The organism is Brevundimonas sp. (assembly GCF_013912005.1).
Lineage (GTDB): Bacteria > Pseudomonadota > Alphaproteobacteria > Caulobacterales > Caulobacteraceae > Brevundimonas.
On record NZ_JACESB010000011.1, the window covers coordinates 1 to 82483 of the forward strand.

The 82483-nt window shown below is 70.3% G+C and carries 70 protein-coding genes, 1 tRNA gene and 1 pseudogene; 31 read left to right on the forward strand and 41 right to left on the reverse strand.

Annotated elements, in window-relative coordinates; genetic code table 11:
* The 4 genes from H2038_RS09005 to H2038_RS09020 form a co-directional block, all read right to left on the reverse strand.
* Positions 1-756: hypothetical protein (locus tag H2038_RS09005; RefSeq protein WP_292111907.1), on the reverse strand; the 756-nt coding region annotated here is incomplete at its 3' end.
* A 16-nt stretch (positions 757-772) separates the two neighbouring features.
* The gene (locus H2038_RS09010) at positions 773-1312 is read right to left on the reverse strand and encodes a DUF6468 domain-containing protein (RefSeq protein WP_292111909.1); all 540 of its coding nucleotides are present in this window, start codon (positions 1310-1312) and stop codon (positions 773-775) included.
* The gene (gene fliM, locus H2038_RS09015; RefSeq protein ID WP_292111911.1) at positions 1312-2379 is read right to left on the reverse strand and encodes a flagellar motor switch protein FliM; all 1068 of its coding nucleotides are present in this window, start codon (positions 2377-2379) and stop codon (positions 1312-1314) included. The genes H2038_RS09010 and fliM overlap by 1 nt, the downstream gene beginning before the upstream one ends.
* Before the next feature lie 2 nt (positions 2380-2381).
* Entirely contained in the window at positions 2382-3026 is a 645-nt protein-coding gene (locus H2038_RS09020; protein ID WP_292111914.1) for a flagellar basal body-associated FliL family protein, read from the reverse strand.
* 175 nt (positions 3027-3201) lie between these two features.
* Between H2038_RS09020 and flgF the strand changes: the two genes are divergently transcribed.
* The 7 genes from flgF to H2038_RS09055 all read left to right on the forward strand — a co-directional run bounded on the left by flgF (position 3202) and on the right by H2038_RS09055 (position 9014).
* The gene (gene flgF, locus H2038_RS09025) at positions 3202-3939 is read left to right on the forward strand and encodes a flagellar basal-body rod protein FlgF (RefSeq protein ID WP_292111917.1); all 738 of its coding nucleotides are present in this window, start codon (positions 3202-3204) and stop codon (positions 3937-3939) included.
* A 14-nt stretch (positions 3940-3953) separates the two neighbouring features.
* A complete protein-coding gene (gene flgG, locus H2038_RS09030; protein WP_292111920.1) occupies positions 3954-4742 on the forward strand; it encodes a flagellar basal-body rod protein FlgG in 789 nt (262 codons plus the stop codon).
* Positions 4739-5335: a flagella basal body P-ring formation protein FlgA gene (locus tag H2038_RS09035; RefSeq protein ID WP_292111923.1), complete on the forward strand. Its 597-nt coding sequence runs from the start codon at positions 4739-4741 to the stop codon at positions 5333-5335. Before flgG ends, H2038_RS09035 begins: the two co-directional genes overlap by 4 nt.
* Before the next feature lie 15 nt (positions 5336-5350).
* Positions 5351-6085: a flagellar basal body L-ring protein FlgH gene (flgH, locus tag H2038_RS09040; RefSeq protein WP_292111926.1), complete on the forward strand. Its 735-nt coding sequence runs from the start codon at positions 5351-5353 to the stop codon at positions 6083-6085.
* A gap of 120 nt (positions 6086-6205) precedes the next feature.
* Positions 6206-6673 carry a hypothetical protein gene (locus H2038_RS09045; RefSeq protein WP_292111929.1) on the forward strand — a complete coding sequence of 156 codons (468 nt, stop codon included), beginning with the start codon at positions 6206-6208 and terminating at the stop codon, positions 6671-6673.
* A gap of 32 nt (positions 6674-6705) precedes the next feature.
* Positions 6706-7146: a hypothetical protein gene (locus H2038_RS09050; protein WP_292111931.1), complete on the forward strand. Its 441-nt coding sequence runs from the start codon at positions 6706-6708 to the stop codon at positions 7144-7146.
* Between the two features lie 65 nt (positions 7147-7211).
* On the forward strand, positions 7212-9014 hold the full coding sequence (locus H2038_RS09055) for a DUF885 family protein (protein WP_292111934.1): 1803 nt from the start codon (positions 7212-7214) through the stop codon (positions 9012-9014).
* Between the two features lie 3 nt (positions 9015-9017).
* On the opposite strand, the gene H2038_RS09060 is transcribed toward H2038_RS09055, so the two are convergent.
* Both H2038_RS09060 and msrA read right to left on the reverse strand, forming a co-directional pair.
* Positions 9018-9362, reverse strand: coding sequence for an MmcQ/YjbR family DNA-binding protein (locus H2038_RS09060; protein ID WP_292111937.1), 345 nt, complete (start codon positions 9360-9362; stop codon positions 9018-9020).
* Positions 9363-9364: 2 nt separating this feature from the next.
* A complete protein-coding gene (gene msrA / locus H2038_RS09065; protein WP_292111940.1) occupies positions 9365-10015 on the reverse strand; it encodes a peptide-methionine (S)-S-oxide reductase MsrA in 651 nt (216 codons plus the stop codon).
* 129 nt (positions 10016-10144) lie between these two features.
* Here msrA and H2038_RS09070 point away from each other — a divergent pair.
* The 4 genes from H2038_RS09070 (at position 10145) to H2038_RS09085 (ending at position 12451) form a co-directional block, all read left to right on the forward strand.
* Positions 10145-10234, forward strand: a tRNA-Ser gene (locus H2038_RS09070).
* Between the two features lie 165 nt (positions 10235-10399).
* Positions 10400-11641: a site-specific integrase gene (locus tag H2038_RS09075; RefSeq protein WP_292111943.1), complete on the forward strand. Its 1242-nt coding sequence runs from the start codon at positions 10400-10402 to the stop codon at positions 11639-11641.
* A 118-nt stretch (positions 11642-11759) separates the two neighbouring features.
* Positions 11760-12284 (forward strand): hypothetical protein, encoded by a 525-nt coding sequence (locus H2038_RS09080; RefSeq protein WP_292111945.1) that lies wholly within the window; start codon positions 11760-11762, stop codon positions 12282-12284.
* Positions 12281-12451: a hypothetical protein gene (locus tag H2038_RS09085; protein WP_292111948.1), complete on the forward strand. Its 171-nt coding sequence runs from the start codon at positions 12281-12283 to the stop codon at positions 12449-12451. Before H2038_RS09080 ends, H2038_RS09085 begins: the two co-directional genes overlap by 4 nt.
* Here H2038_RS09085 and H2038_RS09090 read toward each other — a convergent pair.
* Positions 12448-12714, reverse strand: a complete 267-nt coding sequence (locus H2038_RS09090) for a helix-turn-helix transcriptional regulator (RefSeq protein ID WP_292111952.1) — start codon at positions 12712-12714, stop codon at positions 12448-12450. The genes H2038_RS09085 and H2038_RS09090 overlap by 4 nt on opposite strands.
* A 54-nt stretch (positions 12715-12768) precedes the next feature.
* Between H2038_RS09090 and H2038_RS09095 the strand changes: the two genes are divergently transcribed.
* Both H2038_RS09095 and H2038_RS09100 read left to right on the forward strand, forming a co-directional pair.
* Positions 12769-12978 carry a hypothetical protein gene (locus H2038_RS09095; RefSeq protein ID WP_292111955.1) on the forward strand — a complete coding sequence of 70 codons (210 nt, stop codon included), beginning with the start codon at positions 12769-12771 and terminating at the stop codon, positions 12976-12978.
* A 35-nt stretch (positions 12979-13013) separates the two neighbouring features.
* Positions 13014-13676 (forward strand): nucleotidyltransferase domain-containing protein, encoded by a 663-nt coding sequence (locus tag H2038_RS09100; protein WP_292111957.1) that lies wholly within the window; start codon positions 13014-13016, stop codon positions 13674-13676.
* Positions 13677-14087: 411 nt separating this feature from the next.
* On the opposite strand, the gene H2038_RS09105 is transcribed toward H2038_RS09100, so the two are convergent.
* The 3 genes from H2038_RS09105 to H2038_RS09115 form a co-directional block, all read right to left on the reverse strand.
* Positions 14088-15689 carry a hypothetical protein gene (locus H2038_RS09105; RefSeq protein WP_292111960.1) on the reverse strand — a complete coding sequence of 534 codons (1602 nt, stop codon included), beginning with the start codon at positions 15687-15689 and terminating at the stop codon, positions 14088-14090.
* 217 nt (positions 15690-15906) lie between these two features.
* Positions 15907-16860 carry a hypothetical protein gene (locus H2038_RS09110; RefSeq protein ID WP_292111963.1) on the reverse strand — a complete coding sequence of 318 codons (954 nt, stop codon included), beginning with the start codon at positions 16858-16860 and terminating at the stop codon, positions 15907-15909.
* Positions 16857-19145: a P-loop NTPase fold protein gene (locus H2038_RS09115; protein ID WP_292111965.1), complete on the reverse strand. Its 2289-nt coding sequence runs from the start codon at positions 19143-19145 to the stop codon at positions 16857-16859. The genes H2038_RS09110 and H2038_RS09115 overlap by 4 nt, the downstream gene beginning before the upstream one ends.
* 71 nt (positions 19146-19216) lie before the next feature.
* On the opposite strand from H2038_RS09115, the gene H2038_RS09120 reads away from it, so the two are divergent.
* From H2038_RS09120 to H2038_RS09135, 4 genes are all read left to right on the forward strand, one after another.
* Positions 19217-20800 carry an LA2681 family HEPN domain-containing protein gene (locus H2038_RS09120; protein ID WP_292111968.1) on the forward strand — a complete coding sequence of 528 codons (1584 nt, stop codon included), beginning with the start codon at positions 19217-19219 and terminating at the stop codon, positions 20798-20800.
* 1205 nt (positions 20801-22005) lie between these two features.
* The gene (locus H2038_RS09125; protein ID WP_292111971.1) at positions 22006-22656 is read left to right on the forward strand and encodes a hypothetical protein; all 651 of its coding nucleotides are present in this window, start codon (positions 22006-22008) and stop codon (positions 22654-22656) included.
* Complete coding sequence (locus H2038_RS09130; RefSeq protein WP_292111973.1) at positions 22656-24890, forward strand: hypothetical protein; 2235 nt, start codon at positions 22656-22658, stop codon at positions 24888-24890. Before H2038_RS09125 ends, H2038_RS09130 begins: the two co-directional genes overlap by 1 nt.
* 62 nt (positions 24891-24952) lie before the next feature.
* Positions 24953-26365 carry a nitrilase-related carbon-nitrogen hydrolase gene (locus H2038_RS09135; RefSeq protein ID WP_292111976.1) on the forward strand — a complete coding sequence of 471 codons (1413 nt, stop codon included), beginning with the start codon at positions 24953-24955 and terminating at the stop codon, positions 26363-26365.
* Between the two features lie 68 nt (positions 26366-26433).
* Here H2038_RS09135 and H2038_RS09140 read toward each other — a convergent pair whose 3' ends face one another.
* The 6 genes and pseudogenes from H2038_RS09140 to H2038_RS09165 all read right to left on the reverse strand — a co-directional run bounded on the left by H2038_RS09140 (position 26434) and on the right by H2038_RS09165 (position 35226).
* Positions 26434-26745, reverse strand: a complete 312-nt coding sequence (locus tag H2038_RS09140) for a nucleotidyltransferase domain-containing protein (RefSeq protein WP_292111978.1) — start codon at positions 26743-26745, stop codon at positions 26434-26436.
* Between the two features lie 354 nt (positions 26746-27099).
* A pseudogene (locus H2038_RS09145) lies at positions 27100-29919 on the reverse strand (type I restriction endonuclease); the annotation flags it as partial.
* A 20-nt stretch (positions 29920-29939) separates the two neighbouring features.
* Complete coding sequence (locus H2038_RS09150) at positions 29940-30836, reverse strand: GIY-YIG nuclease family protein (protein WP_292111981.1); 897 nt, start codon at positions 30834-30836, stop codon at positions 29940-29942.
* A complete protein-coding gene (locus H2038_RS09155; RefSeq protein ID WP_292111984.1) occupies positions 30833-32200 on the reverse strand; it encodes a restriction endonuclease subunit S in 1368 nt (455 codons plus the stop codon). The genes H2038_RS09150 and H2038_RS09155 overlap by 4 nt, the downstream gene beginning before the upstream one ends.
* Entirely contained in the window at positions 32197-34032 is a 1836-nt protein-coding gene (locus H2038_RS09160) for a class I SAM-dependent DNA methyltransferase (protein WP_292111986.1), read from the reverse strand. The genes H2038_RS09155 and H2038_RS09160 overlap by 4 nt, the downstream gene beginning before the upstream one ends.
* A gap of 402 nt (positions 34033-34434) precedes the next feature.
* Positions 34435-35226, reverse strand: a complete 792-nt coding sequence (locus H2038_RS09165) for an SDR family oxidoreductase (RefSeq protein ID WP_292111989.1) — start codon at positions 35224-35226, stop codon at positions 34435-34437.
* Positions 35227-35299: 73 nt separating this feature from the next.
* Here H2038_RS09165 and H2038_RS09170 point away from each other — a divergent pair, with 73 nt between their 5' ends.
* Positions 35300-35869: a TetR/AcrR family transcriptional regulator gene (locus H2038_RS09170; RefSeq protein WP_292111992.1), complete on the forward strand. Its 570-nt coding sequence runs from the start codon at positions 35300-35302 to the stop codon at positions 35867-35869.
* A gap of 71 nt (positions 35870-35940) precedes the next feature.
* Here H2038_RS09170 and H2038_RS09175 read toward each other — a convergent pair whose 3' ends face one another.
* From H2038_RS09175 to H2038_RS09185, 3 genes are all read right to left on the reverse strand, one after another.
* Positions 35941-36705 (reverse strand): SDR family oxidoreductase, encoded by a 765-nt coding sequence (locus tag H2038_RS09175; protein WP_292111995.1) that lies wholly within the window; start codon positions 36703-36705, stop codon positions 35941-35943.
* Entirely contained in the window at positions 36702-37886 is a 1185-nt protein-coding gene (locus H2038_RS09180; RefSeq protein ID WP_292111998.1) for a DUF3089 domain-containing protein, read from the reverse strand. The genes H2038_RS09175 and H2038_RS09180 overlap by 4 nt, the downstream gene beginning before the upstream one ends.
* Before the next feature lie 66 nt (positions 37887-37952).
* The gene (locus H2038_RS09185) at positions 37953-40985 is read right to left on the reverse strand and encodes a TonB-dependent receptor (protein WP_292112001.1); all 3033 of its coding nucleotides are present in this window, start codon (positions 40983-40985) and stop codon (positions 37953-37955) included.
* A 316-nt stretch (positions 40986-41301) separates the two neighbouring features.
* On the opposite strand from H2038_RS09185, the gene H2038_RS09190 reads away from it, so the two are divergent.
* Positions 41302-41910: a TetR/AcrR family transcriptional regulator gene (locus tag H2038_RS09190; RefSeq protein ID WP_292112082.1), complete on the forward strand. Its 609-nt coding sequence runs from the start codon at positions 41302-41304 to the stop codon at positions 41908-41910.
* Positions 41911-41913: 3 nt separating this feature from the next.
* Here H2038_RS09190 and H2038_RS09195 read toward each other — a convergent pair whose 3' ends face one another.
* The 5 genes from H2038_RS09195 to H2038_RS09215 form a co-directional block, all read right to left on the reverse strand.
* On the reverse strand, positions 41914-43566 hold the full coding sequence (locus H2038_RS09195) for a carboxylesterase family protein (protein ID WP_292112003.1): 1653 nt from the start codon (positions 43564-43566) through the stop codon (positions 41914-41916).
* Positions 43563-44792 (reverse strand): MFS transporter, encoded by a 1230-nt coding sequence (locus H2038_RS09200; protein ID WP_292112084.1) that lies wholly within the window; start codon positions 44790-44792, stop codon positions 43563-43565. The genes H2038_RS09195 and H2038_RS09200 overlap by 4 nt, the downstream gene beginning before the upstream one ends.
* 301 nt (positions 44793-45093) lie before the next feature.
* The gene (locus H2038_RS09205) at positions 45094-46347 is read right to left on the reverse strand and encodes a serine hydrolase (RefSeq protein ID WP_292112006.1); all 1254 of its coding nucleotides are present in this window, start codon (positions 46345-46347) and stop codon (positions 45094-45096) included.
* A gap of 4 nt (positions 46348-46351) precedes the next feature.
* Positions 46352-47926 carry an AMP-binding protein gene (locus H2038_RS09210; RefSeq protein ID WP_292112009.1) on the reverse strand — a complete coding sequence of 525 codons (1575 nt, stop codon included), beginning with the start codon at positions 47924-47926 and terminating at the stop codon, positions 46352-46354.
* A 71-nt stretch (positions 47927-47997) separates the two neighbouring features.
* Positions 47998-50172 carry a TonB-dependent receptor gene (locus tag H2038_RS09215; protein ID WP_292112011.1) on the reverse strand — a complete coding sequence of 725 codons (2175 nt, stop codon included), beginning with the start codon at positions 50170-50172 and terminating at the stop codon, positions 47998-48000.
* A gap of 161 nt (positions 50173-50333) precedes the next feature.
* Here H2038_RS09215 and H2038_RS09220 point away from each other — a divergent pair, with 161 nt between their 5' ends.
* Entirely contained in the window at positions 50334-51212 is an 879-nt protein-coding gene (locus H2038_RS09220; protein ID WP_292112014.1) for an SDR family NAD(P)-dependent oxidoreductase, read from the forward strand.
* 248 nt (positions 51213-51460) lie between these two features.
* On the opposite strand, the gene H2038_RS09225 is transcribed toward H2038_RS09220, so the two are convergent.
* The gene (locus H2038_RS09225; RefSeq protein ID WP_292112017.1) at positions 51461-52084 is read right to left on the reverse strand and encodes a helix-turn-helix transcriptional regulator; all 624 of its coding nucleotides are present in this window, start codon (positions 52082-52084) and stop codon (positions 51461-51463) included.
* Positions 52085-52247: 163 nt separating this feature from the next.
* On the opposite strand from H2038_RS09225, the gene H2038_RS09230 reads away from it, so the two are divergent.
* Positions 52248-54221: a TonB-dependent siderophore receptor gene (locus H2038_RS09230; RefSeq protein WP_292112020.1), complete on the forward strand. Its 1974-nt coding sequence runs from the start codon at positions 52248-52250 to the stop codon at positions 54219-54221.
* Positions 54222-54231: 10 nt separating this feature from the next.
* The gene (locus H2038_RS09235; RefSeq protein WP_292112023.1) at positions 54232-55197 is read left to right on the forward strand and encodes a glycerophosphodiester phosphodiesterase family protein; all 966 of its coding nucleotides are present in this window, start codon (positions 54232-54234) and stop codon (positions 55195-55197) included.
* Positions 55198-55290: 93 nt separating this feature from the next.
* Here the strand turns inward: H2038_RS09235 and H2038_RS09240 are convergent, their stop codons facing one another.
* The 5 genes from H2038_RS09240 to H2038_RS09260 all read right to left on the reverse strand — a co-directional run bounded on the left by H2038_RS09240 (position 55291) and on the right by H2038_RS09260 (position 60138).
* Positions 55291-55755, reverse strand: a complete 465-nt coding sequence (locus H2038_RS09240) for a hypothetical protein (protein WP_292112026.1) — start codon at positions 55753-55755, stop codon at positions 55291-55293.
* A 79-nt stretch (positions 55756-55834) separates the two neighbouring features.
* A complete protein-coding gene (locus tag H2038_RS09245) occupies positions 55835-57379 on the reverse strand; it encodes an AMP-binding protein (protein ID WP_292112028.1) in 1545 nt (514 codons plus the stop codon).
* A 13-nt stretch (positions 57380-57392) separates the two neighbouring features.
* Positions 57393-58163, reverse strand: coding sequence for a crotonase/enoyl-CoA hydratase family protein (locus tag H2038_RS09250; protein ID WP_292112031.1), 771 nt, complete (start codon positions 58161-58163; stop codon positions 57393-57395).
* A gap of 2 nt (positions 58164-58165) precedes the next feature.
* The gene (locus H2038_RS09255) at positions 58166-59023 is read right to left on the reverse strand and encodes a crotonase/enoyl-CoA hydratase family protein (protein WP_292112033.1); all 858 of its coding nucleotides are present in this window, start codon (positions 59021-59023) and stop codon (positions 58166-58168) included.
* A gap of 2 nt (positions 59024-59025) precedes the next feature.
* Positions 59026-60138: a CoA transferase gene (locus tag H2038_RS09260; RefSeq protein WP_292112036.1), complete on the reverse strand. Its 1113-nt coding sequence runs from the start codon at positions 60136-60138 to the stop codon at positions 59026-59028.
* Positions 60139-60212: 74 nt separating this feature from the next.
* Here H2038_RS09260 and H2038_RS09265 point away from each other — a divergent pair, with 74 nt between their 5' ends.
* From H2038_RS09265 to H2038_RS09280, 4 genes are all read left to right on the forward strand, one after another.
* Positions 60213-61022, forward strand: coding sequence for a type IV toxin-antitoxin system AbiEi family antitoxin domain-containing protein (locus tag H2038_RS09265; RefSeq protein ID WP_292112038.1), 810 nt, complete (start codon positions 60213-60215; stop codon positions 61020-61022).
* Between the two features lie 100 nt (positions 61023-61122).
* Complete coding sequence (locus H2038_RS09270; RefSeq protein WP_292112040.1) at positions 61123-61470, forward strand: hypothetical protein; 348 nt, start codon at positions 61123-61125, stop codon at positions 61468-61470.
* 100 nt (positions 61471-61570) lie between these two features.
* Positions 61571-62719 carry an efflux RND transporter periplasmic adaptor subunit gene (locus H2038_RS09275; RefSeq protein WP_292112043.1) on the forward strand — a complete coding sequence of 383 codons (1149 nt, stop codon included), beginning with the start codon at positions 61571-61573 and terminating at the stop codon, positions 62717-62719.
* 2 nt (positions 62720-62721) lie between these two features.
* A complete protein-coding gene (locus tag H2038_RS09280; RefSeq protein ID WP_292112045.1) occupies positions 62722-65886 on the forward strand; it encodes a CusA/CzcA family heavy metal efflux RND transporter in 3165 nt (1054 codons plus the stop codon).
* Positions 65887-65915: 29 nt separating this feature from the next.
* Here the strand turns inward: H2038_RS09280 and H2038_RS09285 are convergent, their stop codons facing one another.
* Positions 65916-66833: an alpha/beta hydrolase gene (locus tag H2038_RS09285; protein WP_292112049.1), complete on the reverse strand. Its 918-nt coding sequence runs from the start codon at positions 66831-66833 to the stop codon at positions 65916-65918.
* Positions 66834-66936: 103 nt separating this feature from the next.
* Here H2038_RS09285 and H2038_RS09290 point away from each other — a divergent pair, with 103 nt between their 5' ends.
* The 5 genes from H2038_RS09290 to H2038_RS09310 all read left to right on the forward strand — a co-directional run bounded on the left by H2038_RS09290 (position 66937) and on the right by H2038_RS09310 (position 74152).
* The gene (locus tag H2038_RS09290; protein WP_292112052.1) at positions 66937-67236 is read left to right on the forward strand and encodes a hypothetical protein; all 300 of its coding nucleotides are present in this window, start codon (positions 66937-66939) and stop codon (positions 67234-67236) included.
* Positions 67237-67340: 104 nt separating this feature from the next.
* On the forward strand, positions 67341-68225 hold the full coding sequence (locus tag H2038_RS09295; RefSeq protein ID WP_292112053.1) for an SDR family NAD(P)-dependent oxidoreductase: 885 nt from the start codon (positions 67341-67343) through the stop codon (positions 68223-68225).
* 2 nt (positions 68226-68227) lie between these two features.
* Positions 68228-69271 carry a serine hydrolase gene (locus H2038_RS09300; RefSeq protein ID WP_292112055.1) on the forward strand — a complete coding sequence of 348 codons (1044 nt, stop codon included), beginning with the start codon at positions 68228-68230 and terminating at the stop codon, positions 69269-69271.
* 93 nt (positions 69272-69364) lie between these two features.
* Complete coding sequence (locus H2038_RS09305) at positions 69365-71971, forward strand: TonB-dependent receptor (protein WP_292112057.1); 2607 nt, start codon at positions 69365-69367, stop codon at positions 71969-71971.
* A 144-nt stretch (positions 71972-72115) separates the two neighbouring features.
* Positions 72116-74152: an ATP-binding protein gene (locus H2038_RS09310; protein WP_292112086.1), complete on the forward strand. Its 2037-nt coding sequence runs from the start codon at positions 72116-72118 to the stop codon at positions 74150-74152.
* On the opposite strand, the gene gspM is transcribed toward H2038_RS09310, so the two are convergent.
* The 10 genes from gspM to H2038_RS09360 form a co-directional block, all read right to left on the reverse strand.
* Complete coding sequence (gene gspM, locus H2038_RS09315; RefSeq protein WP_292112060.1) at positions 74153-74665, reverse strand: type II secretion system protein GspM; 513 nt, start codon at positions 74663-74665, stop codon at positions 74153-74155.
* Positions 74665-75765, reverse strand: a complete 1101-nt coding sequence (gspL, locus tag H2038_RS09320; protein ID WP_292112061.1) for a type II secretion system protein GspL — start codon at positions 75763-75765, stop codon at positions 74665-74667. Before gspL ends, gspM begins: the two co-directional genes overlap by 1 nt.
* Positions 75762-76745: a type II secretion system minor pseudopilin GspK gene (gspK, locus tag H2038_RS09325; RefSeq protein ID WP_292112063.1), complete on the reverse strand. Its 984-nt coding sequence runs from the start codon at positions 76743-76745 to the stop codon at positions 75762-75764. Before gspK ends, gspL begins: the two co-directional genes overlap by 4 nt.
* On the reverse strand, positions 76745-77338 hold the full coding sequence (gene gspJ, locus H2038_RS09330; protein ID WP_292112064.1) for a type II secretion system minor pseudopilin GspJ: 594 nt from the start codon (positions 77336-77338) through the stop codon (positions 76745-76747). Before gspJ ends, gspK begins: the two co-directional genes overlap by 1 nt.
* Positions 77335-77697, reverse strand: a complete 363-nt coding sequence (gspI, locus tag H2038_RS09335) for a type II secretion system minor pseudopilin GspI (RefSeq protein WP_292112066.1) — start codon at positions 77695-77697, stop codon at positions 77335-77337. Before gspI ends, gspJ begins: the two co-directional genes overlap by 4 nt.
* Positions 77690-78154: a GspH/FimT family pseudopilin gene (locus H2038_RS09340; protein ID WP_292112069.1), complete on the reverse strand. Its 465-nt coding sequence runs from the start codon at positions 78152-78154 to the stop codon at positions 77690-77692. Before H2038_RS09340 ends, gspI begins: the two co-directional genes overlap by 8 nt.
* Entirely contained in the window at positions 78123-78581 is a 459-nt protein-coding gene (gspG, locus tag H2038_RS09345) for a type II secretion system major pseudopilin GspG (protein ID WP_292112071.1), read from the reverse strand. Before gspG ends, H2038_RS09340 begins: the two co-directional genes overlap by 32 nt.
* Positions 78582-78592: 11 nt before the next feature.
* Positions 78593-79807 (reverse strand): type II secretion system inner membrane protein GspF, encoded by a 1215-nt coding sequence (gene gspF / locus H2038_RS09350; RefSeq protein ID WP_292112074.1) that lies wholly within the window; start codon positions 79805-79807, stop codon positions 78593-78595.
* On the reverse strand, positions 79807-81318 hold the full coding sequence (gene gspE, locus H2038_RS09355; protein WP_292112076.1) for a type II secretion system ATPase GspE: 1512 nt from the start codon (positions 81316-81318) through the stop codon (positions 79807-79809). The genes gspF and gspE overlap by 1 nt, the downstream gene beginning before the upstream one ends.
* A 7-nt stretch (positions 81319-81325) precedes the next feature.
* The coding region (locus H2038_RS09360; protein WP_292112079.1) for a secretin N-terminal domain-containing protein at positions 81326-82483 on the reverse strand (1158 nt) is incomplete at its 5' end.

The window sequence follows — 82483 nt, forward strand, 5'->3', positions numbered from 1 at the left end:
CGGACGCGCGGCGCGGGCCGGCTGGGGCGTCGCCGCCGCCGGCGCGGGCGCCGCGGCGGGCGGAGCGGCCTCGGCCTGCTGGGTCGGAGCGGGCGCGGTCGGCGCCTCGGCCGCGGCCACGGCGGCCCGGGCGGCGCGCTGCTGGGCCTCGAAGCGGCGGGCCAGTTTCTCGGTCAGCTCGCGGGCCGCCGCCGGCTCCATCTGCGACATGACCGCCGCCAGGGCGCGCGGCCGCATGGCGGCGGCCACCGGCAGGCGCACTCCATCGTCCAGGGTGGCGAACACCCGCGCCGCGTCGCGCGGGCGCATCGCCGAATAGACCGCCACCAGCCGGTCGATCTCCGCCTTCTCGCGCTCGTCGACCTGTCCCAGCAGCTGCTGCACCTCGCCCTTCACCGTCTCCAGCGCCTGCACCCGGGCGTCCAGCTTCTGCTCGGCCGCCGCCAGCAGGGGCAGCATCGAGGCGAGGTCGGCGTCGCGGGCGTCCAGTTCGGTGCGCCGCTGCGACAGGGACTGGATGACGCGCAGCTCCGCCGGCGAGATGCCGGCCTGCTGCGCCAGTTGCTCCGGCGTCAGGGCGCAGACCGCGGGCGGGGGCGCAGCGGCGGCCGGAGCGGCGGCGCCGGCCGCCGGCACCGCCTCCTCCGCCCAGGCGCGCGCGCCCTCGAACAGGCCGGGGGCGACGCCGACGGCGCGCACGGCGACCACGCCGCCGATGGCGACCGCGACGAGGGGCAGGAGGCGGGGGGTCTTCATGGGGCGCGACTCGCGATCAGGCGGCGAAGAGGTCTTCGTCCAGGGTGCGCCGGGCGCGGTTGAGGTTTTGCTTCGCAGTCTGGTTAGCGGTCAGGGCGCCGACGATGGCGGCCACATTGTCGCGCCCGCCGGGACGGGCCGGAGCGGCCAGCCCCTGGATGCGGTCGGCGAGGGCCGCCATGCGCCGGGCCCGCTCGTCGTCGGCGGGAACCGCCGACGCGGCGACCGGACGCGGCTCGGCGGCAGCCGGACGAACCGGCTCCGGCGCCGCTGCGGCGGGAGCCGGGGCGCGGGCGATCAGCGACTCCAGCTGCGCCTTCACCTCGCGCGCCTTGACGATCCGGTCGTGCAGCAGGTCGGTCTCCTGGCCGGAGGCCCGCAGGGAGGCCAGCGCCGCCTCGGCCCGGCCGGCGGCCGCATTCAGCTCGGTCACCGCCGAGGCGAAGGCCTGCTGGCCCGCCCGCAGCGCCGACAGCTTCTTCTCCAGCCGCACGCCGTAGCCGAGGGCGGCCACCAGCAGCAGCATCAGCACCCCGTCGAGGATCATCCCGGTCATCAGCGTCTTCCCTTCACCAGGCTGGAGGCGGCCTCGACGTTCACCGGGGCCTCGACCCGCACCGCGATGTGCTGCCCTTTCCGGCCCATCCGCCCGATGGTCAGCGGGATGGATCCCGCCCGCACCGAGACCTCGGAGTTGGGCGTGGCGTTCAGCATCAGGGTGTCGCCGACCTTGAGATCCAGCACCTTCGACAGCGGCAGCTGCTGCTCGTCGAGCACCGCGCGCACCTCGGTTCCCGTGGTCCAGAGCTCGGTGGCCAGGTGGCCTTCCCAGATGTTGTCGCGGCCGAACTTCTCGCCCATGAATTGCTGCAGCAGCATCTTCCGGATGGGCTCGAGGGTGGCGTAGGGCAGCAGCAGCTCGATGCGCCCGCCGCGGTCCTCCATGTCGATGCGCAGCTTGACCAGGATGGCGGCGTTGGCCGGCCGGGCGATGGCGGCGAAGCGCGGGTTGGTCTCCAGCCGGTCGAGGTTGAAGTGCACCGGGGTCAGCGGCTCGAAGGCGGCGCGGGCGTCGTTCAGCACCACCTCGACCATCCGCTGGACGAGAACCCGCTCGATGGTCGTGTACGGCCGGCCCTCGATGCGCAGGGCGGCGGTGCCGCGGCGGCCGCCCAGCAGCACGTCGACGATCGAGTAGATCAGGTTCGAATCGACCGTCAGCAGGCCGTAGTTGTCGAGCTCCTCGGCCCGGAACACCGCCAGGATGGCCGGCAGGGGGATCGAGTTCAGATAGTCGCCGAAGCGGATCGACGAGATGTTGTCGAGACTGACCTCGACGTTGTCGGAGGTGAAGTTCCGCAGCGAGGTCGTCATCAGCCGCACCAGGCGGTCGAAGACGATCTCCAGCATCGGCAGGCGCTCGTAGGAGACGAGGGCCGAGTTGATGATGGCGCGGATGCCGGAGCGCTCGGAGCCGTCGTCCTCGCCCAGATCGAAGCCCAGCAGGCTGTCGATTTCGTCCTGGTTGAGGACCCGTTCGCCCAGCGCCGGACGGTCCTCCGCCGCCGGGTCGAGGGACTCCGCGAACGGGTCCGGCGCGTCGGCGAAGGCGGCGTCGGTCATTCCTACTGCACCAGCATTTCTTCGATCAGCACCGCGTCGACCTTGCCCGGGGCGGCGATCAGGTTGACCCGGCGCAGGATTTCGGCGCGGAGCTGGAAGCTGCCGGCCGAACCGGCGAGATCCTCGGGCCGCAGCTCGCGCAGGAAGCCCTGGAACATGTCCTGCAGCCGGGGCATCTCGGCCTGCAGGTGCTCGGCCACGCCGGCGTCATGCATCTCGAGGGTCAGCTTGAGCTTCAGGAAGGTCGGACGTCCGTCCGCGGCCTGGATGTTCACCACCATGTCCGGCAGGGTGTAGAAGACCACCCCGTCAGGCCCCTCGGAGATAACGCCCAGCGAGGCGTCGGCCTCGCCGCCCCCGCCGCCGCCGTGGCCGCCGCCCTTCTTCTCGGCCTTCTTGCCGTGGCCGTCGTCCTTCTTGGGCGCGGCGTGCCCGTCGGCCGCCGCGGCCTTGGGCTGCATCAGGAAGAAGGCGGCGCCGCCGCCCCCGCCGAGCACGAGCAGGGCCGCCGGGATGATGATGAAGAGCAGCGGCAGCTTCTTCTTCGCCGGGGCGCCCTCGCCCTCCGGCGTGTCGCCGTCCGCGACCGCGGGCAGGTTGGCGTCGTCGCCATCCTTTCCGCCCTTCTTCTTGCCGAACTTCAGCATGCCGCAACGCCCCGGGAATCTCCGGTCCATTCGAGCCGGGTTTGGTTAACGACCCGTTTAGAACCGGCAAATCCTGCCGGGCGCCGGGGCCAGCTTCGCCGCTGAAACGCCCGCCCCGCGGGGATTCACCCTGTTGGCACGCCTGTTGCGAAGCCATTCGCGAAAGGAGCCGCCCGTGGAAAACGCCGCCTACGCCGGACTGTCCCGCCAGATGACCCTGCGCCGCGAGCTCGACGTCGTGGCCAACAACATCGCCAATGCGGACACGACCGGCTTCAAGGTCGAGCAGCTGCTGCTCGGAACCGAGGTCGGCGAGCGGGCCCGCAACGCCTTCGTGCGCCCCGGCGTCAGCTTCGTGCTCGATAACGGGGTGGGCCGCGACTATGGCCAGGGCGCGCTGGAGCAGACCGGCCGGACGCTGGACTTCGCCATCGAGGGCGAAGGGGCCTTCTTCAAGGTCCAGGACGGGGCGGGCGAGGCCTACACCCGCGACGGCGCCTTCACCCTCGATCCCGAAGGCCGGCTGACCACCCAGGGCGGGCACGCCGTGCTCGGCGACGGCGGCGAGATCATCCTCGATCCTTCGCTGGGCGAGCCGCAGGTCGCCGCCGACGGCACGATCAGCCAGAACGGCCAGCCGGTGGGCCGGCTCGCCCTCGTCCGCTTCGACACGCTCGGCGTGCTCGAGAAGGGCGGCGACGGCCTCTACCGCAACGCCTCGAACGCCGCCCCGGTCGAGGCCAACGACGCCCGCGTCCGGCAAGGCATGCTGGAGGGCTCGAACGTCAATCCGATCCTCGAGATCACCAACCTCATCGAGATCCAGCGCGCCTACGAGAGCGTGTCGCGGATGATCGAGAACACCAACGACCTGTCCCGCCGCGCCGTCGAGCGGCTGGGCCGGGTTTCGTAAGGGAGCACTGAGACATGCGCGCGCTCAGAACCGCCGCCTCGGGCATGGCCGCCCAGCAGCTGAACGTCGAGGTCATCTCGAACAACATCGCCAACATGAACACGGTCGGGTTCAAGCGTCAGCGGGCCGAGTTCCAGGACCTGCTGTACCAGAACGTCGAACGCATGGGGGCCCAGTCGTCCAGCCAGGGCACGGTGGTGCCGACCGGCATCCAGATCGGCGCCGGCGTCAAGGCGGGCGCCGTCTACCGGGTCACCGAACAGGGCACCCCGACCCAGACCGGCGGGCGCTACGACGTCGCCGTCGACGGCCGCGGCTACTTCCAGATCCTGCTGCCCTCGGGCGAGACCGCCTACACCCGGGCCGGCAACTTCGCGGTCAACGGCGAGGGCCAGCTGGTCACCGACGACGGCTACGCCGTGCAGCCCAACATCTCGATCCCCCAGGACGCGGTCGACGTCTCCATCTCCAAATCCGGGCAGGTCCAGGTGATCACCCAGGGCGAGCCCGAGCCGCAGATCGTCGGACAGCTGGAACTGGCCACCTTCTTCAACGAGGCCGGACTGGAAGCGGTGGGCGACAACCTGCTGCTGGAGACGGCCGCCTCGGGCCCGGCGAACGTCGGCACGCCCGGCGAGGTCGGCTTCGGCGAGATCCTGCACGGCTACACCGAAGCCTCGAACGTCGACGCGGTGGCCGAGATCAGCGCCCTGATCATCGCCCAGCGGGCCTATGAGATGAACTCCAAGGTCATCACCACCGCCGACCAGATGCTGTCGGTCAGCGCGCAGGTGAAGTCGTGAGGGCCCTGATCCTCGGCGCCGCCGCCGCCCTGCTCCTCGCGGCCCCCGCCCTCGCCGGGCCGGTCAGCCTGAAGAGCAATCCCGTCGACGCCGACGGCGCGGTGACCCTCGGCGACGTCTTCGACGGCGCCGGCCCCGCCGCCGGCGTGGTGGTCGGCCGCCGCTCCGGTCCGTCGGTCGTGTTCGAGGCCGGCCAGCTGCAGGCCATGGCCCGGCAGGCGGGCCTGGACTGGTCGAATCCGAACGGCCTGCGCCGCGTGGTGGTCCGCCACGCCGCCTCCGCGCCGGCCGAGGGCGGCTCGCCGTCGCCGGCGGCCGTCGCCGCGGCCGTTCCGGCGTCGTTCGCTCCGGCGCCGCGCCGCAGCGCCTGGGCCGACCGGATCATCAGCCGCAACGACATCGTCGAAGTGCTCTACGAGGCCGACGGGCTGCGCCTGACCATCTCGGGCCGCGCCGAGGGCAACGCCGCCGAAGGCCAGCGCCTCGCCATCCGCAATCTCCAGTCCGGCCGCGTCTTCGACGCCGTCGCCGTTGCTCCGGGCCAGGCCGTCGCCGGCCCCGCCGCCCGCACCCACCAGTTCGCCGCCCGCTAGAGGGAAAGAGTACCCATGCGCACCGCCCTGACCGCCGCCGCCGCCGCCCTGTCCCTCACCGCCTGCTCCACCGCCGTCGAGGCGGTGCGTGGGCCTGAACTGGCCCCGATCGGCTATCCGGCCGCCCTGGTGCCGACCACCCAGACCTACCTGCCCTCGCCCGAGCAGCAACGGGCCGACCGCGCCGCCAGCGCCAACAGCCTGTGGCGCGTCGGCGCCCGCACCTTCTTCGGCGACCAGCGCGCCCGGCACGTCGGCGACATCCTGACCGTCGACATCAACATCGACGACCGGGCCCAGACCCAGAACTCGACCCAGCGCAGCCGCTCGAACGACATCTCCGGCGGCGTCACCAACCTGTTCGGCCTGGAGAACAGCCTCGGCCGCGCCTTCCCAGGCGGCTTCGACGCCGCCAACATGATCGGGCTCGAGGGCGAGTCCAACGCCGCGGGCTCGGGCAGCGTCAGCCGGTCGGAACGCGTCAACCTGACCATCGCCGCCGTGGTCACCGACGTGCTGGCCAACGGCAACCTGGTCATCCAGGGTCGGCAGGAAGTGCGCACCAACCGCGAGGTCCGGGAGCTCACCGTCGCCGGCATCGTGCGGCCGGAGGACATCTCCTCGGCCAACACCATCCGCCACACCCAGATCGCCGAGGCGCGCATCAGCTACGGCGGCCGCGGGGACATCAGCCGGGTGCAGGCGACCCCTGCGGCCCAGTCGCTGGTGGAGCGGTTCAGCCCGTTCTGACGGCCCGGCGGCCGCGCAGCATAACCGCAACAGATCAAGCTCCTGTTCGGAATTCCCGAAGCAGAGCCGTGAACCCCCTGAAGAAACCCGCGTTTGCCCGGTCAGACGCGAGTATTCTGCATGTTCCGGTTCGCCATCCCTGCCGTCGCCGCCCTCGGCCTTTTCGCCGCCGCCGCCCAGTCCGGCGCCGGCGCCGCGCCGCCGCCTTCCCCCGACGGCATGGGGTGGCACCTCAGCCACGAAGGCGCGACCGCCAAGCTGGCCTATGGTCTCGCCAATTCAGACCAGCTGGCCCTGATGCTGACCTGCGAGCCCGGGCGTGGCACCGCCGCCGTCTATGGCGAGGTCCAGCCGGCCAGTCCGCGCCTGATCCACGCCTCGAGCGGGCCGGCCGCCATCGACCCGCTGGGCGGGGGCCTGTTCGGGGAAGCCCGGATCGCCACCGCCGACCCGACCCTGCAGCGCCTCGCCCGCAAGGGGACGTTGGCGGTGGAGGGCGATGCGGGTAGGTTCCAGCTCACCGCCACCACGGAGGAGCGACGCGCGATCGCGGCCTTCTTCGACTGGTGCGGCGGAAACCGCGTCTGAACCGGAGCCGGTCTGACGCCAGGGGGCGGACCATGATCGACCTGCTCGCCAGCGCCGTGCTGCTGCTGACCTCGGTCCAGAACGCCGCCGCGGCGCCCGAGAGCGGCTGGACCTGGACCCTCTACGCCGACGACTCTCCGGTCGTGCTGGCCCACGAGGTTCCCGACACCGCCCATCTGCGGACGACCTTCGAGTGCGAACCCGGCGGCAGCGTCGCGCGCCTCACCCTGTACGGGGTGGAGGCCGCCGCCGGCATGGCCCGCCTGGCGGCCGGCGAGGCGACGGCGGTGGCCGAGGCCGCCGGCGGCCGGGACGGCCTCAGACTGGCGCTGCGCACCGATCACCCCGTGTTCGCCGCCTTCGCCGTCGACGGCCGGCTGTCGGTGGCCGTGGGGGACCGGCGCCGGACCATCGAGGTGCCGGCCGCGCATCTGGCGCGCCTGCGGCGGTTCGCGGAGCTCTGCGCCGGCTGACGGGCGTCGTCGCCGGTTGACGCGCCCGTCCCGGTCCGCTGCACTCTCCGAAACCGGAGGGGACGATGAAGACACTGCTCGCCGCCACGGCCGCCGCGGCCGCCCTGTGCCTCGCCGCGGCCTCGCCGGCCGCCGCCCGGACCGAGCCTGCCGCGGCCGCGCCGGCGCAGGATGCCCGGCTGGCGGCGCTGCTGGCCGACTACGAGGCGTACCTGCGCTCGGTCGATCCGATCACCGCGGGCATGGAGGGCGACGCCGCCGCCAAGCGCCGGCTGCCCGACGTCTCCCGCGCCTTCGAGGAAGCCCAGGCCCCGGTGCTGCAGGGCTTCGCCGCCCGGCTGGAGGCGATTGATCCCGCCACGCTCGGCGAGGACGACCGGCTCAACCACGCCTTCCTCGCCTACGTTCTCCGCCGGAGCCTCGACCGCATCCCCCTGGACGCCGCCCGCATCGGCGCCTTCAACTCCGAGGGCGGTCCGGGCCAGTCCGCCGGCTACATGGCCAGCGTCACCCGCATCGCCGCCCGGGCCGACGCCGAGGCCTGGATCGCCCGGCTGGAAGCCCTGCCCCGCTTCTACCGCGACCAGCTGGACGACGCCCGCCGCGGGCTTCAGTCCGGGCTCGTGCAGCCTCGCCCCACGGTCGAGAACGCCCTCGGCCTGATCGAGCCCGAGGCCGCCCTGACCGCCGCGACCGATCCCCTCCTCCGGCCATTCGCCGACCTGCCGGACTCGATCCCGCAGGCGGAGCAGGCGGCCCTGCGGGCCCGCGCCGCCCGCGCGGTGGCGGAGGGGATCATGCCGGCGCGCCGGGAATGGGCGCGTTTCCTGCGCGAGGAATACCTGCCGCGGGCCCCGGAGAGCCTCGGCCTCGTCCACCGCCCCGGCGGACGCGAGCTCTACGCCTTCCTCGTGCGCGGCTACACCACCACCGACCTGACCCCGGACCAGATCCACCGGATCGGCCTGGAGGAGGTCGCCCGCATCCGGGCGCGGATGGAGACGGAGATGCGCGCCGCCGGCTGGAGCGGCGACTTCGCCGGCTTCCTCGCCTTCCTGCGCAGCGATCCGCAATTCTACGCGACGACCCGCGAGGACCTGCTGGAGAAGGCCTCGGAGATGGCCAAGCGGGCCGACGACGGCCTGCCGGCCCTGTTCGGAACCCTGCCGCGCACCCCCTACGGCGTGCGCCCGGTGCCCGCCGAGATCGAGGCCAACTACACCACCGGCCGCTACTTCCCCGGCTCCATGCAGAACGGCGTCGCCGGCGGCTACATGGTCAACACCTCGGCGCTGGACCAGCGGCCGCTGTACGAGCTGCCCGCCCTGACCCTGCACGAGGCCGTGCCGGGCCACCACCTGCAGATCGCCCTGCAGCAGGAGGCCGAGGCCGGCCCCTACTTCCGGCGCAGCGTCGACGTCACCGCCTTCACCGAGGGCTGGGGTCTGTACGCCGAGTTCCTCGGCGAGGAGATGGACTTCTACCGCACCCCGTACGAGCGCTTCGGCCGGCTCAGCTACGAGATGTGGCGCGCCTGCCGCCTCGTGGCGGACACCGGCATCCACTGGCTGGGCTGGGACATCGACCAGGCCCGCGCCTGCTTCCGCGACAACTCGGCCCTCTCGCCGCTCAACATCGAGACCGAGCTGCAGCGCTACATCGGCTGGCCGGGCCAGGCCACGGCCTACAAGATCGGCGAGATCCGGCTGCGCCAGATCCGGGCGCGGGCCGAGCGGGAGCTGGGCGAGCGGTTCGACGTGCGCCGCTTCCACGACGCCCTGCTGGTCGACGGCCCCCTGCCGCTGGACCTGCTGGACGCGCGCATGGACCGCTGGATCGCGGAGGAGAAGGCGCGCCCGGCGGCCTGACCCTCAGGCGAGGCCCAGCGCCGCCCGCTGCGTCTTCGGCAGCTTCGCCGCGATGAGGCCGTGGGCGATCGTGAGATGTTGGGCCAGCTCGTCGTCGGGCCAGGCGGCCGGGTCGTCCAGATGCACCCATTTCGCCCGGGCGAGATAGGGCGCCGGCCGGGCCCGCCCCTCCCCGGTCAGCACCTCGAAGGCGATGTCGGAGACCTTGAACGACAGCCCGCCCATGCCGCCGACGATGGCGAACATCCTGCCGCCGACCCTGTAGGCGTCGTGATCGTCGCCGAACGGATGGTCGAGGGTCGCGCCCGGCAGCGCCAGGCAAACCCTGCCGACCCCCGCCCGGTCCATGGTCAGGCCTCGACGCCGACTCCAACCGGGCAGGTCACGCCCGTGCCGCCGATGCCGCAGTAGCCGCCCGGGTTCTTGGCCAGATAGCCCTGGTGGTAGTCCTCGGCGAAGTAGTACGGCCCCGCCGGCGCGATCTCGGTGGTGATCGTCCCCTGCCCGGCCGCCGTCAGCGCCGACTGGTAGGCGTCGCGGCTCGCCTCGGCCTCGGCGCGCTGACCGTCGTCCAGATAGTAGATGGCCGAGCGGTACTGGGTGCCGACGTCGCCGCCCTGGCGCATGCCCTGGGTCGGATCGTGGTTCTCCCAGAAGGCCTTCAGCAGCTCGCCGTAGCTGATCTCCCGCGGATTGAAGACCACCTGCACCACCTCGGCGTGGCCGGTGCGGCCCGAGCAGACCTCCTCATAGGTCGGATTCGGCGTGAAACCGCCGGCGTAGCCGGCCGAGGTGACCCACACGCCCGGCAGTTGCCAGAACACCCGCTCGACGCCCCAGAAACAGCCCATGCCGAACACCGCAGTCTCGAAGCCCTCCGGGTGCGGCCCCTTCAGCGGGCGGCCGGTGACGTAGTGGACCTCGTCGGTCCGCACCGGCTGGTCGCGCCCCGGCAGGGCGGCGTCGGCGGTCGGCAGGTCGTGGGACTTCTGGAACAGCATGGCGGATACTCCGGACGATCGTTCGCCGCATATGGGGCCTCAGGCGGCGCTTGCCGAGGGGGGCCGACTGTTCTAATCAGCGCCCCTCCCGCCGGTCCACTCCCGGCGGGCCTCCGCCGCGGTGGATACGGACAGGTGGCCGAGTGGTTGAAGGCGCACGCCTGGAACGCGTGTATAGGGGAAACTCTATCGAGGGTTCGAATCCCTCTCTGTCCGCCACCACGCACTTTCAGCACATCCACACACATCCGCAAATGTCCGGCAAACTACCGTATTTGCTGATCTTTTTATCCGCCGCAGTCTGGACACGGCTTTCGGCGCTCGACATAGTCCGATCAATATACGTGGGTAGGATCGGGGGTTAGATTGCGGCTTCATCATCGCTTGGGCGCGCTCGCCGTCAGCCGCCAGAAGACGCCGGGAATGTATGCGGACGGGGGCGGCCTCTATCTGCAGGTCAGCCGAAGCGGGTCGAAATCGTGGATCTTCCGGTATGCGATGGAGGGCCGAGAGCGGGAAATGGGGCTTGGCCCCCTGCATACCGTGAACCTGTCCGAGGCGCGGGAGCTCGCGCTTGAGGCTCGCAAGCTGAAACTTCGTGGCATCGATCCCATCGACGCGCGGAACGCCGAGCGCGCCTCCAAAAAGCTCGAGGACGCAAAGGCGGTCACTTTCTCCCAAGCCGCCGAAGCCTACATCAAGGCCAACAAGGTCGCGTGGAAGAATCCCAAGCACGCCGCCCAGTGGGAGGCGACCCTGGCCACCTATGCCAAGCCGGTCTTCGGGGACTTCGCCGTGGCGAGGGTCGACACCACGCTCGTGCTGAAGGCGATCGAGCCCATCTGGACCACCAAGCCCGAAACGGCCAGCCGGCTTCGGGGGCGGATCGAGACGGTTCTGGACTGGGCCACCGTGCGCGGCTTTCGGCAGGGCGAGAACCCGGCGCGCTGGCGCGGGCACCTCGACAAGCTGCTGCCCTCAAAGGCCAAGGTCCGCACGGTCGAGCATCACGCCGCCCTCCCCTATGCCGAGCTTCCGGCCTTCATGGCCGAGCTGGCCGGTCAGAAGGGCGTCGCCGCCCGCGCCCTGGAGTTCGCCGTACTGACGGCCGCCCGCACCGGCGAGGTGATCGGCGCCACCTGGGCGGAGATCGATCTGGACGCCCAGGTCTGGACCATCCCCAGGGAGCGAATGAAGGCCGGCCGCGAGCATCGCGTGCCGCTGAACGCACGCAGCGTTGCGGTTCTGAAGGAGATGGAGGCGCTTAGGACCTCCGAATTCGTCTTCCCCGGCGGCAGGGCGAAACGGCCGCTCAGCAACATGGCCCTGCTCAACGCCCTCAAACGCATGGGCCGGGCAACGCTGACCACCCACGGCTTCCGCAGCACCTTTCGGGACTGGGCCGCTGAGAACACCGACTATGCGGGTGAGGTGGTCGAAATGGCTCTGGCCCACACCATCGGCAACAAGGTGGAAGCGGCCTATCGCCGAGGCGATCTGTTTGAAAAGCGGAAAGGACTCATGGGCGATTGGGGGCGCTTCTCAGTGATGAAGCGTGCCAACGACATTGAAATCTCGCCAACAGTCGAACACCGGCCCGCACCGACCCACGCCGATCTGTCCTGAGCAGACCATTTCGGGAGCTCTCGGCGCAGCACTCGCCGTTGCTACGAGGAATTGCCGAGCTGAGGGATTTGATTCATCCGTTTGGCGCGACGTTCAGCGACTGGCGAATGCAGAGGCGATGTCGAGGCCCGTCTACGCAAAACTGGCCATCGATCATGCCAGCGAGAAGGTGCAGAGGGCACTCCGGGTCAATCTCGCCACTCGGACGATTATGAATCTCAGAGAGAAGGCCGCAAGCAACAGGCGGATCAGTGCTGAGGACCTGGACCACGCGCTATTCAGCATGATCATCACGATGAACTACCTGTCGACGATGGGCGAAGATGGCGTGGGGCACGTCGAGCTTCTCGCGCGGGGCGATACGGCGAAAGCCGGCAGTTCCAAGGGCGGCGCCAGCACCCCTTCAGACGAATGGAAGGTTCCCGCAAAGGCGATTTTTGAGACCCTCTGGGCGGCTGGTGAACGCCACAAGAGCGACAAGGCTTGGGCAAATCGAATCCGGAAGGAAGCAGAGAGGCTTCAGACGGGCTCAACTGCTAGCTGGCCAAACACCATGCTTCCAACCGCTGTGGGTGACTGGAAAGTGGACAAGGGCATTCCACGGCGGAAGCGAAATAAGCGAACAAGCGCTTCCGCGCCATGATCCAGGCGCACGGCGACCTCGCCCGTCTCGGTGGCCTTCTTAAGCTATGGTTGAGCGAACACGAAGATCACGGAGCCCCGGCTATCGAGGTCCGGTCAGTCCTGCATCAGATCGAGGCGATGTTGCCTGAGGCGCGCACGAAGATCCTCGGCATCAAGGTCGGCTAGATTTCCAGCCGGGGCGGCAATGCGTCCGCGACCTCGCCGAACAAGACCTTCGGATCGTGGCCGATTGCGGCGGCTATCGCGCAAAACTCGACCACGTCGATGCGACGCACCCCGCTTTCGACCTTGGACATGAACGGCTGGGTCTTGCCCAGGCGGCGCGACACCTCTGCCTGAGTAAGTCCAGCCTGCGTCCTGGCGGTCACCAAGGTCCGCAGGACGCCCGTATAGGCGTCAGTGAAGGTCGATCTTGGCAATATCGCCATCCCAACATCAGGAATGGTCTTGCTAGATGCCGCTTTGGAATATACGAAGTTCGCATGCCCAAGACACGCCTCCCCTCAGAGCCCGTTGATTCAGGCGAAAAATGTCCTGCCGACACCCTTGAGCCGATGAACCTGAAGCAGGTCCAGCGCATGATCTTTGAGGCTGTGTTCGGAAGCATGTACACGCCGCTCGATGATGGCGGGGACGATGATCATGACCGTGATGGCGCGGCCGGCGCGTCCGAGAATGCAACTCGCGAGTAGGTCCGCACCCGCGACCTGTATGTTGGCGGTCCTGAATGTTTGAGGATGACCGCAGCCGAATCCTGAGGATCACCGAACTTCTCGAGTTCCAGCGAACCGACGTTGCCACGGAGGCCCAGACCGCCGGCGATAATGGCCGGCTGGACGTTCTCTGGTTCCGGCTCGGGGCCATTGACCGGCTCTGGTCGGGGCTCTCCGCCGCCTACAGAGCCCGGCACCCTCAAATCAGCCAACTGGGGCTGCCGACCGAAGAACAGATCTTCACGCAGTTGGCCATGCCTCCGAAACGGGAGATCATGGGCTTGGCCGAAAAGGCCATTTCCGCGTTCACACCCATCTGCGCCAACCCGCCGCCGCCACCGTCGGTGCAGGCTCGCTGTAAAAGCCCGACCTCTCGGCGTGACGCGGTGGTGGAAGCCCTGCGGCGCCTGGAGCCAGAGCTCCGTTCAATGGGCGTGGAGGCCCTCTATCTCTTCGGCTCGGTCGCACGCGGCGAAGACGGACCGGATTCGGACATCGACGTCGCCTATGACGTGGCCCCCGCGGTCACAGACCGGTTCGGCCTGATCGACCGCGAGGCCGTCGCGAAGGCGGTAACCGACGCGGTCGGCGGCGAGGTCGATCTCGTCGCGCGCAGCGGACTTTATCCCGATGTCGCAGAGCGGGTCGCTAAGGACCTGGTGGTCTTATTCAAGTGAGCGGCTGTGGCCTGGTTTGACACGAAGAGCGCGGCTTCACGCCTATCGATCCCAAGAGGCTCATGCGCAATGGTAGTCCTGCGCGGCGGCTTTGCGCCATGAGGAGACCTTGGTATCAGGCCGGAGAGCCGACATTGATCGACTAGATCGCCTCAGGCACGAGGGTCCCGGACGCGGATGCTCCGCCTCGCGCGGCGCGTGGAAAAGGGTCGCGGAGCCTAGCTCTACGCGACCCTTGATAGTTGGGACGGCACCAGCCGCCCAGTTTGCCCCGACTGCCGAAAGAAACAGGAGCGTCTCCGCTCCGATCCTACGCTTACAGGCGGCAACCTTTGCCGCAGTCTTCTTCGTCAAAACCGACGGAGGCGACCGGATGGGTGATGATGTCCCAGGATTCGCGGGACACCTCTGCTACGGAACACCCACCTCCAAGAGATTGCCGTCCTCGGTTTCCACGCCCAACGCCTTGCTGTTCGAGGGCGCATCGTACTGCCGATCGATCCGCGCCAGCGGGTGATTGAAGAAGTGCTGGTCCAGCATGTTGAGAACCGACTTCGGGCGCAGGCGCGCGGCGTACTTGCGCACGTCTGGACCGTCCTTCCAGCCGATGGCGTAGCGGCCGATCTCGGCCTTGGCGGCGGCGAGGCGCTGCAGGGCGTCCGGGGCGAACGTCCCACAGGTCCAGAATTCATAGTGGAAGCTGCATTCCTGGAAGCGGTCCTGGCGGACCGCCCAGTTGTGGATGCGCGGCACCTTGGTCGTCAGCCAAGTCTCGACGTCATCCAGGGTCGTCACCTGCGTCGGCGACCGCCCCTTGCACTCGTAACTCCAGACTTCGCGATATTCCTTGACGCGGAAGACGTCGATCTCGGCCCCGCGACCTGTGGTCGGGTCGATGATCTTGCGGCCGATGTCGATGGAGCCGTCGTCGAGCTTGGCCACGCAGTGACCGACCAGCATTTCGAAGAGATCCCCGCGCAGGTTGCCCGCCGCGCCCTCTATCCGTTCGAGGCTGCGGAAGATCTTGTCCACCACTTCGGGCTTTTCGACCGCCAAGGCCGCGGCCTTGGTCAGGGTGTGCATCAGCGCCGCCAAGCCCTCGGCCACCTCGCGCCCGAAGAGCAGCTCAGGCGTCGCCATCATCACGCCGTGCGAGCGGCCGAGGCGGAACGCCTCCCTGGAAAAGGCGTCGGCGACCAGGACGGGGAAGATCGGAGCCACCTTCCGCAGGCCGCCGACGATGGTGCACTTGCGCACGAAGGCGGCGACCGCCGCCTCGTCCAGCGTCGAACCCACGACGACGTCGGCGGCGAGGAAGCCGGGGATCGGCCTGCCGTCGCCGTCGCGGCGCACCATCGGGCGCAGATAGGACGGTCCGGCGAGGTCCCAGTTGAAGGTGCCGACCCGCGGCAGGCCTTCGGCGCTGTCGCGGGTCTGGATGGCGTCGTAGCTGGCGACGCCGAGCTTGCGCGCCCAATCGCGCACGGCGCTGAGCAAGATGACTTCGGTGCGAAGCCGGGCGCCGAGTGCGGCGTCCTCCTGCGCGGTGAGGAAGAGATTATCCTTAAGGGAGATGCAAGAGCCCAGGCCGACGGCTTCCGTGCGGTGGACGAGATCGGCGGCCAGCAATCGTTCGAGAACGGCCCCCGCCGAAACCTGGCCGGTCTGCCCGATGGGCGAGCCGCACACGATGGGGAAGTGGCGCTCAGGCACGATGCCGCCGCGCGCCAGCAGGGCTGCGAGGGCGGCGGAGTAGGCCGGGCTCGCGAGCTTGGCGTCGCGCACGAGGGCCTGCCAGTAGGCCCGTCCGCCCCGGTGGCTGTCGAGGTACATGAACCGCACCCCTTTGGGGAACGGCAGGCCGCTCAACTTGTGGACCGCCCCGCCGGCGCGGGCGATGCGCTGGCGCGCGGTCGCCGCGGCCAAGCCGTCCGCCTCTAGCGCCTGGCAGACGCGGTTGGACAGACAGGGGCCCTCGGCCTTGAGGATGCTTTCGATGGTTCTGACGGTCATGGCGCTGGAGTATGTCACACAGCGCTATTTATAACAGATACCTCCTAATGAGGCGTCCTCGCCGCGTTTTTTGCCTGTTTGACGATCATCTTGAACTAACACACCTTTTTGAGCTGGCAAAAATGCCAGAGTTCGCCAAATCGCACCAAAACGCTGTCACGCACCCCAGGCCTGCGGGCCTTCGGGCCCGTGAACCCAGGTTCACGAGCCGCGTGGTTCATAGGGCTTCGCCCTTCAGCAAGGCGTCATAGCCGACGTCGAGCCAGTGATCGCGCGCCTCGCAGTGCGTCGCCCAGAACGCCCGCAGACCGTCGATCAGGCCGGCGCGCGCGAACGGCAGATCGAGGAACTCCAGCTGGTCGTACTGCGGGACCGGCACGGCGCCGGCGCGCCAAGACCCGTAGAGCACGCCGGCCTGCAACACCTGGCGCACGGCCAGCAGGATGCGTCCGGCGCGGTCGACCTCGTTGAAGGCCAAGCCGCTCTTGGCCTTGTCGACCTGGCCGCGCGAGAAGGCGTCGGCGGCGTGGGCGATGGTCTTATGCCGCAACTTGCGGATGGCGGCGAACACCTCGTCGTTCAGGGCCGCGTCGAGCCGCTCCAGAAGCGCCTTCGAGATCCGGTCCTCCGGCGAGCGCTGATCTGGCGCAACGCCGCTGAGGCGGTCGAACTGCCTATGCATCAGCTCAGCCTTCCCCCAGTCGTCCTGGCCGCCACCGCCCTGCCAGAAGGCGGCCTCGCCTTCCGAGACCTTGGCGAGCTGGGCCTGAATCTCGGCGTCGCGGACCGGCGCATAGTCGTAAGGAACGCCTTCAAGACCGATGAAGTTTGCGCGGGTCAGCAGCTCGTGGTGGGCGATGATGTCGTCGAGCAAGCGCCGGAGCGAGATCACGCCCTTCTTCGGCTGTTTCGGGTCGGAGTATTCGACGAGCTTCGAGATCCCGAGCACCTGGCTCGCCACATAGCCTTGGTCGAGGAACTGGGCGAGGATCGGCGCCACAGCCGCCGAGGGCCCCGCCGCGTCGGTGTCCTTGCGCGCCTCGTTAAAGGTGCGGAACACAGCGTCCTGCCACATCAACTGGCTGAGCTGGCCGTTGATCGAATGGACTGGGTCGCCATCCAGCCAGTCGAGCCAGCGCGCGTGGGCGGCGCGGTAATCCTCAAGGCTCATGCCGGCTTGGCCTTAGACGACCTAGGCTTGGCGGACGATTTCCGCGCGCGCGGGGCCGCCGGCGTGCCGCTGGCCGTTCCGTCCTTCGCCGCCGCCCGTAGGCCGTCCCGCAGCGCCACGATGCGTGCCGTCTCGTCCGGGTCAAGGCCAGGGGCCGCCAGGAACTTCTCACAAGCGGCCAGTAGCGTTTCCGGGTCGTAGAAGTCGGGATCGGCAAGGCCGCGGAAGAACCACACGTCGCGCCCGGCGTCCGAGACCGAGCGGGCGAGGATGCCCTTGGCCACCCGAGCAAGAGCGTGCGCGTTGGCGTTGACGGTGCGGGCGAGCCAGGCCTTCGCCGTCGCCGCGTCGCCCAACGTCGTCCAGGTCAGCATGATGTCCCAGTAGTAGGGAGCGTCGGCCAACCGCCCGTCCTGTTCCGCCTCGATCGCCGCCAGGGCGCGTCGGCCCAGCGTCTTCAGGGCCCGCTTGTCGATGACGTCGCCCACCTCCGAGCCCTCGGCCGGGAGGAGGCCGCCTTCGCGGGCCCGCCAAACGTAGAGCGTGGCCAGAACCTCGGCTGGGGTGTCGTCGCCAGTCGCCTCAAGGAGAATCCGGCCGGCAGTCTTGGGGTCCCAACCGGAAAGGATCTGGCGCAGCAGGTAGTGCATGCTGACGCCTGGCGGGAAAAGGGTGCCGCCGCTGCGCTCCTGGGCCTGGATGAAGGCGGCCTTCTGGACGAAGGCCTGCAGCATGGCCCGGCCGGAGGTCAGTCCGCCGCGCGGGACCTGGCGGTACTGCAGCTCGTCGACATAGTCACCGACCAGCGACTGGCCGCGGGCGTCGACCATCGCGATGGCCTTGGCCAGCGCCCGGGTTTGCACCGCTAGATCGTCGGGCGCGGCGACGGCGGCGTCGATCAGCGCCTTGGGGACCACTTGATCGGAGGGAAACAGGGCGAAGTAGGCGTCGTAGCCCTTCGGCGAGCCGACCCCGCGGCGGTTCACGGTCTCGGCCCAGATCTCCCCGAACTCAAAGCGGTCATCCTCGCGCAACAGCTTGGCGCGCGACGGAAAGAGCGCGCTGAGCAGCTCGACGACGTCATTTTGCCGGGAGGGCGGCAGGCTCTCCCGAAACGCAGCACCGCAGGCCTTCTTGTCCTCATCGGAGGTGTAGCCGGGGCTGTCGATGAGGAAGTCCCGGTTGGCGCGCACCCAGTCGAAGACCTTCGGCTCGAATAGGCGCAGCCCCTCCATGGCAACGACATCGCCGGCGTCGACCTCGGTCGCCAGCGGCGGCCAGGCGAAGCGCAAGGCGTTTGTAAGGCGGACGATGTCGCGCGGGCTCTGAATCCAGCGATGGAAGCCATGGAAGACGATCTCGCGCCAGCGGGCGCTCGGCTTCACGTGGGAGAGCACGAAGGCCATCTCGCGATCGACACGGCGAAGGAGCGCCGACCGGCCGGCGTGCGGCAGCTCCACCTCATGCTGGATGATCTTCTCGGTGAAGGTCGGCTCGCCGCTTTGGCGCTGATCGCCCTCGCCGAGCGCCCTCCAGACGATGCGACGATCGTAGGCCAGGACATAGACGATGTTCGGCAGCTGGCCGACCGACTTCACCATCTGCATGATCGCCCGGACCTCCGCGGGCTCCAGGCGGTCGATATCGTCGATGAAAACCACGAAGCGGCGCCCGCTCTTCTCTAGCCGCTTGACGAGGTCGTCGTAGGCCGCCTGCAGAGTGGGCTCTCCCAGCCAGGCGTCGATGGTCTGCTCCATCGCCGACTTGACCGCCGCGCCGCCGATGCGGATGCCCACCGCCTCGGGCGGGTGGGCCGTCGCGGCCAGGGTGACCGCGGCCTTCACGGCGGGATCGATCGTCGCCTTGGCGGTCTTGTGCGCCACTTTGCGCACCTTGCGGACGGTCTCGCCGCCGTCCTTCAGCGCTTCGGCGAGCACGCGGAAATAGGCGCTGATCAGGTCCTGATGGCCGGAGAACATCCAGGGGGAGAAGCGCACCATCTCGACCGCGCGGGCCGGTTGGGCGCGGTTTTTGGCCTCCAGGAAGTGGGCGATGAAGTTGAGCGCCGTGGTCTTGCCCGAGCCCCAGGCGCCGTGCAGGCCGATGACATAGCCTTTCGGGGCGGAGAGCTCCCAGAGCACGTCGGCCAGGCGCTGGGCGAACGGCCGATAGCCGAAGTCGTCTTGGGTCCAAGGGTCCTGTCGCGGGGAGTCGTCGGCGAAGCTGAAGCCCTCCAAGGCCGCATTCGTCTCGTCCTCCGCCAAATCGCCCTCCCGGTCCGCCATCGCCTGCTGCGGCGAACTGAACTATCCCACCAGCCGTCGAACCTGAGCTACCCGGACGCCTGCCACAAGCCATGGCCATACACCCGCTGCCCGAGACGATCGCCGACTTGATGGCGATGGACCTCGCCGCCTTGCCGCCGGAAGAGGCGTTGCAGGCGGCCTCGATCCTGATCGACCTCGGCGACGACGCCGGCGATGCGGCCGCGCTCGACCGGGCCGCCGGCGTCCTCGATTACCTGCAAGCCCGTGGTGGCCTGCCGCCGGGGATCGATTGCCGCATCCACTACTGCCGCGCCAACATCTGGAGCGCCCGACGCAGGATCACCGGCGAGACGCAAAGCTGGGTCTGGAAATCGGACCTCATCGACGCCGAGCTGCTCGAACTGCGGCGCACGGTGGCGCACGCCGCCTTCCCCGAACTCCCCCCGATCGCGCGGGCGCAGGCCCTCACCAACCTCGGCAACGTCCTCAATCACATCGGCCGCTTCGTCGAGGCGATCGAGGCGTGGGATCGGGCCTTGGCCGGTGTCCCGAACTTCGGTATGGCCAACGGCAACCGCGGCCTTGGGCTGATCCATTATGCCAGCGGGCTCTACGACCCCGGCCATCGCGGCGTCCTGGTGCTCGCGGCGCGGCACGCGCTCGAACGCACGACCGACCCCGACGTGCTGTGGGAGAGCCCCGGCCTCGAGCCCGCCCAGGCCCACTTCGCCCAACGCGCGGCCGAGATCGACGCCCACTTCGATGTTCCAGCGATGTCGGCCGGGTTCGACCTCAACGGCCATTCGCTCGGCCGTGGCCGGCGCGAACGCGACTACCGCCGCTGGTGTCTCAACAACCGCCTGTTCCTCAACCCCCTGAACGATGTCGGTCCTTACGCCATCGCCGCTAACGACGTCATGACCCTGCCGTCGCTTACCGTCCGGTTCGAGGACGGGCCAAGTCCGCCCCCGGTGATCCACTACTTCAACGTCCTGAAGCAGGAATACGCGAGCGCCCGCTACGCGCTTTTTGAGGGTCTGACGTCCGAGGGCGTCCATTTCTCGGACCGCGAGGTGCTGCTCTACGACACCCTCGACTTCCCGGCCTTCGGCCACGGCGTCGAGCGCCTGAAGACCGCCTTCCGTAACGCCTATTCCCTGCTCGACAAGACCGGCTTCCTGCTGAACGCCTACCTGGGTCTCGGCCATGGCGAGCGGCAGGTCAGCTTCAGAAACCTGTGGTTCGAGACGCCAAAGGCCCGAGCTCTGCACCCCAAGTTCGACGGCGCCGCCAACTGGCCGCTCCGCGGCTTGTTCTGGCTGGCGAAGGACATCTACGAGGACACCTTCCGCAAAGTCACCGAGCCGGACGCCCAGGCCCTCTATGAGCTGCGCAACCACCTTGAGCACAAGTTCGTCGGCGTGCACGACGACCAGCTGATGGCGGCTTCCATCTGCCCACTGCCCTCGCCCCCACTGGGGGTCTTCGACATCACCGCCACCGACCTCGCCGCCAAGACCCTTCGGCAACTGAAGTTGGCCCGGGCGGCCCTCACCTACCTTGCCATGGGCGTTTTCGCCGAGGAGCGCCGCCGCGAAGCCGAGAGCGGTGGCGGCCTCACCATGCCGATGTCGCTCTTCACGTGGAAGGACGCCTGGAAGCGGCGCGACTGACGCAAGTGAGTGCTGGTCAGGCTTGTCGCACGAAGCTTGGCGCGTGCCGCGGACGTTGTGAGAGGGCCGGAGAGCTGATGTTCAAGCCGGCGCGGTGATCAGCTCGCGAACTCCCTGAATCCAGCCAAGCACGACTCCCCAAGACAAGATTCCCCTCATTCACACCCGCTGCTTGTGGCGGACCTGCCAAAGCGCGCCCATGGCTCAAGGATTAGCTGCGCCACCGGCCCTTTGGCGGCCGCGGCTCAGCAGCGCTGCCAATACCTGGACTCGACCACAACTGTTCACCGCGCCTGGCCGCTAGCCCCCTGCCAACGAGCGGACCTTCCGAACGTCGTCCTTGAGTCAGAACACGACGGTGATTCATGCTTGCGAAGGATGACGCAAGGCAGGTGCACTCTGGCTAGCCGTGCAATGTTCGGCCGCTAGCGGCCGGGACGATTGGGCAGCGGCGAACTCTCCGTGATCCGGGCTTGCTGCATCCGCGCAGCTCGCCAGCGCGACCCGCTCTTTGCCGATCTGGAGCGGCTCCGCAGTATTGCCTGAGGCGACGAAGGCCTCTTCCCCCCCGGATGCAGCCGTGACTTGAAGCTCTGTCGGATCCGGGTAGCCAGTGAGTGAAGGCGGGGGACACTATTCGGGCGCCCAGCGTCGCCGCATTGCGATCGAGATCATTCCAAGTCGATGCGCACTGTGCAGTGGCAAGGCAGTGGCAAGTACGAAGGCGTCTCCCGGCCGACCTCTCATGTCCAGGCGATCACGGCGGTGACCTCGATCCCCAGCCGAGCTTCCGCTGGAGAGAGCACGGCGGCGGCCGGCGGGGCTGCGCCGAACGCCCGGCGATGCGCGGCGGAGATGCACGTGATCTCCGAAGGATTCGTCACGTACACGACGGTTCGCACGACGTCCGCGAGCGTGGCTCCAAGAACCGTCAACGCTCTTCCAACCTCGCCACAGCGTCCGCGATCTCGGTTTCGAGATCACGTCCCTCTCCCGTCGTCCCGACACGAAGATGAAAGAGTCGACCCGGCGACGGTTGAAATCGGTCTTCATGGCGGGAGTGTTTAGCCCAAAGTGTCTCTACGGGAGATCCTCACCTCGAGCCTCCAGGCGCGCTTCAGGAACGCAACCGGCCGTTAAAAGGTTGATGTGATAGTTGACCTGCGGCCGATAACTCGTAAGTTCATCGCGTGAGAGAGAAGCCAATGAGCATTTGGGCGATCATAGACGAAATCGCTGCAGCCCTGCGGGCTGCCGAGGACGCGACGGTTGACCGCAAGGTTGACGGTCTGCTGTCAGCCTTGACGGAAACGCTTGCTGACGCGCTTCCTAACGCAAGCCAGGCGGTTCTGCGCGAGGGGGCGCAGGCAGCGCGGCGCGCCTTCGACGCCGTCAGAGACGCTGAGACGGACTCCGCCGCCTTCGCGGCGGGACAGCTTGCCGCCGTGGCCGACGTTTTGGGTTTTGCGGCAGGGCGGGCGGCGGATGACGGGGCGTTGGCGATGGCGCAGCGAGCGCCTTATGCTTCCTTGCTGGCTGACCTTCGCGGAGGCGCACGCAGCAACCGGCAGCTTCGGCAATCGCTGGGGATCAAGTCGGAAGAGCACATGTGCCGGCTCCTGAAGGAGATGCGGGACGCCGACCTAGTTACGACCCAGCGGCGGGGACGCGAGGCCTACAATGCATTGACGCCGGTTGGTCGGTTGCTGGTCGAAACCCGGCTCGGCGTGGCCGAGCCGGCGCGCATCCCCCCGATCGTTGGCATGGGAAACCCATATCAGCTGACGGCTCTCCCGGTCGCCAATGATTGGGAGGACGGCAGTGCGCTGCCTCGCCTCGATGTCGGGACCGCCTGATGGCGGGCCGCGTCACCACCTTCTACTCCTTCAAGGGCGGGAACGGGCGGAGCATGGCCATGGCCAATGTGGCTTGGGCCTTGGCCACGAATGGCGAGAAGGTGCTCGCCATTGATTGGGACCTCGAAGCGCCCGGCCTGCACCGGTACTTCCACCCCTTTTTGCGGGATCCGGAGCAGTCCCAAGCTCGCGGCTTGGTCGATCACCTGTGGAACTACGTCCATTACAGGACGCACGAGAAGACGCGGCGGGACCAGCTTGCCGAACTGGCCGACGCTTCGGTGATCGTGCAGGAGCTGGAGCTGCCCTTGCGCAAGAGCAAAGGGCTTCTGCACTTCATTGGCGCTGGCCGGCAAGACGACGAGTATAGCGCCAAGGTCGGCGGCCTCGACTGGGCGACGTTCTACGGCCGCTTCGGCGGCGAGGCTTTTCTCAACCAAATGATGGGTTGGGCGCGGTCGCGCTACACCCACATTCTCATCGACAGCCGCACCGGAGTGGCCGACACCGCAGGCGTGTGCACGACCCAGCTGCCTGACGGCCTTGTGCTTTTCCTAGTCTATAATCGCCAGAGCATCGACGGCACGGCGGCGGTCGCGAAATCGATCATGCGGACTCGGCGAGACCGAGATTTGGGCCCGATCGACATGCTGGTCTGTCCGTCCCGGGTCGAGGAGAGGGGCACGCTCGAGTCGGCGCGCCGCTATGCCGTCGGCAGACTCGCACCCGCACTGCAACGTCCGCGAAGTGTGTTAGCCCGCGAGCTGAGACGCAACGAGATCCGCCACTACCCCTGGTGCGCTTTCGAGGAGAAGCTGGCGGTCTTCGAGGACGAGCCTGACGAACGCGGCTCCCTGCTGGACGCAATGCATGTCCTTGCAGGACGGTTGGGGCGCAACCAAAGGGTACGGTCATTCGAACCAGTGAAGATCGATCCGGAAACCATCGCGCGCTATTGGCGCCGCGCTGCATTCGACGACCCGCGCCTGGCTGAGCTCGAGGAGCTGTCAACCTCGCCGGCGAGCGAGGTGGCGGCCAAACTCGCGCCTTGGCTTGAGGCGGCATTGGATCAACCCGAGGACCGCACGGATTGGCTGGCGAGCCTCGCTGAAGCCTGCGTGGAACGCTCGGGGTCCCTAGGGGACGCCATGGACCCCGACACGGTCGCCTTCCTGAGCGACGCGGGGATGGAGCTCGCCCGCATCGTCTATGAGCGCGAAGGCCGCGAGTTCCGGATCCGGTTCTCTGCAATCCTTCAAAATCGTTCAGACTATCTGCAGCAGATCGGCAACCTGGATGAAGCGCTGGCAAGCGCAGAGGAAGCTGCATCCCTCTTGGGACGGGACAAGACGGAGCTGGCGCAGTGGCGACATGTCCGAGCTCTGGAACGGGTGGCTGCATTACAAGACGCGATTGGCGCCAGCGAGGAGGCGCTTCGCACCTATAGGGAGATGGTGACGCGATTTGACGGTCTTAGCCGCCGTGCATTGCCTTTGGGCGGCGAGCTCGAAGGGCTTCGCGCTCGGCGGCTGCTGGCTCAAGCCCTATTTGCGCGACGTGAGACCCCGGAGGCTCTCGCCGTCCTCGAGCCGGCCGTGCGCCGCCTGCCGGAACACGAGACGGTCACCCGCCTTCGCGACAGCGCGGAAATCGCCACTGTTCTGGGGCTCTACGCCGAGATTGCCATGGCGATCGATGTGGACCTGGGCCGCCGCGCGGTGATGATGGCGCGGGGGCGGATGGATGCGATCAGTGAGACGCGCGGCGCGCGCGCCTCGCTCGAACGCCGCCTCGCTCTCGCCGAGGCTGAGGGCCTGCGTCGCACGGGCCGGCCGGACCAGGCGATGTTGGCGCTCGAGGCTCTGGACGACGAAGGTCGCCGAACCTTGGCGGTGCTCGAGAGCCGCGCCGCGATCCTTCTCGATCTGGGGCGGGCCGATGAGGCCCAGACGTTGCTGTTCGAAGCCATCTCTCGCACATCCGGCACCCCCTCGAACACGGTCCTCGACCTGATCGAGCGCGCGGTTCGGGCCACCGGCGAACCGTTGCTTCTGATGGAGCTGGCGCTAGGCCAACGCGGCGCACGGCGCAGCGCCAGCGAGAGCGCCGAAGTCCTGAAACTGCTGGAGCGGGCCGCCGCGTCCCTTCCCGCTGGCCGGCGCCGGGTCGTTCAGACGCTCAAGCGCCTCTTGAGCGCCGATCCGCATGGCCGCGCGTCAGAACCGGACGCCTAGTCGTGACACCCGGGGCCCTATTCGCCAAGCTTTGGATGCAGGTGAGTCCCCACGCGGGACCGATGGTCGCCGCGCCGTGGCCTGGCAAGGACGCCCGTGAATGCGCGACGCTCACCGACCTGCTCCGGAACGGGCGCGATGCGGACGTGCCCCCGGAGATCGAGATCTACCTTGAAGGGGGCAATCTTGGCTGCCCCTGCGATGCCGCGGCCGCCAATCTCGAGCAGCGTGCCTTCGTGGTGATGTGCGCCTTGGACGACGCCGCAATGGACATCCATCCGGCGATGCCCACTCGATTGGGCGGCGCCTCCGTCTCGGTCAATGCGATGCTGGCTCAGATGAAGCAGGCTCGCACGGCACGCGGAGAGTACGGCGAACATCAGGGGCGCCGAACCCTTCCCAAGGGCCGGCTCGCAGCTCGTCGTGAGACCCCGGAGGCGGTCGCCGCGAGCGGCGCCAATCTGGAAACCCAATTCGACTATCTGACCGTGCTCGAGCCCCTACCGGAGCGTTTCGTGGTCGAGATCGAGGTGGTGCCGCCGAGACGGAGCCCGTTGCCCAATCCGCCATCCCGGATCGGTCTCGCCCCAATCGCCGAAGACGCAGACGATTTGGCGTTCACGGCGGCGGTCCGCCGTCAGCGGCCGTTCCTTGACGCCCAACCTCGCGATCCGCAACAGCTGCGGCTCAGGACCACCGCAGCGGTGGAGGCGCTTCTCGATCGCGGGGCGGATCTGATCGTGCTGCCTGAGCTGGCTATTCCCAAGGACGCGCCGAGTGCATTGGCCCTGGCGCTGCGCGCGCGCCCGCCGCAGGACGGGCTGATCGTTTGTGGAAGCGCGCTGACCGAGGACGTGAGCGAGAACGGACTGCATTTCAACGAGGCGGTCGTTCTGGACGCGCGCGGCCGTGTACTGCTTCGTCAGCGCAAGGTCCACCCATTCAACATGGGCGTACAGCGCATGAGAGACTGCGGCGTGCCGTTCGCCGCCGGATACGAGAACTCTCCGCATATGGAGGACATCGAGCCCCATAGCGTAGTTCGCATCTGCGACCTCCATGGAGCCGGTCGGCTCATGGTCTCCATCTGCGAAGACCTTGAGCAGGAGACGCCCGGCGGCGTCGTTGCCCGAGCTGTTCGACCGGACTGGATGATCACGCCGGTGCTCGACGTCGGCCAGACTCTCGGCCGCTGGACCCACCAGCGCGCGATCGAGATCGCGCGGCGCACCGGGTCGCAGGTGGTGGTCAGCTGCAGCGCCACACTCACTGTTCGAGACAAAGGTTGGGCGAGCCTCGATAAGGCTCCGGCCGGCGGCCTCGGTCTCGGCCTTCTCTACGAGGGTGAGCGGCGAAGAGTGAGGATCGTGGACGCCTCGGAAGACACTTCGTCTCCGCGAGCCCTGGTCGTCGATTGGGACCCGGACAGCTGGAACGAGGATGAAGTCGGCGCACGGATGCCGCGTCGGCGTTGACGGATGGAAACGCCGAGAGTTGAGAACCTGGTTGAGCCATCGGCCGCCGCCTTTAGCCGGAGCCATAGTCAGAACACCCAGATCAGATCAGCTTCGATCCTGCGGGCCATCCCACTCGAGAACGTCCGTCGCTCGACTAGGTCAAGCCGCGTTCCCAATGCATCTGCGATATCGAGGTATATCTGTCCCTGATCGAAGGCATCGAAGTCTGCGTCAGGCGCCAGACCAAAAGCCACCTCGACATCCGAACCTACTGTCGCCTCGTCCCGGGCCACCGATCCGAACAGGTAGAGGTGGGACACGCCTTCCCTTCTCAGGGCCTGCTCCATGCTGCTGAGCTTCGCCAAGGCTTCATCGCGACGCATGAAGAAATAGCCCATCTATCGCCGTCAATCGCAACCGCGGGACGCTGATTGCTCTGCAGGGTACCTGCCCGCCGCCGGCTGAACGCCATGCCCCTTTCAGCCCGCGCCACCCCGCGCCCTCAGCGCTTCATAAAGCTGCCCCGGCCCCAGCAGCGCGTCCTTCAGGCCGTCCTGTATCCTCGGCGACTCCAGCGCCTGTTTGCTCAGGCTGTTGTGCGCCACGAGGGCGTCCATGATGGCGTCGAGAAGCTCCTTGCCGAGGGTCGGGGAGCTGGCGAACTGGGCCTTGGTGTTGTTGCTGGCCTGCTGGATCAGCTCGTCGGATTCCAGCAGCTTTCCCTTGAGCACCTGGTTCACATAGACGAGCTGGTCGCTGTCCGTCGTGTCCGCGCCGAACAGGTCATTCACCCGCGCGATGATTTCGTCGAGGAGCGCCTTCTCCTTCTCGTGGATGCCGCCTGAGCCCGTCTCGGACATTCCCGGCAGCTTGGGCGCATCGCCCGCCGCATAGGTCAGGTCGCGCTTGCCCTCGTTCTTCAGGGTGTGGTGCGTCAGCTTGATGCCGGTCAGGTCGACGCCTTCCCGCTCGCGACCGAAGACCAGCAGCGGCAGCAGGCGGCGATAGAAGATCGCCCGCTTTTCGACGTCGGTGTTGCCGTAGTCGATGATCTGGCTGAGGAAGCTGTAGAGCCGCAGATAGGCGCCCATGTCGCTCTTGAAGAGCTCCAGCGCCCCCATGTGGTCGCGGGCGTCCGCTTCACCCTGGGCGTTGCCGCTGGCCGTCGCCGTCGTGAGAGCCTGTCGGGCTCCGTTGAAAGCCTTGAGGATACGATCCGCGACCGGCTCCAGTGCGGAGATCAGCTGCCCCTGCGTGGCCTTCGGATCGAGCTCGACCTTGACCACCCGCTCGACGTCGAAATCGTCGTAGTGGCCGGCGGCGTCCAGCTTGGCGCGCAGGTCGAAGATCAGGTTCGGGTCGGTCGCGCTCTCCAGCTCGGCCGTCTCGAAATAGGTCCGGAAGGCCGCGAGGACCTCCTCGGAGCTGTTCACGAAGTCGAGGATGTAGGTCGTGTCCTTGCCGAGGTGTGACCGGTTCAGGCGCGACAGGGTCTGCACGGCCTGGATGCCGGCGAGGCGGCGGTCGACGTACATGCCGCACAGTTTTGGCTGGTCGAAGCCGGTCTGGAATTTGTTGGCGACCAGCAGCAGGTGGAAGTCCGGGCCGTCGAAGGCCTCGCGGATATCCCGTCCCTTCAGGCCGGCGTTGAGCTCCTTGCTCGTCTCGGTGAAGGGCTCCGCGCCTGAGTCCTTGTCATTCACCTCACCCGAGAAGGCGACCAGGGTCCCGAGCCAATAGCCCTTCTCCTTGATGTATTTCTGGATCGCCAGCTGCCAGCGCACGGCCTCGATCCGGCTGCCCAGCACCACCATCGCCTTGGCCTTGCCGTCCAGCAGCGGTTGGACGTTCTCGCGATAGTGTTCGACGACGATCTGGACCTTCTGGCTGATGTTCCAGGGGTGCAGCTGCACCCACTTCATGATCGCCTTGTTGGCGGCCGACTTCTCGACCTCCTTGTCGTCCCAGTCCTGGCCGTCGTGAGCGAGGCGGAAGGCCAGCTTGTAGGGGGTGTAGTTCTTCAGCACGTCGAGGATGAAACCCTCCTCGATCGCCTGGCGCATCGAATAGACGTGGAAGGGCGTCGGCAGGCCGTCGTCGCCCTTGCGCCCGAACAGCTCCATCGTCTTGGCCTTGGGCGTGGCGGTGAAGGCGACGTAGGTGATGCCCTTGTCGTCCGCGCGCCCGGCCATCTTGGCCGCGAGAATATCCTCGTTGGAGATCTCGCCCCCGTCGGCCAGTTCCGCGGCCTCGGCGGCCGACAGCATCTCCTTCAGCTTGGAGGCGGCCTCGCCCGTCTGGCTGCTGTGCGCCTCGTCGGCGATCACGGCGAAGGCCTTGCCCTCGGTGGCCGCCAGCTCCTGCACGGCCTCCAGCGCGAAGGGGAACGTCTGGATGGTGCAGACGATGATCTTCTTGCCGGCCGCCAGCGCCTTGGCCAGCTGTCCGCTCTTGGAGCCGCTCTCGCTCTTGATCGTCTCGACCACGCCGGTCGTTCGCTGGAAGTCGAACAGGGCCTCCTGCAGCTGGCTGTCGATGACGTTGCGGTCGGACACGACGATGACGCTGCTGAACAGCTTCCTGTCCTGGGCGTCGTGCAGCTCGGACAGGAAATGCGCCGACCAGGCGATGGAGTTGGTCTTACCCGACCCGGCCGAGTGCTGGATCAGGAAACGCCCGCCCGGACCCTCCTCCAGCACCTTGGCCGCCAGCTTCCGCGTCGCGTCCAGCTGATGATAGCGGGGGAAGATCACGCCGGTGATCGCCTTCTTGGCGTCCCGCCGCGTGACCAGGAAACGCCCGAGGATCTCCAGCCAGCTGTCGCGCTGCCAGACCTGCTCCCACAGATAGGCGGTCGGGTGCCCGCCGGTCCCGATGGGGTTGCCCTTGCCGCCGTGGTCGCCCCGGTTGAACGGCAGGAAGCGCGTGGCCGGGCCTTCCAGCCGCGTCGTCATCGCCACCTCGCGGTTGCTGACCGCGAAATGGACCAGCGCGCCGCCGGGGAAGGACAACAGGGGCTCGATCCCCTGCCCCTTGGGCTTCGGATTCCGGTCGAATTTGTACTGGTCGATGGCGTCCTGAAGACTCTGGGTGAAGTCGGTCTTCAGCTCGGCCGTCGCGACCGGGATGCCGTTCAGATAGAGGACCAGATCGAGGCAGTTCTCGTTGGCGGTCGAGTAGCGCACTTGCCGCACCACGCGCAGGCGGTTGGCCTGGTAGCGCGCCGTGATGTCGGGGTTCATGCCCATGGCCGGTTTGAACTGGGCCATCGCCAGCCGTCCCTTGGCGCCCACGATGTCCATTCCATTGCGCAGCACGTCCAGCACCCCGCGCTCGTCCAGCGACTTGCGCAGCCGGTCGGCGAGGACGGTCTCCGCATTGGCGCCGTGGGTCTTGGACAGGGCCTCCCAGGTCGCGGGCTGGGTCGCCTGAACCCAGGCGGTCAGGTCGGCGGGGAACAGGGCGCGGGCGCGATCGTGGCCGGCGGCGTCGCCGGGCGCATGCAGCCAGCCGTGGGCGGCGAGGTGCGCGCAGATCTCGTCCTCGAAGCTGATCTCTTTGTGGACGCTCATCGTTTCCCCCCGGCTCGCTGTCAGCCAGCCAGCTGTGCCGCTTCCCAGTCTTTGTAGGTCTGGCCGTCCGGCGTCTTCCAGGCCGTCGTCCCTTGGGCCTGCCGCCCGTAAACGATGGCAGCGGCGGCGCTTGGCGAACTAAACGCATAGTTCTCGGCGAAGACGCAGTGATCGCCGTTCAGAACCAGAACGCCGGAACGCCGCAGGTCGTCATGCAGACTAGCGTAGCCACTGGTCGCCTTCTCCTGACCTTCCCACGCGGCCCGCGCCTGTGACCCGGCCTGCACGACGAATTCGCCGTCCTCCAGAACGGCGACGGCCTTCAGCCCCTGCTTGGGATAGTCCAGTGTGAACCGGACGGCAGGCGTTGCGACGGGCGCGCTGGATGGGGCCGGGGCGGCGGGTCGTACATTCTGCACGAACATGTCGATGCGGACGGCCGGCAGGACCATGAAGAGGTAGTCGAGGAAGGCTTCCATGTTGGCCCGCGCCGACTCAGACAGCCCGGGACGCGGCGGCGTATTGCCGTTGTCCAGCGGCATGACGCCGACCTTGCGGGCCTCCTCGACCAGCCTGGATTCCAGGAATTTGGCGTGGGCCTTGTGCAAGTTGTTGGCGGCCGAGGTGACCAGCACGGCCGTCGTCCACCAGTCCTTGCCCGCCTCGTGGCTCCTCATGCGAGCGGCGATGTCCTCGCCCTCGCCGATATAGGCGAGCGGCTTTCCATCCCGCTCGCCCAGAAGCAGATAGACGCCGGTGAACGACGACTGCGGCCGGGCCAGCGCCTCCTTCAACCGGGTGCGCGGGGTGACAAGGACATGGCCGGTCCAGTTGAACACCTCAGCCGTCAGCATCCCATCGGGCCGGCCATCGATGAAATACAGTTCAAGGGACCGACCCAGCACGCCAGCGCTCATGCCGCTTCCGCCTGTTCAGGGGCGAGACCACGCACGTCAATTTTGCCGGTGACGGCAGCGGAGATCAGGGCGGCGCGGCGTTCCAGCAGAAGGGAGATTGCTTTTTCAGCTTCTGACTCCAGAGTCGAAAACTCCTGAAGTTTCGCATCAAGCCAGTTCAGGATTGTCGCCTGCTCGCTGGGAGGCGGCACCGTCATCAGCAGATCGCCCACATCACCAAGACTCAGTTGAATTTTGGTGCCGCCATAGCCGCCCATTTCGAGCTGAGTTTTCCCGACACACGACAGAGTGACATAGGCGACCCACTTCGGAAGGAGCCGACCACCAGCTAGGCGCGCTAGAGCGACGTGCTGACTCACAAATGCTGTCTCCAGTTCCGACGGAACGACGGCGACCGATCCAAGGAAAGCGGTGATAGAAAACAGTACATCGCCTGACTGGACACGAGTTCTTTCGCCTTCGGACCCAAGCGGGACAGCTACTCTTTGTATGTCTGCAAGGTCCAAATCAACGCGATCTCGCGTCAGATTTCCGATGCGAAGGAAGAGTGCTCCCTCATCCGCGTAGTGCTCTGCCCAGCCTCGCGATCCGCTGGTAAGAAACACCAGATTGCGCTTCAGCGGTACAACGTCCCAATGCGCCGGCACCTCGCCGAGCCATCCGACGCCGGAGTCCTTCATCGGGTCGGCAGGGTCGAGGCCTTTGGTGACGGCGTGGGAGATGACGGCCTGCCGCTTCTCCTTCAGCAGTTCGATCAGTCGCCGCTGCGCCTCCACCAGCGCATCGATCTTGCCGGTCTCGCGGTCGAGGAAGGCGGCGACGGCGAGCTGTTCGGATTTCGGCGGGCAACAGACGAGTGTCGCGGCCAAGGGCTCCAGGTTCAGCGATCTGAAGGTCGCGCCGCCAATACTGCTTTCCCACTGGCAGACGGACGCCGAGGCACGAAGGGCCCAAAAAACGTAACGCGAGGATGCGTCGTCGTTAACCGCAATTCTCGCCGTCCCTTGGGTCAGGTTCGCACCATTAAGAGACGACGGAACCACCATCACTTTTCCGAAGCTTGGCCCGATAGAGCAGACGATGTCGCCAGCCCTCACCGTACTTCGACGATACGCTGCGGCGATGTCCTCCGACGTCCTTAGCAGGTTGGTTTCGTCCCTGACGCCGGACTCTTCTGACATGTCAGCCGGGCGGATGTAAGGAACGCCGCCATCGATGTCGGGGCCTGCCTGGACTATCCCGTAGGTGATTGCACGGTACGGATCGACTAAGCGGCTCAGTTTCAGAACTTTCCAGTGTGCTGGCACCTCGCCCAGCCACTCGACTCCGCTGTCCCGATAGCTCCCGTACTTCGGCACGCTCACGCCGCCAGCCCCTCGATCATCGCCTTAATCCGGTCGGTGACGGCCAGCAGGTCGGCGTCGATCTCGGCCAGGTCACGCGGCGGTTCGAACACATAGAAGTGCCGGTTGAACGGGATTTCGTAGCCGACCTTCGTCTTGCTCTCATCAATCCAGGCGTCGGGGGCGTGGGGCAGGACCTCGCGCCGAAAATAGGTTTCGACGTCCTCAGCGAGCGGCACATTCTCAGTGTCGCGTAGGGCGCTGTCTGGCATCAGCTTGCCCTTGGCCTTGCCTTTCTGGCCCACCACCGGCCGCCCCTGATCATCCAGCAGGGGCCGTTCGACCGTGATGGTGCGATAGCCGAAGGCTTCGTTGTCGAAGATGCGAGACAGCGGCTGCAGCCTGACCTTCCCGCCCTCGGGCGCGGCGGGCGGGGTCTCACCCTCGACCACCACTTCGCGGGCGACGACCTTGCCGTCGGCGTCGGTGACCGTCGCCAGCTGGGCCGCCTCGAAGCCGCCGAACAGGCGCGTCACGACAGCAATGTCGTCGTCGGACATCTCGCGCCGCTTGGAGCCAAGGCTCTTGCGCATCTTCTTCCAGAAGACGCTGGCGTCGATCAGCTGCAGCTTGCCTTTGCGGTGCGCCGGCTTCCGGTTCGAGACGATCCAGACATAGGTGGCGATGCCGGTGTTGTAGAACATGTCGGTCGGAAGGGCGACGATGGCCTCGACCAGATCGCTCTCCAGCAGATAGCGCCGGATCTCGCTCTCGCCCGAGCCCGCGCCGCCCGTGAACAGGGGCGAGCCGTTCAGGACGATGCCGAACCGGCAGCCGCCTTCCGACGCCGGCCGCATCTTCGACAGCAGGTGCATCAGGAACAGCAGCGAACCGTCGGACACCCGCGGCAAACCCGGCCCGAATCGGCCGTTGAAGCCCTGTTGCTCGTGCTCCTGACGGACGACCTTCTCGACCTTCTTCCACTCCACGCCGAACGGGGGATTGGACAGCATGTAGTCGAACTTGCGGGTCGGGTGGCCGTCGTCGGACAGGGTGTTGCCCGGCGTGATGTTGGCGACGTCCTGACCCTTGATCAGCATGTCCGCCTTGCAGATGGCGTAGGACTCGTCGTTCAGCTCCTGGCCGAACATGGTCAGGCGCGCGGTCGGGTTCAGACCCGCCAGATAGTCCTCGGCCACCGACAGCATGCCGCCGGTGCCGGCGGTCGGGTCATAGATGGTGCGGACCACGCTGGGCTTCGACAGCAGGTCATCGTCCTCGACGAACAACAGCGACACCATCAGCTTGATGACCTCGCGCGGGGTGAAATGCTCCCCCGCCGTCTCGTTCGAGAGTTCCGCGAACCGCCGGATCAGCTCCTCGAAGGCGAGGCCCATCTGGTGGTTGTCGACCGAGCCGGGGTGCAGATCGATCCGGGCGAATTTCTCGGCCACCTGGTACAGCAGGCCCGCCTTGGCCAGGCGGTCGATCTGGGTCGCGAACTCGAACCGCTCGAAGATGTCGCGAACTGCCGGCGAGAAGGCCTGGATGTAGGCATACAGGTTCTGGGCGATGTGGTCGGCGTCGCCGATCAGCTTCGCCATGTCCATCGGCGAGGTATTGTAGAAACTCTGCCCCGCCGCGCGAAGCAGGAACGGCTCGGGGTTCAGGCCTTCGCCCGACCGCTTCTCGAACTCCGCCAGCACCGCGGGCTTGGTCGCCGCCAGCACGCAGTCCAGCCGGCGCAGAACCGTGAACGGCAGGATCACCTTGCCGTAGTCCGACTGCCTGTAATCGCCCCTGAGCAGATCGGCGACCGACCAGATAAAGGCCGACATGGACTGATGATTCATGCGTTACTCCCCGAGCAATCAGGGATAGCACGTGCACGGCGTCTGCGCGCAAGGCGAGGCGATATTCGAGAAGCGGACGTGGGCGAGCCCGCGGCCTTCGACCCTTTGATGGTCGGCGGGGGCGGAAACGGGGGTAGGATTGCCTTGGAAATCCTAACTAGTTGATTTCAGATACTCAATTGCCACCCAAGCGCGGACTCTCTGTCCGCCACCGGCCTCTGGCAGGTACCGCCACTTGCCGCGGTCTGGGTATGCCTGCCGGAGCCGCGGCGCGCGAGGCCCTCATCCTTTCGAAGGGCTCGCGCAAGCCCCCGATCCCGCGCCATCGCACGCTTGCCCCGGCCGCGAGTGTATGGCGGGGCCGGCGCGCAGGCCGAGGCCGTCGCCACGGCGCGAGTCCGGTCAGTCGGCGTGGGCCCCGCCCTCGCAGGGCAGCACGGCGCCCGTCGTCCAGCGCGCCTCGTCCGACAGCAGGTAGAGCGCGGCGCGGGCCATGTCGTCGGGGTGCGCGATGTAGTTCATGGGAAAGGCGTCGGCCATGGCCGCGCGCCCCTCGTCCGTCGGGATCCAGCGGTCGAACATTTCAGAGCGGGTGGCGCCGGGAGCGATGCAGTTCACGCGGATGTTCTGGCGCGCATACTCCAGGGCGACGCATCGGGTGAGACCGGTCAGGGCCCACTTCGACGCCGCATATATCCCGTTGTGGGCGGCGCCGACCATGCCGCCGATCGACGAGGTGTTGACGATCGAGCCGCCGCCCGAGACCAGCATGGCCCGGATCTGGTGCTTCATGCAGAGGAAGGGCCCCCGCAAATTGGTGGCCATCACGGCGTCGAGGCTGTCGGCGGGGAGTTCGGTGAACGGCGCCCGTACGCCCCCGACGCCGGCGTTGTTGAACGCGCCGTCCAGCCGCCCGAACCTGGCGACCGTGAAGGCGATGGCGGCCACGACCGAGGTCTCGTCCCGCACGTCGCAGGCGACGGCGGCGACGGGCAGCCCTTCGGCCCGCAGTTCGGCGGCGAGGGCCTCGATCCGGTCCGCGCGCCGCGAGGCGGCCACGACCGACGCGCCTTCGGCGGCGAAACGGCGAACCGCCGCGGCGCCGATGCCGCTCGCGGCGCCGGTGACGAAGACGACGCGATCCTTCAGGCGCGCGCCGGCCCAAGCCAGCGGCGGGGGAGTCTGGTAAGACATGTCCGGGTTCTCTAGTTGACAGCGTCAACCTGAACCGGCCGGTTGACGCTGTCAACCCGAGGGAGGCGTGGGCTTGAGTACGCGGGATGCGATCGTGGCGGCGGCGGGCGAACTGCTGGACGAGGCAGGTCCCGAAGCGGTGACCTTGCGGGCGGTCGCCCAGCGGGTCGGTCTCTCGCACAACGCCCCCTACAAGCATTTCGCTGACAAGGAGGCGCTCCTGGCCGCGGTCGCGGCGGTCGAACTGCGAAGGCGGGCGGACGCGCCGCGGCCGCCGCAGGGCGAGCCTCTCGCGATGCTGAAGCGCATGCTGCGGGACAATGTGCGCTGGGCCGTGCAGCATCCCGCGCGGTTCAAGCTCACCTTCGGCAGTTGGACGCGGCACGACGAGGACCTGGGCGAGGCGGCCCACGCCGCCCGGATGCGGTTCGTGAAGGCGGTCGCCTCCGCCCAGGCCGCGGGCGCACTCCCCCCGGGCGATCCGGAGCGCGTGTCGGCGATGCTGCTCGCCCTTGGCCACGGCGCGGCCGACCTTGCGCTGGGCGGCCACCTGTCGCGCGAGGGCAAGGGTCATGCGGATCCGGAGGACCTCGTGGACGACCTCTTCGATCTGTTCGAGCGCGCAGCCCCGGGCAGAAAGTGACGGCGCGGGCCGGGCGGTCGGCGCCGTGACAACAACACGCCGCGACGCCCCTCGGCGCCGGAGAGTGCCCGCTAGTCCGCCGTCCAGCCTCCATCCACCAGCACCGAGCTCCCGGTCATCAGGCTGGACGCGTCGCTGGCCAGCAACAGCAACGGGCCGGACAGCTCCTCCATGCGGCCCAGGCGGCCGAACTTGATGCGGCCGAGCACGAACTCGCGCGTGCCCGGCGTGTCGAGGATCGGTCGGGTCAGGGCGGTGTCGATGAAGGTGGGACAGAGGGTGTTCACGCGGATCCCCGCCGGCGCCAGATCGATGGCCATGCAGCGGGTCAGGCCTTCAAGCGCCCACTTGGACGCGCTGTAGAGCGAGCGGCCCGCCCCGCCGGCGTGGCCCATCTGCGACGAGACATTGATGATCGAGCCCGGCTTGCCGGCGGCCAACAGACCGCGCGCCACCGCCTGGGCGACGAACAGGGCCGCCTTGAGATTGAGATCGAGCACCGCATGGTAGTCGGCCTCCGTCACCTCGGTGATCGACCGGATGCGGTTGGCCCCGGCGTTGTTGAGCAGGATGTCGAACGGGCCCCGGGCGGCGATCTCCTCGCCCACCCGCGCCGTGTCGGTGACGTCGAGCACGAAGCCGTCGGCCTGCAGGCCGGCGTCACGCAGTTCGCGCACCCGCGCCTCGATTTCGTCGCCGCTGCGGGCGCACAGGGTCACGTGGGCCCCGGCCTGGGCGAATACGGCCGCGCCGGCCGCGCCGATGCCGCGCCCGGCCCCGGTGACGAGCGCCCTCTTCCCGTCGAGCCGGAACGACGGCGGCGGGGTCAGGCTCATGGACGATCCTCCCCGGACCTGGCCTGGTGCGCCTGCGACTGGGCCCGGACGAGATCGATCAGGCTGCCCATGGCGTGGTCCATGTCGATCAGGTGCAGGCCCCAGGAGTAATCCGGGCCTGTGGCCCGCACGATATGGCCGGCGAGGTCATCGGCGCGCGGATCGGCCGGATCGGCGTTCACGCGCAGCTCGAGATAGTCGAATTCGCCCCGGCGGACGCATTCGGTGGTCAGGAGCCCCGGGGTGGTCACGAAGTCGGTGGCGATGTCGCGCGGCGGCTTCAGCCACTCCGGTTGTTCGGCCCCGCCCGACCCGTTGAGGAAGCCCCGGGTCAGGAAATAGGACCGCGGGCGTCCGGGGCCGCCGGCGAGGCTGGCCGGGTTGACGCAGGCGATCCTCAGACCCTCGCGAGCACGGCCGAAGCGCGCGTCCGCCGCCGGCGGCGCGCGGTCGCGATAGGTGGCGTAACTGACCACGCAGCCGGTCTGTCCGGCCGACCGGCAGAGGGGGATCGACCGGAAGGAGCCTCCGACATCGGCGCCCGCGGGAACGGTGACAGGAGCGCCGATGATCAGGGCGGAGACGAGCCGCTCCTGGACGGGGCGGCCGTCGATTTCCTCGGCGATCAGGCGGGTCAGCATCGCTCCGCCCTGGCTGTGGCCGATGAGGACCACGCCGCGGCCGCCGTTCTCATTGGCCAGGTACCAGTTCCAGGCGTCGCGAACGTCAGAATAGCCCCCGACGCCGGCGGGCGGCGGTTCGCCCTGCGGCGGCGGGCCGCCCGCGGGCGCGCGCAGACGGCGAAGCGTGCCCTGGCGGTAGAGCGGCGCGAAAAGCCGGCACGCCTCGCCGAAGCGGGCGAATTGCAGCCTCACGGCGCTGTACTCGGCCTCGTCGGGCTGCAGGTCGGACTGCCACGTCGGGTCGTTGGAGACGGTGGGATAGACGTAGAAGCAGTCGATTTGCGGGGCGTCGGCGGGTCGGTGTCGGTCCACCGACAGCGCGCCGTCGGGCCCGATCGCGGTCGCATCGAGGTCGACGTCGCAGGCGTCCTGCGGCAGGTCGGGGCGGCACAGCCACGAGCGGCCGTCGGCGTAGGCGGGGTCGGGGCCTGCGGTGGTCGGGGGAGCGACGTCCACGACCAGGGTCGCGGCCAGGGCGACGACGGCGGCGGCGATCATGGTCAGCTCCGGTCAAGAAAACGGGCGGACGGCCGGACCGTCCGCCCAAGGTTCAGGAGACAGGCTTCAGAAGGACTTGCGGATCCCGATTTCGAAGGTCCGTCCCAGCGGGTTGGCCGTCCACGGGTCGTAGCCGAACTCCTCCTGCGCCGGCGGCGGATCACGGTCGAATAGATTGGCGACCGTGGCGGTGAGGGTGGTGTCGTCGCTCAGCTCGAACCGATAGGTCACGTCCGTGGTGATCCAGTCCTCGCCGCTCTCGCCGTACTGCACCCCGGCACGCTCGTCCTCGACGGCCGAGACATAGTTGACCCCGACGCGGACGCGGTGGCGATCCAGGCTGTAGTTGAGCCCGAGGTTGGCCCGCCATTCCGGCGCCGCCTGGCCGAAGGTGGCGAAGTTCAGATAGCCGAGCCGGTCGTCGCCGGTGGACACCGTCACGCCGTCGAGCTCCGTCGGTCCGGTCTTCAGTTCGGTGACCCGGGTCGCCGTCAGCTCGGCCGAGAAGTCGCCGCCGCCCAGGGGCATGGCGTAGCTGGTCTGCAGGTCGAAGCCCTTGGTGGTCTGACCGGGGCCGTTGCCGAACAGGGTGGTCACCATCGAGAAGCTGCCGACCCCGCTCATCCCCACGGCGCAGCCGCTGTTGAAGGTGATGCGGTTGAGCAGCGGCTGGGCGGCCGGATCGCAGGTGGTGATCGTCCCGCCGGGTCCGTTGAACACGAGGCTGGCGATCTGGTTGGGGTCGGCGATCTGGCCGATCTGATCCTCGGTCTCGATGTCGAAGTAGTCGAGGATGAACCGGAAGCGGTGGTCCGCGCCGAAGCCGCGGCTGTCCCAGATCAGCCCGAGGTTGGACGTCCGGGCCGTTTCGGGCTCCAGATTGGTGTCGGTGATGAACTGCGCCGCCAGCCAGTTGCCGGCCGCGACCGTATAGGTGCGCGCCGCGATGGTGATCTGGCCCGGCAGGACGCCCACCGGCGGCGACTGGTAGTTGGTGCCGTAGGAGCCGCGCAGCGACAGCGGGCCCCACACGTTCCAGCGCCCGGCGACCTTGTAGACGGTGGCCCCGAGGCCGCCCGAAAACTCCTCGCGGCGCGCCGCCAGCTGGATGTCGAGGTTGTCGAACACCGGGATCTGCAGCTCGCCGAAGATCGAGTACTGCTCCCGGTCCGCCGAGTCCGGCGGATTGGTGGCGAACAGGACGAACGGGCCCGGCGCGTTGGGCGTGCAGCCGCGGAAGCGCGGATCGTTCGTGGGCAGCGGGATGGGGGGCAGGTTGGGCGAGCCGACCCCGTTGCCGCTGGTGAAGTTCGACGGCCATTCGCACTGGATGGAGCCGTTGAACAGCGGGCTGCTGACCACCTCGCGCGTCTCGAAATGCCGCCACTGACCGCCGGCGGCCCAGCCGAGGTCGCCGCCCGGCAGCCCGACGGCGAGCGTGCCGTCGAACACCAGGTCTATGGTCACGTCGTGCGACAGGGTTTCGGTCGCGCGCGGATCGAACAGCCAGTCCGCGACCTCCTCGAGGTTCTCCTCGGCGGGAATGTGGTTGGGGTTGGCCAGCCCCAGCATGGGCTGTTCGGCGAAGGCGGTGGAGAAGGGGTTCCACCAGTGGCAATCGCCGACCCCGGCCAGCGCCGGATTCTGCGTGCCGAAGCGGGCCGGGTCGAGATCGGGCGCGCGGCAGTTCGGCCCGCCGAAGCCGTTCAGCGCCTCCTGCAGCCGGAAGCCGATGGTGTCGGGGTGGGTGTTGTAGTTGCGGGCGTAGTTGTAGGTGACGGCGAAATCGTAGCCGACGTCCCGCGCCGGCCCGGCCCAGCCGCCCAGACGGCCGTTGAGGCCGGCGGAGGCGCGGAAGATCTGGTTCTCGATCCGGTCGGACACGCCTTGTCCGTCGCCGTTGGAGTAGAACGGATTCCCGCCGTGGCCCATCAGGCGATAGGTGATGGGCGTGAAGCCGGAGGCCCCGCTGATCCCGTTGCGCGCCGCGAAGGACGCGGCGTAGGGGTTCGTGATCGGGACGTAGAGCTGGTAGAGCGCGCCGGTGGCGAGCGCCGGCCCGTTGACGATCGGCTGGGCCGGCGAGCCCATGACCTGCGGCAGGGTGATGTCGGCGTAGGACGCTTCGGCATGGAAATCCATGTCGGGCGTGATCTCGGCGTTCAGCTGGGCGTAGACGCGCCAGGTGTCCTGGTCCTCCACCAGGCGGTAGTACGAGATGTAGTTGTAGGCGCAGGTGAAAGCGTTGTCATAGCGGCCTCCGACGGCCGCGCAGCTCTGGGCCGTGAAGTCAGAGACGAGCCCGAGCGGGGCCCCCCATTCGCCCACGTCCGTGGCGCTGGGCACGGCCGGCAAGGGCCCGCGAGGCACCCAGCCGGCGAGGTTCGTGAGCGTCGACCACGGCGCGGGGTTGTAGCCGGGCCCGACCTCCAGGGAGTCGTAGGTGAAGTCGCGCTCCAGCGTGCTCAGGCGGGAGCGGTGCTCGTACTCGAGCGACCACAGGAAGTTGACCCGGTCCTCGCCGATCCCTCCCAGCAGGCCGAGCGAGTAATCGCCGTCGGAGCCATCGACGTACTTGTACTGGGCCTGGGCCTCCAGGCCGTTGAACCGGGAACGGGTGATGAAGTTGACGACGCCGCCGGTCGCGTCGGCGCCGTAGATCACCGCCGCCCCGTCCTTGAGGAGCTCCGTCCTGGCGAGGGCGATGAACGGCACATTGCCGGTGTTGATGTTCATCCGCCGGCCGTTGAGCAGGACCAGGGTCTTGTCCGCGCCGAGGCCGCGCAGGTTGAAGTTGACCGAGCCGACGAGGGTGGGACCGCCGAAGTAGTAGGATTCGCCGGTGGTGGGGCCGGACACGGTGAGGTTCTTGGCGAACTCCAGTGCGGTCGGCGAGCCCTGCGCCTCCATGTCTTCGCGGGTGTAGACTTCCACCGGCAACGCCGCGTCCTCGGGCGTGCCGCGGATGTTGGAGCCTGTGACAACGATATCGTCCAGTCGGCTCTGCGGCTCCTGCCGGGGATCTTCCGGGGCAGGCCCTGGCGCCTGCTGGGCCGCGGCCGGCGAAGCCGCGCCCAGACAGGCGGCGGCGAAAATCACGACTCCAGACGCGCTGGAGAGCGCTAGCTTCCTCATGGCATCCTCCCGACGATGAGCTTCTTACTCATTCATTCTAGAGTGAGGATTACCGATCCGCCGTGGTTCGTCAAACGCAAATAGGTGACCGGGGCGCGGTGAGGCTGGAAAGCGGGACGGCGGCGGTTTAGGCCTGCCCCACGCAAGCGGTTCGACGGCGGGAGACTGACACTTGGCAGGAGCAGAGGAACAGGCGGCGTCGAAGGGTAAGGCCAGGGCCGCGACGTCGGGTCGGGCCAAGAGTCGGCCCCGGACCAAGGCGGAGCAACGGGCCCAGAGCCTGGAGCAGATCCTGGACGCCGCCGAATACCTGTTCTCGAAGCGCGGGCTGGACGGGGTCACCCTGCGGGACGTCGCCCAGCGGGTCGGCATCCACACCACGCTGCTGCACTACTATTTCAAGGACAAGACCAACCTGTTCGAGGCCGTCTTCGCCCGCCGCGCCGGCGTGACCAGCGGCCGCCGGATGGTGGCGCTGGAGCAGTACGAGGCCGAGGCCGGCGACAACCCGACGGTGGAAGGGGCGCTGCACGCCTTTCTCGACACCGACCTGGACCTCTACTACCAGGGCGGCGAGCCGTGGATGAACTACGCCGCCTTCTGCGCCCGCGTCAGCAACACGCCGGAGGGCGCGGCCCTGATGGACCAGCACTTCGACCCGGTGGTGCTGAAGCTGATGCAGATCCTCAAGCGCGCCCTGCCCGACTACTCGGAAGAGGACATCTTCTGGGGCTACCACTTCGTCTCAGGGGCGCTGATGAACACCCTCGGACGCACCGGCCGCATCGACCGGCTGTCGGGCGGCGTCTGCCACTCGGACGACTTCCCCGCCATCAAGAAGCGCATGGCGCGCTTCATGGCGGCGGGGTTCATGGCCCTGAAGCGCTGAACCTCAGCGGGCGTCGGGCCGGTCGCAGGCGGGGTCGGGTCCCGGCAGCACCGGCGAGGCCGTGCCGACGTTCCAGTTCCACGCCATGTCGCCGCTGAGCCGGCGGCGGCAGACCGATCGCTCGTGCAGGACGAACATGCCCGGCATCAGCCCGGCCTCCGGGCGCGGCGTTTCGGCGAAGCGCAGGTAGGCCCTTCCCTCGCGGAAGGCCGGCCAGTCCGGGCCCCGAGGGCTGGCCGGACGACCGTCGCGGGCGAAGGCGGTCCAGTAATCGGTCATGGTCCGCGACAGGCCCATCTCGGCCGCCGTGTCAGGCACGCGGGGCCACAGGGGCGGAGTGCGGTCCGGCGTGCCGAAAACGTAGGGCAGTTCGCTGGCGTGAAAGGCGTGCAGGCCGGCGCCGTCCGCGGCCGGATAGCCGTGGTCCCACAGATAGACCCAGGCCGGCTGGCCCAGCGCCATCTGGCTGCGCGCCAGCCGCTCCGTGGTCCAGCCGTAGAGGGCGTCGCGCGCAGCGGCGAGGCTGGCCGCGTCGAGATCGGAGGCGGGATACAGGCGCAGGAACGCGTCGGCCAGGTCATTGTAGCGCTCGCGGATCAGCCGTTCGTACTCGGCCGCGTCGGCGGGCTTGGGCGGCGCCAGCACACGCAGCGAGCGGATCTCGCCGCTGTTGAAGCCGGTCAGGATCGGCACGGGCGCCTGCTCGCCGCGCTCGAACACCGCCGGCAGCTGGTCGGTCAGGAAGACGCCGTCGACGACGCCGGACGGGCCGAAGCCCGCGCCCGCCGCGCCGTCGGTCAGCGCCTGGGCGTCGAGCGCCCGCAGGGCGTCCAGGTCGGCGGCGCCGAGGGAGGCCGCGACCGCCTCCCCCGCCGCCTCGGCCGCGGGCATGCCGTGCGCTGGCCGGCGCAGCTCCGGCAGGGAGATCATGTAGGCGCTCTGGGCCACGGCCTTGTGGAACAGGCCGCGCGCCTCGGGCGAGGCCATCAGGTACATGACGCTGAGGGCTCCGGCCGATTCCCCGGCGATGGTGACGTTGCCCGGGTCCCCGCCGAAGGCCGCGATATTGTCGCGCACCCAGCGCAGGGCGGCGATCTGGTCCTGCAGGCCGTAGTTGCCCGAGACGCCCCGGTCCGACTCCGCGCTCAGCGCCGGATGGGCGAGATAGCCCAGGGCGCCGAGGCGGTAGTTGATCGAGACGACGATCACGCCCCGCTCGGCCAGCCGGCGACCGTCGTACATCGGTTCGCGGCTGGAGCCGCCGGTCAGGGCCCCGCCGTGGATCCAGACGAACACCGGCGCCGCCCGGGCCTCCCGCGGCGCCCAGATGTTCAGGGTCAGGCAGTCCTCGCTCGTGGCGCCGAGGTCGGTCGAATAGAGGTGACGCGCGCGCGGGGTCGGCTGCACGCAGGCCGGACCGAAGTCCGACGCGTCGCGCACCCCGCTCCAGGGCTCGGCCGGCTGTGGCGCACGCCAGCGGTTCGCGCCCACCGGCGGAGCGGCGTAGGGGATGCCCTTGAAGGCGATCACCTCGCCGGCGCCTGCGCCCTGGACGGCGCCGGCGGGGGCCCGCACCACCGGACCGCCCGCCGCCGCCCCGGCGGTCAGAAGCAGCGATCCGAGGATCGCCGCCGCGCCGAGCCGCGCCCGTTTCATGCCGCGCTCCTTTCCTCGCGTCCCAGCACCCGCGCCAGCCACAGGAAGAGGCCGATCGCCAGCACATAGAAGGGGGTGATGGTGTACAGCGCGATCTGCAGCGAGTTCTCCGGGAAGTCGGCGCGGAAGTAGTCGCTGGCCGCGCCGACATAGGTCGGCCCGAGGCCCAGGCCGATGAAGTTCATGATCAGCAGCAGCAGGGCCCCCGACATGACGCGCTGGTTCGGCTTCACCTCTTCCTGCACCAGCGCCACCGAGGACGACAGATAGAAGTAGTTCAGGAAGGTCGGAAACAGCAGGAAGACGAGCGCCAGCTGCCAGCCCGGGGCCCAGACGAACAGCAGGTAGAAGGGGATGGCCAGCGTCAGGGACGCCGCCGGGATCAGGGCGTAGGCCTTCTTGCTGATGCGGGTGAAGCGGTCGATCGCCCAGCCCGAGACGAAGATGCCGCCGCCCATGCCGATGAGCACCACCAGGGCGTACCAGACCGCCACATCCTCGAGCGTCATCCCCTTCTCGCGCATCAGGAACAGGGTGGCGAAGTTGCCGAGGCCGTAGGTGATGAACTGGGTGGCGCCGCTGCCCAGGGACGCCAGCATCAGCGCCGGCCGGGTGACGAACATCTTCAGGGTCTCGAGAAAGCGCGCCTTCTCCGGCGCCGCGATCACGGCTCCGGAGGCGTCCAGCCCGCCACGCTTCGGCTCCTTGACGATGAACAGCAGGGCGACGGCGGCCACCACCCCGATGATGCCGATGCTCACGAAGGCGTCGCGCCAGCTGAAGGCGGCGGCCACCGAGGCGCCGAAGGCGATGCCCAACGCCGCCCCGACCGGCGGGCCCAGATTGTAGATGCCCAGCGCCATGCCGCGCCGGCCGGTGGGGAAGTAGTCGGAGATGATGGCGTAGGAGGGCGGCACGCCACCGGCTTCGCCGAAGCCCACCGTCATCCGCGCCACGGCGAACTCGCCGAAATTCCGGGCCAGTCCGCAGGCGGCGGTGGCAGCGCTCCAGATGGCGCAGGCCGCGGACAGGATGGCGATGCGGTTGGTCCGGTCGGCCAGCCAGCCGACCGGGATCGCGATGAAGCAGTAGAAGAAGGCGAAGTACAGCCCGCCGACCAGCCCCAGCTGACCGTCGGTGACGTTGAGGCCGTCCTGGATCGGCTTGGCCAGGATCGACAGCAGCTGCCGGTCGAGGAAGTTCAGAACGTAGATGAACCAGAGCATCCCGAGCGCCGTCCAGGCGCGGGGACCGACGGGCCGGGAACGGGCCGGAGCGCCGGCGGCGGGGAGAGGGGCGTCGGTCACGCGACGGCCCTCCGGGGCGCAGGTCGCACCCCCCTGGAAATCACCACATCGTCCTCCCGGTTATTGTTGGTTTATGGCGTGGTTCCGGCACGAGACCAGCAAGTCGCCCCGCCGTCAATCTTCACTCTCACGCAAGTGAGCATTATGCCCGCTCCAGGATGCGACGGCCCCTTCAACGACGGCGGACCGGCGCGGACGCCGGAGACGATGAAGATGTCGGTCACGGGGCCGCCTCGAAGGCCCGGGCGCCGGTCAGGGCCTGATAGGTGAAGACGCGGGCCTTGCGACGGAATTCGTCGCTGACGGGATCGGCGACCCGCTGGATCATGCCGACGAAGACGATGTCGTGCTCGGGATCGATCCAGAACCAGGTGCCGCCGCTGCCGCCCCACGCCAGGCTCCCCCGCCCTTCGAGGGAGCCCATCCGGGCCGGATCCCGCATGATCGAGAACCCGAGGCCGAAGCCGAAGGCGGGGTTGAACGGCAGGAGCCGCAGCGGGTGGGAGCGCGCCAGAACCGGCTCCGGGATCATGTTGCCGGCCATCAGCCGCACCGTCGCCGGCGCCAGGATGCGGACGCCGTCCAGCGCCCCGCCGTTAAGGATCATCTGGCAGAAGCGGGCGTAGTCCGGCGCCGTCGAGATCAAGCCCCCGCCCCCGCCCTCGAACGGCGGCGGCCGCGACAGGTCGTTCACCGGCACGCCGAAGGTCTCGGTCGCCGGCCGCAGCCCGCCCGCCCCGTCGTCGGCATAGAGGACGCAGGCCCGCGGCAGGTCCTCCGTCCGCAGGTGGAAGCCGGTGTCGCGCATAGCCAGCGGCTCAAGGATGCGCTGCCGCAGGAAGTCGCCGAAGGGCCGGCCGCTGATCCGCTCCACCACCAGACCGAGCAGGTCTGTAGCCACCGAGTAGAACCACTCCCCGCCGGGCTGGAACATCAGCGGCAGGGCGGCGGCGCGGCGCGCCAGTTCGTCGAGGCTTCCGGCGGTCAGCACGCCGTTGTCCCTGTAGGCCCGCTCCACCGGATGATGGTCGAACAGGCCGTAGCCGAAGCCGGCGGTGTGGCTCATCAGCTCGCGCATGCTGGGCGGTCGCGCGGCGTCCTGCAGCCGCATGCCGCCGGCGTCGAAGTCGACGCAGACCTTCAGATCCGAGAACTCGGGCAGGAAGCGGGTGATCGGATCGTCGAGGGTCCAGCATCCCTCCTCGAACAGGATCATGGCCGCGACGCTGGTGACCGGCTTGGTCATCGAATAGATGCGGAACAGGGCGTCGCGCGCCAGCGGCTCCGGATCGCCCAGCCACCGGCCGCCGAACGTGTCGAAGCGGACGATCCGTCCGCGCCGCATCAGCAGGGTGGAGCCGCCGGCGATCCGGCCCTGCTCCACCATCCCCGCCATATGGTCGCGCAGGCGCTGCAGGCGTCCGGAGTCGAAGCCCCCCTCCTCCGGCCGGTCGTATGCGGGGAGGAGCGTCACAGGTTCAGCCGCCGTACGCCGCGCGCAGGGCGGCCTTGTCGATCTTGCCGGTCGCGGCCAGCGGCATGGTCTCGACCGGAATGATCTCGTCGGGCATCCACCAGTCGGCGACGCGGCCCTTCAGCCTGTCGCGCAACTGCGTCGCGTCCAGGGCCTGCCCCTGGGCCGGCTCGACCACCATGACCGGCCGCTCGCCCCACCTGGGATGGCTGCGTCCGATGACGGCGACAAGACCGACGCCGGGCTCGGCCCCGACGATCTCCTCGATCTCCACCGGATTGATCCATTCGCCGCCTGACTTGATCAGGTCCTTGGTGCGGCCGGCGAGGTGCAGGGCGCCGTCGTCGTCGATGAGCGCGAGGTCGCCGGTGTCGAACCAGCCGTCGGAGTCCACGGCCGGCTCGGCGGCGCCGTAGTACTGGCGCGTGACGCTGTGGCCGCGGACCCGCAGCCGACCCACCTGGTTGCGCTGCTCCGGCAGCACGTTCCCGACCTCGTCGACGAGGCGGAGGTCCAGGCCCAGCGGCGGCCGACCCGCCCCCACGGCGGCGCCCGGCTGGTCCGTCGGCGGCGAGATGACGCCCAGCGGCGACAGCTCGGTCATGCCCCAGCTGGTCTGCACGGTGACGCCCAGCCGCGCCTCCATGCGGCGGACCAGGGTGTCGGGACAGCTGGAGCCGCCGATCATCACCCGCCGCAGGCTGGGCGTGTCCTCGCCCGTGGCGTCGAGGTGGTCGAGCAGACCGAGCCACACCGTCGGCACCCCGACCGCGAGGGTGACCTGATGGGCGTTGATCAGTCGGGCGAGGCTGCGGCCGTCCAGATCGCGGCCGGGCAGCACCATGTCGGCGCCCACGGCCGGGGCGGCGAAGGGCAGGCCCCAGGCGTTGGCGTGGAACATCGGCACCGCCACCAGCACCGAGTCCCGCGCCGTCAGGGCCATGGCGTCCGCCTGCAGACTGCGGACCGTGTGCAGGTAGTTGGAGCGGTGGGTGTAGGCCACGCCCTTGGGCGCGCCCGTGGTGCCCGAGGTGAAGCACAGGCCGGCGAGCGCGGTCTCCTCGAAGTCGCCCCAGACCGCCGGCCGGCCCGAGGCGGCGAGCAGCGCCTCCACCTCCAGCGCCGCCCCCTGGCCCGGCTGGTCGTCAAGCAACAACAGGGTCTCGAGGCAGGGGCAGGCGGCCATCAGCTCCCGCCCCAGATCGGCGAGGCCGGCTCCGACGGCGAGCATCCGGTCGTCGGCCTGGATCACCATGGCGGCCAGCTGCCGGACGGTCAGGCGGGGATTGAGGGTGTGGCAGACCAGGCCGACGCCCATGGCGGCGTACCAGACCTCCACGTGGTGGCGGCTGTTCCAGGCGAGCGTCGCAATGCGCTCGCCTGGCCGCAGACCGCGGTCGAGCAGGGCGCCCGACAGGCGGTTGGCCCGATCGCGGAGCTCTGCGTAGGTGGTGATGAAGTCCTCGTCCCCGGCCGCGGTGACGACCCGGCCGAACGGCCGCCAGCGGGCGCCGTGGTCCAGGAAGCGATCCACGGTCAGCGCGTAGTCCTGCATGGGGCGGAAGTCGGGTGCGGTCATCCTGGTCGTTCGATAGGTCCCGTTACGGCGCTCTCCGGGGCGACGGCGGACGCCGCCCCGGTTCGCGCGGGCTAGAAGAGACGGGTGAGGACCAGGCCGTACTGGCGCGGCGGACCGGCGTAGCGCAGGCCCGCGTTGATCGCGGCGATGTAGGTCTGGTCAGTCAGGTTGGTGGAGAAGGCGGACAGCCGCCAGTCGTCCCGGGCGTACGTCAGGAGGGCGTTGACGATGTTGCGCGCCTCCAGCCGGTCCCCCAGCGCCTCGTTGGCGAAGATCGAGGTCCACGCCTCGCCGATGTGAGCGTAGTCGACCCGCGGCGTCAGGGTCGCCCCGCCGCCGAGGTCGAAGGTGCGCTCGACCCCGATGTTGAAGGTGAACTCCGGCGCATAGCTCTGGCTGTTGCCGGCCAGGTTGAAGCAGTTGGGGCTCGTCGGGCCGGTCTCCGCGTCGCACAGGCCGGTGCGGCCCACGCGGGGGTCGGCGGCGAAGAAGTCGCCCAGTTCGGAACTGGACAGCGAGGCTGCGACGTCCATGGCCCATGGGCCGAAACGCGCCTGGGCCGAGCCTTCGAGACCCATCAGGACCGTATCGCCGCCGACGTTCATGATCGAGGCGATCTGCGGATACTCGGGATCGCCGATGTTGACCTGGAAGTCCTGGTACACGGTGTAGTAGGCGCCCAGCTGGGTGCGCAGGCGGCCGCCGAGGAATGTGGACTTCCAGCCCAGCTCGTAGTCGACGAGATCCTCGGGCCCGAAGGAACGTGGAGGACGGTACAGGTTCGGCGGGTTCAGCCCGCCCATCTTGTGGCCGGTGGCGATGAAGCCGTAGACGAAGTTGTCGTCGTCGAGCTTCCAGTTCAGCGTCAGCTTGCCGGTGACCTTCTCGTCCTCCACCGACTCGTCCTGCAGCAGGACGATGCCGAACTGCGGATAGGTGGTGTAGACCTCGTCATTGGTCGAGGTGGAGTGGGCGTAGCGCGCGCCCAGCTGGAGCTGCAGCCGGTCGCTGATGTCGTAGCTGACCTGCCCGAAGACGGCCGCGGTCTCCTTGGGCGTGTCTCCGAACAGCGAGATGTCCAGCACCCCCTCCGGGAAGCCGATGACGTATTCGCCGTAGGGGAAGGTCGCCGCGGGGAACCGGGCGTCGTCATGCTGGTAGTACAGGCCGACCAGCCAGCTCAGGCGCTGGTCCTCCGGCGACAGCAGGTTGAACTCCTGGGACCAGATCGTCTCCTCGAACCGGTCGGCGAAGGTGTTGTTCAGCAGGCTGGTGCCGTCGAGGTCGGTCGAGAACAGGCTGACCCCGTCCTGGTAGCCGGTGATCGACCGCAGCGTCACCCCGTTGTCGAAGGCGTAGCTGACGTTCAGCGACGACCTCACGAAGGTGTCGTGGGCCCGGTTGGGGCCGTTGCTGGTGATCTCGAACGGATCGTTCGTCGCCAGGGCGGGATCAGACGGATAGCCGCCCAGATCGATGTCATTGAAGTCCGTCTTCCACAGCACGCGCAGGGCGTCGGTCGGCGTCCACAGGAAGCTGGCCCGCAGACTGGTGGAATCCACCTCTCCCGGATTGCCGGTGTAAGGTCCGGTGATGTCGTAGAAGCTGCCGCGGGTCTCGTGATTGAAGGCGAAGCGGGCCGCCAGCGTATCCCCGAGCGGGAGGTTCACCGCCCCTTGGGCCTTGAACTGGTCGTAGTTGCCGACCTGGCCGGCGAGGTAGCCGTCGACCCCCGAAAAGTCGGGATTGCGCGAGTTCAGGAAGACGGCGCCGCGGGTGGCGTTCGCGCCGGCGAAGGTGCCCTGCGGGCCGCGCAGAACCTCGAGGCTGGCGATGTCGTAATAGGGCTCGGTCTGGAAATAGCCGGGAAAGGCGGCCACGCCGTCGCGGTAGGTGATCACGCCCACGCCGATAGCGGTCGTGGCTTCCGACTTGCCGATGCCGCGGACGTTGAAGAAGTTGCCCTGACCGAAGTTCTGCACCGTCGTCGACGGGGCGGCGAACTGCAGCTGGTCCAGCGAGGTGACCCCCTTGTTCCGCAGGTCGTCGCCGGTCAGCACGGTGGCGGCGACGGCGGTGGTCTGCAGGCTGGTCGAGCGGCGCTCGGCGGTGACCACCACCTCGCCCAGGACGGCGGCGTCGTCCCGTTCCGGCTCGGGGGTCCGGGCCGGCGCCTCCTGGGCGGACGCGGCCTGCGCCCACAACAGCGCCGCGACCGACGCGGTGAAACAGAGCTTGCGACTCATAGAACCCTCCCTCGTGATCTGCCGGCGTTCTTCGGCGCCGTCGTCCGCCTTGGTCCCATCCCGAGCCGATCCATGTCAATCCTAACTCATCACTGAATGAACATTGACGCCGCGGCGGCCCGGCGGCAGTTTCGCTGCGCTGCAATACGGGAGGTGGCGCGATGACGATCGATCTGGGCGGACGGGTGGCGGTGGTGACGGGGGCCGGAGGCGGCCTCGGCCGGAGCCATGCGCTCGCCCTGGCCCGCTACGGGGCGAAGGTGGTCGTCAACGATCTCGGGGAGGACGCCGCCCGCGCGGTGGCGGAGGAGATCGCGGCGGCCGGCGGAGAGGCCGTTCCGGTCGCCTGCAGCGTCACCGACCGCGAAGCCGTCGTGGCCATGATCGAGGACGCGGTCGCCCGCTGGGGCTCGCTCGACATCCTCGTCAACAACGCCGGCATCCTGCGCGACCGCACCTTCTCCAACCTCGAGATCGAGGACTTCGAGGTGGTGTTCGGGGTCCACCTGATGGGCTCCGTCATCGCCACCAAGGCGGCCTGGCCGCACATGCGTCGGCAGGGCTACGGCCGGGTGATCTTCACGACCTCATCCTCCGGCCTGTACGGCAACTTCGGACAGTCGAACTACGCCGCGGCCAAGATGGGTCTCGTCGGCCTGATGCAGACCCTGGCGCTGGAGGGCCGCAAGTACGGCATCCACGTCAACTGCCTGGCCCCCAGCGCGGCCACCCGGATGACCGAGGACCTCTATTCGCCGGAGGACCTGCGGGGTCTCTCCACCGACCTGGTCAGTCCGGGAGTGGTCGCTCTGGCGGACCAGAGCGCGCCGACGCGGATGATCCTGCTCGCCGGCGCCGGCGCCTTCGAGCAGGCGCACATCACCATGACGCAGGGCGTCTACGTCGGCGACCGGGCCGACGCGGCCGAACAGATCGCCGCCCGCTGGGCCCGGATCGGCGACCGCAGCGGGGAACTGGTGCCGGAGTCGGGGTCGGCCCAGTACCACCACGAGGTCAGGCACTCCGATCGGGTCGCCTGAAGCCGGACGGACCGGCCCACCGAAGGATCGGCCACGCCGGGAAGCGGGAGGTCGGCTGGTGGAGAACGGTCGCCGCACAGGCTCCGGGCGCCCTGCCCTTCCCTGCCCGGCGGAGACAAGCTGTCGTCAGACTGCCTGCACCGCCATCGCGCGCCTACAGCACATCCACACGCATCCGTGAGCGGCCCGCGGGGGGGGGGCGGGGTTGGACGTCGGCCTCTGACGACGGCCCGAACCCCGGGGCGTTCTCAGACCGCGTCGAAGGGCACCAGCAGGCTGTTGCCGCCGAAGTCGCGGACGAGGCTGTGGTAGAGCGCCTCGTCGATCCGCTTGATCTCGCAGATGCACCATATGTCGCCGTCGACGGTGAAATGCGGAGTGTCGAGCGTCTGGATGTAGGTGGTCTGGCCCGGCAGGGTCGGGTTGAGAACGTTGACCGTCATGGCCAGGGCGAGATCGCCGCGGAAGATGCCGGCCGCCTCCCAGCGCTCGGTCACCGCGTCGGTCTGGTCGCCGAACGAGCCGTAGACGCTCATGCCCCGGACCTCCGGCACCGAGAGCTGGGCTTCCGTGACCACGGCCCGGCTGGCCTCGAGGAAGACCGCCCCCTTGCCCATCAGCGAGGTGGGCCACAGGGCGTTCCGCACCCGCATGCGCACGGCCTGGTCCTGGCGCGCGGCCTGGCTGCGCCGGGCGAGGTCGCGGATCTGACGCCGCATCCGGACGCCGGGCGTGTCGAGACCCCTTTCCCAGCGTGAGACGGTGGTCTGATCCACGCCCAGATGGGCGGCGAGAGCCGCCTGGCTCAGGCCATGCCGCGCCCGGTGGCTCCTGAGCAGAGCCGGCCAGTAGTCCCTTCCCCCCGTCGTCACCCCACGCCTCCACCCCCGTGGCCGCGCGTCGATACTAGCGGCGGCATGCGGCGCCTGCGTGACGGCAGGTGTTCTCAGGTCCGCCTGTTGCGCCCGGGTCTTGAAAGCGTCGAGCGCCAGTCACGGCGGGCGCCTAAGCGGAAGCCTCGTCAAGGAGGGCTTCATGTCGTCATATGTCACCCGACCGCTGAAGGCGGTCATTCTGGGGTCGGCGGCCGCGGCCGCCGTTTCGGGCCCGACCTGGGCGCAGTCGTCCCCGCAGGAGGCCGGGAACGTGGACCGGCTGGACGAGATCATCGTCACGGCCTCGCGGCGGGAACAGCCGCTGGAACAGCTGGGCAGTGCGATCACCGTGGTGTCCCGCGAGGACATCGAGCAGCGGCAGCTGACCTCCCTCGACGAGATTCTGGAGCATGTGCCCGGCGTCACCCGCGTTCGCTCGGGCGGCATCGGCCAGAACACCCAGGTGCGCATGCGCGGCTTCACGACCAAGCACGTCCTGGTGATGGTCGACGGGGTGAAGCTCAACAACCCCTCCGAGGCCGACAACCAGTACGGCCTGGAGCACCTCCTGCTCGAGGACGTCGAGCGCGTCGAGGTGCTCCGGGGGCCGCAATCGGGGGTCTACGGAGGCGACGCCTCGGCGGGCGTGATCAACGTCATCACCCGCCGGCCGCAGGGCGACCCGGACCTGCGGCTGTCGGCCGCCGGCGGCAGCCACGACACCTGGCAGGTGTCGGCGGGCTCCAACGGCCGCATCGACAACGCCGGCTATGTGGCCAGCGCCAGCTATTACCGGACCGACGGCATCTCCCTCGCCAGCCGGCCGCCCGGCAACATCGAGCCCGACGGCTACGAGAACCTGACGCTGAGCAGCCGCGCCGACTGGGACGTCACCCCGACTCTCAATCTGGAAGCCTGGCTGCGCTATGTGAAATCGACCAACGATGTCGATGTCGGCTCCCTGCCGCCCGGCAATCCCCAAGGCCTTCCCGGCTATCTGTTCCAGGACAGCCCCGGCGAATCCGAGAACGAGCAGGTGTTCACCGTGCTGCGCGGCCGGCTCGAGCAGCTGGGCGGACGTCTGACGCACGAGGTCAAGGCGTCGCTGGTCAACATGGACTCGGTCTACACCACGCCCGGGGTCCGGCAGGAGAGCCGGGGACGGACCACCGAGGTCGGCTACTACGGCAACCTCGAACTCGGCGCCGAGGGCGGCTTCGTCCTCGCCGGCGTCGAGCACAAGACGGACGAGGGCCGGTTCGAACAGCCCAGCGGCGGCGGCTACGCCACCGTCGACGACTCCATCTCGGAGACGGGGGTCTTCGTCACCGCCACCGTCGCGCCGGTCGCGGGCGTCTACCTGTCGGGCGCGGCGCGCTACGACGACAACTCCCTGTTCGGGGGGAACACCACCTACCGGCTGAGCGGCGCGTACAACCTTCCCGACGGGGCCGATATCGGCGGCGTCGACACCCGCCTGCGCGCCTCGTGGGGCACGGGCGCCGAGGCGCCCGGCTTGCGCCAGCTGCGCGGCTCGTCCCCGACCTACCAGGGCAATCCGGACCTGACCCCGGAAAGCTCGTGGATGTGGGACGCGGGCCTCGACCAGTCGCTCGAGAACGGCTTCGCCCGCTGGAGCCTGACCTACTACAAGGGCGAGGCCACCGACGGGATCTTCAACATCTACGACGGCCCCACCGGGATCACCACGCCGCGCAACACCGACGGTCTGGTGTTCTTCGAAGGGGTGGAGGCCGAGGCCATGATCCGGCCGGCGCCGTGGATCGACCTGGGGGCCACCTACACCTGGAACTCGACGGAACAGGAAGGCGCCGGCGTCCAGCTGTTCGGTCGGCCGCAGAACGAGGCGAGCTATACGATCACCGTGCGGCCGACCCGCCGTCTGAGCGTCACCGCCGACGGCTACTGGCGGGATGAGTTCTTCAGCGACTATCCGACCAGCTATCTGATGCCGGGCTACTCGCTGCTGAACCTCGGCGTCCTGTTCGACCTGACCGACCGGATCCGCGTCGCCGCCAACATCCACAACCTGCTCGACAAGACCTACGAGGAGAAGCTGGGGGATTCCACCTACGGCCGCACCGCGCAGATCCGCGTCACGGCGACCTTCTGAGGAGCCGGCCATGACCCTTCGCAGGCTCCTCGCCGCCTCCGCCGTCGCCCTGGCGATGTCCGCGGCGCCGCTGGCGGCGTCGGCCCAGACCGGCGCCCTGCCGGCGGCGGCCTCGCCGGTGGTGAATCCGTTCCCCACCACCACCGACCTGATGCGGTGCCTCGTGCGGCAGGGCGTGGTCCTGACCAGCGGCCACCGCGCCGGCCCTGCGCCGGGCTATCCCGAGAACGCGATCGAGACGGCGGCCCACACCCTCGCCCAGGCCCCGATGCTCATCGAGATGGACGCCCGCGTCACCCGTGACGGCGTGATCGTGTTCATGCACGACGACACGCTGGACCGGACCTCCACCGGCTCGGGCCCCGTCGGCGCCCGCACCCTGGCCGAGTTGCAGACGCTGCGGCTGAAGGATGATGGGGGCGCCGTGACCGGCTTTCCCATCCCGACGCTGACTCAGACCCTGGAGTTCATGCGCGGGCGCGGCATCCTCGCCATCGACGTCAAGGAGGACGCCGCCATCCCCGCGATCGCCGAGGCCATCCGGGCCGCGGACGCCCGCAACTACACGCTGATCAACCTGTATCGCCCGTCGCAGGCCCGCGCCTTCCACCGGATCGACCCCGGGCTCAGCCTGATCCATCCGGTCAGCAGCCTCGGCGATCTCGAGGTGCTCCGGCTGGTGGGGGTCAATCTGCAGGCGCTCTCGGCCTGGACCGGCATCGACCGCTTCGACCCGCGGGACGAGTCGCTGTGGGCCGCGCTGCGGCGCGAGGGCGTGCCGGTGATGTACGCCACCCTGTTCGCGGCCGATCGCGACGTCGCCGCCGGCAAGGGGCCGGAAATCTTCAACGGCCTGGCCGACGCCGGCGTCGACGTGATCCCGACGGACCACCATCTCGAAGCCTTCGCCGTCCTCGACGCGCGGCGGAGCGCCGGAGCCGGACTGGCGGCCTGCGGAGCCTCGCCGCACCCCTGATCGGGGCCCGCGCCGGGCCGCCCCCGCACCGGGAAGACGTCCCGCCCTTCGGCCCGCCCCCATCGACGGCGGCGGGCCGACGCCGGTTGCCGTTCAGGCGAACGAGAGCGGGCGCCAGGGTCGCGCCGGACCCCCGGATTCGTCGCGCGCGCCGGCCGGAGCCTTCCCCCGGGCGCGACGCGGTGATCGTCCGGCGCGCGCTCGTCTCCATCGCCGGGCGACCATGCGGACAGGGACCGACGACAGGGCTCTGACGCGGGTTGTGGCGGACAACGCCGCCCCCAGCACGACGACGTCGAGGTAGAGCGAGATGTCGAACACGGCGAACCAGACGACCACGTCCGGCGCCATCAGGCTGAAGAACCGAAGCCCCTCGGCTTCGAACAGCCAGAACAGGAGGCCGCCGATCACCGCCAGAGCACAGAAGAAGAGGACGTGACCGGGCCGAACCCGTTGCAGACGCCTGGCGGGCGCTTCGACAAGCAGCCGTCGGAGGTCCGACCCCGGCGGCGCCAGACCGGCGGCCAGGAGCACCACGCCCAGCATCGCAAGCAGCATCGCACTCTCCAGCCAGGTTCCCGTGTCACATGGCGTGGTCGCCGCATCCGTCAACCCGCGGCGCCCCCGGGCGGCGGAGCTAGATGCGCCGCTCCCGCCCCGCCCAGAAGGGATCGCGGATCGCCCGCCGCAGGGGCTTGCCGACGGCGCTCAGCGGAACCTCGTCGATGAAGCGGATGTCCTTCGGGACCTTGTAGCCGGCGAGCCGCTCGCGGGCGAAGGCGACGAGCGTCTCCACCGCCGCCGCCTGCCCCTCCCGCAACACGACGAAGCCTGTGACCGCTTCGCCCCACTGCTCGTCCGGCAGGCCGACCACCACGGCGGCGCGCACGGCCGGGTGGGCGGCGAGCACGTCCTCCACCTCGCGGGGATAGACGTTGTAGCCCCCCGTCACGATCATCTCCGAGACCCGGTCGATGAGGTAGAGGCAACCGTCCGCATCGAACCGCCCGACGTCGCGCGTGCGCAGCCAGCCGCCGGGCAGGAAATGTTCGGCGTTCAGGTCAGGCGCGTCGTGATAGCCCTTCATGACGAAGGGCGCGCGGACCGCGATTTCCCCGGGCTGGCCGGGAGGGACCGGCGCGCCGGTCTCGTCCAGCAGCCGGATCTCGCAGTCCACGGCGGGGAAGCCGCAGGCGAGGCGCCGGTGGGCGACCTCGGGCGCATGGTCCGCCTTCGACAGCGCGGCGATCGCCAGCGGTGCTTCGGTCTGGCCGTAGTACTGGACCAGCCTGGGGCCGAAGAAGGCGAGCGCCCGCTCCATCAGCGGCAGGGGCATGGGCGAGGCGCCGTACAGGAGGGTGTGAACGCTGTCGAAGTCCGCCGGTCGCGCGTCCGGGTGATCCAGCACCATGCCGATCATGGTCGGCACCAGGTTCAGCGCCGCCGGCCGCCAGCGCCGCACCGCCTCCAGATAGGAGGCCGGGGTGAAGCCCGGCAGGACGGCCGAGGCCCCGCCGCGCAGCCAGAACGGCAGGACGAAGACGCCGCTGGCGTGGATCATCGAGGCGGCGTGGAGCATGACCTCGCCCTCGGCCGGGTCGATCAGGTTGTTCAGGACGTTCAGCACGACGGCGGCGTAACTGGCTTGGGTGTGCTCCGCCGCCTTGAGGCTGCCGGTGGTGCCGGAGGTGTAGAGCGCCAGCACCACATCGTCCGGCTCCGGTTCGCCGACGGCGGGGGCCGCGTCCGACGCGTCGGCCGCCAGCGCCAGCAGGTCGTCGCCGGCCGCCTCGGTGCCGAGGCCCGCGACCACCAGGCCGGGGACGACCGCCTGCAGCTCCAGCGCCCGCGCCGCCAGGTCCGGCCCGTGCAGCAGCAGGTCGACCTGCATGCCGTTCAGCATCGCCGCCTGCTCCACCGCCGACAGGCGCGGGTTCAACGGCACGCGGACGGCGCGCGCCTTCACGCAGGCGAAGTCCAGCGACAGGCTGAACGCGGCGTTGTGGGCGAGCAGGCCGATGCGCCGTCCGGGCGCCACGCCGTAGCGCTCGATCAGGACGTGGGCGAGACGGTTGGCCAGGCCGTCGACCTCGGCGAAGGTCCAGCGCGCGTCGCCGCAGAGAACCGCGGTGCGATCCGCGAAGCGGCGGGCGCCGCGCTCGATCATCTCGGTGGTCAGCACGGCGGAGTTCCTTTCACAGGTCGTCGAAATCGCCGCCACGGCCGCGGCCGGCGGCGAAGCGGGCGGCGCCGGCCTTGGCGGCGGCGAGGATGGCGGCGCCCGCGCCCCGCCCCTCCCGCCGCAGCGCCTCCGCCTCGTCCAGACCCCACTGCCCGCGGGCGCTGTCCCGGTCGATGCGAAGGCAGTCCTGGGGGAAGCGCGCGATCTGCAGCGCCAGGGCGACGGCCGCCTCGCGCGCTCCGCCGGCCGGAGCCAGCCGGTTGGCGAGGCCGATCTCGAACGCCTCCTTCGCCTCGACCGCGCGTCCCGTGAGGATCAGGTCCATGGCCCGGCTGTGTCCGATCAGGCGCGGCAGCCGGACCGTCCCGCCGTCGACCAGCGGCACGCCCCAGCGGCGGCAGAACACCCCGAACAGGGCCGTCGCCGACGCGATCCGCAGGTCCGCCCAGAGGGCCAGCTCCAGTCCGCCGGCCACGGCCGGACCCTCCACCGCGGCGATCACCGGCTTGCCCGTGTCCATTCGCGTCGGGCCCATCCAGCCGGGACCGTCGGGCTCATAGGCGCCGGTTCCCGCGGCCACCGCCTTGAGGTCGGCGCCCGCGCAGAACACCCCGCCCGCTCCGGTCAGCACCGCCACCCGGGCGTCCCCGTCCCGGGCGAAGTCCTCGAAGGCCGCGCGCAGGGCGGCGCCCGTCGGGGCGTCCACCGCGTTGCGCCGTTCCGGACGGTTGAGGGTGACGATCGTCACCGGCCCCTCGCGCTCGACGATCACGGGGTTCGACATGGTCAGCCCCGCTTCGACACCTGGGTGGCGATCGGCTCCCCGCTGTCGCGCTCGGCCACCGCCTGCTTGAAGCCGACCTCCTGGGCCCGCTCGCGGAACCAGATCCCTTCCGGAGAATGGCGGGCCACCCCGTCGAAGAAGGTGGCCATCATCTGGGTCGAGTTCAGGCCCATGTTCTCGTAGGCCTGGTTGACCACCATCTTCGTCATCATCAGCTGGTTGCGCGGCACGCCCTGCAGGCGGCCGACCAGCCGGGCGATCTCGGCCTCGAAGCCGTCCTGCGGCGCCGCTGCGAGGGCCAGCCCCATGGCCTCGGCCTCCTTTCCGGTGATCACGTCCCCGGTCATCATCATCCGCTTCGCCGCCTGCGGGCCGAGGCGGTAGACCCACATGGACGGCGTCGGCACGCCCCACACCCGGGCCGGCGGATAGCCGATCCTCGCGTCCTCGGTCATGATCAGGAAGTCGCAACACAGGGCGATGTCCGAGCCGCCCGCCACGGCGGCGCCGTGCACGCAGGCGATGGTCGGCTTGCGCGCCCGCCACAGGCTCATGAAGTCCTGGGTGTTGCGCCACATCATGGCGAAGTCGAGGGTCGGGTCCCACGGCATGTCCTGACTGCCCGCCACCACGCCTTTGGCTTCGGCGTAGTCGACAAGGTCGTAGCCGCCGCAGAAACCGGGGCCTGCGCCCCGGACCAGGATCACATGGACGTCCGGGTCGGCCTCGGCCTGGCCGACGGCCCGGGCGATTTCCCCGGGCATGTGCTCGTCGATGGCGTTGAAGCGGTCGGGCCGGTTCAGGGTGATCGTCGCCACCCGGCCGTCGGTCGCATAGGCGATGGAGCGGAACTCGGACATGGTCAGGCCTTGCAGTGTTGGGCGGTGTGCTGCCCCAGCGAGGGGGCCGGGGAAGGCGAGCCGCGTTCGCCGTCGAAGCGGGCGACCGGCGACGGCAGCCGCACCCGGCCGACGACCGGATGGACTTGCTCGCGCCAGAAACCGGTGGCGGCGAGCTGGGGGTGTCGATGCAGGGCGGCGCCGTCGTTGACCCGGCCGCACGGCACGCCCTCCCCGCGCAGGGCGTCGAGCAGCCGCTCGACGGAGAGCGCCGCGGCTTGCGGCGCGGCGATCTCCCGCAGGGCCTCCCAGTGGCCGAAGCGGGAGGCCATGTCGGCGAAGCGCGGATCCTGCAGCAGGGCCGGAAGCCCCAGGGCGCGGCTGAAACCGGCGAACTCCGCGTTGCTCAGCATGATGGCCACCACCCAGCCGTCCGCCGCCCGCCACGGCCGGTAGATGGCGGCCACGTCGGGCATGGGCGAGGCCGGCTCCTGGAAGGCCAGCGCCGAGTGCATGTCGATCGCCCCGAAGGCGGCGGCGGCTTCCAGCATGGAGACGTCCACGGTGCGGGGCCGTCCATCCGCCGCCCGCGCCGCCAGAGCTGCGGTGATCGCCTGGGCCGCATAGAGGCCCGCCACCTTGTCGCAGAGATACTGGGCCGCCAGTCGCGGCTCCCCGAGGTCGTTTCGCCCGGCCATGGCGGCCTCGGCCTGAATGACCGGGTCGTAGGCGCGGTCGCCCGCCATGGGTCCGACGTCGCCGAAGCCGGAGATGCGGGCGATGATCAGGTCATCGCGGCGCGACCGCAGCGCCTCGGCGGTAACGCCGAGCTTCTCCATCACCCCCGGCCGGTAGTTGTGAACCAGGACGTCCGCGCCGGCCGCAAGGTTCAGCAGGGCGGCGACCGCCATCGGCTGCGTCAGGTCGAGCACGACCGACTCCTTGCCGGCGTTCAGGGCGAGGAAGGAGCCGCTCATGCCCTCGCGCCGCGCCCCGAGCGCCCGCGCCGTATCGCCGGCCGGCGGTTCGACCTTGATCACCCGCGCGCCCTGCTGGGCCAGCAGACTGGTGGCGAGCGGCCCGGCCACCACCGTGGTGAGGTCCAGCACGGCCACGGTCGAAAGCGGAGCGGTCATGGCGTCTCCTTCGATGATCCGCCACCATGCGGGCCAGTGACGAGAGTTTGTGACGTACTGTGACCGGAACGGACGTGATCAGCAACATTGTTTCGCCGCCCGATGCGCGGACCCTGGTGCTCGACCTGTTCGCCGCCCATCCCGGCGGCCGCTTCACCACGGCCGAACTGGTTCGCGCCGGGGGAATCTTCGGTCTCTCCCCGACGGCCGTGCGGACAGCCGTCGCGCGGCTCCGGCGCGAGGGCCGGCTCGCCGCGCTGAGCCGGGGGGTCTATGCGGCTGGACCCGCCGCCGACGCCTGGCGGCGTCGGGTGGAGGGCTGGCGGGACGCGCCGGGCCGCCGCACCGAATGGCGCGGCGGCTGGCTGATGGCGGCCGCCCGGCCGTCCAGCCTTGCGCGGACGGCCTGGCGTGCGACGCTGCGGGCCCTGGAGGTCGAGGGCTTTCGACAAACCCGGCAGGGCCTCTGGCTCCGTCCGGACAACCTCGTCGGCGGCCTCGAGGCCTGCCGCACCCGTCTGATCGAGTACGGCGCCGCGCCCGGCCTGATGTCCGCCCGCCTCGACGCCCTCGACCCCGGCTCCGCCAGGGCCGTCCCCGGGCTGTGGGACGCCGCCGCCCTGGCGGAAGCCCGCCGCGCCCTGCTCGAGCGGCTGCGCCAGAGCCTCGAACGCCTGCACCAGATCCCCGCCGACGCGGCGGCGCGGGAATCGCTCACGGTCGGCCGCTCCGCGGTGCGGGCCATCGTTCGCGATCCGCTTCTGCCCGACGAGTGGGAGGACGCCCCGTCGCTCGCCGACCTCGTTGCGGCCATGGAGCCGTACCAGGGCGCCGGCCGCGCGATCTGGCTCGCCTACCTGGGCCGCGGCGCGTCGACGGATTGACCGGGCCGCGTGCGGGCGCCGGCGGCGCGCCGTGCGGCGACCTGAAGCACCGTCCGCCGGATCGGCGACTTCGCGGGTCAAAGCTGGTAGGACCGCCTCGATGCTCCAGCCCATGTGGAACATGATCAGGCGGGTCGGGTTCGTCGGCGGAATGCTGCTGGCCCTGGCCTTCGCTGCGCCGGCGCTGGCGAGCCACGCCTGCGCCAGCGACCTGGCGCCGTCATGGGGGCAAGCGACGGCGAGCGCTCTCGCCCATGGCGAGGCCCAGTGTCCCGATTGCGGGCCCGCTTGCGCCAACGGCTGCTGTCACGCACCGCATGTGGCGACGCCGCCGAATGCGGTGATCGAGTCGAAAGGTCCGCAGTTCGCGGCGCCTGTCGCCTGGGCGCATATGACCGGGCGGCCGCTGGATTCGCCCGCGGGCCCCGACCGGCCCCCACGCCTCTGATCCTCGACCGGGCAACGCCCGGACCTGCCTGAGCAACGCCCGGCCTCGCGGCCGCGCGTCCTGAACTCTGGGCCCGGCTCGCGTCGGGCGAGGATCCAACATGCAAATCCAAAGACACTGGCTGATGACCGGCGCCGCCGTCATCGCCGCCGTGGGCGTGGGCTTCGGCGCCGCCCAGTTCATGAACCGGCCCGCGAAGACGGAGGCCGGCCACGCCGAACAGGATCAGGCCGGAGGCGCGGTCGAGGGCTTCGTCGCCCTGCCGCCGCAGCAGGCGGCCGAGGCCGGCGTTTCGATCATCACGCTGCAACGGGGCGGGGGAACGGAGCTCAAACTGCCGGGCCGCGTCGATTTCGCTCCCGGCGCGGAAGCCGCCGTCGACGCGCCGCTCGCCGGCGCAGTGGCGCGAGTCCACGTCGGGCCGGGTGACCGGGTGTCGGCCGGCTCGCCGCTGGTCACCCTGCGCAGCCCCGACGGGGCGGCTTCTCGCGCCACGGCGGACGCCGCCTCGGCCGCCGCAGACGCCGCCCTGGCCGCCGAGCGCCGGGACAGAACCCTCTTCGAGCAGGGCTGGATCTCGCAGGCCCGGCTCGACATGACCGCAGCCGAAGCCCGTCGCGCCGAGGCCGAACTTCGGGCGGCGCGCGCCCGAGTCGGCGCCTACGGCGCGCCCGGCTTCAACGGCATGACCGTGGTCCGGAGCCCGATCGCCGGCGTCGTCAGCCGGCTGAGCGCCGCCCCCGGCCAGGTTCTGCACGAGGAAGCGCTCCAGGTCGCCGCCGTCGCGGATCCCCGTCGGGTCGAACTCGTCTTCGAGGCCCCGCCCTCCGCGGCCGTTCTCCTGAAGGTCGGCGACCGGCTCGAAGGCGCGATCGCCGGCGCCCGGGCCGTCGCGGGCGTCGTGACGGCGATCGCGCCGGCGAGCGAGCGCGGCGTCGTCATCGTCCGCGCCCGCGCGGATGGCGACGTGCCGCCCGCCGGGACGGTGGTGTCAGCGCGGATCCCGGTCGGCGCGGGGACCGGCGCCTTCGTCGTCCCGCTGGACGCGGTCCAGACCCTCGAGGGCGTCCAGTCGGTCTTCGTCGCGGAGGAGAGCGGCTTCCGCGCCCGCCCTGTCGTGACCGGCCGCACCTCCGACGGACGGATCGAGATCCTGTCCGGCCTGACCGGCTCCGAACGCATCGCCGGCGCCGGCGCCTTCCTGCTCAAGGCCGAACTGGCCAAGGGCGAGACCGAGCACGGACACTGATCATGCTGGACCGTATCATCGACAGCTCCGTCCGCTTCCGCTGGTTCGTCGTCGGGCTGGCCGTCGTTCTGGCGATTCTGGGCGGACGCGAGCTCCTGCGCCTGCCGATCGACGCTGTGCCGGACATCACCAACCGCCAGGTCCAGATCACCACCGTCGCCCCGGCTCTCGGCCCGGAAGAGGTGGAACGTCAGGTCACCTTCCCGCTGGAGACCGAACTGGCCGGGCTGCCCGGCCTGGTCGAAACCCGCTCCCTGTCGCGGCACGGCTTCTCCCAGGTCACCGCCGTCTTCACCGACCGGACCGACATCTACTTCGCCCGCAACCTGGTCAACGAAAGGGTGCAAGCGGCGCGCGAGGATCTGCCGGAGGGCCTGTCGCCGTCCATGGGCCCGGTCGTGACGGGTCTGGGCGAGGTCTACATCTGGACGCTCGACTTCACCGGCGCCGCCGCCCGGTCCGGCGTCCCCTATGTGACCGCCGAAGGCGAGCGGCTGGTCACCGATGCGGAGAAGGCCACCTACCTCCGCACGGTCCAGGACTGGATCGTGGCGCCCCAGCTCAAGACCGTCCCCGGCGTCGCCGGCGTCGATGTGCTGGGCGGCTATGTGAAGGAATACGCCGTCCATCCCGATCCCGGCCGCCTCGCGGCCTACGGCGTCGGGCTGGTTCAGCTGGTCGAGGCGCTGGAGCACGCCAACCGCATCGCGGGCGCCGGCTACGTCAATCGCGCCGGAGAGGCCTATATCGTCCGCGCCGACGCCCGGCTGAAGAGTCTGGAGGACCTCGCCCAGACGCCGATCCTGAACCGCGGCGGACAGGTGATCCGCGTCTCCGACGTCGCCACGGTCGAGATCGGCCGCGCGCCCCGTCTTGGCTCCGCCAGCGCCGACGGCCGCGAGACCGTCGTCGGCACCGCCCTGATGCTCCAGGGCGAGAACTCCCGCGAGGTCGCCCACCGGGTCGGCGAACGGCTCGAGTCGATCAAGGCCAGCCTCCCGCCCGGCGTCGTCCTCCGCCCCGAACTGGACCGCACGGACCTGGTCGAGGCGACGATCCGGACCGTGGAGCACAACCTCGCCCTCGGCGCCCTGCTGGTCGTGGCGGTTCTGTTCCTCGCGCTGGGCGCCGTCCGGGCCGCCGTCATAACGGCGCTGGTCATCCCGCTGAGCTTCCTGTTCGCGGCGTCGGCGATGAACCGGTTCGGGATCAGCGCCAATCTGCTGAGCCTCGGCGCCCTGGACTTCGGCCTGATCGTGGACGGGGCGGTGGTGGTCATCGAGAACACCATGCGCCGGCTCGGCCTCCGGCGCAGCGAGGCGGGGCGCGCGCTGACCGCGGCCGAACGGCTGTCGGTCGCGGCCGCCTCGGCGCGCGAGATGGCGCGGCCGGCGGCCTTCGGACAGGCGATCATCCTGCTGGTCTACGCCCCGCTGCTGATGTTCGAGGGAGTGGAGGGCAAGATGTTCGGACCGATGGCCGCGACCGTCATGCTGGCCCTGGGAGCGGCCTTCGTCCTCAGCTTCACCTTCGTGCCGGCGATGGCCGCGCTGATCGTGCGGGAGCCGAAGGCCGATCACGAGGAGACGCGTCTCACGCGGGCGGCCAGGGCGAGGTACGCGCCCTTGCTCGCGGCGGCGATCGCCCGACCCCGGATCGTCATGGCGGGGGCGGGCGTCGCCCTGCTGGCGGGGCTGGCCGCGTTCCTGATGCTGGGGCGGGAGTTCGTGCCTGAACTGGACGAGGGGGATATTCTGGTCCAGGCGCTGCGCGTGCCCTCGACCTCGCTCGAACAGAGCCAGGCCATGCAGTTCCGCGTCGAGACGACCCTCAAGGCCATGCCGGAGGTGGCGCGCGTCTTCACCCGCACCGGCACGGCGGAGGTGGCGTCCGATCCGATGCCGCCCTCGATCTCCGACACCTTCGTCATCCTCAGGGACCGCGAGGACTGGCCGGACCCGGCCCTGACCAGGAGCGAACTGGTGGCCCGGATGGAGCGACGGCTTTCGACCCTGCTCGGGGCCAGCTACGAATTCACCCAGCCGATCGAGATGCGGTTCAACGAGCTGATCGCCGGGGTCCGTTCCGACGTGGCGGTGATGATCTATGGCGACGACTTCCCGGCCATGGACCGGACCGCCCGGCAGGTGGCGGCTGTGTTGAACGGCATCGAGGGCGCCGCCGACGTCAGGGTCGAACAGATCTCCGGCCAGCCCACGATCACGGCGAGCGTGGACCGGACCGTCGCGGCGGCGCACGGGGTGCATGCCTCGGACGCGGCTGACGCCCTGGCTATCGCTCTCGCCGGTCGGGCCGCAGGACAGGTCAATGAGGGCGACAGACGGTTCGACGTCGTCGTCCGGCTGGGCCAAGACCTCCGCAACGATCCCATCGCCATGGAGCAGCTGCCGGTCATGTCAGAGAACGCCGAGGCCGGTGCGCCGACCGTGCCCCTTTCCTCGGTCGCCCGCTTCGACGTGGCCGAGGGTCCGAACCAGATCAGCCGCTCCAACGGCAAGCGGCGGATGATCGTGCAGGCGAACGTGCGCGGTCGCGACCTTGGCGGCTTCGTCGCCGAGGCGCAGGCCAGGGTCGCCGAACAGGTCCAGCCGCCGCCGTCCGGATGGATCGAATGGGGCGGCCAGTTCGAGAACCTGCAGCGCGCCTCGGCGCGGCTGGGGCTGATCGTGCCGCTCGTCTTCCTGACCATCGGCGGGCTGTTGTGGATGGCGCTGGGCAGTTGGCGTGACGCGGTGCTGGTGTTCGCCGGGGTGCCGCTGGCCCTCGTCGGCGGCGCCCTTGCTCTGGCCCTGCGCGGCATGCCCTTGTCGATCAGCGCCGCAGTCGGCTTCATCGCCGTCTCCGGGGTTGCGACCCTGAACGGCCTGGTTCTGATGCAGGCGATCCGGCAGCGCACGGCCGGAGGCGTGGAGCCGGCGCGGGCCGCGCTCGACGGCGCGGTCAGCCGCCTCCGCGCCGTCCTGACCACGGCGCTGGTCGCCGTGCTCGGGTTCGTGCCGATGGCCTTCGCCGCCGGCGCGGGCGCCGAGGTTCAGAAGCCGCTGGCGACGGTGGTGATCGGAGGTCTCACGACGGCCACGCTGCTGACCCTGATCGTCCTGCCGGTCCTCGCAGCAGCGTGGTGGAGGCGGAGCCCCCCTGCTTGAGCCGGCGCCTGCCTGGCGCCAGGCGTCCCTCAGCCCCGGCTCGCGGCGGCGAGCTCGTCGACGGCTGCGGCGACGTCCTGAGCGGCGAAGTGGTGGGCCATGTGGCCGAGGCCGGGCAGGTCGACGAACCGCGCCTCCGGCATCAGGGCGGCGAGGAGCCGCCCGTTCTGGCCGTTGCGAACGACCAGATCGCGATCTCCACCCAGGATGCGGACGGGAACCGTGCACCGCGGGGCCGCCGCCAGCAATCTGACCAGATCCGGCCCCGCCGCCAGGGCGTCCTCGCCGATCCTGATCCCGCAATCGCTTCGGCCTGCGAGGGCGAAGGGAAACTCCGTCTCCACCTCCCGCGGCATCTCCTGGGGCAGGTACATGGCCCGCCAGAGCAGGGGGAGCAGGGAGCGGTCGGTCGTTTCGCGCGCGCCCAGGCCGATCAGGTCGCCGACGAAGGGCGTCGCCCTCGGGCCGAACAGAGCGTGCTCGAGGCGAATCTCCGGGCGTCCCAGCGGCGCAATGGCGACGACGCCGCCGACCCGCTCCGGCCGGTCCAGGGCCATGGCCAGGGCGACCGAGGCGCCGAACGAGTGGCCGACGAGAACCGGCCGCTGAACCTCCATCGCCTGCAGCGCCCTGTTCAGCGCCCGCGCCTGGCGCCAGAAGCCGGCGTCCACGAACCGGCGCGAGGCGCTGCGCCCGCATCCGGGGCGGTCGAAGGCGAGAACCCTGTACCGGGACGCCAACGTCCCGCCCAGCGCGATGATCATGTCCTCAAGGCAGGTCAGAACGCCGTGGATCAGCACGACCGGCGTCCCCGCCCCGAGGCCGGCGAAGGCCAGGGACAGCCCGTCGCCGGCAGAGACGTGCGTCCGCTCCAGCTCCCGGCCCGGACGGTCGATCAGGGGCGGGGCCGAGGCGCGCGCGGCGGGGATCGTCTGCAAAAGGCTCACGGGGCATCCTCGTCCGTCCGGCTGAACAGCCCTGCATCGGGTTCGTTCCTCGCCCGCCGCCGGGCGCGCCGCGCCGAACGATCAGGCGCCCCGTGCGTGATATTTGCTCACCCGGGCGTGGATCGGCCCCGCGGAGATCGAGGCGGTCGTGACCGGCCCCCCTCCGGCTTCCCTTGCCGCGGCGATCGGGCGGCCGGATTCCGGGTGGGGCGAAGGGCCGGTGCTGGTCATCCGGCCCCGCGACCGGGACGGCGCTTCCGACGATGACATCCTCGCCCCGTTGCGCGGAAGGGTCGCTCCGTGGTGGTTTCCCGGTGGAGTGATCCGGCTGGAGCGCATGCCGCTGGCTGCGACCGGCAAGATCGACAAGATGCGTTCGAGGGTTGACCATGGCGCTTGCTGACAACCGAACCGACCCTGCGGCGCCGGGGGCGCAGGGCGCACGGTCCGCAGACGCCTGACCTCCGGGCCCGGCCCGACCACACCACCAACACACGGAGACACGGAATGAGCCTCGCAGGGCGGATCGCCATCATCACGGGGGCGGGCGGCGGACTGGGCCGTCAGCACGCCCTCTACCTCGCCCGGCAGGGCGCCCGGGTCGTCGTCAACGACCTTGGCGAGGCGGCGGCGGCGCAGGTGGCGGAGGAGATCCGGCAGGCGGGCGGCGAGGCCATGGCCGCGGCCGGCTCGGTCACCGACGAGGCGGCGATGGCGGCCATGGTGGAGGGGGCGGTCGCCTCCTGGGGCCGGGTCGACATCCTCGTCAACAACGCCGGCATCCTCCGCGACAAGAGCTTCGCCAAGATGAGCCTGGACGACTTCCGGCTGGTCGTCGACGTCCACCTGATGGGGGCGGCCATCTGCACCAAGGCGGTGTGGGAGCTGATGCGCGAGCAGCGCTACGGCCGCATCGTCATGACCACCTCGTCGTCGGGCCTGTACGGCAACTTCGGCCAGGCCAACTACGGGGCCGCCAAGATGGCGCTGGTCGGTCTGATGCAGACGCTGGCCATCGAGGGGGAGAAGTACGACATCCGCGTCAACAGCCTCGCGCCCACGGCGGCGACGGGCATGACCGCCGGCATCCTCCCCGACGAGGCGCTGCAGCAGCTCGATCCGGCGCTGGTCAGCCCGGCCCTGCTCCCGCTCGTCGTCGAGGACGCGCCGACGCGGGCCATCGTCTGCGCCGGGGCCGGCCACTTCGCCCGCGCGTGGATCACCCTCACGCCGGGCCAGTACATCGGCGGCGGCGACGATGCGGGCGAGCGACTCCGCGCCGCCTGGGAGGCCGTCTCCGATCCGGCCGGGTCGATCGCCCCGGACTACGGCTTCACCCAGGCCCAGCGCGAGGTCGCGAGCGCCGCGGCCCATGGGACCCGGACCTCCTGAGCATGCGCCGACCGACCCCCTCGCGCCGCGGGATGCTGGGCGGAGCCGCCGCCCTGCTGACCGGCTGCGTCAGCGGCCCCGGGCGGGGTCTGGCCGACGAGGGCGGGCTGCAGGCGGCGGCGGAGCTGGCCATCGCCCAGGCGAGCTCCGGCTTCCTCGCAAGGCGGGACGGCGAGACCCGGATCGAGCGCTACGCCGCGGGCTGGGGACCGGAGCGCCCGCGCGAGGTCGCCTCGGTCGCCAAGAGCTTCGTCGCCGTCCTGGTCGCCATGGCGGCGGAGGACGGCGCCCTCGCCGGCCTGGATCAGCCCGCCGCCGCCTTCATCCCCGCCTGGCGTGAGGATGCGCGCGCCGGGATCACCCTGCGCCACCTGATGAGCATGACCTCGGGCCTCGACGACAGGGGTCTGGCGCTCCGCAACGTCGCCGGCGACCAGTTCGCCCTCAACGCCGCCGCGCCCCTGCGCCACCCGCCGGGCGCGCGCTGGGCCTACAACACGGCCGCCTACCACCTGCTGTTCCACATCCTCGCCGCCGCGACGGGGGAGACGGTGGAGGCGTTCGCCCGGCGACGGCTGTTCGGCCCCCTCGGGATGAATCACACGACATGGATCACCTCGCCCGGAACCGGTCCGCGCGGGCCCGTGGTCAACTACTACAGCGCCGTCTCGACGGCGCGGGATCTGGCCCGCTTCGGCCGGCTGGTGCTGGACGGGGGGCGGAGCGAGGGCGGCCGCCTGCTCGGCGCCGACAGCCTGCACGCCCTGCTGGTCCCGTCGCAGGCGCTGAACCCGTCGTACGGCCTGCTCTGGTGGCTCAACAGCCGGCCGGGGAAGGACGCCTTCGGTCGTGGCGACAGCCTGCGCTTTCCCTCGGCGCCGTCCGACACGGTGGCGGCGCTCGGCGCCGGCGGGCAGATGCTGCTGGTCGTCCCGTCCCGCCGGCTGGTCGTGGTCCGGCAGGGAGATCCGCCCCCCTCCCCCGCCCTCGCGGACGAGCTTCTGGCCGCCGTGCTCCGCGCCTCGCCGGGCGGCGGCGGGGTCTGAACGCAAGCCGGGGCTCCGCCGGGCTGCAGATTGCGCTCCGGGACGAAGTCGGACATGGACCACGCCATGCGACCGCCGTTCAGCACACTCTCCTTGCTCTCTCTCGCTGTCTGCGGCGGGTTTTATTCCCCGGCGCACGCCCAGTCCGCCGCCGGCGATCCCGCCCGCCTCGACGAGGTGGTGGTCACCGGCTCGCTCATCCCCCGCCGCGACACGCCTGCGCCGATGGAGATCGTGACCCGTGGCGATCTGGAGCGTCGCGGGGTGCTCGAGGCGTCGGCCCTCGTCGCCCTGTCGCCGGCGAACTCCGGCTCCGAGTGGCAGGTCGACCAACTGAACGCGCCGCAGAGCTCCGGCACGGCCCAGTTCAACCTGCGCAATCTCGGGCTCGGCTCCACCCTCGTCCTCGTCGACGGCCGCCGCCAGGCGGTCAGCGCGGTCACGGCGACCGACGGATCGACCTTCGTCGACGTCAGCTCGCTCGTCCCGCTGATCGCCATCGAACGCATCGACATCCTCAAGGAGGGCGCCTCCGCCACCTACGGCTCGGACGCCGTGGCGGGGGTGGTCAACTTCGTCACCCGGCGGCGGGTGCAGGGCGGAGAGGTCCGGCTGCGCCACGGGGCCGCCGACGGCTCCGCCGAAACGACGCTGGAGGCGATCGCTGGCGGGCGCTGGCTGGGCGGCGACCTCGTGGTGGCCGGCGCCGCCTTCCACCGGGACTCCCTCGGCAGCGACGACCGCGCCTTCACCCAGGCCGCGACCCACGGCTTCGCCCCCTGGTCGGCGGTGACCAGCTACGGCCAGCCCGGCTCGTATTTCCGGCCATCGACCGGCGGCTTCGCCCCCGACCCGGACTGCGACGAGCCCGCCTTCGACAAGGCCTTCCGCACCTCGCCCGCCGATCCCTTCTGCCGGCTGGACTACTCCGACTTCTTCGACCTCGCGCCCGAGGAGGACCGCACCCAGCTGTACGCCAGCTGGCGCGGACCGGTGGCGGAGGGCGTCCGCCTGGGTCTCCAGGCCGGCCGGGCGGTCACCGACGTCACGGTGCGCCAGTCGCCGTCCCTGCCGATCCTCGCCGGCTCGCCGACCGTGCCCGCCGGCCATCCGGACAATCCGTTCGGCGAGGACGTGGTGTTCCGCGGCCGCCTCCTCGGGGCCGAGGCCGGGGCGTCGACGGCGACTTTCGGCTATGAGACGCGCCGCGCCGCGGCCGAGCTGGACGGTCCCGCCGGGGGCGGATGGACCTGGAGCCTCGCCGCCGCCTTCAGCCGCCAGACCGTGGCCTATGACAAGCCGGACGTGATCCGCAGCGCGCTGGAGAACGCCCTGCGCGGCCTCGGCGGCCGCGACTGCGACCCGGCCACGGGTGTGCCGGGCCAGGGCCCCTGCCAGTGGTTCAACCCGTTCGGCAGCGCCGTCCTCGGCACGGGCACGGCCAATTCGCCGGAGCTGATCCGCGACCTGACCGGCTCCACCGGCCTGCGCGGATCCTCCAGCCTCGCCACCTTCGACGCCCTGGTCGCCGGGCCGGCGGCCGAGGGCGGCTGGGGCGCGCTCGACCTCGCCTTCGGGGTCCAGACCCGCCGCACCGCCTTCCGTCAGGACTGGAGCGAGCTCGCCAACGCCGGCGAACTGCTGACCGCGGGCCTGTCACCCGACTTCAGCGGCTCGCAGACGGCCGCGGCCGCCTTCGGCGAGGCGCGGCTGGCGCTCGGCGAGCGCGTCGAGGCGCAGCTCGGGGCCCGCTATGAGCGGGAGGCCGGCGCGGAGTCGCTCAGCCCCAAGCTCGCCGTCGCCTGGCGGCCGGCCGCCGATCTGACGCTGCGGGCGTCCTGGGCCGAGGGCTTCCGCTCGCCGTCGATCTACGTCCGCGACGGCGCGCAGGCCTCGCAGCCCTCCGTCCTCGACGGCGGCGCCTTCGTCTTCGTCAACACGGTCACCCGCGGCGATCGCGGGCTGAAGCCGGAGCGCTCCCGGACCTGGACGCTGGGGGCGGTCTGGACGCCCTTCGCCGGCGTGACCGCCGCGCTCGACGGCTGGCGCTTCGCCTACGACGACCTCGTGGTGAAGGCCCCGGCCCAGCCGCTGATCGACCAGGCGCGGGCCGACGACCTCGCCGGCCGGGTCGGCACGGAGGCGCAGCGACGTGTCCACCGCGACGCCACCGGCGCGCTCAGCCTCGTCGAGCTCGACTTCATCAACGCCGCCTCGATCCGCACCAGCGGGCTCGACTTCAGCCTGCGCGTGGACCGCGCGACGCGGCTGGGCGCGATCCGGGCCTCGACCGACTGGACCTACGTCCACGCCTACGACATCCGCCTGGACGCCGCGGGTCCGGTCGTCTCCGGCGTCGGCTCGACCAACCTGTCCAACATCGGCCGTTCGCTCCCGCGCGTGCGGGGCGAGGCCGGCGTCGGCTGGTCGGGCGGTCGCTGGTCGGCCGACGCTCTCGCCCACTACGTATCGGGCTACCGGAACGACCGCGCCGGCGTCACCGACCCCGACATCGACGCCTGGCTCACCTTCGATCTGGTCGGGGAGGTCGAGCTGTCGCGCGGCGTCTCCCTCGCCCTCGGCGTGCGCAATCTCGCCGACGAGAAACCGCCGCTGGCGCAGTTCGCCCTCGGCTACGACCCCGCGGTGGCGGATCCCCGCGGGCGGGTGCTGTTTCTCTCCCTGTCCCGGAGCTGGTAGGTCGCCCGGGCAGCCGGGCGGCGCGGCAACGCCTTGCCCGACGGCGCGTTGTGGTGACGAGTTGAAAGTCCGGGGGCCCTCCTGCGCGAAGAAGCCGAAACGCCCGCCGGGAGTCCTGACGCAGCCGCCGATCTGCGACAGCTGATCGACGCCATCCCCGCCCTCGTCGCCTGGGTCGGCGCCGACGAACGGTACCGCTTCGTCAACCGCGCCTACGCCGGCTGGTTCGGCGACCGGCCCGTCGTGGGGCGGACCATCCGTGAAGTCGTCGGCGAAGCCGCCTATGAGCGGGTGGAGCCGTACATCCAGCGGGCGCTGGCCGGCGAGGCGCTCGCCTTCGAAAGCCGCCTGCCCTACGCCGAGGGGGCGCGCGAAGTGCGCGTCGACTACGCCCCCCGCCACGCTTCGGACGGGTCGCCGTCCGGGTTCTATGCGCTGGTCCGCGACATCACCGCCGCCCGCATCGCCGAGCGCGCCGTCGCCGAGAGCGAGGCGCGGCTGCGGTTCCTCGACGATCTCGGCCAGGCCGTGGCCGCGGAGACCAGCGCCGACGCCATTCTCGCCACCACCACCCGGATGGTCGCCCAGCACCTCGGCCTCTCGAACTGCGCCTACGCCGACATGGATGCGGACCAGGACGGCTTCACCATCCGCGGCGACTGGGCCGCTCCGGGGTCGCCCAGCATCGTCGGCCATTACCGCCTCGCCGACTTCGGCCGTCTGGCGGTGCAGGAGCTCGGGGCGGGGCGGCCGTTGATCGTCAACGACAACCTGCGCGAACTGGCCCCGGAGGAGGCGAAGACCTTCCAGGACATCGGCATCGCCGCCACCATCTGCATGCCGCTGGTCAAGGCCGGCCGGCTCACCGCCCTGATGGCCATTCACGACCGCGCGCCCCGCGTGTGGACCGAGCGTGAGCTGGCCCTGATCACCGAGGTCACGGAACGGTCCTGGGCCCACGTCGAGCGGGCGCGGTCGGAGTCGGAACTGCGGCGGCTGAACGCGTCGCTTGAGGCGCGGGTCGACGATGAGGTGGCGCGGCGCACCGAGGCCCAGGCCGCCCTGCTCCAGTCGCAGAAGATGGAGACCATCGGGCAGCTGACCGGCGGCGTCGCCCATGACTTCAACAACCTGCTGACCCCGATCGTGGGCGCGCTCGAACTGACGGTGCGGCGGGCGGAAGGGGACGAGCGGCTGCGGACCCTCGCCACCGGCGGCCTGCAGGCGGCGGAGCGGGCCCGGACCCTCGTCCAGCGGCTGCTCTCTTTCTCGCGCCGCCAGCACCTCGAGCCGCGCGTCGTCGACCTGCAGCTGCTCCTCGACGGCATGACCGATCTGATCCGCCGCTCCCTGGGGCCGCAGATCGAGCTCGACGTCCGCTGCGAGGCCGGACTGTTCGTGCGGGTGGATCCGCACCAGCTGGAGCTCGCTGTGCTCAACCTCGCGGTGAACGCCCGCGACGCCATGCCGGCCGGCGGCCGGCTCGACTTCCGGGCGTGGCGCGACTCGCGCCCGCTGGCCGGCGAGCCCGACTGGATCCACCTGGCGGCGGTCGACACCGGCTCGGGCATGGCCCCCGAGGTGCTGGAGCGGGCCGTCGAACCCTTCTTCACCACCAAGCAGGTCGGCAAGGGCACCGGTCTGGGCCTGTCGTCGGTGCAGGGGCTGGCGCTCCAGTCCGGCGGCGGCTTCCGCCTTGAGAGCCGGCCCGGCGAGGGGACGACGGCGACGCTCAGCTTCCCGGCCGTGGACGCGGCCCTGTACCGCGGCGTCGCGCCGGCCGCCCGGGTGCAGCCCGCGCGTCTCGACGGGCTGACCATCCTGCTGGTCGACGACGAGGATCTGGTGCGCGCCGCCACGGCGTCCATGCTGACCGGCGCGGGCGCGGCGGTGATCGAGGCCAGTTCCGGGCTTTCGGCGACCGGCATCCTCGGTCAGGGCGTGCGCCCCGACGTGCTGATCACCGACTATGCGATGCCGGGGATGGACGGCCGCGTCCTCGCCCGCGAGGCGCGGTCGCAGCATCCGGGGCTGCCGGTGCTCCTGATCACCGGCTACGCGCACCTGTCGGAGACGGGGCCGGTCCTGCCCAGGCTGGCCAAGCCCTTCACCGAGGCGGACCTGACCGCCGCCGTCGGTCGGGTGCTGCAGGAGACGACGGGCGGGCCCTCCGGCGCCTGATCAGGCCGTGGCGTCCCCCGTCTCGCAGGCCCCGTCGCGAATCCCGCCCTCGAGATTGACCGTGGCGTCGGCGTTCTCGACCACGCCGAGGCGACAGATCCGCAGGCCATGGTCGGCTTCCAGCGCCGACAGCCAGGCGAAGCCCGTCCCGCTGGGGACGGAGGCGACGCGGAAGGCCAGTCCCCCGTCCGGACCCATCGACAGATCGGCGGCCAGCCCCGCGGCCTCGGCCGTGCGCCGCACCAGCGGCTCCAGCCCCTCCGCCCCGGCCCGGCGGGGCCCCGACGTCTCCGGCGCCAGTCGCGCGAGGTCCCGCCGGGCCGCGGCGGCCTCGACCGTCGCCTCGGCCCGGCGCTCCGCGGCCGCCGAGCGCCAGTCCATCAGCGGCCGCACGAGACCCAGCCACGCCGCCGTGGCGACGAACAGCGCCGCCATCACCACCAGCAGACGCCGCTCGCGCAGCGTCCGCCCCTCCCACCACTGCGCCGCCGGCGCCGGAAGCCGCATCTCCATCACAGGGCTCCTATGGTGATGTCGCTGACCACCCGGCCGGCGTCGTCCGCGGTGCCGGTGACGGTCACCGACATCCCCGCCTCGATCATCGCGGCGCGCAGGGCCTCGATGTCCCCGTAGGCCGGATGGCTGACCGTCGCCTTCACCCCCTCGCCCGGATCGGCGATCAGAATGTCGAGTTCGGCTCCCTCGACCCGCTCCACGGCCGCGAACAGGGCGGCGGCCGCCGCGCTCACGCCGCCGGGCGGCGGCGCGACGCCCGCCTGCCGGCGCAGGTCGGCGGCCGGATCGGGCGAGTCGGCCAGCGCCGGGATGCGCGCCGCGATCGCCTCGCGGGTCTCCGCCCGCATCCGCTCCGCCGCCATGTCGTCGCGGAGCGCGCCGGCCAGCAGCAGCGCCAGCGGCGAGACCGCCACCGCCGCCGCGAGCGCCGCCGCCCGGCGCCAGCTCCCCGCCGGTCGCTTGCCGGCGCGAAGCCCGTCGAGCAGGTTCAGCGGCGGCCGCCGCGCGGCGGCGATCAGCCCCTGCTCGACCGCGGCGGGCTCGGCCACCGGCGTGATCGTCCGCCCGCCGGCCACCAGCTCCGCCAGCTCCGGCTGGACCGCGGCGGCGAAGCGGCGGCCCCTCAGGGCCAGGCTGCCGTCAAAGGTCACGGCGTTCAGCGCCCCCTCGTCCTCCGGCTCCGGCACCGTCAGCACGTCGGGCAGCACCACGTCCGGGGCGGCGCCGAGGCTCTCCAGATGATCCACCCACGCCTGCAGCAGCGGACGGCTGACCACCGCCGTCAGCCGCGGCTCGCCCGGCGGCGGCGCCTCCCCCACGGCGACGACCAGCCGGTCGCCCGGCGCGGCGACGGTCTCGCGCAGGGCCCAGGCCGCGGCGGCCCGCACCTGCGCCGGCGATCCCGGCGGCAGCTCCAGCCAGCGCACGGTGACGTCCGCGCCCGGTGCGACGGCGACGGTGCGCATCGGCTCCAGCGCAAGCGGGCGTTCGGCGTCCAGCAGGCCGCGATCGCGCACGCGCCCGTCCTCGCCGACCACCAGCCAGGGGGCGGGATCGGCGCTGTGCGCCGGGATCAGGATCAGGCGGATCGGCTTCATTCGTCGGGAGTCCAGCGCTGGATGACAGTGCGCACCGCGCCGTCGCCGGGCGCGTGCAGAAGGGCGGTGCGCACGGCCCGCAGGCCGGCGAGCTCGACGTCGATGCGCACCTCGAAGAAGCGGGTCTGGACGGTCAGCTGCTCGTCCGCCGCCGTCGGCAGCGCCGCCGCCCCGGGATCGGCGCGGAAGGCGGCCACATCCCGCCAGCCGGCGGCCGGGCGGCGCTCGATCAGCCGCCGCGCCTCCGCCGCCGGCAGGGCGCCGTCCGCGAGCATCACCAGCAGCGGCGCCTGGGCCGGGCTCAGGGTGTTGACGTTCAGCATCGCGGGCCGGGTGGTCGGCAGGGCGCACAGCCAGGGTCGCAGGCGCCGGTACAGGGCGGGGTCCATGCCCTGCACCGCCCTCAGCTCGCTGACCTCGGCCAGCATCACCCCGGCGGTCCGGTACGGCTCCGCCAGGCCGGCGTAGGCGCCGTCCTCGGCGCCGAGGGGCCGCGGCTCGGAATCGGCGTCCATCCAGTCGACCAGGGCGTCGGCCACGGCGCGCATCCGGCTCTCCGGCGCCCCGACCGCGCGGCCGAGCGCGAGGAACTGCGCCACCCCCTCCGGCCGCGCCGTCAGGTCCTCGCCGATGCCCTGCACCACGCTGTTCAGGTTGAAGCAGGCCTGGCCGTCGGCGACCACGGCGCTGAGCGCGCCGTCCTCCAGCGGAAAGTCGAGCCGACGCCCGTTCCACTGCGGCTGCACCGGGGTGCGCGCCGGATCGGCGGCGACCAGGCGGCCGATCTCGCGTCGGGCCAGAAGCTCCGCCCCGGCGGCGTACCACTGGGCCTGGGCCTGCCGCTCGACGTTGCTGGTCCGCCGCACGGAGAAGCGCACGTCGTCCAGCAGGGCCGCCGCCACCGCCGCCATCACCGCCACCAGCAGCAGCACCGTCAGCAGCGCCATGCCCTCGCGATCGCGCTGTCGCCGCCCGGCCATCAGACGCCGCCGACCAGGAACAGCTGATCCATCGGACCGAAGCCCTCCAGCGTCATGCGCAACCGCACGGCGTCGGGCAGCGGCCGCTCCGGGGTGGTCAGATAGGCCGGCGCCTCGGCCCCGTCGCGTACGAAGCTGACCGACAGGTCGCGCACCCCCCGGTACAGCACCTGCGGCGGTCCCGGGCGGCTGCCGTCGAGATGGCCCGACACCCGGCGCTCCAGGCGGCCGTCGACCAGCCGGTACTCGACCCGCTGCAGGGAGGGGCGCGGCCGCTCGCCGGGATTGCTCCAGCCGGCCCGGACGAGGGTCAGCACCGGCTCGCCCGGCGCGCCGGCGCCGGTCATCGGCTGCGGCATCGGCCGGCCCGTCGGTCCGCGGGCGCGGCGCGGGGCCGCCTGTCCGATATCCGCCCGCAGCAGGCTGCGCAGGCGCTGCAGGTCGGCGGTGCGCTCCGTCGCCGCCTTGACCGCGAAGCGCGTGTCGATCGAACGCGCCAGCACGGCCGTCCCCGCGGCCGCCAGCAGGGCGAAGATCGCCAGCGACACCAGCACCTCGACGAGGGTGAAACCGGCCCGGTCGCCGCCGCTCATGGCGCCCGCTCCACGAACAGGGTGCGGTCCGCGGCCAGTCCCTCGTCCGTCGACACGCGGATGTCCACGCGCAGCAGGCGCGGATCGTCGGTGGCGGCCACCGTCCGAGTCCAGCGCCAGGGCCGGTCGGCGAGGGTCGCCGCGCCGTCGGTGACGCCCTCGGCGAGGGCCGGCGCGATCGCCGCCTCCACCGCCAGGTTCTCCGCCACCACCCCGCCCAGGGTCCGGTCCGCCACCCGCGCCGCCGACCGCGTGCTCTCGCCCGTGAGGTTGAGCAGGGCCATGGCCGCGAGGCTGAACACGGCCAGCGCCACGAGCAGCTCGACGAGGCTGAAGCCGTCCCGCCTGCAATCAATCATTGATCGACACCTCGCCGGCCCCGTCCACGGCCACGCGCACGCCGCGGCCGTCGCGCGTCAGCGCCAGCTGCGCCGGCTCGGCCGCGCCGGTCGGATCGAAGCTCACGCGCAGCGGCGGCTCGACCGGGGCGGCGGTCACGCCGTCGCTCCACCGCTCGGCGCGGAACGGGCCTTCGGCCAGCGGCGACCAGCCGGCCCCGTCGAACACCGAAAAGGCGTAACCGGCCGCCGTCGCCTCCACGGCGACGGTGCGGTTGGTCAGGATCGCCTCCTCCCGCGCGCGCTGCAGGCGGGCGGCGAACCGCTCCGCATCCTCGCCGGCCGAGGGGCGGGGGTCGGGCATCGTCAGCACCACGGCCCCGGCGGCGAGGCCGATGATGGCCACCGTCATCAGCAGCTCCACGAGGGTGAAGCCGGCCCGGGGCTCAGACCTGCCAGTTGCCGAGGTCGGCGTCATCGCCCTCGCCCCCTTCCCGGCCGTCGGCCCCGAAGGACCAGACGTCGAACTGGCCGCCGTGCGCGCTGTTGCGGCGGTACTGGTAGGGATTGCCCCACGGGTCCTCGGGCAGGCGGCGGACGTAGCCGCCCTGCCGGTAGCGCTCGGGTCGGGCCAGGCCGGACGGCGCGGCGACCAGCGCCTGCAGCCCCTGGGAGTCCTCGGGGAAGGTCAGGTTGTCGAGCCGGTAGGTCTCCAGCGCCTGCTCCAGCACGGCGATGTCCGCCCGCGCCTTGCCGACCATGGCCTTGTCCTGGCTGGGCAGGACGTTGATCGCCACCACCGTGGCCAGCAGGCCGATGATGACGATGACCACCATCAGCTCGACAAGGGTGAAGCCGGCGCGCTTGCGGCGGCGGGCGGCGGCGGCCTGTTTCGGTTGGGTCATGGCGGGCTCCTTCAACTCAGGGCCAGGGTGTTGATCTGCAGGATAGGCAGCAGGATCGAGAGCACGATGAGCGCCACGACGCCGCCCATGACCACGATGATCGCCGGCTCCAGCAGGCTGAGCATCACCGCGGTGAAGGTCGAGAACTCCCGCTCCAGGTAGTCGGCGGCGCGTTCCAGCATCGGCTCCAGCCGGCCGCTGCTCTCGCCGGAGGCGGTCATGTGCACGAGGATCGGCGGGAACACCCCCGCCACCCGCATCGCCGCCGACAGGCCGCCGCCTTCGCGCACCGCCTCGGCCATGCGCTCGGTGGCCTGGCGCAGGGCGCGGTTGTGGACCGTACGGGCGGTGATCGTCAGCCCCTCCAGCACCGGCAGGCCGGCCGCCAGCATGGTCGACAGCGTCCGCGCCATCCGGGCCCCGTGCAGGTCGCGGCTCAGCCGCCCGACCACCGGCAGCCGCAGCACGGCCGTGTCCACCCGCAGGCGGAAGGCCGGATTGCGCAGGCCCAGCGCCAGCCCCGCGGCGGCCAGCACGACCAGCAGGACGCCCAGCCAGCCCCAGTCCCGCATCAGCCCGGACACCCCGATCACCAGCCGCGTCAGCAGCGGCAGGGTCTGGTTCATGCTGTCGAACTGGTCGACCACCTTGGGCACCACGAAGGTCATCAGCGCGGCGATCACGCCCAGGGCGACCACCGCCAGCACCGCCGGATACACCAGCGCCGTGATCACCTTGCCGCGCACCTGCTGGTCGCGCTCCAGACCGTCGGCCAGCCGCTCGAGGATCGGCCCCAGCGCGCCCGACGCCTCTCCCGCCGCGACCATGGCCCGGTACAGCGGCGGGAAGGCCGCGCCCTGCTGGCCCATGGCGTCCGACAGGCGCCGCCCCTCGAGCACCCCGGTGTGCACCCCGTCCAGCACCCGACGGACGATGGGCCGCTCGGCCTGCAGGGCGATGCTGCGCAGCGCCTCCTCGATCGGCGCGACCGACACCAGGGTGGCCAGCTGGCGCGTGGTCAGGGCGAGGGTCCGGGAGTCGAGCCGCAGCCCGCGCGTCGCCCGCTTCGGTCCCGACGCGGCCCGCGCCTGGCCGGCCGTGACCTGCAGCGGCAGGAGCCGGCGGCGCCCCAGCGCCGCCCGCACGGCCGCCTCGTCCGCCGCCGTCAGCGTGCCGGTCACCGTCCGGCCGCCGGCGTCCGCCGCCACATAGTCGAACACCGCCATCAGGCCGCCGCCCCGGCTTCCGCCCGGCCGCCGTCCTCGTCCGCCTGCTGACGCGTCACCCGCACCGCCTCCTCGACCGAGGTGACCCCGGCCTGGACCAGCGCGCGGGCCCGTTCCGACAGGGTTCCGCCGCGGTCGAAGGCGGCGGCCACGATGGCCTCCTCGCCGGCCTCGGCCGCGATCAGTCGCCGGATCCGGTCGTCGACGCGGATCACCTCGTAGAGGCCGGCCCGGCCGACATAGCCGGTGTGGTTGCAGTGGGCGCAGCCGTGCGCCCGCCACACCGTCTGCCCGACCGGCACGCCCGCCAGCCGCGCCGTGGCCGGATCGGCGGACTCCGCCTGCCGGCACTCGCCGCACAGCCGGCGCACCAGCCGCTGCGCCACCACCAGCCGCAGGGTCGAAGCGAGCAGGAAGGGCTCCACGCCCATGTCGCGCAGCCGCGTCACGGCGCCGACCGCGTCGTTGGTGTGCACCGTCGACAGCACCAGGTGGCCGGTCAACGAGGCCTGGACGGCGATCGCCGCCGTCTCCACGTCCCGGATCTCCCCGACCATCACCACATCAGGGTCCTGGCGCAGGATGGCCCGCAGCCCGGCGGCGAAGGTCATTCCCACCCTGGCGTTCACCTGGGTCTGGCCCACCCCGTCGATGGCGTACTCGACCGGGTCCTCGACGGTCAGGATGTTGCGCGTGGCGTCGTTCAGCAGCGACAGGCCGGCGTACAGCGACGTGGTCTTGCCCGAGCCGGTGGGACCGGTCACGAGGATGATGCCGTTGGGCTCGCGCAGCGCCGCCTGGAAGGCCTCCAGCGCGTCCGGCGCCATGCCCAGCTGGTCCAGCCGCAGCTCGGCCTGGTCCTTGTCGAGGATGCGCAGCACCACCCGCTCGCCTCCGCGGGACGGCAGGGTCGAAACCCGCACGTCCAGCGACTTGCCGCCCAGCGCCAGCGGGATGCGGCCGTCCTGCGGCGTGCGCTTCTCGGCGATGTCCAGGCGCGCCATCACCTTGATGCGCGACACCAGCAGCGGCGTGATCCGCGGGCTCAGCGAATGGGCCTCGCGCAGGACGCCGTCGACACGCATGCGCACCGTCAGGGCGCTCTCGAACGGCTCCAGGTGGATGTCGGAGGCGCCGAGGCGCACGGCTTCGGCGATGATGCCGTTGATCAGCCGGATCACCGGCGCGTCGTCGGCGCTGTCCAGAAGGTCCTCGGCCGCGGGGATGTCCTCGATCAGGCTGTCGAGCCCCGACGGCACGTCGAAGTCATCGCCGCCCGCGGCGCGCAGGCTGTCGTCGGCGTAGGCGCGCGACAGCTGGCGATCGAACGCGGCCTGCTCCAGTCGCTCGACCCGCAGCGGACGTCCAAGGGCGCGACGCGCCTCGACCAGGGCCAGGGGATCGGCCCCCTCCCGCAGCCCCACCACCGCCACCTCGCCGGCGTCCAGCAGCACGACGCCGTGGCGCTTGGCGAAGCCGTAGGGCAGGTCCGGATTGACCACGGTGATCATGGCCGCCTCATTCCCCGACCGGCGGCAGCGGCGAGATGACGATGTCGCCCGGCGCCGCGAGGGGAGCCGGCGCGGTCGGCGGCTGGGTGCGCATGTATTCGCGCAGCATCTCGTCCAGCCCGGGCTCGCGGTCGGGCGCATTGTTCAGCTGCTGCTGGCGCATGTAGCCCCAGCGATCGGCGCTCAGCTGCTGGGCGTCGGCCTGGCTGCGGATGATGGTCGGGCGGATGAAGACCATCAGGTTGGTGCGGCCCCGCTGCCGGCTCGTCGACCGGAACAGCGCCCCCAGCCCCGGGATGTCGCCCAGCCCCGGCACCTTGTCGATCGCCAGGCGGTCGTTCTGGTCGAGCAACCCGCCGGCCACGGCGATGTCGCCGTCGTCGACCACCAGCGTGGTCTCCAACTGGCGCTTGTTCAGCACCAGGTCCGTGGCCGCGTCGGTCAGCACCCCGTTGATGCTCGACACCTCCTGGCGCAGGAACAGGGTGATCGAACCGCCGGCGTTGATCTGCGGCCGCACCACCAGCTTCACGCCGATGTCCTGCCGCTGCGTGGTGCGAAACGGATTGGAGTTGCCGTCCAGCAGCGTCTCGCCCGTGGTGATCGGCACCTCCTGGCCGACCAGGATGGTCGCCTCCTCGTTGTCCAGCGTCATCAGCGACGGGGTCTGCAGCAGGTTGGAGCCGTCGTCGGTCTTGGCCGCATTGATGATGAAGCCGAACAGGCCGTCGCCGATGCGGCCGCCGCCGCCGCCGATGAAGCCGTTGGCCCCCAGCAGGCTGTTCAGGGCGAGGTTCTGCAGCTGCTCCCGCAGCGGGTCGTCCTCGTCCAGCTGGCCCGCCCCGACGCCGCCGGCGATGGGGACCAGCGGCGCGGCGCTGTCGGAATAGTTGGTCAGGCCCAGCGGATTTCCGTCCTCGCCGGCGAGCAGCCACTGCACGCCCAATTCGCGCACGGCGTTGTCCGACAGCTCGACGACGATCGCCTCGATCAGCACCTGCTGGCGCCGCTGGTCCAGCTGTCGGATCACCTCGGCCAGCATGCGCTGGGTGTCGCCCGAGGCCGAGATCACCAAGGCATTGGCCCCGGGGAAGCGGGCGATGGTGGCGCGCTGGCCCGGCAGGGGCGCGGCCGGGGCCAATGCCTTGGTGATCTCGGCCTCGGG

Excerpts from the sequence above, each read along its gene's own strand:
- H2038_RS09010 (WP_292111909.1), bottom strand. The coding sequence starts at position 1,312 with ATGACCGGGATGATCCTCGACGGGGTGCTGATGCTGCTGCTGGTGGCC.
- fliM (WP_292111911.1), bottom strand. The coding sequence starts at position 2,379 with ATGACCGACGCCGCCTTCGCCGACGCGCCGGACCCGTTCGCGGAGTCC.
- H2038_RS09020 (WP_292111914.1), bottom strand. The coding sequence starts at position 3,026 with ATGCTGAAGTTCGGCAAGAAGAAGGGCGGAAAGGATGGCGACGACGCC.
- flgG (WP_292111920.1), top strand. The coding sequence starts at position 3,954 with ATGCGCGCGCTCAGAACCGCCGCCTCGGGCATGGCCGCCCAGCAGCTG.
- flgH (WP_292111926.1), top strand. The coding sequence starts at position 5,351 with ATGCGCACCGCCCTGACCGCCGCCGCCGCCGCCCTGTCCCTCACCGCC.
- H2038_RS09045 (WP_292111929.1), top strand. The coding sequence starts at position 6,206 with ATGTTCCGGTTCGCCATCCCTGCCGTCGCCGCCCTCGGCCTTTTCGCC.
- H2038_RS09050 (WP_292111931.1), top strand. The coding sequence starts at position 6,706 with ATGATCGACCTGCTCGCCAGCGCCGTGCTGCTGCTGACCTCGGTCCAG.
- H2038_RS09055 (WP_292111934.1), top strand. The coding sequence starts at position 7,212 with ATGAAGACACTGCTCGCCGCCACGGCCGCCGCGGCCGCCCTGTGCCTC.
- H2038_RS09060 (WP_292111937.1), bottom strand. The coding sequence starts at position 9,362 with ATGGACCGGGCGGGGGTCGGCAGGGTTTGCCTGGCGCTGCCGGGCGCG.
- msrA (WP_292111940.1), bottom strand. The coding sequence starts at position 10,015 with ATGCTGTTCCAGAAGTCCCACGACCTGCCGACCGCCGACGCCGCCCTG.
- H2038_RS09080 (WP_292111945.1), top strand. The coding sequence starts at position 11,760 with ATGTCGAGGCCCGTCTACGCAAAACTGGCCATCGATCATGCCAGCGAG.
- H2038_RS09085 (WP_292111948.1), top strand. The coding sequence starts at position 12,281 with ATGATCCAGGCGCACGGCGACCTCGCCCGTCTCGGTGGCCTTCTTAAG.
- H2038_RS09090 (WP_292111952.1), bottom strand. The coding sequence starts at position 12,714 with ATGGCGATATTGCCAAGATCGACCTTCACTGACGCCTATACGGGCGTC.
- H2038_RS09095 (WP_292111955.1), top strand. The coding sequence starts at position 12,769 with ATGCCCAAGACACGCCTCCCCTCAGAGCCCGTTGATTCAGGCGAAAAA.
- H2038_RS09100 (WP_292111957.1), top strand. The coding sequence starts at position 13,014 with ATGTTTGAGGATGACCGCAGCCGAATCCTGAGGATCACCGAACTTCTC.
- H2038_RS09105 (WP_292111960.1), bottom strand. The coding sequence starts at position 15,689 with ATGACCGTCAGAACCATCGAAAGCATCCTCAAGGCCGAGGGCCCCTGT.
- H2038_RS09110 (WP_292111963.1), bottom strand. The coding sequence starts at position 16,860 with ATGAGCCTTGAGGATTACCGCGCCGCCCACGCGCGCTGGCTCGACTGG.
- H2038_RS09115 (WP_292111965.1), bottom strand. The coding sequence starts at position 19,145 with ATGGCGGACCGGGAGGGCGATTTGGCGGAGGACGAGACGAATGCGGCC.
- H2038_RS09120 (WP_292111968.1), top strand. The coding sequence starts at position 19,217 with ATGGCCATACACCCGCTGCCCGAGACGATCGCCGACTTGATGGCGATG.
- H2038_RS09125 (WP_292111971.1), top strand. The coding sequence starts at position 22,006 with ATGAGCATTTGGGCGATCATAGACGAAATCGCTGCAGCCCTGCGGGCT.
- H2038_RS09130 (WP_292111973.1), top strand. The coding sequence starts at position 22,656 with ATGGCGGGCCGCGTCACCACCTTCTACTCCTTCAAGGGCGGGAACGGG.
- H2038_RS09135 (WP_292111976.1), top strand. The coding sequence starts at position 24,953 with ATGGTCGCCGCGCCGTGGCCTGGCAAGGACGCCCGTGAATGCGCGACG.
- H2038_RS09140 (WP_292111978.1), bottom strand. The coding sequence starts at position 26,745 with ATGGGCTATTTCTTCATGCGTCGCGATGAAGCCTTGGCGAAGCTCAGC.
- H2038_RS09150 (WP_292111981.1), bottom strand. The coding sequence starts at position 30,836 with ATGAGCGCTGGCGTGCTGGGTCGGTCCCTTGAACTGTATTTCATCGAT.
- H2038_RS09160 (WP_292111986.1), bottom strand. The coding sequence starts at position 34,032 with ATGAATCATCAGTCCATGTCGGCCTTTATCTGGTCGGTCGCCGATCTG.
- H2038_RS09165 (WP_292111989.1), bottom strand. The coding sequence starts at position 35,226 with ATGTCTTACCAGACTCCCCCGCCGCTGGCTTGGGCCGGCGCGCGCCTG.
- H2038_RS09175 (WP_292111995.1), bottom strand. The coding sequence starts at position 36,705 with ATGAGCCTGACCCCGCCGCCGTCGTTCCGGCTCGACGGGAAGAGGGCG.
- H2038_RS09180 (WP_292111998.1), bottom strand. The coding sequence starts at position 37,886 with ATGATCGCCGCCGCCGTCGTCGCCCTGGCCGCGACCCTGGTCGTGGAC.
- H2038_RS09195 (WP_292112003.1), bottom strand. The coding sequence starts at position 43,566 with ATGAAACGGGCGCGGCTCGGCGCGGCGGCGATCCTCGGATCGCTGCTT.
- H2038_RS09200 (WP_292112084.1), bottom strand. The coding sequence starts at position 44,792 with ATGCTCTGGTTCATCTACGTTCTGAACTTCCTCGACCGGCAGCTGCTG.
- H2038_RS09210 (WP_292112009.1), bottom strand. The coding sequence starts at position 47,926 with ATGACCGCACCCGACTTCCGCCCCATGCAGGACTACGCGCTGACCGTG.
- H2038_RS09215 (WP_292112011.1), bottom strand. The coding sequence starts at position 50,172 with ATGAGTCGCAAGCTCTGTTTCACCGCGTCGGTCGCGGCGCTGTTGTGG.
- H2038_RS09220 (WP_292112014.1), top strand. The coding sequence starts at position 50,334 with ATGACGATCGATCTGGGCGGACGGGTGGCGGTGGTGACGGGGGCCGGA.
- H2038_RS09230 (WP_292112020.1), top strand. The coding sequence starts at position 52,248 with ATGTCGTCATATGTCACCCGACCGCTGAAGGCGGTCATTCTGGGGTCG.
- H2038_RS09235 (WP_292112023.1), top strand. The coding sequence starts at position 54,232 with ATGACCCTTCGCAGGCTCCTCGCCGCCTCCGCCGTCGCCCTGGCGATG.
- H2038_RS09240 (WP_292112026.1), bottom strand. The coding sequence starts at position 55,755 with ATGCTGCTTGCGATGCTGGGCGTGGTGCTCCTGGCCGCCGGTCTGGCG.
- H2038_RS09250 (WP_292112031.1), bottom strand. The coding sequence starts at position 58,163 with ATGTCGAACCCCGTGATCGTCGAGCGCGAGGGGCCGGTGACGATCGTC.
- H2038_RS09255 (WP_292112033.1), bottom strand. The coding sequence starts at position 59,023 with ATGTCCGAGTTCCGCTCCATCGCCTATGCGACCGACGGCCGGGTGGCG.
- H2038_RS09260 (WP_292112036.1), bottom strand. The coding sequence starts at position 60,138 with ATGACCGCTCCGCTTTCGACCGTGGCCGTGCTGGACCTCACCACGGTG.
- H2038_RS09270 (WP_292112040.1), top strand. The coding sequence starts at position 61,123 with ATGCTCCAGCCCATGTGGAACATGATCAGGCGGGTCGGGTTCGTCGGC.
- H2038_RS09275 (WP_292112043.1), top strand. The coding sequence starts at position 61,571 with ATGCAAATCCAAAGACACTGGCTGATGACCGGCGCCGCCGTCATCGCC.
- H2038_RS09280 (WP_292112045.1), top strand. The coding sequence starts at position 62,722 with ATGCTGGACCGTATCATCGACAGCTCCGTCCGCTTCCGCTGGTTCGTC.
- H2038_RS09295 (WP_292112053.1), top strand. The coding sequence starts at position 67,341 with ATGAGCCTCGCAGGGCGGATCGCCATCATCACGGGGGCGGGCGGCGGA.
- H2038_RS09300 (WP_292112055.1), top strand. The coding sequence starts at position 68,228 with ATGCGCCGACCGACCCCCTCGCGCCGCGGGATGCTGGGCGGAGCCGCC.
- gspM (WP_292112060.1), bottom strand. The coding sequence starts at position 74,665 with ATGGAGATGCGGCTTCCGGCGCCGGCGGCGCAGTGGTGGGAGGGGCGG.
- gspL (WP_292112061.1), bottom strand. The coding sequence starts at position 75,765 with ATGAAGCCGATCCGCCTGATCCTGATCCCGGCGCACAGCGCCGATCCC.
- gspK (WP_292112063.1), bottom strand. The coding sequence starts at position 76,745 with ATGGCCGGGCGGCGACAGCGCGATCGCGAGGGCATGGCGCTGCTGACG.
- gspJ (WP_292112064.1), bottom strand. The coding sequence starts at position 77,338 with ATGAGCGGCGGCGACCGGGCCGGTTTCACCCTCGTCGAGGTGCTGGTG.
- gspI (WP_292112066.1), bottom strand. The coding sequence starts at position 77,697 with ATGATTGATTGCAGGCGGGACGGCTTCAGCCTCGTCGAGCTGCTCGTG.
- H2038_RS09340 (WP_292112069.1), bottom strand. The coding sequence starts at position 78,154 with ATGACGCCGACCTCGGCAACTGGCAGGTCTGAGCCCCGGGCCGGCTTC.
- gspG (WP_292112071.1), bottom strand. The coding sequence starts at position 78,581 with ATGACCCAACCGAAACAGGCCGCCGCCGCCCGCCGCCGCAAGCGCGCC.
- gspF (WP_292112074.1), bottom strand. The coding sequence starts at position 79,807 with ATGGCGGTGTTCGACTATGTGGCGGCGGACGCCGGCGGCCGGACGGTG.
- gspE (WP_292112076.1), bottom strand. The coding sequence starts at position 81,318 with ATGATCACCGTGGTCAATCCGGACCTGCCCTACGGCTTCGCCAAGCGC.